This is a genomic window from Amycolatopsis sp. NPDC051371, assembly GCF_040682155.1.
Lineage (GTDB): Bacteria > Actinomycetota > Actinomycetes > Mycobacteriales > Pseudonocardiaceae > Amycolatopsis.
This window is the reverse complement of sequence record NZ_JBFBAG010000005.1, coordinates 102,307-213,468: the sequence shown is the minus strand read 5'-3', so window position 1 is coordinate 213,468 and position 111,162 is coordinate 102,307. Positions and strand designations below refer to the sequence as shown.

The following is a 111,162-nucleotide window of genomic DNA, read 5'->3' as shown; positions in this document are numbered from 1 at the left end:
CACGCGCGCGCTGAACGAGGTCGCGGACCTCGTCGCCGCGGACACCGAACCGGTGCTGCAGCAGCCGTCCCGGCCCGCACTGCCGACCGGGCCGCTGACCCCGCAGAACTGGGTCGACGTCATCGGCGCGCTGCTGCCGGAAAACGCGATCATCGCCGATGAGGCCAACACGTCCGGCCTGCTGCTCCCGACGGCGACGGCGGGTGCGCCGCGGCATGACGTGCTGACGCTCACCGGCGGCGCGATCGGTTACGGCATGCCGGTGGCCACCGGCGCAGCGGTGGCGGGACGGGGCCGTCCCGTCCTGAATCTGCAATCGGACGGCAGCGCGTTGTACACGATCTCCGCGCTGTGGACGCAGGCGCGGGAGAACCTGAACGTCACGACGGTGCTGCTCAACAACCGCGCGTACGCGATCCTGCGGCTGGAGCTGCAGCGCGTCGGCGCGGCGTCGGGCGGCCCGAAGGCGAACGACCTGCTCGACCTGTCGCGCCCGGACATGGACTTCGTGAAGATCGCGGAGGGCCTGGGCGTGCCGGCGACGCGGGCGACGACCGCCGAAGAGCTCGCCGAGCAGCTGCAGCGCGCCTTCGCGGAACCGGGTCCGCACCTCATCGACGCGGTGGTGCCGCCACTCCTCTGATCCGGCTATCCTCGCCGTCACACCTGAGCCCGGGAGCGGCGGATGAGCGAAGACGAACACGCGAAGCGGGGCATCGACCTCGAAAGACCGAACGCGGCACGCGTGTACGACTACATGATCGGCGGCCAGCTGAACTACGCCGTCGACCGGATGTTCGCCGACCGGGTCCTGGGCGTGCTGCCGAACGCGCGGCACATGGCGCTGGTCAACCGGGCGTGGCTGCGCCGCGCCGCGCGGTTCGCGGCGGAGCAGGGCGTCCGGCAGTTCCTCGACATCGGTTCGGGGATGCCGACGGTCGGGCACGTGCACGAGGTCGTCCAGGCGATCGACCCCGCGTCCCAGGTCGTGTACGTCGACAACGAGCCGATCGCGGTCGCGCACAGCGAGATCGTGCTGGAGGGCAACGACAACGCGGCGATGGTCCAGGCGAACGCCGAGTACCCGGACGAGGTGCTGGAGCACCCGACCACCGAGGCGATGCTCGACTTCAGCGAGCCGGTCATGGTGATCATGGCGGCGTTCATTCACTTCATCCCGGACGAGCGCGACCCGGCCGGCCTGATCGCCGCCTACCGCGACGTCCTCGCGCCGGGCAGTTACCTCGCGCTGTCGTCGGGCACGTGGGAGGGGCAGGGCGAGGAGTCGCAGCGCTCGGTCGCGCTGTACGAGAAGAGCGGCACGCCCCTGACGCTGCGCTCGCCCGACGAGCTGCAGGCGCTGGTGAAGGGCTTCGAGATCCTCCCGCCGGGAGTGGTGTTCACGCCCGAGTGGCGTCCGGACGGACCGCTCGAGGACCCGCCGGAGCAGTCCGGCGGACTGGCGCTCGTGGCGCGGCGATGACCGACGAGCACGCGAAGCGCGGGATCGACTTCGACAAGCCGAACGCGGCACGCGTGTACGACTACCTGATCGGCGGCAAGCTGAACTACGCCATCGACCGGATGTTCGCCGAAAAGATCCTGGCGGTGCGGCCGGAGTCGCGTGAGCTCGCCCTGATGAACCGGCGCTGGCTGCGCCGTGCGGTGCGCTTCGGCGCCGAGCAGGGGATCCGGCAATTCCTGGACATCGGCTCGGGCATGCCGACCGTCGGGCACGTCCACGAAGTCGTCCAGGCGATCGACCCGGCGTCGCGGGTGGTCTACGTCGACAACGAGCCGGTCGCCGTCGCGCACAGCGAGATCGTGCTCAAGGGCAACGACAACGCGGAGATGGTGCAGGCGGACGCCGAGGTCCCGGAAGACGTCCTGGAGCACCCGACAACCGAGCGCCTGCTGGACTTCGGCGAGCCGGTGATGGTGATCATGGCGGCGTTCATCCACTTCGTCCCGGACGCGCGAAACCCGGCCGGGCTGATCGCCGCCTACCTCGACGCGCTCGTCCCGGGCAGTTACCTGGCGCTGTCGTCGGGCACGTTCGAAGGCCAAGGCGAAGAGGTCCGGCGCGCGGCGGAGATGTATCAGAAGAGCGGCACGGACGTGGTGGCCCGCTCGAAGGACGAGCTGCGGGCGTTGATGGACGGCTTCGAGATCGTGCCGCCGGGGATCGTGTTCACGCCCGAGTGGCGGCCGGACGACCCCGCCGACGTGGGCGAGCACCCGGAGCTGGCGAGCCAGCTCGCCCTGGTGGCCCGCAAGAACTAGGGATGCGCCGGGTCTACGTCGTCACCCATCCCGAAGCGACCCACCACGTCGAGAACCGGGTCGGCGGCTGGTTCGACTCGGCGCTCACGTCCCGTGGCCGCCTGCACGCGGGAGCGGTCGCCGCCCGGCTGCGCGAGGTGATCCCCCGTGCGACGCGGATCGGGCTGTACAGCTCCGATCTCCGGCGCACGGTCGAGACGGCGGCGCCGATCGCCAGCCTCTTCGGGGTCGAGCCCACGCTCGTGCGCGACCTGCGGGAGAAGTCGTACGGCGTGGCGGGCGGGCGGCCGCAGTCCTGGCTCGACGAGCGCTTCGTACCACCCCCGGCGACGGGTGAGCGCCTCGACCACGACGAAGGCATCGAGGACGCCGAGACCAAGCTCGAGTGGGTGACCCGCGTGTACCGCGCGGTCGACCGCATCCGGTCCGCCGGCGAGGAGCACCAGGTGGTCGTCACCCACGGCGGCTCGCTGAGCTGGGTCGTCGCGGCCTGGCTCGGGCTGCCGGTCACCGCGTGCGCGTATGCCGCGTTCCGGGCGAGCGCCGGCGGCATCACCGTGCTCCACGAGGACGACCGTTTCCGCAACCGCACGCTGCACACGCTGAACGACACCAGCCACCTCATCGGGTGACCCGCTATTCTCGCCGTCACACCGGATCTTGGAGCGGGCATGAGTGAAGACGAGTACGCGCGGCGCGGCATCGACCTCGACAAGCCGAACCCCGCGCGCGTGTACGACTACATCCTCGGCGGCCGGCTCAACTACGCCGTCGACCGGATGTTCGCCGACCAGGTGCTGGCCGCCCAGCCGAACGCCCGCGAACGCGCCCAGCTGAACCGGCAGTGGCTGCGCCGGGCCATCCGGTTCGGGATGGACCACGGCATCCGGCAGTTCCTCGACATCGGCTCCGGCATGCCGACCGTCGGGCACGTTCACGAGGTCGCGCACGCGATCGACCCGACCGCGCGCGTCGTCTACGTCGACAACGAGCCCGTCGCCGTGGCGCACAGCGAGATCGTGCTGGAAGACAACGAGAACGCGGTGATGGTGCACGCCGACGCCGAGTTCCCGGACGACGTCCTCGAGCACGAGACCACCGAGATGATGCTCGACCTCGACCAGCCGGTGATGGTCGTGATGGCGCTGTTCGTGCACTTCATCCCGGACGAGCGCGACCCGGCCCGGCTCATCTCCGCCTACCGCGACGCGCTCGCGCCCGGCAGCTACCTGGCGATGTCGTCGGCGACCCCGGAGCAGCAGAGCGACGGCACCGCCCGCGCCGTCGCGATGTACCAGAAGAGCGCGAACCCGGTGACGCCCCGCACGGCCGACGAGCTGCGCGCGCTCGTGGACGGGTTCGAGATCCTCGACCCGGGCATCGTCTTCATCCCGGAGTGGCGGCCCGACGAGGCACTGCCGGCGAACCCGGCCGAGTGCGGCGGCCTGGCCCTGGTGGCGCGCAAGAACTAAGCGACGCCGACCAGCTGCGGCGCCACCCGCGTCTTCGGCACCAGCGCCGCCAGCACCACACCCGCCAGCGCGGCGCACGCCGCCACGGCGAACGTCGCCCGGAAGCCGAACAGCGACGGCACCGACAGGCCGCCCACGGTGATCGTCAGCTGGGCCAGCATCGCCGCCATCACCGCGCTCGAAATCGCCGTGCCGACCGAACGCATCAGGGAGTTCAGGCCGTTCGCGGACGCCGTTTCGGTGACCGGCACCGACCCCATGATCGACGCCGGCATCGCCGCGTACGCGATCCCGACACCAGCGCCGATGATCACCGACGCCGTGATCAGCTCGGCCGCGTTGTCCATCAGCACGATCGCGAACAGGTACCCGACGGCGATCACCAGCGCGCCGCTCATCAGCGTCGGGCGCGGGCCGAACCGGGAGATGAGCCGTGCCGAAACCGGCGAGAGCAGCATCATCACGAGACCGTTCGGCGCGAGGGACAGCCCGGACTCCACCATCGTCTGGCCCAGCCCGTAGCCGGTCGACGCCGACGCCTGCAGCAGCTGCGGGAACGACAGCGCCATGGCGTACATCGAGAACCCGACCATGATCGACGCCAGGTTCGTGAACAGCACCGGGCGGCGGGCGGACACGCGCAGGTCGACCAGCGGGTCGCGCCGCCGCAGCTGGTAGGTACCCCAGCCGACCAGGATGACGACGGCCGCCGCGGCGAACCCCAGCGTCGGCGCGCTGGTCCAGCCCCACGTGGCCCCCTTGACCACCGGCAGCAGCAGGCAGACCAGCCCGGCGGCCAGCCCGAACGCGCCGAAGTAGTCGAACGGCGCGGGGGTGCGCACCGGCGACTCCGGGACGAACTTGACGATCAGCAGCGCGAAGAACAGCCCGAGACCGGCGGCCATCCAGAAGAGCACGTGCCAATCGGCGTTCTCGGCGACGATGGCCGCGACCGGCAGCCCGATCGCGCCGCCCACCCCGAGCGTCGCGCTCATCAGGGAGATCGCGCCGCCGACACGTTCCGGCGGAAGCTCGTCGCGCATGATGCTGATGCCGAGCGGGATGACGCCCATCGCGCAGCCCTGCAGCCCGCGGCCGATGATGTGGAACGCGAGCTCGCTCGTCGTGGCCGAGACGACCGAACCGGCGATGAGCAGCGCGAGGCTGACGAGAATCATCCGCCGCTTGCCGTAGAGGTCGCCGAGCCGCCCGCTGACCGGGGTGATGACGGACGCCGCGAGCAGCGTCACGGTGACGACCCAGGACGCGTCGGCCGCCGAGGCGTTCAGCAGCCGCGGGAACACCGGGATGAGCGGCACGACCAGGGTCTGCATGAACGACGCGACCAGCCCGCACGAGGCGAGCACCACGACGATCGCGCGAGCGGACCGGCCGGGTCGGGACACCAGCAAACCCCCAGTGTGTAATTAGTACACGTCATGCAACTTCATGCACTGTACCTACGCTCTGGGGGTTTACCGCTCGATTGGTGCTCTCGTCACAACCAGCTGCGGACGCCGCCGTGGCCGGAGCACGTGCCGGAGCGGTGCTGGCTGTAGCTGTAGGAGCCGTCCTTGCAGATGGCGGTCGCTCCCGACGGGTTGTCGCTGGGTCGGTGGACGCAGTTGCCGGAAGAGTTCACGTAGTAGTCGGCGCCGCACCCGGCCGGCTTCGGCGCGGCCTGCGCGGTGGTCTTCGGTGCCGCCTTGGGCTTGGCGGCGGCCGTCTTCGGCGCGACGGCCTGCGCCTGGGTCGGCGCCGTCGTGGCCACCGGCGCTTCGGAAGTGGGTGTCGGCGTCTCGGTCGTGACCGGAACGGAATAGGCCGGCGCCGAATACGTCGACGACGGCGTGTCCAGCACGCCGACGTTGCCCGTGTCCTTGACCTGCGGAGCACCGACGCCACAGCCCGCGACCAGCAGGCCCGCGGCCAGGATCAACCCCAGTTTCTTACCCACGACGACTCCTTAGCAACACGAACCAATGCCGCCTAGTCGCTGGCCTCGGAGCGTTTGTTACGCCGCTTAGACTCGGGCGTATGCGGCGTTACCTACCCGAGCTCGCGGTCACCGTCGCGGTGCTCGTCGGTTCGTTGTTCGCCGTCCTGAACGACGGCGCCAAGCCCCCGAACCACGCCGCGATCGGGTGGGTGCTCACCGTTCTCTGCTGCGCCGCGGTCTTCTTCCGCCGGAAGTACCCGCTGAGTGTCGCCGGGTTAACGCTCGTTTGCTGCGCCCTCTACTACCCGCTCACCGATCCCGACGGCCTCGTCCTGCTGGCCTTCGCCTACACCCTCTACAACGCCGCCGCGGCCGGGCGGATCCGCGGGGCCGCGCTGCTCGTCGTCGCCGCGATGGCGGGCGTCGCCGCGGGGGAGGTCAGCTCGCGGACCGGCCGGCACGTCGACAACTTCGCGTTCTTCCTGATGACCGGCTGGTTCGTCGCGCTCGTGGCCGGGGGCGCCGTCGCGCACTACCGCGCCGAGGCCGAACGCACCAAGGAAGCCGAGGCCCGGGCGCGCGCCACCGATGAACGCCTGCGCATCGCGCGCGAGCTGCACGACGTCCTCGGCCACCACCTCGCGCTGATCAACGTCCAGGCCGGCGCAGCGCTGCACCGCCGTTACCCCGGCCAGGCCGAAGAAGCCCTCGGCACCATCAAAGACGCCAGCAAGACCGCACTCCAGGAGTTGCGCGCGACGCTCGGCATGCTCCGCCAGACCGAGCCGACCCTGTCGCGGGTGGCGGAATTGGCCGAATCCGTCGGCGCGTCCGGGCTGACCGTGCGCACCGAGATCGACGGCGTCGCGCGGGACCTGCCGCCGGACGTCGAGCACGCCGCGTTCCGCGTGGTGCAGGAGGCGCTGACGAACGTCGCGAAGCACGCCGGCGCGAAGACCGTCGTCGTCCGGCTCGGCTACGGCACCGACGCGCTGTCCGTGCAGGTCGACGACGACGGCCGCGGCGGCGACGGCCCGCCGGGCACCGGGATCCGCGGCATGGCCGAACGCGCGCGGGCGCTCGGCGGCGAACTGACCGCGGCGCCGCGCGAAGGCGGCGGCTTCCGGGTACGCGCCCGGCTGCCGGTGCGATGATGGGCCGATGATCCGGGTCCTGCTCGTCGACGACCAGCGGCTGGTCCGCGCCGGCTTCCGGTCCATTTTGGACGGCGAGGACGACATCGACGTCGTCGCGGAAGCCGCCGACGGCCGCGAAGCCCTGCAGGCCGCGCACGACCACCACCCGGACGTCGTGCTGATGGACATCCGGATGCCGGTGCTCGACGGTCTCGCCGCGACCCGGCACCTGCTCGAAGACCCTTCGTCGGCGGGAACGAAGGTCGTCATCCTCACGACGTTCGACCTCGACGAGGACGTCTACGGCGCCCTGCGCGCGGGCGCGAGCGGGTTCCTGGTCAAGGACACCGAGCCCGAAGAGCTGATCCACGCCGTGCGCGTGGTCGCCCGCGGCGACGCGCTGCTGGCGCCGTCGATCACCCGGCGGCTGATCTCGGAGTTCGCCGCGCGCGTCACGCGGCCGTCGCCGGCTCCGGCGCTGGACCGGCTCACCGACCGCGAGCGCGAAGTGCTTTCCCTGGTCGCGGCCGGGCTGTCGAACGACGAGATCGCGCGCGAGCTCACGCTCAGCCCGGCGACGGCGAAGACGCACGTCAGCCGCATCATGACGAAGACCGGCATGCGCGACCGCGCGCAGCTCGTCGTCCTCGCCTACGAGTCCGGCGCGGTGACACCGCGGTGGCTCACCCCCTAGCCGTACTCCCCCGGGTGTACGGGAAACGCCTTAAGGGACACCGCCGGGAGCACGGCAAGTGTCCTCCGCTGCGCGACGCGGAGTAGTGCCCTCGCGGCGAATCCTTGTCCCCCATGGACACCATCACTCGCCCCACCGGGGGAAGGCTGGCCCGCGTGGCCGGCTGGGCGCAGCGCCACCGGTGGCTCGCCGTCGCACTCTGGGCGCTGGTCCTCATCGGCGTCACGTTCACCTCCCGCCTCACCGGCAGCGCGTTCCACGACGACAACTCGCTGCCCGGCACCGAATCGCAGCAGGTCGTCGACCTCCTGAAGAACACCGCGCAGTCCGGCGCGAGCGCGCAGATCGTGTTCAAGGAGGACAACGGGCTCACCACGCAGCGCGCCGCGGTCGAAAACACTCTGGGAAATGTCCGATTGCAGCCGCACGTGCGGTCGGTGACCGGGCCGTTCGAGACGCTCTCGGCGGACGGCCGGATCGGCTACGCGACCGTCACTTTCGACGTCGCCTCGACCGATCTCCCGTACGACGACATCGTGAAGTTCGCCGACGCGGCGAAGCAGGCCGGCCCGGTCGAAGTGGCTTTGGCCGGCGACCCGATCGAGCGAATCTCGGAGGGCGGCGGCCCCGCGGAAGGCGTCGGGCTGCTCGCCGCACTGGTCATCCTCGTCTTCCTGTTCCGCTCGCTGCTCGCGGCCGGGCTGCCGGTGCTCACCGCGGTGTTCGCGGTCGGCAGCACGCTCGGCGTGATCACCGTCGTCTCGCACTACGTCGACATCGCGAGCTACACCGCACCGCTGATGATGCTGGTCGGGTTCGGCGTCGGCGTCGACTACGCGCTGCTGATCTTCTCCCGCTACCGCGCCGAGATCCTCGCCGGCCACGACCGCGACGCTGCCGCCCGGCGGGCGCTCGACACCGCCGGCCGCTCGGTGCTGTTCGCCGGGACGACGGTGATCATCGCCCTGCTCGGCCTGCTCGCGCTCGGGCTGGGCGGACTGCGCGGGGTGGCGCTGGCCGTCGCGCTCACCGTCCTGATGACCATGCTCGCGTCGGTGACACTGCTGCCGGCGCTGCTGTCGTTGTTCGGCAAGCGGCTCGAACGTGGCATCCGCAAGCACGCCGTCCGCCGCGAACACGGCCGCTGGTGGCGACGGCTCGCCGACGGCGTCCAGCGACGTCCGCTGGCGCCGCTCGCGATCGGCCTGGTTCTCCTCATCGGACTTTCCATCCCGGCCACGGGCATGCGGCTCCGGTTCGCCGACGCGGGCACCGACCCGGCCGGCTCGACGACGCGGCAGGCGTACGACCTGCTGGCCGAGGGCTTCGGACCGGGCTTCACCGGGCCACTCGCGATCGTCACCGAAGACGGCGACCCCGTCGCGTTGCAGCAGCGGCTCGCCGCGACGCCGGGCATCGCGCGAGTGTTGCCGCCGATGGGCCCGACCGTCCTGGTCTTCCCGACGACGTCCCCGCAGGACGCGGCGACGGCCGAACTCGTGACGCGCCTGCGGACCGATGTCCTGCCGGCGCTCCCCGGCCACTACCTGGTCGGCGGTTCGGTCGCGGCCGCGACGGACTTCGCCGGCGCCGTCGCCGACCGGTTGCCGCTGTTCGTGCTGGTCGTCGTCGGGCTGTCCGCGCTGCTGCTGATGGTCGTCTTCCGGTCGATCCTCATCCCGCTCAAGGCGGCGCTGCTGAACCTGCTGAGCATCGGCGCTTCGCTCGGCGTCATGACGCTGGTGTTCGGCGACGGCTGGTTCGGCGCGCAGCCCGGCCCGATCGAGGCGTTCGTGCCGGTGATGATCTTCGCGATCGTGTTCGGGCTGTCGATGGACTACGAGGTGTTCCTGGTCTCGCGGATGCACGAGGAGTGGCGGCGCACCGGCGACGCGCGGCTCGCGGTGCGCGAAGGCCTCGCGTCGACCGGCGGCGTGATCACCGCGGCCGGCGCGATCATGGTGCTGGTGTTCGGCGCGTTCCTGCTCGACCCGTCGCGGATGCTCGCGCAGTTCGGCCTCGGCCTGGCGGTCGCGGTGCTGCTGGACGCGCTGGTGATCCGCTGCCTGCTCGTCCCGGCGATCATGCGGCTGCTCTGGGAACGCGCGTGGTGGCTGCCGAAGTGGCTGGACCGCCGCCTGCCGCACCTCGCGCTGGAGCCGTGACTCAGAGCCGCTCCGCCACCGCGGCCGCCAGGCTGCGCGCGGGGGCGCACAGGTCCTCGGGCCGCGCGTCGCTCTTGTCGACGTCGACCACCGCCAGCTCGTCGGTCCGCTGCCCCCGGGTGTCGACGTAGCTCTGGTAGACGATGGTCACGGTGCAGCTGGTGTCGCCGCGCTCCTGCGGCTGCACCCGGGCGGCGTACTTTCCCAGCCGCAGCGGCGTCCCCGGTTGTCGGATCTCGGTGGCGGTCCGGTCGAAGAGGACCTTCACCAGCCCGGGACGGTCGGTGTAGCTCCAGTCGCAGGCCCAGTTCGCGAACTCGGGGATCCGCTCCACCGGCCCGGTCCCCAGTGCCTCGGTCGTCGCCGCGGTGTCCAGCAACGCGCAGGCGTCCTTGCCCGCCAAGGAACCCGCGGGAAGCTGGCGCCGCGGCACCTGGCCTTCGCCCATGGCCTTCCGGGCGCGAAAGGCTGCAGTTTCAGCCATCCCGCAGAAGTCGTGCGTTCCCGCGGGGTCGCCGTCGGCACCGACGACCAACTGGGTGCCTGCGTCGGGCAGGAGCAGGACCCTGGTGCAGTGGCCCGGTTCGGCGGGTGGCCGCTGGAGGCCGAACCCGCCATCCCACTGGACCGGCAGGGGATCCCGGGCACCGGCGGCGAACTCGACACTGACGTCGATGTAGTCCGCGCGGTCCCCGGACGGGTACACCAGGGCGTCACAGCGGTTGAAGTTGCCGTAGTCGTCCGACTGCTCGACCACGCCGTAGCCGCCGAGTGCGTCGGGGAAGGTCACCGCACAGGGGTCCGCGGTGCGGGGCGCGCCCACGATCGACTCGCCGGGCGCGGCCGGCGGACTCGTGGGCCAAAACACCACGTAGGCGACGACGAGGAGCACGACCGCCGCGCTCCCGGCCAGCAACGGAATTCGCGGATTCACGGCGGTCCGTGCCGGCTTCGGCGGGTACGGGTGGTCCGGCCGCGCGACCCAGGCGAGCTCCCGGGTTTCCTTCACCTTGACCTTGATCCGCCGGTAGGTGTCGGCGTCGGCGGCCGCACTGGCCCGCACCACTTCGGCGTGGAACCAGGCGGAGGTGCCGACGACCAGTACACCCTCGGACCTGGCAAGCGCTTTCTTCAACGCTCGCGCGTCGAGCAAGCGGGCCGCCGTGATGATCGCCGGCGACGTCACGCCGTGTTCGCTGGAGGCGACTTCACCAGCGCTCAGCGCCATCCGGACCCGCATCCACGCCTGTTCCCGGTTCGCCGCGTTGTGGTCGAGGATCGCCGCCGCGAGGACGCGCGGGAAACGCTCGACCAGGAACGACTTGCCGGCGTCGGCGGGAACGAGGACGAACCAGCCGTCACCGTTGTCCTGGCGACGCAAGCCGTCCCACCGCACGCCGGCATCGCGGAACGCGGTGTCCAGCGCCTGGCTCAAGCCCTTCTTCAGCGCGAGACGGTCGTCATTCGTCCGTTCCTTCGCACCGTATCCTTCGACGTCGATCAGGAAGATCGTCTGATGAACGGATGCTGTCACCTCTCCAGGACTCCCTTGTGCCGTGGCAGGAAAGTCGAGACAGTACCTGCCGCGGCGCGGAAGCTGGATGCATTCAGCCCGATCGGGTGACGGTCAGCTCCCCCAGCCGGTCGGCGTCTCGGACAGCCGGAAGTCCAGGCTTCCGCCGCGCAGGAAAGAGGCGTCGACCTTCCAGTCGCGCTGCGGCTTGGTCCCGCGGCGGACGTCCTGGACGTACTTCCCGCTGCCCGACGTCGTGATCCGGATCGGCGCGCCGCCCGCCGGCCGGACTACCGCGGCCGGGAACAGCGGGCTCGAAAGCAGTAGTTCACCCGAACCCGGCGTCCGCGGGTAGATGCCGAGTGCCGCGAAGACGTACCAGGCGGACATCGTGCCGAGGTCGTCGTTGCCCGGTAGCCCGGACGGCCCGGTCGTGTAGACGGAGTTCACCAGCTGCCGCACGGTTTCCTGCGTCTTCCACGGCTGCCCGAGCTCGTTGTACAGCCACGGGGCGTGGATGTCGGGCTCGTTCGTCGGGTCGTACTTGAGCGGGCCACCGCCCTTCAGCTGCCAGTTCCCGTTGCTGTCGTGGAAGAAGCCGTCGAGCCGGGTGACGGCGTTCGCCTTGCCGCCCATGGCGTCCGCAAGCCCGGAGACGTCTTGGGGGACCATCCAGGTGTAGGCGGCCGCGCTGCCCTGGGCGAAGCCGCGGTCGCTCGCCGGGTCGAACGGCGTCACCCAGCTGCCGTCGACGTTGCGGGCCTGCGTGTAGCCGGTCTCCGGGTTGAATACGTTTAGCCAGTAAGCCCCCCGTGCGCGCAGCTCCGCAGCTTCGCGAGTGCGGCCGAGCTGCTCTGCGAAGTGTCCGATTGCAGAGTCGGCGACGGCGTCTTCGAGCGTCTCGGCGGCGCCGCCCCAGCAGTGGCAGACGTCGTTCGGCGCGTAGTGCGACGTCAGGTACTGCGCGAGGTTGGGTCGCTGGCCGACGCACTGACCCGGGCAGCCGCCGTCTTGCAGACCTTCCGGACGCGGGACCGTCGCCTGCTTGTACAGCGAGTCGAACGCGCCGCGGTAGTCGAAGTTGCGGACGCCCATCGCGTAGAACGTCGCGATGGTGGCCGCGGACGGATCGCCGGTCATGACGTGCGTCGCGCCGTTGACGTGCACCCAGCGGTCCCAGACGCCGTCGTTCTGCTTCGCGTAGTTGTAGAGCGACTGCGCGAAGTTCCCGGCGACGCGTGGTTCGAGCAGGGCCAGCAGCTGGATCTGCGCACGGTACTGGTCCCAGCCGGAGAAGTTGGAGTACTGCGCGTCCTGTCCCCGTTCGACGCGATGCGGTTTCTGATCCATCCCCAGGTACTGGCCGTCGACGTCGCTGACGAGGTTGGGCTGCTGCAGGCTGTGGTAGAGCGCGGTGGTGAAGACGATCCGCTGGTTGGCGGTGCCGCCTTGGACGTCGACGCGGCTCAGCTCGGAGTTCCAGGCTTTCCTGGTCCGCTCCGCGACCTTGTCCACAGTGGACTGGTTGTTCTGCTCGGTCCGCAGGTTGCGTTCGGCGCCTTCGAGGGAGACGTAGGAGATCGCGATCCGCAGAGTGACCCTGCTGCCGGGCGCGAAGGTGACGTAACCGCCGGAGCCGCGTCCGGCGCGGTCCTTGCCGGTCGCGTAGCCCTCGCCGCCGGTCTGGTCGGTGCCGCCGGGCTGCAGGGTGGCGTCCTTCCACGTCCCGGTGCCGGTGACGGGCTGGTCGAACCGGGCGGTGAAGTACAGGCGGTAGTAGGACTTGCGGTTGTTGACGCCGCCGTTCGCGCGGCGGCCGCAGAAGGCGCCGGTGAGCACGGACCCGGTGATCGTGCGGTTCTTCGCGTCGATGTGGGTCTCGGCGTCTTCGCTGCCGTTGAGGGAGTTCGACGTCCGGAAGAGCAGGCTGGCGGGCTTGCCCTGCGGGTAGGTCAGCGCCCCGATCGCGGTTCGTTCGGTGGCGGCCACGTCGGTGGTGACGCCGTTCTGCAGGCCGAGACGGTAGCGTCCCGGCGACGCTGCTTCGTCGGCGTGGCTGAAGTTGCTCGCGTAGACGGCGTCCGTGGTATCGGCGGTCGGCGAGGAGGTGACGTCGCCGGCGAAGGGCAGGATCGGCACGTCCCCCGCGGCGCCGGGGTTGCAGCCAGCGCCGTTAACGTGCGTTAACGCGAAGCCGCGAACGCGAGTGGTGTCGTACTGGTAGCCGTTGGCGGCACCGGTGGAGGTCTGGTCGCCGCGGGTGCTGGTCGGGCTCCACGAGAGCATCCCGAAGGGCGCGGTGGCGCCGGGATAGGTGTTCCCGTCCCCGGCGGAGCCGATCAGCGGATCGACGAAGTCGGCGGGACTGAGGCCGGCGGCGGCCGACATCGTTGTCAACGTCGAGGCGAGCAGGACGGCGGCCAGAGCCACCGTGACGGGACGGCGCATGGGCGGAGATTAACCCGCGTTCGGTGGCCGTTGGGCGAACTGAAGCGGACAAGCTGCCGGACACTTCGGACCCAAGCGAACACTTCGGCGTTGTCCACTGCGGCTGGAGGCGCGGGCAGCGGTGGTGCAATCACCGCGCAGGCCAACCGCGTAACAAGTCCATCAAGGCGGCAACAACCAGGCCCGGCGGCGCGACATCAGGTGAAAATCGATCACGGAGGCCACCGGTGTCCGAAACCGAAATCGTCACGCCCGCCCGGCTCCTGACGCGGAAGCCGGTCCTCATCTTCGCCCTGGGCACAGTCCTGGCCATCGCCGTCGCGGTGCTCGTTGCGATCGCCACGGCCCGGCCGGCCACCTTCGAGATCAAGGGCAGCGTGAGCTACAACTGCTACCCGTGCGGGCTGTCGGGTCACGACGAAATCGACGACCCGCAACTAGCGATCCTGGACCTCTACAACCGGACTTCACCTTCACGTTCACCGGGATCGAGAAGGGCGAAGCCCGCTACGGCTTCCACGCCGGCGACAACACGCGCGCGACCGTCTGGAAGACCGAGGCCGAAGCCGCCAAGGAAGTCGACTTCGTCGTGAAATGACGAAGGCCGCCACCAGGAAATCCCGGTGACGACCTTCGTCGTTCAGCCCTTTATTCGTAGATCTCGCCCTTGGCGGCCTTCTCCACGAGCGAAGCCGGCGGCTCGAAGTGGTCGCCGTACCGAGCGGCCAGCTCACGCGACCGGTCCACGAAGCCCTGCAGGCCACCCGCGTACTGGTTGATGTACTGGATCACACCACCGGTCCACGCCGGGAAGCCGATGCCGAAGATCGAGCCGATGTTGGCGTCCGCGACCGACGTCAGCACGCCCTCGTCGAAGCACTTCACCGTCTCGAGCGCCTCGGCGAACAGCATCCGCTCCTTGAGGTCCTCGAACGGCACCTCCGCCGAGCCGGACTTGAACGCGTCACGCAGCCCTGGCCACAGCCCGGTCCGCTTCCCGTCCTCGCCGTACTCGTAAAAACCCGCGCCCGTCGAGCGGCCCTTGCGGTCGAACTCGTCGACCATCCGGTCGATCACGCCTTCCGACGCGTGCGCCTTCCACGTGCCGCCCGCGGCCTCGATCGCCTCGCGGGTCTCCTTGCGGATCTTGCGCGGCAGGGTCAGCGTCAGCTCGTCCATCAGCTGCAGCGGCGGCGCCGGGTAGCCGGCCTGCGAACCCGCCTGCTCGATCGACGCCGGCTCGACGCCCTCGCCCAGCGCGGCGACGGCCTCGTTGATGAACGTGCCGATCACGCGCGAGGTGAAGAAGCCGCGGCTGTCGTTGACGACGATCGGGGTCTTCTTGATCTGCAGCGTGTAGTCGAAGACCTTCGCCAGCGTCGCCGGCGACGTCTTCTCGCCGCAGATGATCTCGACCAGCGGCATCTTGTCGACCGGCGAGAAGAAGTGGATCCCGATGAAGTCTTCGGTCCGCTGCACACCCTCGGCGAGCGTGGTGATCGGCAGCGTCGAGGTGTTGGAGCCCAGCACAGCGTCGGCGTTCACGACGCCTTCGATCTCGCCGAACACCTTGTGCTTGAGCTCGACGCTCTCGAACACGGCCTCGATCACGAAGTCGACACCCGCGAAATCGGCCGGGTCCGCGGTCGGCTTGATCTTCGCCAGCAGCGCGTCCGACTTCTCCTGCGTGGTCTTGCCGCGCGAAAGAGCCTTCTGCTCGATCTTGGCCGCGTAGCCCTTGCCCTTCTCGGCCGCCTCCTGCGAGACGTCCTTGAGGACGACGTCGATGCCGGCCTTGGCCGACACGTACGCGATCGCGGCGCCCATCATCCCGGCGCCGAGCACGCCGACCTTCTTGGCCGTGTACTTCTCGAAGCCGTCCGGCCGCGAACCACCCGAGTTGATGGTCTGCAGGTCGAAGAAGAACGCCTTCGTCATGTTCTTCGAGACCTGGCCGGTGGCGAGGCTGATGAAGTAGCGCGTCTCGATCAGGATCGCGGTGTCGAAGTCGACCTGCGCACCCTCGATCGCGGCGGCCAGGATCGCCCGCGGCGCCGGCATGTTCGCGCCCTTGATCTGCTTGCGCAGGTTCGCCGGGAACGCCGGCAGGTTCGCCGCGAAGCTCGGGTTCGAGGGCGTGCCGCCGGGGATCTTGTAACCCTTGACGTCCCAGGGCTGGACGCCACCCTCGGGGTTCGCCTTGATCCACGCCTTCGCGGCGGGAACGAGCTCCTCGACGGTGTCGACGACCTCGTGCACCAGACCCAGCTCGAGCGCCTTGCGCGGGCGGTGGCGCTGGCCCTGCAGGAGGACGTTCAGCAGCGCGCTCTGGATGCCCAGCAATCGGACAGTGCGCACGACGCCACCGCCGCCGGGCAGCAGGCCCAGCGTCACTTCGGGCAGGCCGATCTGGCTGCCCTTGGCGTCCGCGGCGATGCGGTGGTGCGTCGCCAGCGCGATCTCGAGGCCACCGCCGAGCGCGGCGCCGTTGATCGCCGCGACGACCGGCTTGCCGAGCTGCTCGATGCGGCGCATCTGCCCCTTCATCAGGGTGCTGCCCTCGGTCAGCTCGACCGCGTTCTCCGGCTTGGCCTGGATGAGGTCGTTCAGGTCGCCGCCGGCGAAGAACGTCTTCTTGGCGGACGTGATGACGACGCCGGTGATGGAGTCCTTCTCGGCCTCCAGGCGGTCGACGGTGACGCCGAGCGACTCGCGGAAGTCGGCGTTCATCGTGTTCGCCGACTGCTTCGGGTCGTCGAGGGTCAGCGTGACGATCCCGTCGGCGTCCTGCTCCCAGCGGATGGTCTTGCTCTCGGCCATTGTGGTCCTCACACCCGCTCGATGATGGTCGCGACGCCCATGCCGCCGCCGATGCACAGGGTCACCAGGGCGCGACGCGCCTGGCGGCGTTCGAGCTCGTCGACCACGGTGCCGACCAGCATCGCGCCGGTGGCGCCGAGCGGGTGACCCATGGCGATCGCGCCACCGTTGACGTTGACCTTGTCCTCGTCGAGGTGCAGGTCCTTGATCCACTTGAGCACGACGGACGCGAACGCCTCGTTGAGCTCCCACAGGTCGATGTCCTCGGGCTTGAGGCCCGCGGTCTTCAGGACCTTCTCGGTGGCCGGGGTCGGGCCGGTGAGCATGATCGTCGGCTCGGAGCCGATCGACGCGGTCGCCACGATCCGGGCGCGCGGCGTCAGCCCGAAGGTCTTGCCGATCTGCTCGGAGCCGACGAGCACCAGCGCGGCGCCGTCAACGATGCCGGAGGAGTTGCCGCCGGTGTGGACGTGGTTGATCTTCTCGACCGAGTGGTACTTCTGCAGCGCGACGGCGTCGAAGCCGCCCAGCTCGCCGATGCCGGCGAAGGCGGGCTTGAGCTTGCCGAGGCTCTCGACCGTGGAGCCGGGACGACGGTGCTCGTCGTGGTCCAGGACCGTGACGCCGTTGATGTCCTTGACCGGGACGACGGACTTGGCGAAGTAGCCGCCGGACCAGGCCGCCTCGGCGCGGTCCTGCGAGCGGACGGCCCAGCGGTCGACGTCCTCGCGGGAGAAGCCCTCGATGGTCGCGATCAGGTCGGCGCCGGTGCCCTGCGGGACGATGTAGTTGTCGTACGCGGTGGCCGGGTCCATGAAGAGCGCGCCGCCGTCGGAGCCCATCGGCACGCGCGACATCGACTCGACGCCGCCGGCGATGATCAGGTTGTCCCAGCCGGAACGGACCTTCTGCGCGGCGGTGTTGGTGGCCTCCAGGCCAGAGGCGCAGAAGCGGTTGAGCTGCACACCCGCGACGGTCTCGGGCAGGCCCGCGTTCAGCGCGGCGGTGCGCGCGATGACCGCACCCTGCTCGCCGACCGGGGAGACGACGCCGAGGACGACGTCGTCGATCACCGCGGGGTCGAGGTTCGGGTGGCGGACCTTGAGCTCTTCGATCAGGCCGACCACCAGGTCGACCGGCTTGGTGCCATGCAGGGCACCGCCCTTGTTCTTGCCGCGAGGCGTGCGGATCGCCTCGTAGATGTAGGCCTCGCTACTCACAGAACAACTCCTCGCGAGCGGGTGGGACGTCTTCATACCGCGGCCGATGATACCGGCCGGTAGTGCTAATGGCCATTAACATATCGCCGGATAACCCCAAGGTGTCAATGGGTTGCGGGTGTGCCGTTAGCCGCTATCGTCGACTCACCATGACCGACGCAGTCCGTAGTGCGCGCCCCCGCGACCGCAAGGCCCAGCTGGCCGCGGTGGCGGCGGAGCTGTTCCGCGCCCGCGGCTTCCCCGGAGTCGGCATCAAGGACATAGCGGACGCGGCGGGCGTCACGGGGCCGGCGTTGTACCGGCACTTCGCGGACAAGCAGGCGATCCTGGCGTACGTGGTCCTGAGCGGCTTCGAGGACCTGGAGGCGGCGACAGCTTCGGCACTATCAGACTCGGTTTCCCCTCCTGACCAGCTGGAATCCCTGCTCGGCCGGCTCGCGACGCAGGCCGTCGAACGCCGCGAGATCGCCGCACTGTGGCGCTGGGAAGGACGCCACCTCCCGAAGGAGGACCAGCGGGAGATCGCCCGCCGGTCGACGTTGGCGCTGACGGCGTGGTCGAAGGCGCTCCAGCTCCGGCGCCCGGATCTGCCCGGCGAGGACGCCGAGTTGCTCTGCTGGGCAGCGCTGTCGGTGTTCGGCAGTGTGTCGGTGCACCACACGTCGGTGGCGCGCCGCCGGTTCGCCGCGTTGCTGGTCGAACTGGCCCTCCGTGTGCTCAATGCCACACTGCCCTCGCCGTCTTCACCGCCGCCACCTTCGGCGCTCAGCCTGGGCACGCCGTCTCGCCGCGAGCAGGTCCTGGCGGAGGCAACGACGCTGTTCGCCCAGCGCGGCTTCCACGACGTGAGCATGGAGGACATCGGAGCAGCGGCGGGCATCGCGGGCCCGAGCGTCTACCGCCACTTCCCGAGCAAGGCGGCCCTGATGGTAGCGATCGGCCACCGAGCAGCGGACCGACTGGCCTTGGCGGCGGAGAGGGCCCTACAGACGTCGGACGAACATTCCGCGCTGCGCCGCCTGGCGGCGTCGTACGTGCACACGATTCTGCACACGCCGGAACTGCTGGTCTCGTTCTCAGCGGACCGCGTGACGATGCCCGACCACGACAAGGCGGATCTGCTGCGGGTGCAACGGGATTACGTCGCGCAGTGGGTGGCGCTGCTTTCGACGGTGCGGCCGGAGCTGCCCCCACGCGAAGCGAAGATCACGATCCATGCGGCCCTGACGATCGCGAACGACCTGGCCCGCACCCGACGCCTGGCGACTCGGCCGAACTTCGAAGCTGAACTGACAACGTTGCTGCGCACGGTCCTGGGCGTCGACTGACTCGGGATCAGCGTTCCTCCGGCCACCGCCCGACCAACTCGGTCAGCCGCGTGACTTCCGGGGAGTGGGGATCCATTGTCAGGACGACGTCGAGCAGGCACCGGAGGCCACCTGCGAATCGGAGGCAGGTTTTCGCCAGCGCAATCACGTGTAACCGATCCTGCGGGTAGTACGAGACCTGGGACGCGATCTCACGGCGGGGGAACATTTCCAGCAGCAGCCGACGGCTGTCGCTGTTGCGGACCCACGGGACGTCCATGAGCGCTTCGACGAGAGCGGTGAAGTCAGGCACCTGTTCACTGGGCGTAGGAGGGCGGATCCTTGAGACGCCCATCAGCCGCAACCACGCGACCGTGCTGGTTTCCTTGACCGACACCGGGATCCGCGCGTAGTCGTCTGGAGCCGCGGCCGGGTCCTGGGCCACCACATCGTTGTAGAACGTGTCGGATGCCAACAGCGCGAGGTCCGCTTCGGTGGCCTTCTGCGCGGCTTTCGCCGCCGGGGCGTCGAGGACGCGGAACGTGAAGCTGACGGCCTTGCTGACCGAACCGTGGCTGGCCTGCTGGACTTCTCCGGCACTCAGTGCCACGCGCAACTGGATCCGCGCCGCCTCGGAGTGCACCGCGTTGTAGCGGCGAAGTTCGGCGTGCAGGCGCTCGGGCAGCTGCGCGACCAGATCCGCCTTCGCGATCTCCGGCGGCAGCAGGATCATCGCGCCGTCGCCGGTGTTCTCCACGAAGCAGACGTCCCACGGGATGCCAGTCTCGGCGAAGCTTCCTTTGAGCACCGACCAGAGACCTTCGTGCACCTCGCGCAGGTGCGCCATGGTTCGGCTCGGGTTGTTGTAGCCGGCGATGTCGACGGCCATGATCGTCTTGTGGTGCGCGGCCGCATAGGAATGCACGACCCACCTCCCCACGTCCTGCACTCAGTGTCCCAGACGTATGCACGCTCGGCCATGTTCGCGCAGGGCGTTACGGCGAAACGGGACCTCCTTGTCCTTGTTTCGTCCATAATTCGGCGTGCCCACGAGACGACTGCACCTGGTTGGCGCGGATGAGGACCACCGCGTCTCCACCATCGAGCTCTTCTTCGACCTGGTCTTCGTCTACGCCATCACCCAGACCACCCAGCTGATGGCCGACCACCTGAGCCCCACCGGGGTCGGGCAGGGGCTGGCCATGCTCGCCGTCCTGTGGTGGTGCTGGTGCTCCTATGCCTGGCTCGGGACCACCATCCACGTCGACCACGGGATTGCGCGGCTGGCGATGTTCGGGGCCATGGCCGTCATGTTCCTCGTTTCGCTCACCATCCCCGAGGCCTTCGTCGACCATCCAGGCGGTTTGTTCGCGCCCGTGCTGTTCGTCGTCTGCTACGCGCTCGTGCGGCTGCTGCACCTCGTTGCTTATCTCGGCGCCGCGAAACATGATCCCGGGCTCAAGCACGTCCTGCTGCGGATGTTCGTCGGCCTGTTGCCGTCCGTGGTGCTGCTGTCGATCAGCACCACGCTGAGCGGGCCGTGGCAGCTGGGCCTGTGGGTCGTCGCGCTGCTGGCCGACTACCTCAACGTCTACCTCGCCGGGCCCGATGGGTGGCGGCTGAACTCGCCCGCGCACTTCGCCGAGCGGTTCGGGCTGATCGTGATCATCGCGCTCGGGGAGTCGATCGTCGCGATCGGCATCGGGATCGGGGCGCTGCCGATGTCGTGGCTGGTCGCCGGGGCCGCCGTGTGCGGGCTGGCGCTGGCCGCCGGGATGTGGTGGACCTACTTCGACGTCGTCGCGCGCGTCTCCGAGCACCGGCTTACCCGGGCCACCGGCACGGAACGCACGAAGCTCGCCACCGACTCCTACACCTTCCTGCACCTGCCGCTGATCGCCGGGATCGTGCTCGTCGCCCTCGGCCTGAAGAAGTCCTTCCTCTACATCGCCGACACCGAGCACCACACGCCGTCCGAAGCGCTGCACGGCGTGCCGCTCTGGACGCTCACCGGCGGGCTCGCGCTCTACCTGATCGCGCTCAGCGCCCTGCGCAAGCGCAATCTCGGCAGCTGGAACGTCCAGCGGCTGGTCGCCGGGATCCTGCTGGTCGCGGCGACGCCGTTGCTGGAGCACGTGCCCGCTGCCGTGCTTCTCCTGGTCGTGGCCGGGCTCGTGCTCGGACTCATCGGCTTCGAACGCCTCCGGTTCGCCGAGTGGCGGCGGCAGGTGCACACCGAACACTCATAACAGCTCCGGGCCGACGACCGAGAGCAGCTGCAGCTTCTCCGCGTCCTCCGTGCCGGGCGTGGCGGTGAACACCAGCAGCAGCTGCGCGAGGTCGTCGGTGAAGAGCAACTGGCAGTCGAGAGCGATCTCGCCGAGGCCCGGGTGCACGATCGTCTTGCGCCGCTCGAACGGCACCGAGACCTCGTGCGCCTCCCACAGCTTCGCGAACTCCGCGCTCTTCGCCATCAAGAGCCGCGCCAGCTCCGCGGCCCGGGGGTCGCTGCCCGAAGACGCGCGCAGGCTCGCCACCAGGAACCGGGCGTGCCGCGCGCGGTCCGCCGGCGGGTAGATCGCCTGCTCCGCCGGGTCGGTGAACCACCGGTACGCGGCGCTGCGCGCCGGCCCGGCGTGGCCGGTCTCGTCGCCGAGCAGCGCCTGGGCCGGCCGGTTCTGCACGAGCGTCTCGCCGAGGTTCGACATCACCTGCGCGGGTGTGTCGTGCAGCCGGTCCAGCACCCGCATCAGCGCCGGGCTGACGTGGTCCGCGCGCGACACACGCGACGGCGCCGTGTGCCCGGCCAGCCGGAACAGGTGGTCGCGCTCGTCCAGCGTCAGCCTCAGGCCGCGGGCGATCGCGGCCAGCATCTGCTCCGACGGCCGCGGTCCGCGCTGCTGCTCCAGCCGCGTGTAGTAGTCGGTGGACATCCCCGACAGCGTCGCGACCTCCTCGCGCCGCAGCCCGGACGTGCGGCGGCGCTGCCCGGGCGGCAGCCCGACGTCGTCCGGGCGCAGGGCTTCACGGCGGCGGCGCAGGAAGTCGGCGAGTTCGGGACGGTCCACGCCGTCGATTATCGGTGCTGGAGACCCGCACACCCAGGGATCGCCGATCCCCCGATCGGCGCGCTCTGCCGCGTGTCCCCGAGCGCGGTGACGCTGAGGCCATGACCACTTACCTCATCACCGGGGCCAGCGGCGGCCTCGGCGCCATCACCGCTCGCGAACTCGCCGCCCGGGGCCACCGGGTGGTCCTCGCCGTGCGTGACCCCGCCCGCGTCACGCCGCCGCCGGGCGACACCGAGGTCCGGCGCCTCGACCTCGCCGACCTGGCCTCGGTGCGCGAGTTCGCCGCCGGCTGGACCGGCGACATCGACGTCCTGGTCAACAACGCCGGCGTCATGGCCGTGCCGTACGGGAAGACGTCCGACGGCTTCGAGACGCACATGGCTGTCAACCACTTCGGGCCGTTCCTGCTGACGAACCTGCTGCTGCCACAGCTGACAGGACGGGTCGTTACCGTCTCGTCCAACCTGGCTCGGCGGGGGAAGATCCAGCTCGGCGACCTGAACTGGGAGCGCCGCCGCTACTCGCCGCTAGGCGCCTACAACCAGTCGAAACTGGCGAACCTGCTGTTCACGCAGGAGTTGCAGCGGCAGCTGACCGAGTCCGGGAGCAGCGTCCGCGCGGTCGCCGCCCACCCCGGCGTCGCACGGACCGGGATCGACCGGAACTACGGCGGCGTGCAGGCCATGGTGTTGAAGGCGCTCTACCCGGTCATCGCGCAGAAGAAGGCGGAGTACGGCGCGCTACCCATCCTGTTCGCCGCTACGGAGGACGTCCCGGGCAATGCCTACGTCGGCCCGGGCGGCCGGTCGGGCGAGCGGCCGAAGCTTGAACGGCGACAGAACCACACCGACGCCCGCGAGCTGTGGGAGATTTCGGCCCGGCTCACTCGTAAGTGAGCCCACACTGGCGCCGCGCCGTCTCCCGCGTTAACCTACTCACGAGTAGGTAACGGATGGAGGGCCACAATGGCTGCGCCAAGGAAACGGGACGCGATGGGCTGGGGCCTGTCCGCGCTGACCCGGCTGGCCGGGAGCAAGGTCGTCGATCGGGCGGGGCTGCGCAAGCCCATCGAAGGCCTGGTCACGGCGGGAACGCGCACCGGCTTTCGCGCCGCCGGCGCGGCGACCCGGTCGTTCAAGTCGGTGCAGAAGCTGGGCAAGCCCGCCCGGCTCGCGCCGTCCGCCGACACCGGGTTGTTCGACCTCACGCCGAGCGAGGACCAGCAGCTCATCGTCGAGACCGTGACGGAGTTCGCCGCCGAGCAACTGCGCCCGGCCGCCGCGGATGCCGACGCCAAGCTCGAAGCGCCCGAAGGCCTGCTGACCCGGGCCGCCGAGTTGGGCATCAGCTTGGTCGGCATCCCCGAGGAGCTCGGCGGCGTCGGCACCGAACGCTCGGTCGTCACCAACGCGCTCGTCGCGCAAGCGCTTGCGCACGGCGACCTCGGACTGGCCGTCGCCGTGCTCGCGCCGTCCGCGGTGAGCACCGCGCTGGTCAGCTGGGGTGACGAGCAGCAGCAGGCGGACTACCTGCCCGCGTTCGTCGGCGAGAACGTGCCCGCCGCAGCGCTGGCGCTCCAGGAGCAGAAAGCGCTCTACGACCCGTTCAAGCCCGCGACGAAGGCGCGTCGCACGCCGAAGGGCTACCAGCTCGACGGCGTGAAGTCGCTGGTCCCGCGCGCGGCGCAGGCCGAGCTGTTCATCGTGTCGGCCGACCTCGAAGGCCGCGGGCCGGCGCTGTTCCTCGTCGAGTCGTCGACCGCCGGCGTGACCATCGAGTCCGAGCCGGCGATGGGCCTGCGTGGCGCCGCGACCGGCAAGCTGCATCTGGAGCGCGTAAACCTGCCCGCGGGCGCGTTGCTCGGCGGCGGCAAGCTCGACGTCTTCACCGACCTCGTCCGGCTGTCGCGGCTGGGCTGGGCGGCGCTGGCCGCCGGCACCGCGAAGGCCGTCCTCGACTACGTCGTGCCCTACGTCAACGAGCGGACGGCGTTCGGCGAGCCCATCAGCCACCGGCAGGCGGTGGCGTTCTCCGTCGCCGACATCGCGATCGAGCTGGAGGGCCTGCGGCTGGTGACGCTGCGTGCGGCGGCGCGGGCCGAGCAGGGCAAGTCCTACGCGCGAGAGGTCGCGCTGGCGCGGAAGCTCGCCGTGGACAAGGGCATGCAGATCGGCAGCGCGGGTGTGCAGCTGCTCGGCGGGCACGGCTTCGTCAAGGAGCACCCCGTCGAGCGCTGGTACCGGGACCTGCGGGCCATCGGCGTCATGGAAGGCGCTGTCCTTCTCTAGGCTTCGGAAAGGCGTTAACGATGATTAACTTGGAAGCTCCCAAGAAGGCCGGCGCGCTCATCAACCAGGCGTACCAGGCCGCGGCCGAGGTGTTCCGGCCGATTTCGCGCAAGTACGACCGCGCGGAGCACACGTACCCGAGCGAGCTGGACATGTTCGCGGCGCTGCTGGACGGTCTCAACTCCTCCGGCGAGGGCGGCGCGGGCGCGGCGGGCGTCCGCCGGTCCAAGGACGAGAAGGAAAAGGGCAACCGCAACGGCGCCAATCTGAACGTCGTCCTCGGCACGATCGAGATGTGCTGGGGTGACGTCGGCCTGCTGCTGTCGATGCCGCGCCAGGGCCTCGGCAACGCGGCGATCGGCTCGGTCGCGACGGACGAGCAGCTCGAGCGCTTCTCCGGCATGTGGGCGGCGATGGCGATCACCGAGCCGTCGTGCGGTTCGGACTCGGCGGCCATCACGGCGACCGCGCGCCTGGACGGCGACCACTACGTCCTCAACGGCGAGAAGATCTTCGTGACGTCGGGCGAGCGCGCGGACGCGGTGGTCGTGTGGGCGACGCTGGACAAGTCCAAGGGCCGCGCGGCGATCAAGTCGTTCGTGGTCGAGAAGGGCACGCCGGGCTTCGAGGTGGTGCGCGTCGAGCACAAGCTCGGCATCCGCGCTTCGGACACGGCCGTGCTGCGTTTCGAGAACTGCCGCGTTCCGCCGGAGAACCTGCTGGGCACGCCCGAAATCGACACGGCCAAGGGTTTCGCGGGCGTCATGCAGACGTTCGACAACACGCGGCCGTTGGTGGCGGCGATGGCGATCGGCGTCGCGCGGGCGGCACTGGAAGAGACGCGGCGGATCCTCGAAGAGGCGGGCGTCGAGATCGACTACGACCGTCCGGCGAATTCGCAGCACGCGGCGGCCGCGGAGTTCCTCAAGCTGGAGGCGGACTACGAGTCGGCGTACCTGCTGACTCTGGAATCGGCGTGGATGGCGGACAACCGCAAGCCGAACTCCCTGCAGGCCTCGATGGCGAAGGCCAAGGCGGGGCGCTCGGTGGTGGAGATCGCGCTGAAGTGCGTCGAGCTGACCGGGGCCTACGGCGAGGAGTCTTTGCTCGAAAAGTGGGCCCGGGACGCCAAAATCCTCGACATCTTCGAAGGGACGCAGCAGATTCAGCAGCTGATCGTCGCCCGCCGGATTCTCGGGAAGACGTCGGCTGAGCTGAAGTAGTTGTGACGTAACGGAAAGCCGCCCGGTCGCTTGCCCTTCTCGGGGCTCTGCGACCGGGCGGCTTTCGCTTCGGTGGGGAGAGGCTTTCATGATCAGGCCGCCTCCAGGCCGTCATCGAGGGCAGGCCGTCCGAACACCGCATCGACGGCCTCACGCGCCCGCTGGTGGCTCGACGGGACCAGGTGCGTGTACGTCCGGAGCGTGAAGCCCGGGTCCGCGTGCCCGAGGTAGTCGGCCAGCTCCGTAATCGACACCGCACGGGCCAGGAGCGTCGACGCGTAGAAGTGACGGAGCGCGTGCATCCCGTCCGCGCGACCTCGGTACTTGATCCCGGCCGCCCGGAACGCTCCATGCCAGACGACCTTCGTGAACAGGTCCCCGGAGTACAGTCGGCCACTTTCACCGGTCATCAGCAGCCGCGCTGTGACCGGCTCACCGTCAGCGCTCTGCCAGGGCAGCGTGACGGCCACGGACGGGAACCGATCCTCGTGGTCGTCGATCTCGGCCAGCATGGCGGCCGACAGCGGGATGGTTCGCTCCTTGCCCCGCTTGGGGAGCGCGAACATCATCACGCCCCTGACCGTCTTGATCTGTCGACGAATCCGCACGGTCATCGCCGTCCGGTCGACGTCGTCCGGCGAGAAGCCCAGAATTTCGCCCTGCCTCAGACCGAAGCCGGCACCGAGCGGAACCGCGATCTTGAACCGCTCCACCAGGCCCGACCGCACAGCCTGAACACGCTCCTCCGGCCATACGACGATCGGCGGGCTACTCGCGACCGGCCGCCGCACAGTCTTCGCGTGGCACGGATTCTCACGGATCCGGCGGTCGTCTACGGCCGAATCCATCACGCCAGAGACGGTGTTGAACAAGACCGCTTGATAGTTGTCCGAGAGCTTCCGCTCTTCCATCGAGCCGACCCAGTCACGAATGGTCGACGGCTTGATCTGCCCAACCTTCTTGGTCTCGAAGACCGGGTAGATCTGGCTTTCGAGCCGACTGAGGATGGTCGACCGCGTGCCCGGGTCCGGAGACTGGCTCTTCACCCAGCTCTCCGCCTGCTGGCGGAACGTCGTCATCGAGGCCCGCGGATCGATGTACTTGTCTTCGCGCTTGTCGGATTCGACGCCGATGAGGAAGTCCTCAGCGCGCTTCTTCTGCTTGTCCGCGAACGACTTCGAGCGTTCGTTGTTGTCCGGGTCGAGGTACCGGACCTTGTACCGCAGCCCGATGCCGTACAGCTCGGACCGTTCCATGACGGGCTTGCCCCGCGCGTTGAGGATGACCTTCCCGGTCACCGCATCCCGCGCGGGGCGATACCAGCGGTCTTGGATGTGTCCCATTAGGCCGCCTCCGCGTCGACCCAGGCGCGCAGTTTGGCCGGGTCATAGCGCAGGTGCCGGCCGATCTTCTTGACCGGCGGCCCCTCGCCGCGCCATTTCCACTGGTAGAGCGTCTTCACCGGGACGCCGAGGTACTCGGAGACGTCCTCGACGGTCCAGAGCCGATCGATGTTGCTGACGTTGTTCATTGCTCCCCCTTTGATCAAGCAGCGAGTCCAGTTGCCGAAGTTTCTGGAGGTCTCTCCGCCGTCAATAGCGCCCGGTCGTACTCGGCCTTCCACGTGATCCGTTCCGCGATCGCCCGCATGACCAGGTGCGGCCGGGGTGGGACCTGCGGGTCGCCGGGCTCGACCTTGCGCCAGACCTGCTGTGACCGGTCGGCCTCCAGCTTCTCGATCCCGACCGCCGCGAGCGCCTGGAGCACAAAGGCCCGCCGGTCGGCCTTGTGGTCGACGAGCGTCTTGCCCGACCACTTCCGCGACACGAGGACTCGGCGGCCGGGCAGCCCGAGCGTGGTCCGGCGATGCGCTCGGCCCTTGCAGTGCCCCGGGGTGGTCTTGCCCGTGACGCCCTTGGGCTGGACGCCGTAGAGCAGCCAGACCGCGCAGCGCGGCGAACACGGCGTGACCGACAACTCGGCGTGTAGCCGGTCGTGGTGATCGGCCTGGGCCGCGCTGACTGCCTCGACCACTTCGCCGGTGGACTTGGTGAGGTACTTGGTCAGGTAGCCGATGTGGCGGCCGGCCTCTTCGGTGCCGCCGAGGATGCCCTTCGAGTGCACCTGACGCCCGAACGTGACGACGTGCGCCGGACGCTCGACCGCCTCCACTGCGTCGTCCCACCGAGTCAGCGGCTGACGCGTCTCCGGGTCGACGAACCCCCGTTCGGGACCGTCCCAAACCGGGCGCCGGTCGGCATAGACGATTTCGTCATGGGACGGCCACCAGACCTGGTGGTAAGTGGCTTCGGTGACCTGGCGGATGAGGTCGTGCGGGATCGCCCCGCGGATCGCAGCGTGCAGGTGCGGAGCCGTCCGCTTCTGGGGCTCGACGGTGGCGAAGTACTGAGCGTCCCAGCCGACGACCCGGCGCAGGTTCTGCCACCACCGGTCCACCAGCGCGGAGAAGTGCACCGCGTCCCGGGCGGCCCGCCGGTAGTCGTATCGACTGGGGTCGACCGGGGAGCCGTCGCCACGGACCGGGCCGTAGGTGTCGCAGGTCAGGGTCACGAACATCGACGGGCGGAACTTCCCCGCAAACTCCCTGCCGACCGTCGTCTTCGCGACCCTCCGGCGAGGCAGGTTCGGAGCATCCTGCCGCCGCTTGGTCGACCGCTTCACAGCTCGCTTGGTCGGGATGTCGAGGGCGGGCAGCCGGCCCCGCATCCCGAGTTGCCGAAGTTCCGCATCGACCCCGGCGACCTCCTCCCGCAGCTCCTCAGCCTCCGCCTGGTCGTGCTCGGCCACCTCCCGGTAGGCGGCCACCAGGTCCGCCCGGTAGGTCAACAGCTCTTTCTGGTCCTCCGAGGGCGGCTCGGCGGCGAGGATGGGTTCCTCGGTCAGGTGCCAGCCTTCACGGCACTGGGCCTGCCGCAGCGCCTTCGCCTTCCGCGCACACGGCAGGCACACCGACTCGACGGTCGACCCGCACGGCACCGGGACGTAGCGGAGTTCGCCGGTGGTGGTGTCCCCTACTTCCATCGTGAAGGGCCGGACGCAGACCCCGTGCTTCTCCGCCGTCGCCCGGATGACGTCGGCCGCGAGCGGGGTTCGCATCCGTTCGGCGCGTGTCTCGCTCATCAAGCCGCCACCCCCTCGGGCGAAGACCAGCCACGCAGCACGTACACGGGCATGTCCTGTTTCGCTCCGGCCGGGAGGTCGGGGAAGGTGCTCGGCTCGAACCGGACCACGCCGTAGACCTGGACCGGGATGCCGCACGGAGTCCGGCCAGCGACCGAGATGTGCACCCACTTGCCGTCGCACAGTCGCCACCGCCGCGCCGAGACGTCCTCGAGCGTCTGCGTCCAGACAAGCAGTGCCCGCGCGACCTCCGGTAGGCCGTCGACGTCGAGCTGGACGGTGATCGGGCTGGACCAAGCGTTGACGTCGACCGAGGCGGCCGGCGGTAGCTGGTGGGAGTCGAGGTGGTCGCGGATGGCGTCGAGGAAGATCATCAGCCGGTTCACGCCGCCACCCCCTCACCGCCGTGTCGCAAATCCGCGACACCCCCATTGGTCACGTACGCCTCCAGCGCCTTCACGGTGCCGTCGGAGACCCACCCGGCCCGGATGCGCAACGGTTCGCGGACGCCCTCGCCCCACACGTAGCCCACACCGGCCTCCGAATCGCCAATGCGGTTCGCCCAGGCACCACGCTCGTACGCGCCGTCACCGAGGACCATCCCGACGTGCGTCTTGGACGTCACGCGCAGGCACACCCGCCGCGTGAACAGCTCCCGGACCGGGACGGTGTCCTTAGTGGGCTCCTGGACGTAGCCACGGACCGAGATCCCCAGCGCACGCCCCTGCGTCGTCAGCAGCGCGACGCGCTCCACAATGGCCTCACGGGTCTTGCGGTCGGTGTACTTCGTGAGCGCGCCGATCTCGTCGAACTCCAGTAGCTCCAGCGGATACTCCGTCGACACCGGGATGGTCCGCAGCCGACCGGCGAACGCGCGCTTGCGCGATTCCATCTCCTCCACCAGGCCGTCGAGCAGTTCCACCGAGTCCTTGCCGCCGACCGCGTAGCGGGAGAAGATCCCGCGCCCGTAGGCCAGTTCCATGCCCTTGGGGTCGATGCCGGACATGCGCACCACCCCGGCCCGGATCGCCGGAGCAGCGGCCACGAGCGGGCACCACATGACGCTGTTCTTGCCCGCACCCGAGGCACCGGCAGTCAGGCAGTGCGCGCCGGAGCCGAGCAATGGGACCCGCCAGTCACGGCCGTACTCGGTCCGCCCGGCCCAGACGCTGCGCAGGTCCACGCCGGTCGAGTCGACGCCGTCCGGGACCTGGGGGCCGGCCACTCCGCCGCTGAGCAGGTCACGGCGTTGGAAGTCGATCGAGACGACGTTGGGGGCCAGCTCGCGGACCTGGCAACGAGCGACCTTCCGCGCAACGGCCAAGGCACGAGCTGCGTCGTCGAAGTCCTCCGGCTTCTGCCCCGGCACCAGCTCCACTCGCACCTCATCCCACGACGCGCCGGAGCGGACGCTGAGCACCTTGGGCAACCGCGCGTTCGGCCGGTTCGACGTCGAGCGGGACAGCGCGCGTCGACGGCCGACGAGGTTCACGTTCACCACCACCGGCAGTGCCTCGTCCCGCACCGACAGGCCGCAGGCGTGCAGCCACTCCGGCAGCTTCCGCCCGTAGACCGCCCACCGGGCCCACCAGGAGCGCAGGAACCGTCCGCACCACTGGTCAAACGAGACGGCGTCGATCATCCACCACGTCGCCAGGACCACCGCGACGCTGCCCAGGGTGATCGCCTGGGAGAGCCATCCGAACAGCTCGTGCCAGCCGCAAATCGCGACGACGGCGAGGCTGGTCCGCCACCGGGTCACGACCTGCGCGAGCATCCACACCACGGCCTTGCACAGCCACCAGAGCGCGACGAACACGACGGCCGCAGCAGCCAAGCCTTCGACCACGGTCGCCAGGGCGCGGCCGATCTTGTGCAGCATCCACACGCCGAGCCCGAGCACGGCAAGGGCCACTACCGCGAAGCCGGGGGACATCACCGACCACCCCGCTTCACGTCGAGGTCCAGCGGCAGCATTCCCAGACAGGGCGCGCACTTGGTTTCGCCGGGCAGGAGTTTGGCGAATCGTTTGCAGGAGGCGCAGCGCGTTCGGGTGACCCCCGTTGACGCTCGCCGGTTGTCGTCGTTTAGCGTTGTCATTGTTCACTTCCGCTGGTTGTGGACAGCGCAGGAGCGGCAAGGTTGGTAGCCAGGCACCGCTTCTGCGCCTTACGGATCACACGCACCCGCAACAGGGCGTGTTTCATCGCCGCACGTCATAGCGTGCGTTTTTCGCTGATACTGTTGACTTTTCGGTCGTCTACATGCGACTAATCAGCGGGCGTCCCTTCCGCCTGAAGTTCCGCCGAGATCTCACCCGCCTTCCGCTCCTCGTATCCCGCCCAGTACAGCGCCTCGTGGTGATGCCCCCGGTCGACGTCCGCGACAGCCTTGTACAGCCGCGCATTGCCGAGGCGGAACGCCAGCCACACCGACGGGTTCGCATCGCTCGGTGGCCGGCGGTCCATCACGACCTCGTGGGCATCCCGTAGCGTCTTCGGCTCAGTCCTGCGCATCCTCACGCCTCTCCGCGCGGGCTTCCAGCAGTGCCGCCAGGTCCTCGGCGTGGTCGCGGAGCCGGCGAAGGAACACCGCACATCCCCTCCACGCGGTCTGGTCCTCCGGCGGCACCAGCGTCACCACGCACAGCCCACCAGCCAGCACCAGAACCGGCGGATGCGACGCGCCCGTCCCGGTCTCCTCCACCGTCACCTCGGTACCCGCGCCCACCGTCCAGCGCAGCCCCAGCCCGTCCCACATTGCCGTCATGTCGTTCCCATTCCCGGGCCAGGTCGGCGAACCCCTCGGCCGCCGACTCCAGCGCCGCCACGCACCACCACGGCAACCCGCGCGCCTGCGCCAGCTCGTGCCACGCCCGCGACACCCGCCGAGCAGCATTCGCCGTGTTCGTCGCACTCACCGGCGACAACACAGCACGGCCGTGCTCCCACGCCGCCATGTAGTCCCGATACGCCTGCTCCCACGCCTCGACCCGCTCGCGGAAGCCCATCCCTGTCACGCCGCCTTCGCCGTCTCACCGGACCCACCGGACCGAGACGGCTTGCTCGCGGCCTGCTTGAAGCCGGTCGCGCGGAACACGTAGGACTGGTACTTGAACTCACCCTGCCCAGCCACGCGCGGTTCCGCCGTGAGGCCGTCCAGCTCGATCGGCCGCATCCCGGGCAGCGCCTCCGAGGTGGTCGGCACCGGCTGGACATCGGCAAGAAGGGTGATCTCGAACGAGGCCCGCTTCGCCCGTGTCTCGGCCGGGTCGGTGACCATGACCTTCCACTGCCGCTTACCCGTGATCTCGTCAACCCGCTGCCGCACCGGGCGATTGGCGGCCCGGTCCTCACGCGACTGGTACTCGTTGTCCGGCGACACCTCGCCCACCATCACCAAGCCCTGCGGAAACGCGTCGTCGAAGTCGATGCCGAACCGGTGTCCCTTGTCGATAGCCATGCTGAATCCCTATGTCGTCTGTTGGTTGGTTTCTTCGGGCGGTTCTCCGCCTCGTGCCGCTGCGGCGTCCAGTGCCGCGCTCACCTCGTCCAGTTCCCTCCGCAGTACGGCGATGGCGTCGGAGTCCACGAGCAGGACCACTGGGAACGCCTTGCCGAACCGGACTTCCGCGCGGTTTGCGTACGTCAGCGCCCGGACACGAATCGGCAGATCAGCCGTGACGTGGATCTGAACCGTGTCGCGCATGCCACGCCGCGCTTACGCCGCACGTCGGCGAGGTACCGCCCGCATGTCCGGGCCAGCCAGCCGGACAGTCGTTTCAGTGGTCACGCGTTCCTCCTCGGTGTCCTGGCACCGGGCCTGCCCCGGCAACCTGACACCCAATCTCCGCCAAAACGCGGGACGTGATCACCACGTGGCAGGAGATCTCGGGACGTCCCTGGTACCGTCGAAGACGTCCCTACACGTCCCGAGGGGTGCCGATGCCGAACGAACGTCTGCGTGACGCGCTACTGCGCAACGGCCTGACGTTGGAGCAGGTCGCCAAGGCCGTCGGCGTCGATCAGAAGACTGTCGAGCGCTGGATCACCAAGAACCGGACGCCCTACCCGAAGCATCGGCACAAGATCGCCGCTATGGCGCGCGAGTCGGAGACCTACCTATGGCCGGACTCGGTCGCTCCGGAGCGCAAGGCCGAGACCGCCGCTGCCGAACTGGTGCAGGTCTTCCCGCACCGAAACGCCGTCCCCGTCGAACTGTGGGACCGGCTGATCAAGGAGGCGTCGGAAACCGTCGAGATCCTGGTACACGCGGCGTTGTTCCTGGTGGAACGCCCCCGTTTCATCAAGGACCTGACAGCCAAGGCAGCAGCAGGCGCGAAGATCCGGCTCGCGTTCGGAGACCCCGAGGGGGACAGCGTCGCCATGCGCGGCGAGGAAGAACAGCTGGGCGACGGGACGCTCGCGGCTCGCATCCGCAACGCCCTGGCGTCCTACCGGCCGCTGATCGGCGTCGACGGGGTCGAGATGCGCTTCCACAACACAACGCTCTACAACTCGATTTTCCGCTTCGACGACGAGATGATCATCAACACGCACGTGTACGGGTTCCAGGGAGCCCACGCCCCGTCCCTCCACCTGCGAAGACTGTCCGCCGGGGACCTTTTCGAGACGTACTCGGAGAGCTTCGAGTCAGTCTGGAACCTCGCCAAGCCGGCCACCTTCTAGGAGGCAGCATGACCCGAGTCGACTACTACAACGACCCGAACGCACCCAAGGCCAACAGCATCGCGGTAGCGGTCTCAGCGTTCATCCAGGACGACGAGGGTCGAATCCTGATGATCCGGCGCACGGACAACGAGCTGTACGCCATTCCGGGCGGCCAACTTGAGCTCGGCGAAACTCTGGCCGAGGCGGCGGTTCGGGAGGTCCACGAAGAGACCGGCATCGAGTGCGTCGTCACTGAGGTGATCGGCCTGTATTCAGACCCCCAACATGTCATAGCGTACGCAGATGGCGAAGTACGGCAAGAGTTTTCCATCTGCTTCCGCGCCGATCTGCGCGGTGGGCGCGTACGTCCCAGCAACGAAAGTAGCGAGGTTCTTTGGGTGTCTGCAGGCAACCTCGACAGTCTGCACATACATCCGTCGATTCGACTTCGACTTCAACACGCCTTGAAGCCACAGCCCAAACCATTCTTTACATAATCGTTACCCGTGCCCGGTAACATCCGATCGCCCTCTGCCGACATCTCGATCAAATAGCCAGAGTGGTCATCACCATAGCGCCGCACAGCAGGCGCCTAACGAGACTTGCGAGCGGGCGGAATGGATATCATTAAGCGGATTTCCATCGAAAATTTTCGCTCATTGCGAAGTCTAAATGTAGACCTCGTAAGGGACTATAACTCGATCGTCGGACTCAACAGCTCCGGTAAATCGAACGTTCTGCGAGCATTAAACCTTTTCTTCAATGACTCAATAGACCCCTCTTCTCTAAACCTTAGCATGGAGCGCGACTTCTCCGACTACGCGCCGAGGCGAAAGAAAAAGTTATTTCTGTCGGCATTGAGCTAAATCTCTCCGGCGACATAAAAGTACCTCGGCAGCGGGACTTCTTAAGCTCTAATACCATCAGTGATACGCTAGCGATAAATCGTTCATGGTCCCTGGATCCTCAAGGCCGCATCATCGACGAGTACCGATTCAGCTCATCGCTAGACAGTCTCGAATTGGCGACCGGCTCACAAGTCGGAAACCTTCTACTTTTCATTCGATCAATACAATTCAGGTACATCCCGAACCACACTCAGCCAGCGGACCTAATCCGTACGTTTGCGCAACCTCTTCGCTCGGAACTTATTCGCCGACTTCAGGCCACCCAAGAATACCGACACCTCAACTTCGGCACCATCATGGCGGCCTTAGCCAGAACTGGCACGCAAATGTTCTCCGAGGTTTCGGACAGCGTCAGCCAGGCCATACGAGACTTGACCATTGACTCCGCACTTCCCGAAGATTTCGGCGAACTTGCGTTCGAAGTCGCCATCAAGTCCGTCTCCAATGGCATTGGCCGCAGTCCCGACCTAGAAGGATCGGGCACACAGTCATTCATATTACTACACTTCCTTAATCTTATCGACCGCGTTTCACGACAACGAGCATTCGGCTGGGTTCAAGCCAGCATTTGGGCAATGGAGGAGCCTGAGTCGTTCTTACACTCAGGCCTCCGCGCAAAGTTCGCCGCAGACCTGGACGCTTATGCGAAGGAGAGTCGCAGACAGGTTTTTGTTACCACCCATCAAGACGAATTCGTACGAGTCTCTGACTCGGCATGGCTCGCATTCCAGGACAGAAACGGAACGCAGATCGAGAGAGCTCCTTCTCGTGAGATCTTAGAAAAATCTGCACGCCTCGCCATCACAACGTACAGACATCCATTACTGGAGTATCCCGACGTTCCAATTGTAATCGTCGAAGGAAAATACGATCACGTTTACCTTGCCGCCGCATCCAAAGAAGCTGACCTCAGGCCGCGATGGAAGATTATCTCGCCCAATGACTATTTAGGTGAAGGGTCAGCCGGAGACGCGTTGAAGCAATACCTAAAGTTCAATAAGTCTGCACTCTGCGCGAGGCCGTACTCGGCGCCGATCCTTGCACTAAGGGACTGGGAGGTGACCGACGTGGCGGGATACCAGAAATTTGTCAAAGTCCACCCGTATTCTGATGCGATGAAGACGCCAGTCGAGCTTACTAACCCTGCCCTAAATGAGTCATTCGTTGGAATAGAGAGATATCTCGAAACGGACAGAATCTTGAAGGTGGTGCCAAAAAATGACCTCATGCGTCCAGCATCAGGTGAGATCATATATGGCATCGCGAAATCCAAGCTGGACGACCACAAGAAACTCTTGAGTGAAAAAGTGATCGCTGGCGAGTCCGCAGGCAAGCACCTTATAGACCTGGTGCGATGGCTGGACGAGCAAGTAATGTTGCTGCTTCAATCAGTCCCGGTTGAAAGATACTCGTTTTGAGGGTCCGCTGTCGCCGAGGTCACTTCTGGGTCGGCGCGTCGTCTCGGCCTCAGGGTGACTGTGCCTGTCACGGCAAGATCGTGTGCCGTCGTCAATGTGCCTTGCCTCGGGTGATCTCGACTTTGAGACTTTCGTGTTTCTCGTCGAACAAGCTCATCCACGAGAATTTTCTGCCGCGATTGATCGGAACGCTGGCCCGCGACTTGCAACTGCGGCCATTGGTAAGATCGACCCTCGAGTCGAGCAAGGCAAGATCGCGCTGGAGTCCTGGGGGCACTTCGATGTCGAACTCTCGCGAACTAAGGCTGTGTGGTGGCACTGTGCGCTCTCCCAAAGGGAAGTATATCTCGCCGTAGCCCACCAAGTCGGTCCCGTACCCTATGCGCAGATTGGTAATCGTGAAATGTACGCCTTTCAATGAAGCTTCGATGGAGCCCTTGTTTGCGACTTGGAGGCCAACGGTTATTTCCAACGGTCTCTCACACAGCGTCTCTTTCGCGGAAAAACCTTTGAGGACCACTGTCTTTACCCTAACTCTGAGTCCGCTCCTTCGATAAGATAGGATGGCGATGATCAGGCTGCTCAAGGAGGTAAGGGCGGCTGCTGCGGAAACTATGCGAGATACGATATCGGGATCGGCCATGGGGTATTGTACAGCGTCGAATTGATTCGAAAAGCGCTCCGTGGGCCTGCGTGCTCGGCGTCGCAAGCCCGCCAAGCTGCACGCCGACAAGGCCTACGACCAGCCCGACCTGCGACGATGGGTCCGCGACCGCGGCATTGCGGTCCGCATCGCCCGCAAAGGCATCGAATCAAGCCAGAAACTCGGCAGACACCACTGGGTCATCGAACGCACCATGGCTTGGCTCACCGGCTACCGCCGTCTCACCCTGCGCTACGAACGCAAAGCCGGACACTTCCTCGCATTCCTTCTCCTCGGCGCGGCCCTCACCTGCTACAAAAGGCTCCACAAACTCACCACATTAGACACGCTCTTAACACTGCCGAATTTAGCTCTATGGGATCAAGGGCGCGCCGCCGCTGGCGGCGCGCCTGTCGCCTACGTAGCCCCTCGCCTTGGCGGCCGCGTCCGCTTCCGACACGGCGGGCTGCCGCTCCGCTTCGCCCGCCGGCCGGGCGGCGCGGCCGCCAGCGGGTCACCTGGCGCAGCGCCGCGCGGCGGCGGCACAAGGTTCCCCTGAGCCATCCCCCGCCTCCACGACGAGCTACGAGCGCGCTTGTGACAATCGGGGCGTTCGTGACTCGATCTCCGTTACACACCGTCGTGAGGGACTTCCATCCCGACGCCTGATCGTGACAACGGCCGGTAGCACCGCGTCAAGACGGTGAAGCGTGTCTTGACCCGGCACCACCGGCCGCGTGCGGGCTTCGTATCGGGATGCAGGGGCAGGTGTGGCCGAGCGCCAGGCCGTCTCCAGGCCGTCAGAGGCCAGGGAGCAGCGACAGACGACGAGAACTAGCGAGACGCATCAGCGCAGCTCAGAGGCCATTTACGGCGAAATGAGCGAGGTCCACGAAATCCAGCTGAGAAATTCTCGACATCTTCGAGGGGACGCAGCAGATTCAGCAGCTCATCGTGGCTCGGCGTGTTCTCGGGAAGTCCTCTGCCGAACTGAAGTAAAACGGTCACGATCGGCCTCCGGTATCCTCGCCCACGGAGGCCGATCGTGACCGAACCCATCGAGACCCACGCCGTCGTGCACGAGCCCGGCGGCCCGACCCCCATCAAGACTCCCGAAGAGTGGGCCGCGGAAGGCTGGGACAAAACCCGGCAGCAACCGAAGACCCTCGACGAAGCCCGGGAAGCCCTCGCCGCCCGGATCGCCGCTCACGACGCGCCCGACACCGAGGCCGACGCCGGCGCCTACGACGCGCTGGAGGGCTGACCCCGTGTACGTTCCCTGGCTCGTCGATGCCGCCCGCAGCACCGGCTACCCCGTTGTCGAGGTGCCCGGGTGGCAGACCCGCGGCCACGGCGGCATGCGCGTCGTCGAAGGGGTGGTCGGCCACCACACCGCCACCGCCGACTCCGCGCCCGGGGACTACCCCTCGCTCGACATCGTCACCCGCGGCCGCCCCGATCTCGCCGGGCCGTTGTGCAACCTCGGGCTCGGCCGCAGCGGCACCGTCTACGTCGTCGCCGCCGGGTGTGCCTACCACGCCGGAGCGTCGCGCTGGCTCGGATTCCTCGACGTCAATGACGAGTTCCTCGGCATCGAAGCGGAGTCCGCGGGCACCGGTGGCTGGACGCCCGCGCAGCTGGACGCCTACCCGAAGCTCGTCGCCGCGTTGCTGCGCTACATGAACCGTGGCGTCGAACGTTATGCCGGGCACAAGGACGTCTGCGTTCCCGCCGGCCGCAAGATCGATCCGGTCGGCATCGACACCGCCTGGCTGCGCGAGCGCGCCGCCAACCCCGCCGCCACCGCCCCGCAAACGGGAGTCGAAATCCTGGAGCGCGTCACCGTCACTCCGCCGGACGCCGGCGAGCACGTCGTCCGCGTCTTCCTCGCCGGCAGCTCCGGCGGCGCGATCGTGATCCGGCCCAGGCTGGGCGGCGACGGCTTCGCGCGGCCGATGTGGGTGTCGAACATCTACGCGTGGGGTTCGGACCACGCCGGTGTCGGCCACAACCCCGCGCAGATCTCGGGCCACGACCCGAAGCTGACGTCGCACCGGCGCTACGAACTGCCCGGCGCGGTGTGGGCGGACGTCCGCTACAGCGCGGCCGAGCCGTTCGAGATCGACCTAGTCGGCTGAGTCCGAAGCCTGGTCGTCGAGGAACTCGTCCAGGTAGCGCCACGTCGTGCCGCGCGCCTTGCGGCCGGTCAGGACGCCGAGGTGGCCGCCCGGCGCCGTCTTGAAACGGACCTCCGGGGCCTTGTCCAGCAACTCCACCACCCGCTCCACCGAGGGCCGCGGCGCGATCGTGTCGTTCTCGCCCGCCACCACCAGCGTCGGGACCCGCACCGACGACAGCGAAATGATGCGACCGTTGAGGTCCACCTTGCCCTCCGCCAGGTCGTTCGTGCGGAACAACCGGTGGTACAGCTGGCCGAACGTGCGGCCCGGGTAGGCGTACATGTTGCTCATGAAGTGGTCTACCGCCTCGATCTGCGCGAGGTAGTCGCGGTCGTCGAGGTGCGAAAGGATCGCGAGCGGCTTCGTGATCTCCTTGCTGATGCCCGTCGCGCGGAACACGCGGCTGACCAAATAGGACGGTGCGCCGCCGAACGCCCGGTAGATCGGCGTCAGGAGGTGACCGTTCGTCAGGTCCACCAGCGGGCGGAACGGCGCCACGATCGGGATCGCCGTGAAGTCCACCGGCGAGCCGATCGCCGTGATCGACGCGATCGGGAGGTCGGGCTGGTCCGCGTTCACCAACAGCGAGAAGATCCCGCCCAGCGACCACGAAACCAGGTGCACCGGCTGCCCGCCCGCGTCCGCACTGACCTTGCGGATCGCGCGTGGCAGGACCTCGTCGATCCAGTGCTCGATGCCCAGGCGGCGGTCGGAGAAGGCGACCATGCCGTAGTCGACGAGGTAGGCGTTGCGCCCGCCCTCGACCAGGTGCTCGAGGAGGCTGCAGCCGCGGCGCAGGTCGAAGCAGATCGCCGGCGCGGCCAGCGGCGGCACCAGCAGGATCGGCGGCCCGGACACCGGGCGGCTGCTGTGCGTCATCCGGTACACCGAGCGGTTGGGGCCCTGGTCGATCAGCACCCGCGGCATCGGGCGCAGGTCGGCGACACCGCCGTGCAGCACCTTGCCAACCACGTTCGACGCCGCGGCGGCCAGCCGTGCGGGCGGTGAAACCATCTTGAGCCTCCTGCGACGTCCCCCGGGCACTTCCGGTCAATCTTGCCCGGTCAGGCCGGTGGACTCAACACCGGTCACGTCCAAATCGGACAGTCGCTGGGCCGTCCGAGTTACTCCGTGCCCGCCCCGGGTGCGCTCTCGGCGGCGCGCGCCTCGTAGTCCGCGCGGGCCGGGGAATGGGCCGCTGAAGCCAAAAGCTGGTCCGCTTTCAACGCACGCGCGAGCGCTTCGCCGGCTCGGCGCGGCAGCAGCCGGGTGAGCTTCCCCATAGTTCCCACGGATCGGGGCACGAAGACCTCGAAACGAGGCTTGCGCAGCGTGGATACGATGGCGTCGGCCACATCTTCCGGGCGCGACGACTTGAACAGCTTCGCCTCGCCGAGCCCGCTCGCGAGCTCCGTCCGGACGATCGCCGGCATGACGCACGAAACGTGCACACCGGACCCGTGCAGCTCCAGGTGCACCGCCTCGGACAGCCCGACGACGGCGTGCTTGGTCGCGCAGTACGTCGCCGCGCCGGGGAAACCGGCCTTGCCCGCGAACGACGCGACGTTGACGATGTGCCCGGACCGCCGCGGCCGCATCCGTTTCATCGCTTCGCGGGTGCCGTGGATGACGGCGTGCAGGTTGATTTCGATCTGACGCCGGGTCGTCGCGTCGCTCTCTTCTTCGAGGTGAGCCAGCGGCATGATCCCGGCGTTGTTGATCAGGACGTCGATCCGGCCGTGGCGCCGCTCGACCTCGTCGAGGAACTCGGTGAAGCCGCGGATGTCGGTGACGTCCAGCGGCAGCGCCTCGGCGTCCAGCTCCCCGGCGGTTTTCTCGGCCCGGACCTGGTCGAGGTCGCCGATCACCACCCGCGCGCCCAGCCGGGACAGCGCCGACGCGGTCGCCGCGCCGATCCCCTGCCCGCCGCCGGTGATGACGACGACCTTGCCCGCGAGCTCCTCGGCCATGGCGACTCCTTCGTCTGTTGGCAACGCGTCAACAGTGTCGCCCCTGACCCTCGATCGCGCTACCCCACGCGTTGCTCGAGCACCTGCCCCACCCACTCGTCGACGTGGAACTGCACGGTGGGTTTGAAGCCCTGGCTCTCGTAATAACGCTGTAAGGCACCGTCGCCGCCGGCCCAGCAGTCGACGCGCACGAGGTCGATGCCGCGCCGCCGCGCCTCGTCGAGCGCGTACTCGACGAGACGCCCGCCGACGCGCCGCCCGGTGAACCGCCGCGACGTGATCAACAATCGGACGTACAGTTCACGCTCGTCAACCGACGGCACGTGCGGGTCGTGCTCCTCGGAGACGATCAGCGCGCCGGCCGGCTCCCCGTCGACCATCGCGATGCGCAGACCCGGGTCCGCAGCCATGCCTTTGACCCGTTCGACCCTCTTCGGGACGCGGCTCCACGGCTCGGTTCCCCACTGCTTCGAACTGCCTCGCGACACGAGCCATTCGACGGCCTCGTCGAAGAAGCGCAGCAGCGTGTCAGCGTCCCCAGAATCACCCGATCGGATGACGGTGTTGTCCATTCCCCCTGTCTACCGCACGGTGAGCACGCGCGGGCCGTCTTCGGTGATGGCGATGGTGTGTTCGACGTGCGCGGCACGGCTGCCGTCGACGGTGAGCAGCGACCAGCCGTCCTCGGCGTGCCGGTAGGCGTCGCCGCCCCGGGTGAGCATCGGCTCGATCGCCAGCGCGAGGCCCGGCTTGAGCCGCATCCCGCGGCCCGCGCGGCCTTCGTTCGCCAGGTGCGGGTCCTCGTGCATCGCGCGACCGATCCCGTGGCCGCCGTGGTCTTCGAGCATGCCGTAGCCGGACGCGCGGCCGGACGTGCCGATCGCGTAGGAGATGTCGCCGAGCTTCGCGCCCGGCTGGGCGGCGGCGATCCCGGCGGCGAGAGCGCGCTCGGTCGCCTCGATCAGCGCGAGGTCGGCCGGGTCGGCGGTGCCGACGACGAAGCTGATCGCGGCGTCGCCGTTCCAGCCGTCGAGGATGGCACCGGTGTCGATGCTGACGAGGTCGCCGTCCTGGATGCGGTACGCCGTCGGGATGCCGTGCACGACGACGTCGTTGACGCTGGCGCAGATGACGCCCGGGTAGGGCGTCGGCGCGGACCGCGGCTGGTAGTGCAGGAACGACGGCTTGGCGCCCGCTGCACTGATCACCTGCGCGGCGACCTCGTCCAGCTCGCGCAGCGAGACGCCGATCGTGGCGGCCTCCTTCACGGCGTCCAGCGTCTGTGCGACCACTCGCCCGGCTTCGCGCATGAGCGCCAGTTCGGCTTCGGTTTTGATCTCGACCATAACGATAACTATACCGGTATAGATATTGGTGTCCAGCAGGTGCAGGCCCCTTCCGGAACCCGGGGTCGGCATCGCGTTCAGCCGCCGGCTCCGTTCGAGCCACCCGAAGTTCAAACGGCGCTGATTGACTTGACCCCGTTCACCACCTCTCTCGCGACGAGGACAAATTGACCCAGTCAGTGCCCCCCGGCGGCGATCCACTGGCCGCGTTCACCGTCGAACTCGAGGAAATCCGGGCGAAAGCCGAAGCAGCACAGGAGCAGCTCCGGTCGGCCGTCGCCACGGTGCAGGCGCCGGACGGGGCGGTCTCGGTGACCGTCGGCCCGAGCGGGGTCCTGCAGGAGCTCCGGTTCGGCCCCCGCGCGTACGAACGGCCGCCGCAAGCCCTGTCCAGCCTGGTGATGCAGCTGATCGGCCGCGCGCAGCAGAAGGTTTCGGCCCAGGTGGCCGAGGCGTTCAGCGGCATGGTGGGCGAGAGCTCGGCCGCCCGCGAACTGCTGGACGAGTTCCTGCCGGAGCCCGAGCAGCCCGAGGGAACGCAGCCGGGCAAGAGCGACGTCTTCATGCCGGAGCAGGAGGCCGACGACCGGCCGCCGCCCCCGCACCGCCCGCCACCGAACCCGCAGACGCCTCAGCCGCCTCAGCCGCGTCGTCGTCCCCGGCCCGCGCCGGACGAGGACGACGGCGAAAGCAACCCCTGGTAGTACGGAGGAGAACCGGTGGTTTCCGGAGAAGGTTTCTCGGTCGACCCGGCCGAACTGCAGAAGTTCAGCCAGTTCCTGTCCGGCACCACGCAGCCGGCGGTGCAGGACGCCGCGAACCGGATGCAGGCCGCGAACGGGTTCGACAACGCGGCGTTCGGCATCCTGCTCGCGCAGGTGCTCGCCGTGCCCTCACGGGTCACGATGGCCGTGATCACCGGGGAGATCAACAAACTGGTGGGTGACATCGGCAAGTCCGCCGACGACGTGAAGAAGGCCGCCGAGACGTACGCGACCCACGACTCGAACACGGCGCAGGGTTTGAGCACCTTCGAAACGGAGCTGGGCAAGTGACCGTTCCCATCACGGCATCGAACTCCACCACCGGCGCCGGCGTCTTCGACAGCTGGAAGCAGGTCGGCGACTCGATCGGCAAGGTCCAGACCGAGCACGGCGGCGACCTCGCGGCCGTCAGCGTCGAGCTGGGCATCAACGTCATCAGCGCCGCGCTCGACACCGTCGCGTTCGTCATGGACCCGCTGGCGAAGCTGATCGCCGCGGGGCTGGGCTGGCTGATCGAGCACGTCTCGTTCCTGAAGTGGCCGCTCGACCAGGTCGCGGGCAACCCCGCGGAGGTCACGAAGATAGCCAACGAGCTGCACAAGATCGGCGAGTCGCTGCGCAACACCGGCACCTCGCTGGACGACACCCTCAAGTCGACGATCACCCAGTGGCAGGGCAAGGGCCACGACAGCTTCGAGAAGTCGATCAACGACCGCAAGGGCTGGATCGACTCCAACGCCAAGGCGTCCGACGTCGCCGGCTACATGGTCGAGACCACTGGCGCCCTGATCGCCGCGGTCCGCTCGCTGCTGCGCGACATCATCACGACGATCCTCGGCGACATCATCTCCACGATGCTGATCGCGCTCGCGCTCGCCATTCCCACCTTCGGCGCGTCGATCGCCGTCGGGGTGGGCAAGGTCGTCGCGACGGTCTCGGTGCAGGTGGCGGCGATGGCGGCCAAGCTCGCCAAGGTCGTCGCCTACGCCGGTCGCACGCTGGCCCGGCTCACGCAGCTGTCGAAGCTGGTCAAGCCGAAGGGCGGCGCGAACCCGGGCCACGAGCTGACCGACCTGCCGCGCCCGGGCGGGAACACCGTGCCGAACTTCTCCCGGCCGCTGCCACCGCCGCCGGGCACCGCGGTCACCCACGACCTGCCGGGCGCCGGGGGTGCCACGCCGAGCACCCGGCCCCCGGGCGACGGGACCACGCCGAACTTCTCGCGGCCGCTGCCGAAACCCGCGGACCCGCCGCCCGCGCCCAAGCCGCCGTCGCCGCAGTCACACCTGAGCGACCACGACTTCCCGATGATCAAGAAGCACGAGGACTGGCTGAAGACCAAGTTCGGCGACAGCTACAAGAAGATGAAGTTCGTCGACGACTGGCTGAAGGCCAAGCACCCGGACTACTACCCGATGCTGAAGGCGCTGTCCGACGCCAAGAGCTCGAAGAACTTCGCGGGCTGGGCGGGCAAGAGCATCGTGCAGGTCGACCGCGGCCTCACCGACATCCAGATGCAGGCGGAGGCCGCCTGGGCCGAAGAGGACAAGAAGCAGCAGCAGCCGCAGTAGCCGCAGTGAGGGGCACCTTCATGAAGGTGCCCCTCATGGAACGTCAGGCGACCCCGAGGTGACGCGAGATCAGCATCTTCTGGACTTCGCTGGTCCCCTCGCCGATCTCCAGGATCTTCGCGTCGCGGTAGAACCGGCTCACCGGGTACTCGTTCATGAACCCGTAGCCGCCGAAGATCTGGGTCGCGTCGCGCGCGTTGTCCATGGCCGCGTTGGACGCCACCAGCTTCGCGATCGACGCTTCTTTCTTGAACGGCTCGCCGCGCAGCATCTTCGACGCGGCCTGGTAGTACGCCAGGCGGGCCGTGTGCGTGCGGACTTCCATGTCCGCGATCTTGAACTGGATAGCCTGGTACTCGCCGATCCGCTTGCCGAACGCAACGCGGTCCTTGACGTACTGCAGGCACTCGTCGACGCAACCCTGCGCCAGCCCCACCGACAGGGCCGCGATCGCGACGCGACCTTCGTCCAGGATGGACAGGAACTGGGCGTACCCGCGGCCGCGCGTGCCGACCAGGTTCTCCGCCGGGACGTGGACGTCCGAAAAGGACAGCTCGTGCGTGTCCGAGCAGTTCCAGCCGACCTTCGAATACTTCGGCGCCACCTCGAAGCCCGGCGTGCCCGACGGGATCAGGATGGCCGAAATCTCCTTGCGGCCATTTTCCATCACGTCCGTCACGGCGGTGACCGTGACCAGGCGCGTGATGTCCGTGCCCGAGTTCGTGATGAACGCCTTGCTGCCGTTGACGACCCAGGTGTCACCGTCCAAAGTGGCCCGGGTGCGGGTCGCGCCCGCGTCCGAGCCGCCGCCCGGTTCGGTCAGGCCGAAGCCGCCCAACGCGGTGCCCTCGCAGAGCGACGGCAGCCACTTCTCCTTCTGCTCCTGGGTACCGAAGCGGAAAATCGGCATCGCGCCGAGCGAAACCCCGGCCTCCAGGGTGATCGCGACCGACGAGTCGACTCGGGCCAGTTCTTCCAGGGCCAGGCACAGCGCGAAGTAGTCGCCGCCCATGCCGCCGAACTCCTCGGGGAACGGCAGGCCGAACAGGCCCATCTCGCCCATCTTCGCGACGATCGCGTACGGGAACTCTTCCTTCTCGTACAGCTCGCCGATGACCGGCGCGACCTCGGCGTGCGCGAAGTCCTCGACGGTCTTGCGGAGTGCCTCGTACTCCTCGTCCAGGCGGAAGTCGATCACTGCTGCTCCTCTTGGGGCGTGGCTGTGCTGATCGTTACCAATCCGGCCACAGTCACGGCTGAATGCTTCTGGCCGGATTGGTAACTATGGCAAGGGTTTCGTCCAGCGCGACCTGTTGGCCGGCCCGGACGGGGAGTTCGCTGACCACGCCGTCGATCGGCGCGGTGACCGTGTGCTCCATCTTCATCGCTTCGACCACCAGCAACGGCGTTCCGGCCTTCACGACGTCTCCCGCGGCGACCTTCACGACGAGCACCGTGCCCGGCATCGGGCTGGTGACCGGCCCGGCCCCGGCGGCCTCACCGCGCGACGACAGCACGAACTCCTGCTCCCCGAAGGGGAAGCTCAGTCCGTCCCGGGCCAGCCAGACCGTCCGATCCGGACCGCAGGCATGGCGGTAGCGATCGAACCCGCCGGGGTGCCGGATCTCCAGGACGTCACCGTCGCGCCGGGCCGAAACCCGCACCGGGTCGCTGTCCTCGACCTGGACGACCGCGGCGGCCGGCGTGCCCTGCACCCGGACCACGGCCTTGGCCTGGCCGGACTTCAGGCGGAAGGTGACCCCGCCGGACCCGCCCATCCGCCAGCCGTCCGGCACGTCCCACGGGTCCACGACGGACCCCGACGGCTGCAGCTCCAGGAACCGGTCCAGGGCGGCCGCGACGAAGAACTCCGGGGGCACGTCCGACGAGACCAAAGTGGACAGACGGCGATCGACGAGCTCGGTGTCGAGACGCCCGGCGCGGACGTCCTCATCGGCCAGCAGCCCCCGCAGGAACGCCGTGTTGGTGCCGACGCCCAGCAGCGCCGTGTCGGCCAGCGCCCGGTCGAGCCGGTGCAGCGCCGCCGCGCGGTCCGGGCCCCAGGCGATGACCTTGGCCAGCATCGGGTCGTAGTTCGAGCCGATCACCGCGCCGCGCGTCATCCACGAGTCGACGCGGACGCCGTCGCCGGACGGCTCGTGCACCGCCAGCACCGTCCCGCCGGTCGGGATGAACCCGCGCGCCGGGTCTTCGGCGTACACCCGGGCCTCGACGGCGTGTCCATTCAGGACGACGTCTTCCTGCGCGATGGAAAGGTGCTCACCAGCGGCCACCCGGACCTGCCACTCGACCAGGTCCAGGCCGCTGACCAGCTCGGTGACCGGGTGCTCGACCTGCAGCCGGGTGTTCATCTCCATGAAGAAGAACTCGTCCGGGTCGTGCGCCGACATGATGAACTCGACCGTGCCCGCGCCGACGTACCCGACCGAGCGCGCGGCTTCGGCGGCAGCCGTGCCCATTTTCGAGCGCGTTGCCTCGTCCAGCAGCACCGACGGCGCTTCCTCGATGATCTTCTGGTGCCGCCGCTGCAGGCTGCACTCGCGCTCGCCGAGGTGGATGACGTTGCCGTGCTTGTCGGCCATGACCTGGATTTCGATGTGCCGCGGCGTCGTGACGAACCGCTCCATCAGCAGGGTGTCGTCGCCGAAGGACCCCTTGGCCTCACGCCGGGCCGACTCGATGGCGGCGTCCAGTTCGGACTCTTCGCGGACCAGCCGCATACCCTTGCCGCCACCTCCGGCGGACGGCTTGATCAGCAGCGGGTAGCCGACCTTCGCGGCCGCCTCGGCGAACCCGCCGGCGGGAATGTCCACATCGGACGCACCGGGCACCACCGGGACCCGGGCCTTCGACACCGTCGCCTTGGCGCGGATCTTGTCGCCCATGGCGTCGATAGCCGCGACCGGCGGCCCGATGAACACGAGCCCGGCCGCTTCGCAGGCACGCGCGAACTCCGCGTTCTCGGCCAGGAAGCCGTACCCCGGGTGCACGGCCTGCGCGCCCGAAGACACCGCCGCGTCCACGATGGCCGGGATCGACAGGTAGCTCTTCGAGGCTTCCGCCGGGCCGATGCGTACGGCCGTGTCCGCTTCGCGCACGTGGCGCGCTTCGGCGTCCGCGTCGCTGTACACCGCGACCGCGCGGATGCCGAGCGCCCGCAGCGTACGGATGACCCGGACCGCGATCTCGCCGCGGTTCGCGACCAACACTGAGTCGAACATCATCCCTCACATCCGGAAGACGCCGTAGTTAACGGCAGCCAGGGGCGCGTTCGCGGCGGTCGAAAGCGCGAGGCCGAGCACCGTGCGGGTGTCCGCCGGGTCGATCACGCCGTCGTCCCACAGCCGCGCCGTCGAGTAGTACGGGCTGCCCTGCGCCTCGTACTGCTCGCGAATCGGGTCCTTGAAGGCTTCTTCGTCCTCGGTGGACCATTCGCCGCCGCGTCCCTCGATCGAGTCGCGGCGGACCGTCGAGAGCACCGACGCCGCCTGCTCGCCGCCCATCACGGAGATCCGTGCGTTCGGCCACATCCAGAGGAACCGCGGCGAGTACGCCCGGCCGCACATCGAGTAGTTGCCCGCGCCGAACGAGCCGCCGATAACGACGGTTAACTTCGGCACCCGCGCGCAGGCCACCGCGGTGACCATCTTCGCGCCGTGCTTGGCGATGCCGCCGGCCTCGTACGCGCGCCCGACCATGAACCCGGTGATGTTCTGCAGGAACAGCAGCGGGATCGAGCGCTTGTCGCACAGCTCGATGAAGTGCGCGCCCTTCATCGCGGACTCGGCGAACAGCACGCCGTTGTTCGCGACGATGCCGACCGGGTGGCCGTGGATCCGGGCGAAGCCGGTGACGAGGGTGGACCCGTACTCCTTCTTGAACTCGCCGAACCGGCTGCCGTCGACGATCCGCGCGATCACCTCGCGCACGTCGTAGGGCGTGCGCGGGTCGGTCGGGACGACGCCGTACAGCTCGGCGGGGTCGACGGACGGGGCTTCGGTCGGCAGCACGTCCCACGGGCGCGGCGTGCGCGGCCCGAGCGTCGAGACGATCGAACGGACGATCCGCAACGCGTGCGCGTCGTCGTCGGCCAGGTGGTCGGTGACGCCGGACTGGCGCGAGTGGACGTCGCCGCCGCCCAGCTCCTCCGCCGTGACGACCTCGCCGGTCGCGGCCTTCACCAGCGGCGGGCCGCCGAGGAAGATCGTGCCCTGGTTCCGGACGATCACGGCCTCGTCGCTCATCGCGGGGACGTAGGCGCCGCCCGCGGTGCACGAGCCGAGCACGGCGGCGATCTGCGGGATGCCGCGCGCGGACATCGTCGCCTGGTTGTAGAAGATCCGGCCGAAGTGTTCACGATCTGGGAAGACTTCGTCCTGCCTCGGCAGGAACGCGCCGCCGGAGTCCACCAGGTAGACGCACGGCAGGTTGTTGTGCAGCGCGACCTCCTGGGCGCGCAGGTGCTTCTTGACCGTCATGGGGTAGTACGTGCCGCCCTTGACGGTGGCGTCGTTGGCCACGACCACGCACTCGCGGCCGGAGACGCGCCCGATCCCGGTGATGATCCCGGCGGACGGCGCCTCGTCGTCGTACAGTCCGTTCGCGGCCAGCGGAGAGAGTTCCAGGAACGGCGAACCCGGGTCCAGCAGCGTGTCGACGCGGTCGCGCGGCAGCAGCTTGCCGCGTTCGACGTGCCGGGTGCGCGACTTCTCCGGCCCGCCGAGACGGGCGCTCGACAGGCGTTTGCGGAGGTCCTCGACCAATTCCGCGTGGGATGTGGCGTTGCGGGCGTAGGCCTCGCTGTCCGGGGCAGCCGAAGTCCCCAGTGCCGGCGTGTCCATGGGCTCCCTCGACGTTAGCGGTCGTTAACCTCCGTGTCGATGTTAGCGACCGCTAACGTGGGTGTCCAGTCGCCGGAACGCCGTGAAGGCCACCTTGAGGAACTCTGAGTTCCTCAAGGTGGCCTTCACGGGCTTTCGCGGGAGGAACGTCAGCCGATGGCGCTCCGCAGCGGGGCGTAGTAGCCGCCCGACTGCCCGGCCACGGTCGGGTGATAGGACTCGATCACCGGCCAGGTCAGGCTGTGCAGGTAGTCGTCGGACGACGAGCAGATGTTGTGCCCGACGAAGGACGACCGGACGTCGACGAACGTCGCGCCCGCCGACGCCGCCCGGGACTGGATCACCGACGCCAGGGTGTCCGCGCCGGAGTTGATCGCGGTCCGTTTGGTGTCGCTGAGCCCGACCCAGCAGGAGCCGGGAACGGTGTAGAAGCGCGGGTAGGACAGGACGACGAGCTTGGCACCCGGCGCCTTGGCCTTGATCGCGTTGTAGGTGTTGGTCAGCAACGCGGGCAGGGTGTTGTTGACGTAGGTCTTCGCGGTGTTGACGCGGGCGGTGCAGGTCGCGTCGCTGCCGAGGGTGCAGGTCTGGATCACGTCGCTGAAGCCGGCGTCGTTGCCGCCCACGGTGACCGTGACCAGGGTCGCGTTGGAGGGAATGGAGTTGGCTTGGCTGATGACGTCGCCGGTCTTCGCGCCCGAGCAGGCGAGGAAGGTGAACGACGTGCCGCTGTGAGCGTTGGTCCACAGCTGCGGGTAGGACTTGGAGCTGCGGTAACAGCTCCCGGAACTGCCGTAGCTGCCGGCCCCGACTCCCGAGGAGTAGGAGTCGCCGAGCGCGGCGTAGACGGTCCCGGCGGCGTGGGCGAGGCCCGTGACACCGAGAGTGGACAGGACGACGGCCCCGAGAGCCGTGCTCAACCTCAGAAGAAACCGTCGCGACAGACGGATCGGAACCCCCATGGGCCACTCCTTTGTGACAGAACCGACCCCAAAAGCACAGCATGTGGAAGCCCCACGAGGAACCCCTAGTTACCTGTAAGTAACCCACTCGGCTCACACCGGAAGACGGGAACAGTGTTAGCGCTCGCTAACCCGCCCGTTCGTTCCCACGCCGGACACTTTCGGGCGAGGTCGGCGCCACTCGGTGTTCGACGCGCCCGGCCGCGCCGAGCAGCGCGGACCCGTCCCCGCGCGCACCGATGGCCGGGCCGAAGTGAGGTCGGTGCCACTGGGTGTTAGCGCTCGCTAACCTGCGGCCCTAATATGGCCGGATGCCGGCCAACCCCACTCCGTTAGTGAACGGCGAGAAGGCGAACAGACGCGAGCAGATCCTGTCCGCGGCCGCCGAGCTGTTCGCCCACCACGGGTTCCACGGTGTCGGGATCGACGACATCGGCGCCGCCGTCGGGATCTCCGGACCCGCGCTCTACCGGCACTTCCGCAGCAAGGACGCGATCCTCGGCGAGATGCTGAACTCGATCAGCCGCTACCTGCTCGACGGCGGCACGACGTGGGCGAGCCGGCCGGGCGATGCGGACGACACGCTGGCGGGGCTCGTGGCGTTCCACGTCGGCTTCGCCCTCGCCCATCCGGCGTTGATCACCGTTCAAGAGCGCAACCTCGCGAACCTCACCGACGCCGACCGCAAGCAGGTGCGCGCGCTGCAGCGCCAGTACGTGGAGGTGTGGGTCCGCGCGATCCGCGAAGCCATCCCGGAGCTGGGAGAACTGCAGGCGCGGTCGGCGGCACACGCCGTGTTCGGATTGATCAACTCGACGCCGTACAACCGCCATCTCGGTGACTCGGAGCTCGCCGAACTGCTCTCCCGGCTCGCACTGGGTGCCCTCCGCGCGGCCGGATGACCGACCCGGATCAAGGTATCCCCACGACTGCCGTCGCTGGTGTTTGATGGGGCACGTGGATGCGGACTGGAACGAGCAGGAGCTCGTCGAGAAGGCTCAGCGCGCACTGACGGCGTTGAGCCTCGGTGACGACGCCGAAGCCCTCGTCGAGGTCGCGCCGACGGCCGCCGAACCGCAGGCCCGCGCGGACGAGACGAAAGCGTTGATGCTGCTGCTGTTCGGCGAGTGCAGCGCGATGGTCTCCACCCTCGGCGACGGCGGCAGCGCGCCGGTCAAGGTCCAGGTCTTCGACGAAGACGGCGAAGAAGTCTCGATCGACCAGGCCGACCCGCCGGTGCGGACCGCGGTCCGGACGCTGCTGGCGGAGGTCCACGGCAACACGGAGGCGGCGCAGGAGCAGGTCGAGATCGCCCTGGCCAACGCGGCGCCCGACGAGGTGGACAGCCTGGTGCTGCAGGCGTTGCGGTGGACGATCCGGCTGTCGGTCGAGTGCCTGGACCGGGACCTGCCGGTGGCGCCCTGGATCTCGGAAGCCGTCTCGGACTAGGCCGGGCGCAGCGAGCGGACGATCGGCGCCAGGTACAGCTCGGCCAACCGGCGCCGCTGGACGTCGTCGTCCACCGGGAGCACCGTCTCCTGGGTCAGCACCAGCGACACCACGATCCGGATGAGCAGCTCCGCCATCCCGTCGACGTCCGCGGCGGGCAGGCTGAGCCGGCCCGCCGCGATCTCCGCGTGGAAGTGCGCCGCGATCCGGGTGCGGGCCGCCGCGAACAGGCCGCCCGCCTGCACCGTCAGCTGCGGGAGGATCAGCTCCGGCTCCGTGCGCAGCAGCCGGTTGAGCAGCCGGTGCCCGCGCAGGTACCCGAGGGAGAAGCTCAACCCCTCGATGAGCTTCTCCTCCGGCGTCGCCTGCGCCTCTACGACGGCGTCGACCTTCGTCAGGAACCGCTTCATCTCCCGCAGGACCAGCGCGTTGAGCAGCTGGTCCTTCTTCGGGAAGTAGCGGTAGATCGTCACCCGCGAAAGGCCGACGCGGCGCGCGACGTCGTCGACGGTGAACCGGCGCAGCCCGAAGTCCTCCGCCTGGGTCAGCGCCGCGCCCATGATCCGCTCCGCAGTCTCGTCGCCGGGCAGCTCGGCTTCGAGCGCGTGCTTCAGGAGATCGCGCATGGCCCCAACCCTAGGCCGCTTTACAACTTGACGGAAAATGTTTCATGCGTTCTAGTGTTACACGACACAGGGAGGCACGCATGGGTGATCGCGAAGCCACGGCCGAACGGCTGCTCCGCTCGAGCGCCCGGCTCTCCTACGACCCCGACGTCGACGTCCATTGGGCCGCGCCGCTGAACGACGACCAGTTCTTCATCCCCGAAAAGCTGGTGTCCCTCTACGGCACGCCGGTGTGGGACACGCTGAGCCGCGAACAGCGGATCGAGCTTTCGCGGCAGGAGCTGGTGAACACCGTCAGCGTCGGGATCTGGTTCGAGCTGATCCTCATGCAGATGCTGCTGCGCGCGTCCTACCGGCAGGACCCGACGACGCGCCACGTGCACTACGCGCTGACCGAGGTCGCCGACGAATGCCGGCACTCCACGATGTTCGCGAGGTTGATCGAGCGCGTCGACGGCCGGCCGTACCGCAACAACCGCTGGCTGCAGCTGTCCGCGCAGGCCCTCCCGGCGATCCTGCACGGGCCGGCGATGTGGGTCGCGACGCTGATCGGCGAGGAGATCTTCGACGCGCTGCAGCGCGAGCACCTCGACGACGAGTCGGTGCAGCCGGTGGTCCGCGCGGTGATGCGGATCCACGTCACGGAAGAGGCGCGACACGTCCGGTACGCGCGCGACGACCTCGTCCGCGAACTGGCAGATGCGCCGTGGTGGCGCAAGGAGTTCGCGCGGATCGTCGTCGCCGTCGGCGCGCTGCTGATGTCGCGGCTGCTGTCCCGGCCGCGCCAGTACCTGCGCGCGGGGATCGATCCCGGCCTCGCGGTCGAGGCGGCGCGGACGAGCGCGCACCGGCGGCAGACGCTGGCCTTCGGAGCCCGGAAACTCGTCCGGTTCCTGCGGGAGAACGACCTGATCGGCGGCCCGAGCGCGGTGCTGTGGCGACGCGCCGGAATGCTCTAGGCGGAAGGGAAGTCATGGCACTCAAGGATCTGCTCGCCGCCGGCACCGGCCGGCTCGCCGACCGGATCGCCACGGTCGGCGACGAAGCGGGCGACCGCGCGGACGACGTCGCCTGGCGGGTCGCGAAGCTGTCCGATCGCGCCGCCGAACGGCTCGGGGACTACGCTGCCGACGCGTCACGCCGGGTCGCGAACACCTTGGTACGCCTCGGAGAGCGCGTGACTAGCCCAGAAGCGCCTTCGTCAGCGCCGCGATCTGACCGGTCTCGATGAGGAACGAGTCGTGGCCGTACGGCGAGGAAACCACCGACGGCTCCGACGTTCCCGGGATCCCCGAAGCGATTTCCGCCGACTGGTACATCGGGTAGAGCCGGTCGCTGTCCACCCCGCCGATCACCGCGCGGGCGGTCACCCGGCCCAACGCCGCCGCGACACCACCGCGGTCACGGCCGACGTCGTGGGTGTTCATCGACTCCGTCAGCACCAGGTAGCTGTTCGCGTCGAACCGCCCCACCAGCTTGTCCGCGTGGTGGTCCAAATAGGACTCGACGGCGAACCGACCGCGCCGCAACGGGTCTTCGTCACCTTGGTAGGAGCGGCCGAACCGCTGGGCCAGCTCCGGCTCGCTGCGGTAGGTGACGTGCGCGATCCGCCGCGCGATGCCGAGTCCGGTCCGCGGTCCTTCCGGGGAAGAGTAGTAGTCACCGCCGTGGAAGAACGGGTCGCTGCGGATCGCGTGCAATTGCGGCGCCGCCCAGGCGATCTGCTCGGCCGACGCCCGCGCGGTCGACGCCAGCACCAGCACCGACACCACCCGCGCGGGCAGCGTCACCGCCCATTCCACCGCACGCATCCCGCCCATGGACCCGCCGACGACGGCCGCCCAGCGGTCGATGCCCAGGTGATCGGCCAGAACCGCTTCCGAAGCCACCTGGTCCCGCACGGTCACGACCGGGAACCGGCTGCCCCACGGCGTCCCGTCGGGATCCGGGGACGACGGACCGGTGGAACCCTGACAACCGCCGAGCACGTTCGGGACCACGACGAAGAACTCATCGGTGTCCAGGGCTTTCCCGGGCCCGATCAGGCCGTCCCACCAGCCCGCGCTGGGGTGCCCCGGCTCGGGCGGCCCGGACGCGTGGCTGTCGCCGGTCAGCGCGTGCTCGACGAGGACCGCGTTGGACGCGTCGGAGTTCAGCGTCCCCCACGTCTCGTACGCCAGGGTGAAGCCGGGCAGCACGCCACCGGCCTCCAGCGCGAGCGCGCCGGGGCCGGTGACGAACTTCCGGCGGCCCGGCGGATCACCGATCCGCCAGGCGCCGGTGACGGACCCAGCCGTCACAGTTCCGCCTTGGCCGCCCGGAATCCGGCCTCCAGGTCGGCCTTGAGGTCCTCGATCCCTTCCAGCCCGACGGCGATCCGCACCAGGCCCGGCGTGACGCCGCTGGCGAGCTGCTCCTGCGGCGCGAGCTGGCTGTGCGTGGTCGACGCCGGGTGCACGATCAGGCTGCGGACGTCACCGAGGTTCACCAGCTGGCTGTGCAGCTCGGTGCCGTCGACGAACTTCCGGCCCGCCTCGACGCCGCCGCGCAGGTCGAACGACAGGACCGCGCCCGCGCCGCGCGGCAGGTACTTCTGCCCGGCCTCGTAGTACGGGCTCGACGGCAGGCCGGCGTAGTACACCTTCTCGACCTCGTCGCGCTGCTCGAGCCACTCGGCGAGCGCCTGGGCGTTCTGGACGTGCCGTTCGATGCGCAGCGACAGCGTCTCGATGCCCTGGAGGATGAGGAAGCTGTTCAGCGGCGCGATCGCCGCACCGGTGTCGCGCAGGATCTGGACGCGCGCCTTCGCCGCGAACGCGCCCGGGCCGAGCGCCTCCCAGTACTTCAGGCCGTGGTAGCTCGGGTCTGGCTCGTTAAAGCCGGGGAAGCGCCCGGGATCCTTGCCGAAGTCGAACGTGCCGCCGTCGACCAGAACGCCGGCGATCGTCGTGCCGTGGCCGCCGAGGTACTTGGTGGCCGAGTGGATCACGACGTCGGCGCCGTGCTCGATCGGGCGCACCAGGTACGGCGTCGGGATGGTGTTGTCGACGAGCAGCGGGACGCCGGCTTCGTGCGCGGCGTCGGCGACGCCGCGGATGTCGAGGACGTTGCTGCCCGGGTTGGCGAGCGTCTCGGCGAAGAAGAACTTCGTGTTCGGCCGGACGGCGGCGCGCCACTGCTCGAGGTCGTCCTGGTCGTCGATGAACGTGACCTCGATGCCGAGCTTCGGCAGCGTGTAGTGGAAGAGGTTGTAGGTGCCGCCGTAGAGCGACTGGCTCGAGACGAAGTGGTCGCCCGCCCCCGCGAGGTTCAGGATCGCCGCCGTGGTCGCGGCCGAGCCGGACGCGAACGCCAGCGCCGCGACGCCCCCTTCGAGCGACGCGACGCGCTGCTCCAGCACGTCCTGCGTCGGGTTCATGATCCGCGTGTAGATGTTGCCGGGCTCGGCGAGGCTGAACAGGTCGGCGCCGTGCTGGCTGTCGCGGAAGACGTACGACGTCGTCTGGTAGATCGGCGTCGCCCGCGCGCCCGTGGCCGGATCCGGCGCGGCGCCCGCGTGGATCTGCCTGGTCTCGAAGGACCACGCCGAGGTGTCGTCCGCGCTCATCGGTTTTCTCCTTGCGGCTCAAGGGGTTTGTCCGGTCCGAAGCTACTTGGGCCGAACGGAGTACCCAACCGTTCCCACGTCCTGGGAGCGTACGCCCCTTGCCTCAGAGATATCTCTCTGTCTAAGATACTTTTACAGGGAGATTCATGGACTGGGAGGAAATCATGACGGAGCGGGTACAGGTGCTGGTCGTGGGGGCCGGACTGGGTGGGCTGTCGGCGTCGCTGTTCCTGGCGCGGGAAGGAGTGGACGTCCTGACGGTCGAGCGGCACGCCGGAACGTCGGTCCACTCGCGGGCCGCCGGGCAGAACTGGCGCACGATGGAGCTGTTCCACTGGGCAGGAATCGACCGCGAGGTGCTGGCGGTGAGCCCGCGGGCGTCGCAGGGACTGCGGATCACCGTCGCGACCAGCCTGGCCGGCCGGATCCTGCACCGGCTGATGGAGGACGGCAGCGAGTTCGACGTCTCGGCCTCGACGACGATGACCGCCGGCATGGCCGGGCAGGACGTCGTCGAGCCGATCCTGCTGGCGCACGCGGAGAAGGCCGGCGCGCGGGTCCGGTTCCGGACCGAACTGGTCGAACTCGCGCAGGACGACGACGGCGTCACCGCGACGCTGCGGCACCGGGACTCCGGCGAGGAGACGGTGGTGCGCGCGGACTACGTCGTCGCCGCGGACGGCGGGCGCAGCGGCATCCGGCAGCGGCTCGGCATCGGGACCACCGGGATGGACGCGCTGAGCCACTGCCTCGGCGTCGTGTTCGACGCCGACCTCGGCGACCGCGTCCAGCCCGGCGTGACCGACCTGTTCTACCTGCAACACCCGGACTTCACCGCCGGACTGGTCAACACCGACGTGCCGAACAGGTACGTCTTCGCGCCGGACTACTTCCCGGACCGCGGGGAAAGCCCTTCGGACTTCCCGCACGACCGGCTCGTGTCGATGATCCGCGCGGCCACCGACCTGCCGGACCTGCAGCCGGAGATCGTCTGGACCGGCTCGTGGGAGATCGCCGCGCGGCTGGCCGACCGCTTCCGGTCCGGCCGGGTGTTCCTGGCCGGCGACGCGGCGAAGGTGACGCCGCCGACCGGTGGGCAGGGCGGCAACACGGCGGTCGGCGACGGCGCGGACATCGCGTGGAAGCTCGCCGCGGTGCTGCGCGGCGAAGCGGGCCCGGCGCTGCTCGACACGTACGAGGCCGAGCGGCGGCCGATCGCCCGGATGATCATCGACACCTCGCTGCACAACATGAAGCAGCGGATGCACCCCGGTCTCGACGTCTCGGGGATCACCGAGCCGGAGGACATGCTGAACGCCATCCTCGGGTTCCGCTACCGGTCTTCCGCCGTGCTGTCCGAGGAGCCGGACGACGGCTCGCGGGTCGAGGACATCCACGCGCCGACCGGGCGGCCCGGCTTCCGGGCACCGGGGATGGAGTCCACTGTGGACCTGCTGGGGCGGTCGTGGGTGCTGCTCTGCGCGGGCGACGGGTCGCGGTGGACCCCGGCGGCCGCGGAAGCCGGCATCGACTGCCACGTGATCGACGACGACGCGTTCGCCTCGCGCTACGGCCTTTCGACGGGCGGCGCGTCGCTCGTGCGTCCGGACGGCATCGTGGCGTGGCGCGCGAAGGAGCCGGTCGACGACCCGGCGAGTGAGCTGCAGCAGGTCCTGGACGCGGTGTTGTCCCGCTAGCCGGGCAGGCGGCGGCCGAGAACCCAGTGGAAGGTCGCCGCCCCTTCCGGCTCGTGCATCGTCACCGGCTCATCGACGACCAGGGTGAACCCGGCCTCGGCCAGCAGGCGCCGGTTGACCTCGGGCGCGTGGCTGCTGAAGAACATGGGCGTGCCGAGCCAGTCGTCCTCGACGCCGTTCGCCTCGCTGCACCCCAGCGCGGCCAGGAACCAGCCGCCCGGCCGCAGCCAGCGCGCGATCCGCGCGAAGAGCGCCCCCTGCTCCTCACGCGGGACGTGCAGCACGGAGTAGAACGCCGTCACGGCGTCGAAGCTGCCGTCCGGAAAGGACACCGCGGCCATGTCCGCCTTCTCGAACCGCGCCCCGGGGACGTTGCGCCGGGCGAGGTCGAGCTGGGCCGAGGAAAGGTCGACGCCGAGGACGTCGTGGTGCTCGGCGAGCACCTTCGTGCAGGGCACGCCCGCGCCGCACCCGAGGTCGAGCACGTCGGCGCCGTCGGCGAGCCGGTCGGTCAGCTCGGCGAGGAAGCGCAGCCGGGGATCGTCCGCGATCCGCGCGCTCCACTCGAGGTACCGCTCCGCCGAGCTGTCGTAGCCGGATTCGACGATGCGCCGCGCGTCGCTCACCCGTCCGACCCTACCGAGCCGTCCACCGGTTTCTCGGCCAGAATGACGTCGTGGTCTCGGTGCGCAGCGTGGTCGACCGGGTGGGGCCGACGCTGCTCCACGCGCTCCAGGTGCCCGACGACTCGCCCGCTGTCGCCGACGTCGTCATCGCCGAACCCGGCGGAGCCGTCGCCGCCGGGGATCTCGTGCTCGGCGTCGCCACCACCGGGCCCGAAGACGCCGCCGAGCTGGTGAAGCGGAGTGCCGAACAGGGCGCCGCCGCCGTGCTGCTCAAGCCGCCGCTCGCCGCGAAGCCGGCCGTCAAGCGCGCCGCGAAAGCCAGCGGGATCGCACTCGTCCAGGTGCACGCCGCGACGTCGTGGGCCCAGCTCGTGTGGCTGCTGCGGACCGTCCTCGACGCCCTCGCCGACGAGTCCGAGGACCTCGACCCCGGCTCCGGCGACCTCTTCCGGCTGGCCGACGCCGTCGCGTCCGTCGTCGACGCCCCGGTGACCATCGAGGACACCAACTCCCGCGTGCTCGCCTACTCCGCGCGCCAGGACCTCACCGACCCCGCGCGCGTCGCCACGATCATGGGCCGCCGCATCCCCGACGACGTCCTCGCGCGGTTCCGCTCGCGCGGGGTGTTCCGCGAGCTGTCCCGCGGCAGGCAGACGATCTTCGTCCCGGCCCAGCGCGACGGCACGCTGCCGCGGCTGATCGTGCCGATCCGGATGGGCGGCGAGCTGCTCGGCTCGATGTGGGCGGTCGTCGCCGGGCCGGTGTCCGACGAGCGCGCGGCCGCCTTCGCCGACGCCGCCCCGGTCGTCGCGCTGCACCTGCTGCGTCGCCGCGCACACACCGACGCGCAGCGCCGCGCGTCGGCCGAACTGTTGCGCGGGGTGCTCGAAGGCCGGGCGAACCCGCGCAAGGCGATGGCCGAGCTGGACCTGTCCGACGAGCCGCACCGCGTGGTCGTCATCGAGGTCACCGGCGGCGACGGGCGCGACGCCGAGGGGCTGCGGCTCGCCCTGCTCGAACGGATCTCCCAGGGCATCGGCCGCCGTCCGGTCGCGACCGAGCTGGGCGGGCTGCTCTACGCCGTGGTTCCCGACCGGCCAGGACCCGGCGGCTGGGAGGAACTGCGCGAGGCTCTCGTCGCGACAGGACCGTCTCGTCGCAGTGGTGCCCCGCGCGCCGCGGCAGGTGCTCCCGGCGAAATCGGCGACCTCTCCGCGTCGCGCCTCCAGGCCGACGAAGCCCTCGGCCTGCTGCGCGCCGAAATCCTCGACGAGCGCGTGATCACCTTCGACGAAGCCTGGACGGCGTTGACACTGCACCGCGGCGCGACGGCCGCGGCCGGGGCGAAGGTCGCGGAGCTCGGCCCGCTGGGCGCCCTGCGTGCGCACGACGAGACGGGCAAGGCCGGCTACGTCGAGACGCTCTACGAGTGGCTGCGCCACCCCGGCGACCCGCGCGCGGCGGCGCGCGAGCTGCGGATCCACCCGAACACCCTGCGGTACCGGATGCGCAAGCTCCTCGAACTGGTGCCGCTGGACCTCGACGACCCCGACGTCCGGCTGGCGCTCATCACCCAGCTGGTCGCGCTGCGCTGGAGCTGACTGCGCCATTCGGCTCAACCCGCGTCCCATGCACTACTCCGCATGGATCGCGCCGATCGTTCCGATTGTCTTTTCCAGCCGAAAGATGGTGGATTCCGGTGATCGCCTGACGCACCTTCTTCGCAGCACCCGGGGTAGCCGGGTCGTCGCAGAGGAGTGTCCATGAGCAGTTCCGAGCGGGTTCGCAGGGCCGTCAAGCTGGGTGCGGTGTCCGCACTCTCCCTGGTCGCCCTGGTCGTCCCGGGCACCACAGCCGGGAGCGCCGTCGCGGCGCCGGCCGGCGACTGCTTCACCCCCACCCACGCGGCCGACCGCGGCAAGGACGGCCACGCCGACAGCCTGTCGCCCGCCGAAGCGGCCCGCATGGACGCGGACCTGCAGAGCAAGCTCGCCGGCAAGCGCACCGCGCTGAAGGCGCCGGCGGCGGTCTCGATCCCGGTCTACTTCCACGTGATCACCAGCGGCTCGACCGGCAACCTGCCGGCGTCGGCCATCACCAAGCAGATCTCCGTGCTCAACAGCGCGTACGCCTCCAGCGGCTTCAGCTTCACGCTGACGAGCACCGACTACACCAACAACTCCACCTGGTACAACGGCATCACCGATGGCACGTCCGCCGAGCGGAACATGAAGAACGCGCTGCGCAAGGGCGGCAAGAACGCACTGAACATCTACACGGCCAACCTCGGCGACGACCTGCTCGGCTGGGCGACGTTCCCCTCGAACTACAGCTCGCAGCCGAAGCTGGACGGCGTGGTGATCCTCGACGAGTCCCTCCCGGGCCGCTCGGCGACGAACTACAACGAGGGCGACACGGCCACCCACGAGGTCGGTCACTGGATGGGGCTGTACCACACGTTCCAGGGCGGCTGCTCCGGTTCGGGCGACTACGTCTCGGACACCCCGGCCGAAGCGACGGCGACCTCCGGCTGCCCGGCGAGCAAGGACACCTGCACGTCGACGGGCAAGGACCCGGTCCACAACTTCATGGACTACAGCTACGACAGCTGCATGTACGAGTTCACCACGGGCCAGGCCACGCGGATGAACAGCTCGTGGTCGGCCTACCGCGCCTGACTCTCCCAAGTCCGTGAATGGCACATTGAGGGAACTTGAAGTCCCTCAATGTGCCATTCACGGCTTTCAGGCGACCAGCAGCGTCTTGCCGATCGTGGTGCGGGATTCCATCGCCGCGTGGGCGTCGGCGGCCTTCTCCAGCGGGAAGCGCTGGCCGATCACCGGCACCAAGCGGCCGGCCGCGGCTTCGGACAACGCCGATTCCGTGAACCCCCGCATGTCCGACGGGCTCCCGATCGAGTGCACCAGCGAGACGCCCCGCAAAGCGGCGTCCTCTTCGGACACTTCCGCCCACGAGCCGCCCGCGAGGCCGTACATCGCCATCCGGCCGCCCGGACGCAGGAGGCCGAACGCCGCCGTGCCGATCGCCCCGCCCACGCCGTCGAAGACGACGTCGACCTCGCCGGCCGCAGACGTCCAGTCCGCGGACAAGTAGTCGACCACGGCGTCCGCGCCCTGGACGTGGGCCACCTTCGCCGGCCCGCCCGCCGCGCCGACCACCCACGCGCCCGCAGCCTTCGCCAGCTGCACCAGCAGGCCGCCGACGCCGCCCGCCGCCGCCTCGACCAGGACCCGGTCGCCGGGCCGCACCCCGGTGGCGTGGACCAGGCCCGTCGCGGTCCGGCCGTCCGCGAGCAGCGCCACCGCCGCGTCGAGCCCCAGCGCGTCCGGCACCCCGAACACCGCCGCCGCGTCCACCGCGACGCGCTGGGCGTACCCGCCGGAACCGCCGATCGACGTCACCACCCGCTGCCCCGCGAGCCCCGGGTCCGCGCCCGGGCCGACCGCGCTGATCACGCCACCGACGCCGTTGCCGGGGACGATCGGCAACACCGGACGGAACGGTCCCGTCCCGGACCTCACCTGCGTCTCGACGAAGGTGATGTTCGCGAACGCCACTTCGACCAGCACCTGGCCGGGTCCGGGGACCGGGTCCGGCGCGTCCCCCGGCTCGAGCACTTCCGGCCCGCCGAACTCGCGCAACCACACAGCTCTCATGCCTCCACGCTGCAACCTCCAGCGAGGTCGAAGTCAACGGTCTTGTCCGCACAGCACCACGAATGCGTCGAAGAAATGTCCGCGCAGCACGATGACACCGCCGTCCGGGTGGTTCACCGTGAGTGGCACCACCGCGCCGAATCCGGACGCAGACCGACCCAGGAGGCCGACCGTGCGCATCGCTGTTCCCCGTGAAATCAAGAGGCACGAGTACCGGGTCGCGCTGACCCCGGCCGGGGTCCACGAGCTGGTCGGCCGCGGGCACGACGTCTTCGTCGAGACCGGCGCGGGCATCGGCTCGTCCATCTCCGACGACGAGTACGTCGGCGCCGGCGCGAAGATCCTCGCCACCGCCGAAGAGACCTGGGCCGAAGGCGAGCTCGTGCTCAAGGTCAAGGAACCCATCGCCGAGGAGTACCCCCGGCTGCGCGCCGACCAGGTGCTGTTCACCTACCTGCACATCGCCGCCGACCGGCCGCTGACCGACGCGCTGCTGGCCGCCGGCACCACCGCGATCGCCTACGAGACCGTGCAGACCGCGAACGGCGCGCTCCCGCTGCTCGCCCCGATGTCCGAGGTCGCGGGCCGCCTGGCCCCGCAGGTCGGCGCGTTCTCCCTGATGAAGCCGAGCGGCGGCCGCGGCGTGCTGCCCGGCGGCATCCCGGGTGTGCACCCGGCCCGCGTCGTCGTGATCGGCGGCGGTGTCGCCGGCCTGAACGCCGCCCGCGTCGCGCTGGGCCTCGGCTCGGACGTCGAGATCCTGGACACCAACGTCGACCGCCTCCGCCAGATCGACAACGACTTCGGCGGCCGCATCCGCACGGTGACGTCGACCCGCCTGTCGGTCGAGGAGTCCGTGCTGCAGGCCGACATGGTCATCGGCGCGGTGCTGGTCCCGGGCGCGAAGGCGCCGAAGCTGGTCTCGAACGAGCTGGTGGCCCGCATGAAGGCCGGCAGCGTGCTGGTCGACATCGCGATCGACCAGGGCGGCTGCTTCGCCGACTCTCGGCCGACTACGCACGACGACCCGACCTACACCGTCCACGAGTCGGTCTTCTACTGCGTCGCGAACATGCCGGGCGCGGTGCCCCGGACGTCGACCTACGGCCTCACCAACGTCACGCTGCCGTACGCGGTCCAGCTGGCCGAGCACGGCTGGAAGGCCGCGCTGCAGGCGGACGCGGCGCTGGCGAAGGGCCTCAACACGCACGCCGGCGCCCTGACGAACGGCCCGGTCGCGGTCGCGCACGACCTGCCGCACACGGCGCTGGAGACGGTTCTCGCCTGACCCTATTTCACCCGAGCGGGTTCCTGTCGTTCCTCGGCAGGGGCCCGTTCCCCTTTTGCCACCAGCCGCCTGCCGATCGCGATGGCGGGCAGCTCGACCCACCGTCGCAGGCCGCACGCGAAGAGCAGCGCGACGGCGGCGGTCGCGACGGCCTTGAGCAGGCCCGTCGGCAGCAGGAGCCCGGTCACGCCCGCGGCCCCGGTCTGAGCGAGGTAGAGCGCGTAGGACCGGTCACCGATGTAGGTGAGCGGACGGCTGGCGAGCAACCGCCGGACCGGACCCTGCGCGATCACCGCCACGAGCAGCAGCGCCGCGCCCACTGCGTAGATCGGGACGACGAACTGCCAGTAGCCGCCCAGCGCCTGCCCCAGCGGCTTGACCGACAGCTGCAGCACGCAGAACCCCAGCGCGACCGGCACCGCCGCGGCCGGGCTGGTCAGCGGCCGCAGCACGGCGAACCCGCGCGGGTGGTGCAGGGCCAGCGCGAGCAGGCAGCCGACGACCAGCGAGCCGTAGTGCACGGTCAGGCTCGCCCACTGGTGTGACGGCGCCAACGGCAGCACGCCGAGCACGAGACCCACCGCACCCGCGCCGATCAGCAGGCGCAGCGCGGCCTTCCCGGACTTCGCGAACGACGTCAGCACGAGCAGCGCGGGCCAGACGAGGTAGAACTTCTCCTCCACGCCCAGCGACCACGACGTCGGGTACGGCGTGTTGAAGTCGACGACTTCGTTGAAGAAGCTCAGGTAGTACGGCATCGCGTCGCCGAGCCGGCTGCTCCGGTAGGCGCCGGCGAGCGTCACGGCCAGCGCCGTCAGGCCCAGCAGCAGGAAGTACACCGGCATGATCCGGAAGACGCGGCGGACGTAGAAGTCGCGCAGCGAGATCCGGCCGGTGCGGTCTTCTTCGCGCAGCGCCAGCGTGGTGATGAGGAAGCCGGACAACACGAAGAACAGCTGGACGGCGATCCAGCCCTGCAGCCGGTCGACGACGGGCCCGCCGTAGTGGAAGAACACGACGGCCAGCGCGGCGAGCGCGCGCAGGCCGGTGAGACCGGGGAACCACGACGACGCCCGGTATTCGGCGTGGTCGAGGGGCCGCCAAGAGATGATCATGGCCGCAGCGTCGATCCCGGACGCTGAACGCAGCCTGAAGCGGGCTTAAGACATCTTCAGCTCCGGGAGCCGCACGACGAACCGGCTCCCGCCTTCGACCGCGGCCGTGCCGCCGTGGGCGCGGGCGATGTCGGCGACGATCGCCAGGCCCAGGCCGGATCCGCCGTCGTCGCGGGCGCGGGCGTCGTCGAGCCGGACGAAGCGGTCGAAGACGCGCTCGCGGTCCGCTTCGGGGACGCCGGGCCCGTCGTCGGTGACCGACAGCACAGCCCAGCCGTCCACAACGGACACCTCGACGACGACCCGGGACGCCGCGTGCCGCTGGGCGTTGTCGACGAGGTTGCGCAGGAGCCGTTCGAGCCGCGACCGGTGGCCACGCACGACCGGCGCCCCGCGGACCTCGATCTCCGCCCGGCCGGCCGCGACCGCCTGGACCACTTCGGACAGTGCCACGGGTTCGAGGCGGTCCGGCCCGGCGTGGTCGAGCTTGCCGAGCAGCACCAGGTCGGCGACGAGGTCCTGCAGGCGGGTGACGTCGAGCAGCGCGTTCTCGCAGGAGTGGCGCCAGTCGAGCCGGTCGGGGTGGGCCAGCAGCACTTCCAGCTGCGTCCGCAGCGACGCGAGCGGGGTGCGCAGCTCGTGCGACGCGTCGGAGGTGAACCGGCTCTGGCGCGTGACGGCCTCGTCGAGCCGCGCGAGCATGGAGTTCATCGTCCCGGCGAGGCGCGCGATCTCGTCGCCGGTGCGCGGAGCCGGGACGCGGCGGCTCAGGTCGTGCGCGCCGATCTCGGCGACCTCGCCGCGGATGGCCTCGACCGGGCGCAGCGACCGGCGAACGGCCAGCCACGCGATGACGCCGATGAGCAGTGCGACGGCGGGGACACCGGCCGTGAGCACGGTCCGGACGGAGTCGACGGCGGCCTGGCCCTCGGGGTCGATCTGCACGCCGGCGAACACGTCGTATTTGCTGTCGCCGCTGGTTTCGCGGACGACGTGCACGGTGAGGTAGTCGTCGAGCCCGCCCAGCTCGGGGGCGCAGCCGACGGACGCCCGGTCGGCCCGGTCGATCTCGTACGGCTTGAGCGTGATCTCCGTGTCGTACGCCGCCAAGGTGGCTTCGCGCAGCGCCGGGCAGGAGGCGACCGAGGTGCCCGAGCGGTCTTTCACCTCGTAGATCGAGTCACGCACGAGCAGCGTCAGGTCGGCGGGCCGGGCGCCGGTGTTGAGGAGCTGGACGATCGCGTCCGCGTGGGCATCGGCGAGCTGCGTGGCGGCGTTCCGGAGCCGGCTCTCCGCCTGGAGCACGAACCACACCGAGACGGCCCCGAGCGCGAGGGCCGAGGCGGCGAAGGCCGTCACCGCGACGCGGAAGCGGGTGGAGCGCGGGAAACTAGGCACCCGAGCCGACCACGTGGTAGCCGGCACCGCGGACCGTCCGGATGGTCTCGGCGCCGAAGGGGACGTCGATCTTGCGCCGCAACGCGCTGACGTGGACCTCGACCAGGTTGGCGGTCGCGGAGGCGGCGAAGTCCCAGAGGTTGTCGAGCAGCTCGGCCTTGGTGACGACCTGCCCGGGCCGTTGCATGAGGTAGGCGAGGAGGGCGAACTCCTTGCCGGTGAGGGTGATGTCGGCGGTGCCGCGCCGGCACGTCCGGCCGGCCTGGTCGAGCTCGAGATCACCCAGTTTGAGGACCCCCGGCCGGGTGGCGCCGCCCCGCCGGATGAGGGCGCGCAGCCGCGAGAGCAGGACACCGTAGGAGAAAGGCTTGGGCAGGAAGTCGTCGGCGCCGGTGTCGAGGGCCTCGATCTCGTCGTCCTCGCCGTCCTTGGCGGTGAGCATGAGGATGGGGGTGCTGTCGCCCTGGTCCCGCAGCCGCCGGCAGACGCGATAACCGTTCAGGCCGGGCAGCATGATGTCGAGGATGATGGCGGAGTAGGGATGCTCGGTGGCGAGCCACAGCGCATCCCGCCCGTTGTGGGCGACATCGACGGCATAGCCCTCGGCACTCAGCCCGGCCCGCAGGGCCTCGGCCAGCCGCCGTTCATCTTCAACGAGCAAGATCCGCACCGCGCAACGATGCCACAAGGTGTGCGGGGAAGCCCGGGAACGTAAGCGGCGACCCGCTCAACCAACCTGGGGGTCATTGGGAGCGGGCCGCCGAGTACCAGCTTAGAGGGCTTCCGCGGACTTCGCTGCACCGGGTCGGCAAGTCGAACGAATTCTTTACCAAGTTGATCTGCACCCCGGATGTCCCCGGTTGCGAAACCTCAGGTCAGCGGCTCACGTGGACCACGCAGGGCGACCGGAACCGGTTGCGGAACGTGACGAAGGTCGCTCTCGACGGGTTCGGCCGTTCCGTGCGCGCGGGCGGCGCGGGTAGGGCAGGATGACGCCGCATCAGCGGGAACGTAAGGGGACGGTATGCACGACGGCAGTGGCCGGATTGTGGTGCAGAACCTGAGCAAGCAGTTCGGCGCGGTGAACGCGGTGCAGAACCTCAGTTTCACGGTCGAGCCGGGTTCGGTGACGGGTTTTCTGGGCCCGAACGGCGCCGGGAAGACGACGACGTTGCGGATGCTGCTCGGGCTGGTGACGCCCACGGCGGGGCAGGCGACGATCAACGGGCGCCCGCACTCGCAGCTGGGGAACCCGGCGCGGATCGTGGGCTCGGTGCTGGAGAACGAGGGTTTCCACCCGAGCCGGACGGCGCGCAACCACCTCCGCGTGTACGCGGCGGCCATCGGGGTGCCGGACCGGCGCGCGGACGAGGTGCTCGGCCTCGTGGGCCTGGGCAGCGCCGCGGACCGGAAGGCCGGCGGCTTCTCCCTCGGCATGCGGCAGCGGCTGGCGCTGGCGACGGCGTTGCTGGGTGACCCGCAGGTGCTGGTGCTGGACGAGCCGACGAACGGCCTCGACCCCGAAGGCATCCTGTGGCTGCGCAACTTCCTGCGCTCGTACGCGCGGGAGCAGCGGCGCACGGTCCTGGTGTCGAGCCACCTGCTCAACGAGGTCGAGCAGCTGATCGACCAGGTCGTGATCATCAGCCAGGGCGTCACGCGGTACTACGGCTCACTGGACCAGCTGCGCAAGAGCCAGCAGTCGCGCGTGCTGGTGCAGCCGGCGGATCCGCCGGCGCTCGTGAAAGCGTTGCAGGAGAACGGCATCCAGCAGGTTTCGCCGACGCCGGACGGCCGGGTCGCGGTCGCCGGGTCGAGCGTCCAGCAGATCGGTGACATCGCCGCGAAGGCCGGGATCGCCGTCTACGGGATGCAGGAGGACCACGCCGACCTCGAGCGGATGTTCTTCCAGCTGACGCAGGGTCAGTACACCGGCGGCCCCCAGGGTCATCCCCCGCAGCCGCAGTACCAGGGCCCGCCGCCGCCCGGGTACCCGCCGCAGCAGTACCAGCAGGGCCCGCCGTCGGGCCCGCAGCAGCAACAGCAGCAGTACTGGGGAGGACCGCAGCAGTGATGGGGAACCTGATCAAGGCGGAGTTCCGCAAGACGCTGTCCCTGAAGACGTGGTGGGTGCTGCTGATCCCCCTGGCGCTGGTGGCGTTCTGGCTCACGTTCGCGTGGGGCAAGATCACCAACGACTTCGCGGACTTCCTGAGCTCGGACAGCGACGCCCGGCAGGTCACCCGGCTGATCGGTCTGGACCCGAGCCAGGTGCCGGTGGGGCTGCTGGCGCTGGCGCACGGCGTGAACCTCGCGCAGCTCGTCCCTGGGCTGTTCGGCATCTTCGCCCTCGCCGGTGAGTACCGCAGCAAGACGATCACGACGACGTTCTTGACCGCGCCGAACCGGATCTCGGCGTTGACGGCGAAAATGCTCACCTACATCGCGTGGGGCGCGATCTACGGGCTGGTCAGCTTCGGCGTCTCGGCGATCGCCGTCATGTCGTCGGTCGACTCGGGCCGCTGGCCGTCGGCGGGCCAGTGGCTGGCCGCGCTGGGCGGGACGATCCTGGCAGCGGTGCTGGTGACGTTGTTCGGCATCGGGTTCGGCGCGGTGCTGCGCAGCGTGCCGCTCGCGGTGGTGCTGTTCCTGGTGTGGTTCCTGATCGTGGAGAACGTCCTGGTGATCCTGCTCTGGGGCCAGACGACCGTCCTGGGCGGGATCCTGCCGAACGGCACCGCCAACGGGATCGTCGGCGGGATCGCCGCGGACGCGTTCGGGTTCAACTCGCTCAACCTGCCGGACGACGTCAACTCGGGCGCCCAGTTGCTGCTGCAGTACACGGCGGCTGCTCCCGGCGTCCTGTCCTGGTGGGCCTCGGCGTTGATCTTCTTCGCGTGGACGATGGTGTTCTTCGGCCTCGGCTGGGCGGGCAACCAGAAGCGCGACATCACGTAGTTTCACCCGTCCGGAAAGGCCGTCTCGAAGTCTTCGAGGCGGCCTTCTCCGCGTTCGGGGAAATATTTTGTCGGTGGCGGCGCTTACTGTGACAACGTGACCATCGCTCCGCCCCGCACCCGTCAAGAGCTCCCACCCGCTGAGACCGTCGGCTGGGTCCGCCGGCTGTCCGCCGCGGCCTGGGAGCACCGCGCCATCGTCGTGCTGTCGCTGCTCGCCGCCGTGTTCAGCGTCGGTGTGCAGGCCGCGAGCCCGCTGCTGGTGCGCACGGCGGTGGACGACGCGGTGGCGGGGCAGACCGGTGCGCTGCCCGGGATCGCCGTCTTCCTGGTGGCGTTGCAGCTGGTCGCGTTCGCCACCGCCTTCCTGCGCCGGTACTTCGGCGGGAAGCTCGCCCTCGACGTCCAGCACGACCTGCGCCAGCGCGTCTTCAACGCGGTCTCGCGCCTCGACGGCGGCAAGCAGGACGCGCTGCGCACCGGCCAGGTCGTCTCGCGGGCCATCTCCGACCTGCAGCTGGTCACCGGGATCCTGATGCAGGTCCCGCTCTCGTTCGGTTCGGTGATCTTCGCGCTGCTGTCGTTCGCGGCGATGCTGTGGATGTCGCCGGTGCTGACGCTGATCGCGCTGGTCGTCACGCCCGCGGTCGGCATCGTCATCGCCCGCAGCCGCAAGCGCCTCTTCCCGGCGACGTGGTCGGCGCAGCAGCGCGCGGCGGACGTCGCGCAGCAGGTCGAAGAGACCGTCACCGGCGTACGCGTCGTGAAGGGCTTCGGCCAGGAGACGCGGGAGGTCTCGAAGCTCGAAGGGACCGCGCGCAAGCTGTTCGCGGAGCGGCTTCGCGCGGCGAAGCTGTCGGCAGTGCCGACGGCGACCACCGCGGCCCTGCCCGCCGCCGGCCAGGTCGCCGTGCTCGGCATCGGCGGTGTCCTCGCGCTGAACGGCTCGATCACCCTCGGCACCTTCCTCGCCTTCGCGACCTACCTCGCGACGCTGATCGGCCCGGCCCGGATGCTGTCCGGCCTGGTCGTGCAGGCCCAGCTGACCCGCGCCGGCGCCGAGCGCGTGTACGAGCTGATCGACGCGCAACCCGAGGTCGTCGACTCGCCCGACGCGCGGCCGCTGCCGCCGGGGCCGCTCGGCGTCGAGCTGGCCGACGTCCGGTTCGGCTACACGCGGACCGACCCGGTGCTGGCCGGGCTGTCGGTCACCGCGAACCCGGGCGAGACCCTCGCGCTGGTCGGCACCGCGGGCTCCGGGAAGTCGACGATCTCCCTGCTGCTGCCCCGGTTCTACGACGTGCACGCGGGCTCGGTGCGGGTCGGCGGCCTCGACGTCCGGGACATCCCGCTGCGGCAGCTGCGGCAGGCGATCGGTGTCGTGTTCGAGGAGGCGTTCCTGTTCTCTTCGTCGATCCGGGACAACATCGCGTACGGCCGCCCGGACGCGAGCGAGGACGAGATCGTCGCGGCCGCGCGTGCGGCGGAGGCGGACGAGTTCATCCGCGCCCTGCCCGACGGCTACGACACGCTGGTCGGCGAGCGCGGGCTGACGCTGTCGGGCGGCCAGCGGCAGCGGCTCGGGCTGGCCCGGGCGCTGATCACCGACCCGCGGATCCTGATCCTGGACGACGCGACCTCGGCCATCGACACCGTCACCGAGGCGGCGATCCACGAGACCCTGCGCTCGGTCACCGCGAGCCGCACGACCCTGCTGATCGCGCACCGGCGCTCGACGCTGGCCCTGGCCGACCGGATCGCGGTGCTGGACGAGGGCCGCGTCGTCGACGTCGGCACCGAAGACGAGCTGATGGCGCGCTGCCCGCTGTTCCGCGAGCTGGTCGCGGGCCCGGGCGACGACGTCGAGGAGAAGCACCGCTGCGAGGGCCTCGACTGCGGCCCGGCCGGGATCACGCAGGCGCTGTGGCCGCGGGACGAGAGCCGCGACGAGGTCGACGACCTGGCCGACGCGGCCCGCCAGCGCAGCGGCGACCCGAACAGCAGCGGGTTCGTCGGCGGGGGCGGCGGCAGTGGCGGCCTGGACGTGCCGCCGACACCGGAGCTCATCGAAGGCGTGCGCAAGCTCCCGCCCGCGGCCGACGAGCCGCGGATGTCCGATGTGGACGTCACCGCGCCCGACCCCGGCTTCCGGCTGGCCCGGCTGCTGCGGCCGGTCCGCCGGCCCCTGGCGCTGGTGATCGGGCTGGTGGCGGCGGACGCGCTGGCGTCGATCGCGCTGCCGGGGCTGTACCAGTTCGGCGTCGACCACGGCGTCCGCGCGGGCGTGGAGTGGATGATCTGGCTGGCCGCCGGGATCGGCGCCGTGGTGATCGCGGCCGACTGGCTGGTGGTGTTCGCGCAGACGCGCCTGACCTCGCGGGTCGGCGAGACGGTGCTGTACGCGCTGCGCGTCCGCAGCTACGCGCACCTGCAGCGGCTCGGGCTCGACTACTACGAGCGGGAGCTGTCCGGGAAGATCATGACCCGGATGACGACGGACGTCGACGCGCTCTCGACGTTCCTGCAGACCGGGCTGGCGACCGCGGTGGTCAGCGCGCTGACCCTGGCCGGGATCACGGCGGCGCTGCTGATCACCGACGCCGGGCTGGCGCTGTTCGCGCTGGCGATGGTGCCGGTGCTGGCGGTGGCCACGGTGATCTTCCGGCGGGCGGCGTCGAAGGCGTACAACGAGGCCCGCGAGCGGGTCAGCGTCGTCAACGCGGACATGCAGGAGAACATGAGCGGCCTGCGCGTCGCCCAGGCGTACACGCGAGAAGACCGTTCCGCGGAAGCGTTCGCTTCGCGCAGCGACGACTACCGGCGCTCGCGGCTGCGGGCGCAGCGGTACGTGGCGACGTACTTCCCGCTAGTCGCGCTGATGTCCGACCTGGCGATGACGACGGTGCTGGTCGCGGGCGCGAACCGCGTCTCGGCCGGGACGCTGTCGGCCGGCGTGCTGCTCGCGTTCCTGCTGTACCTGCAGCAGTTCTTCTCGCCGATCCAGCAGCTGTCGTCGGTGTTCGACGGCTACCAGCAGGCCCGCGTCGGCCTGAACCGGATCGGTGACCTGCTGCGGACGCCGACGTCGGTGCCGGCGGCGGAGAACGCCGTCGCGACGCCGGCCCGGCTGCGCGGCGAGGTGTCGTTCAAGGAGGTCGACTTCTCCTACACCGGCACCGAGGCGAAGGCGCTGGAGCAGTTCTCGCTGGACGTCGCGGCCGGGGAGACGATCGCGCTGGTCGGCGCGACCGGCGCGGGCAAGTCGACGGCGGTGAAGCTGGTGGCGCGCTACTACGACGTCACCGGCGGCGAGGTCCGGATCGACGGCACGGACGTCCGCGAGTACGAGCTCGCCGGGCTGCGGCGCCGGATGGGCGTGGTGCCGCAGGAGGCGCACCTGTTCTCGGGCACGGTGGCGGACAACGTCCGCTACGGCCGCCCGGCGGCGTCCGACGCCGAGGTGGAGGCGGCGGTCCGCGCGGTGGGCGCGTTCGACGGCGTCGCGGCCCTGCCGGCGGGCTTCCTGCAGCCGGTGGGCGAACGCGGCCGGTCGCTGTCGGCGGGGCAGCGGCAGCTGGTGGCGCTGGCCCGCGCGGAGCTGGTGGACCCGGACGTCCTCCTGCTCGACGAGGCGACGGCGGCCCTGGACCCCTCGACGGAAGCGGCGGTCCTCCGCGCGACGGAGACGGTGTCCCGGCGCCGCACGACGTTCGTGGTGGCCCACCGCCTGGCCACGGCGGCCCGCGCGGACCGCATCGTGGTCCTGGACCACGGCCGAATCGCCGAAACCGGAACTCACGAAGAGCTGCTGGCGGCGAAGGGCCTCTACGCCCGCCTCTGGTCCCTCGGCTGATCCGGATCTCGCGTGATCGAGCCCGTAACTCGCGTGATTGAAGCCGGATCTCGCGAGTTACGGCTCCAGTCACGCGAGTTACGGCTCTGATCACACGACTTTCGTCCCCAATCACGCGGGATACGGGTTCGCGCACGGAGGAAGCCGTGGCCGCGGTCGCCGCGCGCTGGGAGCATGGCGGGCATGTTCGAAGAGAAGCGGGTCCCCGACCGGCAGGTCCGCGCGGCGCAGACCGGGACGACGGTCCGGGTCTACCAGGCCTGTTCGCCCGCGGTCGCCGACGCCGCGCTCGAGAAGCAGACGTTCGCGGAGCGGGGCGGGACCACGTGGCTCGTGCCGTCGTTCCGCTGGGCGGCCTACGGCAGCGGCAACGGGAGCAAGCCCGGCCAGGAGCGCATCCTGGCCGTCGACCTCACCCGCGACGGCTTCGAGCAGGCTCTCTCCCGGTCGGCCGGCGGCTCGGTGCTCATCCAGTGGGACGCGGAGCGAGACCTCGACCACACGCCGCTGAACTTCGAGGCGATCCGGATCGGCCTGACCGGCGAAGCCACCGACCACTACGCCGAGGAATGGATCCAGTCGATCACCGACGTCACGCCCGTCATGCGCGACATCTCCGGCCTCCTCGCCACGGACCAGCTGCACAAGGCGGTGAAGCTCGTCCCCCACGAGCCGCCGTACGAGCTGCCGGCCGAGCTGGCCAAGGCCGTCGACGCCACCGGCTAAGGCAGCGCCCGCCACTTCAGCGAGCCCATCCCCGCCGCCTCGACGTCCGGCCGCGAAGCCCACCGGACCGTCCCCGGACGGACGTGGACCCCGGCCCCGACCAGCCAGTCCGGCTCGTCGGGCTCGACCCACTCCATCTCCTCGAAGTCGGCCAGCGTCGGCCAGACCGCCTGGCACGAGTCGCAGCGCAACACGACCGTGCCGGACTCCGTCACCAGCGGCCGCACCAGGCCCTGGTCCCAGAACGAAGGACATTCGACCAGCCACATCCGCCCAGTGGAACGCGCCGCGGTGAACGGCCGACGGCAGGTCAGAGAACCCCGGAAAAAGAGCCCGCGAACCCTGTACCGGGTACAGCGCTTAAGGTTCCCTTAGCACATCTTGATCGTGTCAGTGACCGATCCCCTAGTGCGCCACGCCTCACACAGGCCGGTTCCATCACATCGCGGTCACCGAGGGGGTTAGCCTGGTAGGCGCATCAGCGGATTCATGATCGAGATCGAGACGGATAGAGGCGAGCCCCAGCCGTGTCCAGCAGCAGCCCTGCGTCACAGTTCGGCCCCAACGAGTGGCTGGTCGAAGAGATGTACGACCAGTTCCTCGCAGACCCATCTTCAGTCGATGCCGCGTGGCACGACTTCTTCGCGGACTTCAAGCCGACGCAGAACGCGCAGGCCAAGGCGGACAACGCCCGGCAGCAGGCCGAGACCAAGCCGGCCACCAACGGCCAGGCGGCGCAGCCTTCGGCCAAGGCCGTGCAGAACGCGGAGTCGGCGGCCAAGCAGGCGTCGACCAAGCCGGCCCCCGCGAAGGCGGCCCCGAAGCCGGAGCCGAAGGCCGCGCCGAAGCCGGCCGCCGCCAAGGCGGAGCCGAAGGCCGACGCGAAGAAGGAAGAGCCGGAGTCGAAGCAGCTGCGCGGCGCCGCGGCCGCCATCGCGAAGAACATGGACGCCTCGCTGAGCGTCCCGACCGCGACCAGCGTGCGCGCGGTCCCGGCGAAGCTGATGGCCGACAACCGCATCGTCATCAACAACCACCTCAAGCGCACCCGCGGTGGCAAGATCTCCTTCACGCACCTCATCGGCTACGCCATGGTGCGGGCGCTGAAGAACTACCCGAACATGAACCGGCACTACCAGGTGATCGACGGGAAGCCGTTCGCGATCACGCCGGAGCACGTCAACTTCGGGCTCGCGATCGACATGAAGGGCAAGGACAACTCCCGCACGCTCGTCGTGGCTTCGGTCAAGGGCTGCGAAGACATGTCCTTCCTGCAGTTCTGGCAGGCCTACGAGGACATCGTCAAGAAGGCCCGCAACAACAAGCTCACCGCGGACGACTTCGCCGGCACCACCATCTCGCTGACCAACCCGGGCGGCATCGGCACCAACCACTCGGTGCCGCGCCTGCAGGCCGGCCAGGGCGCCATCATCGGCGTCGGCGCCATGCAGTACCCGGCGGCGTTCGAGGGCACCAGCGAGAAGACGCTGGTCGACCTCGGCATCAGCAAGATCATGACGCTGACCTCGACCTACGACCACCGCATCATCCAGGGCGCGGAGTCCGGCGAGTTCCTCAAGCGCATCCACCAGCTGCTGCTCGGCGAAGACGGCTTCTACGACGACGTCTTCACCAGCCTGCGCCTGCCGTACGAGCCGATCCGCTGGGTCGCCGACATCCCCGAGGGCCCGGTCGACAAGACCGCCCGCGTCATCGAGCTCATCGACGCGTTCCGGATGCGCGGCCACCTGATGGCCGACACCGACCCGCTGAACTACCGCCAGCGCAGCCACGCCGACCTGGACGTCCTGTCCCACGGCCTCACGCTCTGGGACCTCGACCGCGAGTTCCCGGTCGGCGGCTTCGCCGGCCAGGAGCGGATGAAGCTGCGCGACATCCTGGGCGTGCTGCGCAACTCGTACTGCCGCACGGTCGGCATCGAGTACACCCACATCCTCGACCCCGAGGAGCGCCGCTGGATCCAGGAGCGCGTCGAGATCCCGCACGAGAAGCCGGACCCCGCGGTCCAGAAGTACGTGCTCTCGAAGCTGAACGCCGCCGAGGCGTTCGAGACGTTCCTGCAGACCAAGTACGTCGGCCAGAAGCGCTTCTCGCTCGAGGGCGGCGAGACGGCGATCCCGCTGCTCGACACGCTGCTGGACAAGGCCGCCGAGCACGAGCTCGACGAGGTCGTCATCGGCATGCCGCACCGCGGCCGGCTGAACGTCCTGGCCAACATCGTCGGCAAGCCGATCAGCCAGATCTTCCAGGAGTTCGAGGGCAACCTCGACCCGGGCCAGGCGCACGGTTCCGGTGACGTGAAGTACCACCTCGGCGCCGAGGGCAAGTACTTCCGGATGTTCGGCGACGGCGAGACGAAGGTCTCCCTCACGGCGAACCCGTCGCACCTGGAGACCGTCGACCCGGTCCTCGAAGGCATCGTCCGCGCGAAGCAGGACCTCCTGGACAAGGGCGGCGAGGGTTACACCGTGCTGCCGGTCCTGATGCACGGCGACGCGGCCTTCGCGGGCCAGGGCGTCGTCGCCGAGACGCTGAACCTGTCGCTGCTGCGCGGGTACCGCACCGGCGGCACCGTGCACGTGGTCGTCAACAACCAGGTCGGGTTCACGACCGCGCCGGAGCACTCGCGCTCCAGCCAGTACGCCACCGACGTCGCGAAGATGATCGGCTCGCCGATCTTCCACGTGAACGGTGACGACCCGGAGGCCGCGCACTGGGTGGCCAAGCTGGCCGTCGAGTACCGCCAGGCGTTCCACAAGGACGTCGTCATCGACCTGATCTGCTACCGCCGCCGCGGCCACAACGAGGGCGACGACCCCTCGATGACGCAGCCGGCGATGTACGACATCATCGACACGAAGCGTTCGGTGCGGAAGACCTACACCGAGTCGCTGATCGGCCGTGGGGACATCTCCGTCGAAGAGGCCGAAGCCGCGCTGCGCGACTTCTCGAGCCAGCTGGAGCACGTCTTCAACGAGGTCCGCGAACTGGAGAAGCACCCGGCGAAGGCGAGCCCCTCGGTCGAGGAGGAGCAGCAGGTCCCGGCGAAGGTGTCGACGTCGATCACCAGCGAGACGCTGGAGCACATCGGCGACGCGTTCGTGAACGTGCCGGAGGGCTTCACGCCGCACCCGCGCGTCAAGCCGGTCATGGAGCGCCGTCACAAGATGTCGCGCGAGGGCGACATCGACTGGGCGTTCGGCGAACTGCTCGCGTTCGGGTCGCTGGCGCTGGAAGGCCGGCTCATCCGGCTGTCCGGCCAGGACTCGCGGCGCGGCACGTTCACCCAGCGGCACTCGGTGTTCATCGACCGCAAGACCGGCCAGGAGTACTCGCCGCTGCAGAACCTGGCCGACGGCCAGGGCCGCGTGATGATCTACGACTCGGCGCTGTCGGAGTACGCGGCCGTCGGCTTCGAGTACGGCTACTCGGTGGCGAACCCCGAGTCGCTGGTGATGTGGGAAGCGCAGTTCGGTGACTTCGTCAACGGCGCGCAGACCGTCATCGACGAGTACATCTCCTCGGGCGAGGCCAAGTGGGGCCAGCGCTCGGACGTCGTGCTGCTGCTGCCGCACGGCCAGGAGGGCCAGGGCCCGGACCACACGTCGGGCCGCATCGAGCGGTTCCTCTCGCTGTGCGCGGAGGGCTCGATGACGGTGGCGGTGCCGTCCACCCCGGCGAACTACTTCCACCTGCTGCGCCGGCACGCCCTCGACGGCATCCAGCGCCCGCTGGTCGTCTTCACGCCGAAGTCGATGCTGCGCAACAAGGCCGCGACGTCGGCGACCAGCGACTTCACCGGCCAGTCCCGGTTCATGTCGGTCATCGACGACGTGACGCCGGACCCGGCGAAGATCCGCAAGGTGCTGCTGACCTCCGGGAAGCTGTACTGGGAGCTGGTGGCGGAGCGGACGAAGCGCGAGGCGGACGACGTCGCGATCGTGCGGATCGAGCAGTACTACCCGCTGCCGAAGAAGAAGCTGCTGGCGGCCCTGGAGCGCTACACCAACGCGACGCAGGTCACGTGGGTCCAGGAGGAGCCGGAAAACCAGGGCGCGTGGCCGTTCTTCGGCCTGAACCTGCCCCGGAAGTTCCCGGAGGTGCTCTCGGGCCTGCAGGTCGTGTCGCGCCGCCCGATGGCGGCGCCGTCGGCCGGCTCGTCGAAGGTCCACGAGGTGGAGCAGAAGGCGCTCATCTCGAAGGCGTTCGACTGATCGCTTGATGGTCCGTGAAGGCCACCTTGAGGAACTCTGAGTTCCTCAAGGTGGCCTTCACGGCTTTCGGGGGACGCCGGTGAAATCGGCTTTCGCCCGCGGCCGGTTCAGGGCAGGGTGGCGACCATGCTGATCCGCCGCGAGACGCCCGCCGACCGGACCACGGTGTACGCGATCCACAGCGAGGCTTTCCGGCGCGAACCCGACGTCACCCCGGTGGAGGCCCCGCTGGTGGACGAGCTGCGCGCGGACGGCGACCTGCTCGACGCGCTGTCCCTGGTGGCCGTCCGCGACGGCGAGCTCGCCGGGCACGTGTGCTGCAGCCGGGCCCGCGTCGGCGAGGACACGACGTCGGCCGTCGGGCTGGGGCCGCTCGGCGTGCTGCCCGGTCACCAGGCCGTCGGCGTCGGATCGGCGCTGGTGCACGCGGTGCTCGCCGCGGCGGACGCGCTCGGGTACGGCGTGGTCGTCCTGCTCGGCAGCCCGGCGTACTACGCGCGGTTCGGCTTCGTCACGGCGTCGACGCTCTCGATCACGGCGCCGGATCCGGCCTGGGGCAAGCACTTCCAGGCCCGCACGCTCACCGGCTACAAACCCACGCAGGCGGGCGCGTTCGAGTACGCGCCGGCGTTCTCCCGGATCTGAGGAGCCTTCGCATGTACGCACCGAGCTCGTCCGTCGGCGTCCGGATCAACCGCGAACAGCCACCGTCGCGGCTGGTGGAGCTGGCACGCCAGGCGGAAGCTGCGGGTCTCGACGAAGTCTGGCTGGTCGAGGACTGTTTCTGGGCGGCGGGGATCGCGACGGTGGCCACGGCGCTGGCGGTGACGTCGACGATCAAGGTGGGCATCGGGGTCCTGCCGGCGGTGGCCCGCAACCCGGCGATCGCGGCGATGGAGCTGGCGGCGCTGGCGGAGCTGCACCCGGGCCGGCTCATCGGCGGGCTGGGCCACGGGGTGGCGTCGTGGATGCGCCAGATCGGCGCTTACCCGGCTTCGCCGCTGGCGGCGTTGGACGAGACGCTGGTGGCGGTCCGCCGGCTGCTGGCGGGCGATCGGGTGACCGCGCAGGGCCGGCACGTCGCGCTGGACGAGGTGGAGCTGGTGTTCCCGCCGGCTGTCGTGCCGCCGGTGCTGGCCGGGGTGCGTCGTCCCAAGTCCTTGGCGGTGGCGGGTTCGTCGGCGGACGGCACGATCTTGGCGGAGCCGTCGCCGCCGGAGTTCGTGCGGACGGCCTTGGCGGGGATCGCGGCCGGGCGTTCTTCGGCCGGTGCGCCTCCTCACCATGCCGTGGTGACGTACAACTGGCTCGCGCTGGGTGACCCTGAGCGGGCGCGGCTGACGGTGGCGGAGTCGTTGACGCCGGGGGCGCGGGTGCAGGTCGAGGGGCTGCCGTTCGCTTCGGAGCTGCTGGAACTGGTCGATTCGGCGTCCACTGTGGACGAGTTGGCGGCCGGGCTGCGTCCCGAGTGGCTCGCGCGGCTGGCCGTCTGCGGGGATCTGGACCAGTGCGTGGCCTCGGTGCGTGCGCTGCACGAGGCCGGGAGCGGATCCGTGGTGCTGCTGCCGCTGCCGGAGGAACCGCCGGAGCGAGGCATCGAGGACGCGGGCCGGGTGGCGGCGGCCCTGCGCGGCTGACGGCCGAAAAGGAGTTCGCGCGGGCCCGGCCGCGTGTCAGGATCGAACCATGCCGGTCGACCCGCACCTCCTCCTGGCCTTCATTCTGACCACCATCATCGCGATGGTGACCCCCGGCCCGGACATGCTTTTCATCCTCGGCTGCGGCATGCGCGGCGGCCCGAAAGCCGGGCTGCTCGCCACCGCCGGGGTCGCCACCAGCGAAGCCATCCACGTCGCCATCGCCGCTGCCGGGCTCGCCGCGCTCTTCGCCGCCGTTCCCGTCGCCTTCACCGTCGTCCGCGTCACCGGCGCCGCCTACCTCATCTACCTCGGCGTGCAAGCCATCCGGAACCGGAAGCCGCTCGTCGAGCGGAACAGCGACCGCGCCTACCTCAGCGGCCTGCTGACCAACCTGCTCAACCCGAAGATGGTCACCTTCACCATCGCCTTCCTCCCGCAGTTCATCGACCCCGCGCGAGGGCACGTCTGGCTGCAGTTCGCGATCCTCGGCGCCATCATGATCGTGTTCGAGTTCCTCGTCGACGGCGCCGTCGGGGTGCTCGCCGGCCGGATCGGCGGGTGGGTGCGCCGGAAGAAGAACCAGCGCCGCATCGAGGTCGCCACCGGGGGCATCTTCATCGGCCTCGGCGTGAAGTTGGCCCTCGACTAGGACTTCAGGTTGTTGCGCGCCAGGAAGTCCTCGGCGATGTCCAGCGGGTTCCGCTTCTGCTCGGTGAACTCGACGTTCAGCTGAGTCAGCTGCTCGGTCGTCAACGCCGCCGAGACGCGGTTCAGCGCGGCCACCTCGGACGGCGACAGCGTCCCGCGCGCCACCAACGGCACGATGTTCTGCGCCGGGAACATGTTCTTGTCGTCGACCAGCGGCACGAACCCGTTCGCCGCGATCGTCGACGACGTGCTGAACAGGTCCGCCACCTGGACGTCACCCGACTTCAACGCCGCCACCGTCACCGGGCCGCCCGTGTCGGTCGTGCGGATCTCCTTGAACTCGCAGCCGTAGAGCTTCTTGATCTGGTCCTTCCAGCGGCTGCTCCACTGGCCCGGGCCGCCGAACACCAGCCCGCCGCAGCGCCGCCCCAGGTCGGAGAAGGTCTTGACGCCCGAAGAAGCCAGCTGCGCCCCGACGACCAGGAGGTCCTTGTCCTCGGCCGGCGCCTGGTCCAGAACCTCGAACCCGGCCGGAACCTTCTGACGCAGCTGCGCGTAAACGTCCTGTGACGCCGTCGCGGACGTCTCCTTGTCGAAGTACCGCAACAGGTTCCCGCTGTAGTCCGGCACGACCGACAGCGACTTGTCCTGCAGCGCCTTGACGACGACCTCGCGGCTGCCGACCGGCGGCCGCACGGTCACGTTGGTGGCGCCCGCGTTCTTCAGCGCACCGGCGTAGATCTGCGCCAGCAGCAGGCTTTCCCCGACGTCGGACGCGCCGATGATGATGTCGCCGTTCGACCCGCCCTCGCCGCCGCCCGCCAGCGGGTTGCCGCAGCCGGCCACCAGGACCAGGACAGCGGCGAGCAGACCCAGCCGTTTCATGCCGTCACCTTCTTGCCGGTCGCCGCCGCGGTCGCGAGCCGGACGCCCCGGGGAACCAGGGCCCGGTTCAGCAGCGCGAAAAGCAGGTCCAAGACGATAGCCAGCAGCGTCGTCAGCAACGCGCCCGCGATGACTTCGGAATAGTCCAAAATGGCCAGTCCGTCGAGCAGGAACCGGCCCAGGCCACCGAGTCCGACGTACGCGGCCACCGCGGCGGTCGCCACGAGCTGCAGCACGGCGTTGCGGATGCCGCCGAGCACGAGCGGCAGCGAGATCGGCACCTCGACCTTCCAGAGCCGCTGCCAGCCGGTCATCCCGACACCCTCGGCGGCGTCGACGACGCCGTGGTCGGTCGCCTGCAGCCCGGCGTACGTGCCGGCCAGGATCGGCGGCACGGCCAGCACCACGAGCCCGATGATCGTCGACGTGACGCTCTCGGTGAACAGCAGGAACAGGAACGTCACGAGCCCCAGCGTCGGCAGCGCGCGGATCGCGTTGCCCGCGCTCACCAGAGCGACGCCGCCGCGTCCGGTGTGCCCGACGAACAGTCCTAACGGGACAGCGATGACCAACGCGATCACCAGCGACAAAGCGGTGTAGCCGAGGTGCTCCAGCAGCCGCTGCGGGATGCCGTCCGGACCCGACCAGTGCGCCGGGTCGCCGAACCAGTGGAAGAGGTCGGTGATCATGCGGCAGTCACCCGTTCCCACGGCGTCAGGAGGTTCCGGATCCCCACCAGGACCAGGTCGACGACCAGCGCGAGCAGCAGCGTCAGCACGATGCCGACGACGATCGGCGAGAAGTACTCGCGCTGGAACCCGTCGGTGAACAGCACGCCGAGGCCGCCGGTGCCGATCAGCGCGCCGACGCTGACCAGGCTGATGTTGCTCACCGACGCCACCCGCACGCCGGCCGCGAGGACCGGCACGGACAGCGGCAGTTCGACGGCGAAGAACTTCCGCACCGGTTTGTAGCCGACCGCCGTCGCGGCGGCGATCACCGACGGCGCCACCGCGTCGAGCGCGTCGAGCACCGGGCGGACCAGCAGCGCCGTGGTGTAGATCGTCAGCGCGACGACGACGTTGACGCTGTCCAGGATCTTCGACCCGATCAGGCCGGGGATGACCACGAACAGCGCGAGCGACGGGATCGTGTAGAGCAGGTTGGCCAGCACCGTCAGCACCTGCCGGGCCGGACGCCAGCGGTGGCCGAGCCAGCCCGCGGCGATCGCCAGTACGATGCCCAGGACCAGCGGGAGCAGCGCCAGGTAGACGTGGTCGCCCAGGTCCCCGAGGATTTCGACGCGGGTGTTCCCGCTGCTCAGGTACTGCCCGAGCTCGTCGAAGAAGCTCATGACGCCTGCGGGGTCGCCTCGATCACGTCCAGCACTTGCCTCGCGACCACGCCGCCGAGCACACGGTGGTCTTCGTCGACGACCACGCCGAGGCTGGCGGGCGAGGACAGCGCGGCGTCGAGCGCGCCGCGGATCGGCGTCCCGTGGATCCACAGCGAACCGCCGGCGACGAGGTCGTCTTCGGACAGTGTGCCGTCCACTGTGGAGTTCGGCCGCAGCCAGCCGCGGGGTTGCTTGTCGGCGTTGACACCGAGCCGCCAGCCGTCGCTCGCGGACACCGAGGAGCCGATCTCGACCAGCTCGATCTCCTTCACCTCGACGCCCTCGGCGGAGAGGAAGGACAGACCGCGGTAGCCGCGGTCGCGGCCGACGAACGACGCGACGAAGTCGTCAACGGGGTGGCGCAGCACGTCGGCGGGCGTGCCGTACTGGGCGAGCTTGCCGCCGACGCGCATCACCGCGACCTTGTCGCCGAGCCGCACGGCCTCGTCGATGTCGTGGGTGACGAACACGATCGTCTTGCCCAGCTGCGACTGCAGCCGCAGCAGTTCGTTCTGCAGGTCCTCGCGCACGATCGGGTCGACCGCGGAGAACGGCTCGTCCATCAGCAGCACCGGCGAGTCCGCGGCGAGCGCGCGGGCGACGCCGACGCGCTGCTGCTGGCCGCCCGAAAGCTGGGCCGGGTACCGCTTGCCGAGCTCGAGCGGCAGGCCGATGGTCTCGAGCAGCTCGGCGGCCCGCTTGCGCGCCTTCGCCTTGTCCCAGCCCGACAGCAGCGGCACGGTGGCGATGTTGTCCAGCACCGTCCTATGTGGAAAGAGGCCGGCGTGCTGGATGACGTAGCCGATGCCGCGGCGCAGCAGCGCCGGGTCGCCCTCGGCGACGTCCTTGCCGTCCAGCAGCACCTGGCCGCCAGTGGGCTCGACCATCCGGTTGATCATCCGCAGCGACGTCGTCTTGCCGCAGCCGGACGGGCCGACGAGCACGGTGATCGTGCCGTCTTCGACCGTCAGGTTCAGCTTGTCGACGGCGACCGTCCCATCCGGATACTGCTTGGTCACGTCGCGGAATTCGATGGTCACTTGCCCACTCCCCATGTCCGGTCGTTCGACCGTAGCCGAGTCGGCGACCGTTGGCACGCTGTTCCGAGGGGTGGTGACTACTCTCAGAGTCCGTGAACGCACTCGACGACGTCCTCGCCAAGCACGGCGTCGGCGTCCGCCCGCTGTACCGCGTCATCGACCTCCTGCGCACCGGCGACCACGACCTCGGCGAGCTGGTGCGGCTGAGCACAGCGCCGCGTCGCAGCGTCGAAGACGTCCTCGCGGCGCTGGGCGACGACCTCGACCGCAGCGGCGACCGGCTGCGGATCTCCCCCGGCGTGGCCGCGTCGTACCTGCAGTACAGCGCGCCGCGGTACGCCGACCCGCTCGACGAAGCCGTCGCGGCGCACGAACTGCTGCCGAAGGTCGCCGAGTGGGTCGCGGAGGTGCCGCCGCCGCTGGCCGCGCTCGACCACGTGCAGGCGACGCCGGAGACGGTGCTGCGCCGCGCGTTGTGGCTGGACGCGCGCTACGACCTCGCGTCGGCGCGGGTGCTGTTCCTCGGCGACCACGACCTGACGTCGCTGGCGGTGCACGCCGTCTGCCCGGCGGCGTCGCTGACGGTCGTCGACCTCGACGAGCGCGTGCTGGCCTACCTCGACGAGCGCTCCGGGCGCGAGATCGTGGCCGCCCACGCGGACCTGCGCATCGGCCTGCCGCCGGCCTTCAACGGCGCGTTCGACCTGGTGTTCAGCGATCCGCCGTACACGCCCGAGGGCATGGGCCTGTTCGCGGCCCGCGGGGTGCAGGCGCTGCGGGAGCCGTCCGAGGGACGGCTGCTGTTCGCGTACGGCTACAGCCCGCGGCACCCGGCGCTGGGCGCGCAGGTGCAGCGGTCGCTGGCGACGCTCGGGCTGACGTTCGAGGCGATCCTGCCCGATTTCAACCGCTACTTCGGGGCGCAGGCGATCGGCAGCGCGGCGGACCTGTACGTCTGCCAGCCGACGGCGAAGGCCAAGAAGATGCGTGGCGGCAAGGGAAAGTCCGCGATCTACACGCACGGCCCGCAGTCGGTGGAGGCGTCCGGGACGAAGCCGGCGCTGCTGGAGAAGCTGAAGGAGATCGCGGTCTCGGGCGGGCTTTCGCCGGAGACGCGGCCGGTGGACTGGTCGATCTCCGGGCCCGAGGGCGACGCGGTCGCGATGGACCTCTCGGCCGACCCGGGCCCGTGGCTGCTGCGCACCCTGCTGGGCACGAACGCCCGGCGCCTCGCGCTGCTGGTGCCGAACGCGCACCCGGACCTGGCGGACGAACGGTCCCAGACGGCTCTTTCGGAGCTGATCCGGGGGAAGTACGCGCTGCGGTACCTGCGCAGCACGCCGGACAACCGGCACGCGGTGGTGGTCGCGGACGCCGTCGAGAACCAGGACGAAGTCCTGACGCGCGCCCACGCCCGGCTCGCGAACGTCTCCCTGGGCGTCCCGGAAGACCTGACGGACCTGCGCCTGGTCGACGTCCCGAGGCATCGCCTCCCCGATCTGCTGGGCTGACAGCGCCCCAATGTGGCCTTCGGTGCGTCTGACGCACCCAAGGCCGCCTTGGGGCGCTCGGGTCAGTCCGTGACGCCGTCGGCCTGCGCCGCCTTCGCCACCGCGGCCGCGACCTCGGGGGCGACCCGCGGGTCGAGCGGCGAGGGAACGATGCGGTCCGGGCCCAGGTCGTCCATCGCCACCGACACGATCGCCTCGGCGGCCGCCAGCTTCATGCCCTCGGTGATCGCCCGCGCGCCGGAGTCCAGCGCGCCGCGGAACACGCCCGGGAACGCCAGGACGTTGTTGATCTGGTTCGGGAAGTCGCTGCGCCCGGTGGCCACGATCGACGCGTAGCGCGACGCCACCGCCGGGTGCACCTCCGGGTCCGGGTTGGACAGTGCGAACACGATGCCGCCGCCCGCCATCCGGCCGAGCAGCGTCTCGTCGATCGTCGCGCCGGACAGGCCGAGGAACACGTCCGCGCCCTCGAGCGCCTCCGCCAGCCCGCCCTGGAGACCGGCCTTGTTCGTCGTCGACGCCAGGCGCTCCTTGATCGGGTTCAGGTTGTCGCGGTCCGGATGGATGATGCCGCGCGAGTCGAGGACGGTGACGTCGCCGATGCCGGCCTCCTGCAGGATCCGCGCGCACGCGACGCCCGCCGCGCCGGCGCCGGAGACGACCACGCGCTGGTCGGCGATCGCCCGGTCGAGGACCAGGTTGGCGCCGCGCAGCGCGGCGAGCGTGACGATCGCCGTGCCGTGCTGGTCGTCGTGCATGACCGGGCAGTCGAGCGCCTGCTTGAGCTTGTCCTCCAGCTCGAAGCACCGCGGCGCGGAGATGTCCTCCAGGTTGACGGCCCCGAAGGACGGCCGAAGCCGCACCAGCGTCTCGACGATCTCGTCGACGTCGGTGGTGTCGAGCACCAGCGGGATCGAATCGAGCCCGCCGAAGGTCTTGAACAGGACCGACTTGCCCTCCATGACCGGCAGCGACGCGCTGGCGCCGATGTCGCCGAGGCCCAGCACCGCCGTCCCGTCGCTCACCACGACGACGAGCCGGTCCGCCCACGTGTAGCGCTTGGCCTTGGCCGCGTCCTCGGCGATCGCGCGGCTCACCTTCGCCACACCCGGGGTGTACGCGATCGAAAGGTCACGCGGGCTGGAAATCGGGCGGGTGGCCGCCACCGAGAGCTTGCCGCCCTCGTGCCCGGTGAAGATCTCTTCGTCGGTGACCGGCGCTCCGGCGCCGGTGGGGTCGCTCATGGGGATTCCTGTCGTCGTTTCCGTCATTCCCCCAGTGGGAATGACGGAACTCGCGGATCGGACTTGGGTCACTGGAATTTCTCCTGGGCATGCGAGCTGGGACCACGGTCTGCAGGGGACACCGTGGTGATTCCCGGCACGGCAGCCCAGCGCGGTAGCGCCGGCCTGTCGGCGAGGCGTCACGTCGGCCATCGGTGCCGTGGGTCTGGCGATGGCCGCGGACGCAGCGGTCCAGTCAGTGTGACAGGTCTTGTCCCGAAGGTGACCCCTCGGTGCGGTTGACGTCACACCGGACCCCTATTCCGGGCAATTGCCAAGACGTCCGTTCGGTTTTTTAACCGCCCGATATGGTGACGCCATGGAATTCCGCCGGCTGAGCGTCCCGGACGCCTTCGAGTTCTCCCCCCGGGCGTTCCCCGACGAACGAGGCCTGTTCGTCGCCCCCTTCCAGGAGGAGGTCCTGCGCGACGCGACCGGGCACCCCCTGCGGCTGGCCCAGGCGAACCACAGCGTTTCCCGGCGCGGCGCGATCCGCGGCATCCACTTCGCCGACACTCCCCCCGGCCAGGCGAAGTACATCTACTGCGCGCGCGGTTCGCTGCTGGACGTCGTGGTGGACATCCGCGTCGGCTCGCCGAGCTTCGGCACCTGGGACGCCGTCCGGCTCGACGCGGACCGGTTCAACGCCGCCTACCTCGCCGAAGGCCTCGGGCACGGCTTCATCGCCCTCGAGGACGACACGGTGATGGCCTACCTGTGCTCCGAGCCGTACAACCCCACGGGCGAGCACGGCATCACCCCGCTCGACCCGGCGCTGGGGCTGCCCTGGCCCGCAGACATCGAGCCGATCGTGTCCGAGAAGGACCGCACGGCGCCGACGCTGGCCGAGGCCCAGGAGCAGGGCCTGCTGCCGTCCTACCAGGACTGCGTCGCGTACTACGACAAGCTGCGCTCGGCGCACTGAGCACAGCGAGACCTCCACCGCTCCCGCGGCCGCGATCTGGCCGCTCTGGGCCGACACCGACCGCTGGCCGGAATGGGACGCGGGCGTCCGGTCGGTGGTCCTCGACGGGTCGTTCGCCGTCGGGACCACCGCCGATCCCGTTCACGCTGACCGAGGGCCGGAGCTTCACCGACGAGACCCGGCTGCCCGACGCCCACCTGCGGTTCGAGCACGTGCTGACCGACGTCGACGGCGGCACGCGGATCACCTACCGCGTCACCATCGATGGGCCCGAAGGCTTCGGTGAGCAGGTCACATCGGACACCCCGGACGCGATGCGCGCGCTGGCTCGCCTGGCCGAGACGACCCATGCGGCATCCTCACGGGCATGACCGCCCCGGAGTCCCGCCTGCCCGGCCCCGAGCGCAGTCCCGGCTTCCTGCTGTGGCGCGTGACGCTGGCCTGGCAGCGGGCGATGCGGGCCGCGCTGGCCCCGCACGACCTCACGCACGTCCAGTTCGTGCTGTTGACCACGACGTGGTGGCTCACCCGCTCGGGCGAGCCCCCGACCCAGCGGCAGCTGGCCGAGCAGGCCGGCACGGACACGATGATGACCAGCCAGGTCGTCCGCAAGCTGGCCGACCGCGGCCTGCTGGCCCGCGCCGACGACCCGGCCGACGCCCGCGCGAAGCGCCTGGAGGTCACCCAGGCCGGCCTGGACCTGGTCGCGAAGGCCCTGAAGGACGTCGAAGCCGCCGACGCGTCGTTCTTCGAAGGTGTCGACGACGGCTTCACCGACTCACTGGCGAAGCTCAGCCCTTGAGGTCTTCGGCGAGGACGCGCTCGATGTTGCGCTCGGCCAGCGCCGTGATCGTCACGAACGGGTTGACGCCGGTGCTGCCCGGGATGAGCGAGCCGTCGGTGACGTACAGGTTTCGGCAGCCCTTCACGCGGCCGTAGTCGTCGGTCGCCTCGCCGAGCACGAGCCCGCCCAGCGGGTGGTAGGTGAAGCGGTTTTCGAAGGTGCGGGTGTCGCCGAACAGGTCGTAGCGGTAGATCGTCTTGTTCGCCCGGTTGACCTGGTCGAACAGCGCCTTCGCGGCGTCGATCGACGGCTGCCCCTGCGACGCCGTCCAGTCCAGCTTCGCCGAGTCGCTCGCCGCGTCGTAGGTGAAGTGCCCGCGTTCGGGGTTCTTCGTGATCGCCAGGTAGAGGCTGACCCACGTCTCGAGGCCGGCGGGCACCGGCGCGATCTCGGCGAACGCCGGGTGGACCGGGTCGGACCAGTTGTCGATGCCGAGCGCCGGCATGCCGGACTGCAGGCTGCCGGTGGTGTCCCAGACGTGGTTGGCGCGGCCGCACATGACGTTGCCGTTGGTGCCCCAGCCCTGCCCGACGGCTTCGCCCAGCTCGGGGAGCCGTCCGGTGTCGCGGGCGCGCACGAGCAACTCGGTCGAGCCGACGCTGCCCGCGCCGAGGAACAGGTACTTCGTGGTCACGTGCCGGGCGCCCAGGACAGTGCCGTGCTCGTCGATCTCGCGGACGACCAGCGTGTACGTCCCGTCGGGCTGCCGGAGGATCTCGCGGACCTCGCGCAGCGTCTCGATGGTCACCCGGCCGGTGCCGAGCGCGGCGGCCAGGTAGGACTTGTCGAGCGAGCGCTTCCCGTGGTTGTTGCCGTAGATGACCTCGGACGCGTCCGCCGAGCGCGGGACCTCCCCGGCTTCCTCGCGCCGCAGGTAGTCCAGGTCGTACACGCTGGGCACGAACACCGTGCCGAACCCGGCCCGGCGCGCGGCCTTCCAGGAGACGCGGGCGTACTGGTACGACCGGCACGTCTCGAACCAGTCCGGGTCGACGACGTTGACGCCCAGGGCCGCGTTCGCCCGCGGGAAGTACTTGCCGTACATCTCGCCGGCGTCGACGCGCGGCAGGATCTCCTCGAAGTAGGACCGCTTCGGTGTCACGGCCATCGCGCCGTTGACCAGGGACCCGCCGCCGACACCGCGGCCGAGGTACACCGCCATGTCGCCGAAGTTCACCCGGTCGAGCACGCCGGCATGGCGGCCGATGTCGCGGTTGGCCAGGTCGAGCCACAGGAACGACGCGAGCGGCGCTTCGGTGCGGTCCTTGAACCACATCGCCCGCTCGTCGGGCTTGAGCATCGAGCAGAAGACTTCGCCGTCGGCACCGGGCGTGGTCCACAGCTTGCCCATCTCGAGCATCAGCGTGGGGATCCCGGCCTCGCCGAGCCTCAAGGCCGTGACGGCGGCGCCGTAGCCGGTGCCGATCACCACCGCCGGCGAATACTCCGGCAGCGGTGATGCGGCGGCGGGCCGCGTCGAGACCGTGGTCAGCCCGAGGGCGGCGGCGGAATTCAGGGCGGCGAGGCCGAGGAATCGGCGGCGGGAAAACACAGACATGGGCCCGAGCATGCCCGAGTTCAGTAAACAGTGTTAACTAAATGGAACGTGTTTCACCCGACGGAGGGAATCTCCGGACTTCCCCTGGGGGCGATCCCGGATGTCCGGGCCGCGCGGGACGAGCAGGCTCACGGCCATGAAACTTCTCGCACTGGGGGCGGCCGCGGTCGCCGTGGCCGCACTGGGGGTCGTGCCCGGGACGGCGTCCGCCGACGAGCTGCCGACGTTCGACTTCACGGACTGCCCGGCACCGCCCGCGAACGCCGACCCGGGCACGTGGCGCTGCGAAGCATTTGTCTCGCAAGGGAAACTGACGATCGACGGCAAGGAGATCCCGCTCGGGGAAATGCGGCTGACGTTCAGCGAAGGCCGGCTGAACGGCCAGTACGCGCAGGTGTTCGGCTCGATGCGGCACGCGCCGGCGCGCGTTCCCGGCCTGGCCGGCGCGACGATCCAGCTGCGGTACGGCGGTCACTCCGACTTCCAGAGCAACGACGAGCGCCGCGGCGAGCTCGACGTCTACGCCGTGGTGCAGCACCCGTTGCTGCGCAAGGACTGCAGCATCGGCTCGGCGTCGGCACCGCTGCACACCGTCGTCCACGACGACCCGGCCGTGCCGCCGCGGCTGATCTCGGACAACCCGAAGACCGCGTACTTCGGCGTCGTCGACCCGGACCTCGCCCTCCCGGCGACCCAGGGCTGCGGCGCGCTCGGCAAGCTCGTCGACCGGCGGCTGGGCCTGCCCTCGCCGTCCGGCGAGAACGCGTTCTACCAAACGACGTACGTGCAGTACAAGCCGCTCTAGCGCTTCTTCGGCGTAACCCAGATCGTGATCGTCCCGGTGACCACCGGCTTGCCGTTCCTGTCCGAAATGGTCACCGGGACCCCGAGCTCGAAACCCTCGTCGCCGAACTCCGGCAGCTCCGGCAGCGACGCGACCGCGCGCAGACCGGTCTCGGCCTTCGCGACGTACTGGACGTTCATGCCCTTCGGCAGCCAGCGGTGCGTCGCGGGCACCGTCGCCTCGGCGAGCATGCCCATCGCGATCTCGGCGAGGTTGCAGGCGGCGATCGCGTGGAACGTGTGGATGTGGTTGTAAACACCCCACCACTTCGGGGCGGTGACCTCGCAGTGGCCCGGCCGCAGCTCGCGCACCGAGGGCAGCACCGTGCGGAAGTACGGCACGCGCAGGCACATCGCGGCGCTGAACAGCTGTTTCCCGCCCGGCTTGGCGGCCAGCTTGTGCCAGAGCGCGAACGTTTGCGTGTCGGACATGAAGGTCTCCTCGAGCTAAGCTACTGATCAGTAGCCAACCAGACGACCTGCCGCCGCGCAAACCGCCGGATATATTCGCCGACGTGGCGAACCGTCTCTTCCTCCTCCGGCACGGACAGACCGAATGGTCGCTGAACGGGCGGCACACCGGCCGCACCGACATCCCGTTGACGCCGGCCGGGGAAGGCCAGGCGCTGGCCGCGGGTGGCACGCTCCGGAGCCTCGTCGGCGGACCTTCGCTGGTGCTGTCGAGCCCACGGGCGCGCGCGCTGCGGACCGCCGCGCTGGCCGGCCTGCGCGTCGACGACGTCACCGACGACCTCTCGGAGTGGGACTACGGCGACTACGAAGGCGTCACCACGCCGAAGATCCGCGAAACCGTGCCGGGCTGGACGGTCTGGACCCACCCGATCCCCGGCGGCGAAAGCGCTTCGGAGGTTTCCGACCGCGCCGACCGCGTGCTGGCGCGCGCCCGCGGTGACATCGAAGCCGGCGACGTGATCCTGGTCGGGCACGGGCACTTCAGCCGCGTGCTGGTGGCCCGCTGGCTCGGCCTGCCCGCGACGTCCGGCGTCCACTTCGGACTGGACGCGGCCGGCATCGCGGTGCTCGGCGACGAGCGCGGCGAACCCCAGATCGAACACCTCAACCTGCCGCCCGCCCTGGAGGACTGACGTGCCCGACGACCGCATCCGCCGGATCCGGCCCGACGACGTCGAGGCCGCCGTCGGCCTGGCGTACGCGCTGGCCGACTACGAGCGCGCCCCGGACGAGTGCCACCTGACGGCTCCCCAGCTGCACGAGGCGCTGTTCGGCGAGGCGCCCAAGCTGTTCGGGCACGAGGCCGAAGTGGACAGCGAGATCGCCGGCTTCGCGGTCTGGTTCCTCAACTACTCGACCTGGCGCGGCGTGCACGGGATCTACCTGGAGGACCTGTTCGTCCTGCCGGCCCACCGCGGATCCGGCCTGGGCAAGGCCCTGCTGGCGGCGCTGGCGGCGGAGTGCGTCGCGAACGGCTACGGCCGGCTCGAGTGGTCGGTCCTGGACTGGAACCCGGCGACGGAGTTCTACAAGGCCCTCGGCGCGGTCGCGATGGACGAGTGGACGGTCAACCGCCTCACCGACGCACCCCTGCAGGCCCTGGCCGCCCAGGCGTAACCCGCGTGACCCGAGCCGGATCTCGCGTGATCCGAGCCGTCATTCGCGTGATTGGGGCCGGAACTCGCGAGTTCCGGCCTCAATCACGCGAGTTCCGCTCTCAATCACGCGAGTTACGGGCCTGATCACGCGAGTTACGGGTTCAGTCTTCTTCGTGGCCCTCGCGCTCGGCGCGGCGGCCGGCCAGCCCGCCGCGTTCGGCGGCTTCCGTCTCCGTCTCGCCTTCGCGCAGGCCCAGCGCCCACGCCCGCGACGGCCGCCGGAACAGCAGCACCAGCGTCGCGATGCCGAACAGCGCGATCGGCACACCCCACGCCGGCTCGCCCGACGGGCCGAGCAGGTACCAGCCCAGGCCGACCACGATCAGCGCGATCACCACGCCCGGCGAGCGCGCCCAGGTCTGGCCGAGGACCAGCCCGGCCGACGCGGCCAGGAACGCCAGCGCCACCACGATGAACGTGCCCGACTCGACGTAGATGTTGTTGCCCGGCTGCGCGGGCGAGCCCAGGCCGTTCACCAGCACGACCACCCCGAACACCAGCAGGGCGAGCGACGGCACCGCGGTGACCACGCCGGCCAGCCGGACCTCACGGGGAGCGGGCGAGAGCTTCACTGCGACGGCCTTCCGGAAGTCTTTTTCGCGGGAGCACAGTGGACTCGACCAGGGCGAGTCACCGTGCGTGAGCTGATTCGATCGTATGCCACCCGGTCGGCCGTTTTCGCGGGACCGCCCGGGCGCTGAGAATTCAGGTGTCGTCGATGAGCGGGCGGTCGCCCGGGTGCACTTGTCACGACGAGCGAACACTCGTCACGCGAAGGAGGGCCGCCCGGCACAGGGTCACAGGTGCTGTTCGGCGCAGTTCGGGACCACCGTGCCCCGGTGCTTCCGGTCACCTTGCGCCGTCGAGAGGTTCTCGGGGCGGTGAGCGTCACTTACCCTGCGGTGGTGCGCGCAATTCTCGTCGTGAACCCCCAGGCCACCTCGACCACCGCCGGTGGCCGGGACGTCCTGGCGCACGCGCTCGCCAGCCAGGTGAAGCTCGACGTGGTCGAAACGGACTACCGCGGGCACGCCATGGCCATCGCGCGCTCGGCCGCGCGGGACGGGATCGACCTGGTCGTGGCCCACGGCGGAGACGGCACGGTCAACGAGGTCGTCAACGGCCTGCTGGCCGACGCCGACGGCGACCCGGCCGAAATCGGGTCGGTCCCCGCGCTGGGCGTCGTGCCCGGCGGCTCGGCCAACGTGTTCGCACGCGCCCTCGGCATCTCCGCGGACCCCGTCGAGGCCACCCACCAGCTGCTCAACGCGCTGGAGAACGACCGCTCGCGCCGAGTCGGGCTCGGCCTGGCCGACGGGCACTGGTTCACCTTCAACTCCGGGCTCGGCTGGGACGCCGACGTCGTCGGCCGGGTCGCGAAGCGCCGCGGCAAGCAGACGACCGCGGGCCTCTACATGCGGGCCGCCGTCCGCTCCTATTTCCGGCCGCCACTGGGCCGGCCGGCCCTCACCATCCGCGTCCCGGGTGAAGAACCCACCGAAGCGCTGACCGCTTTCGTGTCGAACACCGATCCGTGGAGCTACCTGGGCGAGCGTCCCGTCCACCTCAACCCGGGTTGCTCGTTCGAGACGGGATTGGGTTTGTTCGCGTTGAACGGTCTGGGGTTGCCCACGGTGTTCAAGCATGTACGGCGTGCTTTGGCTACGAAGAGCAACCAAAAAGGGAAACGTCTCGTGCGTCACGACGACGTGCCGATGATCCGCATCGACGCAGCTGAACCGGTAAACTTCCAGGTGGACGGCGACCTCGTCGGCCAGCGGACCAGGGTGGAATTCTTCAGCGTCCCGAACGCACTCAGGGTAATCGTGTGACGACGGGACCGCTGATCGCCTGCGGCAAAGTGCAATCTGCCGTTCGTCGACGCAGAAGCTCCACTCACCGCATCAGCCTTCCCTTCGGGCGGCTGTTTCGGAGAGAAACCGCAGGTCAGAGGGGTCGCTCGGCCGGGTGACCTGACTCACCGATCTTCGGCAAACCCTTGTCGAAAGCGGTGCTTCGTGAAAGCATTCACAAGCACCCAAGAACACGACCGCCATTGACGACTGTGGCGCGGCCCTCCCGCGCCATATGAAGGAGCTCACGAACATGGACTGGCGCCACGACGCGGCCTGCCGAGACGAGGACCCCGAGCTGTTCTTCCCGGTGGGAACCAGCGGTCCTGCTCTGTCGCAGGTAGCTCAGGCGAAGGCCGTGTGCCACCGCTGCACCGTCGCTTCCGACTGCTTGGCCTGGGCTCTGGCCAGCGGACAGGACGCGGGCGTGTGGGGCGGTATGAGCGAAGACGAGCGACGCGCAGTCAAGCGCCGCCGTACGCACATCGGCACGCGTACCAACGCCTGAAGTTCTTCTCGAAGCACCAGCTTTACCCCGAACCGCGCAGGAAATTCACCCGGCGGGCATTACTGTGCCCATGCCGTCTGGGGTGATATCTACCCGGTTCGAGTTTAACAACCGAGGCGAAACCACCCGGCAACGGGTGCGCTGAAACCTCACCAGGACTTCAAGTCCTCCCGTGAACGTTGAACGGCCCGGCACACGAGCACCACGTGCCGGGCCTTCAACGTGCCCGGGTTTTCTCCGCGATCCGCACCCGATCACGTTCACCGAGATCGGAATGCCCGGCGGTGATCGTGTCCAAACGCGACGGTCTAGAGCCGCCTCGAAAGAGGGATGCGCAGTGCGGCTTCGGTTCCCGTCACCCGGGTGGACGACGCTTCGACGCGCACCTTGCGCAGCGACAGCGAGCCCCGCAGCTCGGACTCCACCAGTGTCCGCACGATCTGCAGGCCCAGGCCGTCCGAGCGCTCCAGCGAGAACCCCGCCGGCAGGCCGCGCCCGTTGTCGCGGATGACGACGTCCAGCCAGCGGGCCGAACGCTCGACGATCAGCTCGACCTTGCCCGACCGGCCCGCCGGGAAGGCGTGCTCGATGGCGTTCTGCACCAGCTCGGCCAGCACCATCACCAACGGCGTCGCGATCTCCGCGACGACCACCCCGAACGAGCCCTTCCGCTTCAGCCCGACCTGCGACTCCGCCGTGGCGACCTCGCCGACCATCGGCAGCACGTTGTCGAGGAGCTTGTCGAGGTCGACGCGTTCGTCCACCGAGATCGACAGCGCCTCGTGCACCAGCGCGATCGACGTCACCCGGCGCACCGACTCCGCCAGCGCGAGCCGCGCCTCTTCCGACGACGTCCGGCGGGACTGCAGGCGCAGCAGCGCCGCCACCGTCTGCAGGTTGTTCTTCACCCGGTGGTGGATCTCGCGGATGGTCGCGTCCTTCGAGAGCAGTGCTCGGTCGCGGCGCTTGACCTCGGTGACGTCGCGCACCAGCACCAGCGCGCCCGCCGCCTGGCCGGCCGGCCGCAGCGGCAGCGCGCGGAACAGCACCACCGCGCCGCGCCGCGAATCGGCCTCCGTGCGGCTCGACGGCTTCCCGTCGAGGGCCTCGATGATCCGGTGCGACACCTCGGTCGCGTCGAACGGGTCGCGGATCAGCGACCGCGTCAGCGGCGCCAGCCGGGTGCCGACCAGGTCGGATTCGTGCCCCATCCGGTGGTAGGCGGACAAGCCATTCGGGCTGGCGAACACGACGGTGCCGCTCGAATCGAGGCGGATCAGCCCGTCCCCCACCCGCGGCGAGGTGTGCGTGTCGGTCGCGTTGGTGCCGCTCGGCGGGAACGTGCCGTCGACGATCATCTGGCACAGGTCGCCGGCACTGCCCAGGTAGGCGATCTCCAGCGGACTCGGCACGCGCGGCGCAGCCAGGTTGGTCTCACGGCTCATCACGGCGACGACGTCGTCGTGGAACCGCACCGGGATCGCCTCGCGCCGCATCGGCAGGTCGCGGTACCAGTGCGGGTCTTCCTCGCGGCAGATCCGCGCCTCGCGCATGGCCTTCGCCAGCTGCGGGTGCTCCTCCACCGTGAACCGCGTGCCGACGACGTCCTCGGGGTGCGCGGTGGGCGCCGTCGTCGGCCGCGCGTGCGCGACGCAGACGAAGTCGCCGCCGTCCGGCTGCAGCTCCTCGGTCACCGGGACCCAAAGCAGGAAGTCCGCGAAGGACAGGTCGGCCAGCAGCTGCCACTCCGCGACGACGGTCTGCAGGTGGTCCGCGGCCTCCCCGGGGAGGCCGGTGTTGTCGGCGAGCAGTTCGGCGAGCGTGGACACGGTTATTCGACCGTCCCGAGGACGTCACCCTGCTGGACCCGGTCGCCCTTCACCACGGTGAGGCTGGTCAGCGTGCCCGCCTTCTCGCTCACGGCGGGCAGTTCCATCTTCATCGACTCCAGGATCAGCACGGTGTCACCGGCGTTCAACGCGGCGCCCGGCTCCGCGACGACCTGCAGCACGGTGCCGACCATCTCGGCCCTGATCTCGGCCATCCGGCACCCCTCCTCGCGCTCGCCCGGCCACCCCATCCAACCAGAACGGGACGTCATGACACACTTGAGAGGTTGACCAGCTTTGACGACGAGGAGTGAACATGTCGAAGCGCGCCCGCAAGCGTCGCAGCCGGAAGAAGAACAGCGCGAACCACGGCGGTAAGCCCAACTCCTGAACCCGGCGTCGGCACGCAAAAAGGCCCCCACACCGAGGTGCGGGGGCCTTTCGTCGTGCTCGGACGCTATTCGGAACGCTGCTCGAGGGTGATCTCGGTGCGTTCGACCGTGACGCCGCCGCGGGTCGCGACAGTCTGACGGATCGACGCGCGCAGCCGGCTCTTCAGCTCGGCCGGAGCGTGGTCACCGCCACACTTGCGGGCCAGCAGCTGCTTCAGGTGCTCGTCGATGCCGTACTCCTCGAGGCACGGCGGGCAGTCGTCGATGTGGGCGCGCAGGGCGGCGTCCCGCTCGGGGCTGCACTCGCGGTCGAGGAGCAGGTAGATGTCGGCGAGCGCCTCTTCGCAGCGGACCTTGTCGGACGCGCCCTCGCACATGTCGTTCATCGCCCCGCCACCTCTTCCTTCGCGCCGCGGATGAAGCCGCGCTCGCGCGCGACGTCGGCGAGCAGGTCGCGCAGCTGGGCGCGGCCGCGGTGCAGGCGGGACATCACGGTGCCGATGGGGGTGTCCATGATCTCGGCGATCTCCTTGTACGCGAAGCCCTCGACGTCGGCCAGGTAGACGGCCAGCCGGAACTCCTCGGGCAGCTTCTGCAGCGCGGCCTTCACGTCGGTGTCGGGCAGGTTGTCCATCGCCTCGACCTCCGCCGACCGCAGCCCGCTCGAGGTGTGTGCCTCGGCCTTGGCGATCTGCCAGTCGGTGATCTCCTCGGTGGGCTGCTGGACGGGCTGCCGCTGCCGCTTGCGGTAACCGTTGATGTAGGTGTTGGTGAGGATGCGGTACATCCACGCCTTGAGGTTCGTGCCCGCCTTGAACGACGCGAAGGCGGCGTACGCCTTGAGGTAGGTCTCCTGGACCAGGTCCTCGGCATCGGCCGGGTTGCGCGTCATCCGCATCGCGGCCGAGTACAGCTGGTCGAGCAGCGGCATCGCGTCCCGCTCGAAACGCTCGGCGCGCTCGGCCTCGGTCGTTTCTTCCGGCGCTGGGTTCTGCGTGCTCGGCAAACCGTTCCCTTCCCGCTCGGCGTCGATGCGCGTGCGCGCATACGGCGACGTCGAGTTTACGCGGGGGCCGGGCACACCGCGGTTCGCCGGTGCCTCAGGGCGGCGGCGGCTGCGAGAGCGTGTGGTGGCGAGGGTTGGTGTCACGTCCCGTACAACCGATCGGGGGGTGCGGGCATTCCCTAGACTCCGGCCCATGGCTGGCAAGGGCACCCCGGCGACGGCGTTGCTGTCGAAGCAGAAAGTGGCGCACACGCTGCACGCGTACGACCACGACCCGCGCGCGGAGTCGTACGGTCTGGAGGCGGTCGAGGCGCTGGGCCTGGAGCGCGCCCGGGTGTTCAAGACGCTGGTGGCCGAGGTGGACGGCCGTCTCGTCGTGGGCGTGGTCCCGGTCACGGGACAGCTGGATCTGAAGGCTCTGGCGGCCGCGGCGGGCGGCAAGAAGGCCAAGATGGCCGATCCGGCGGCGGCTCAGCGGGCTACCGGGTACGTGCTGGGCGGGATCTCGCCGCTGGGCCACCGGAGCCGGCTGCCGGTGGTGATCGACGCCTCGGCTCCGACGTTCGAGACGGTCTTCTGTTCGGCCGGCCGGCGGGGGCTGGAGGTGGAACTGGCACCGGGTGAGCTGATCCGGTTGACGTCGGCGGTGGTGGCACCGATCGGGGCTTGAGCCGCGGACTACGCGCTTGTTGGCCGGCCGCCAGCGCCCCAATGTGGCGTTCGGTGCGTCAGACGCACCCAATGCGGCGTTCGGTGCGTCAGACGCAACCAACGCCACGCCACATTGGGGCGCTCGGGACCGGCTCAGGCCAGCGGCCGCAGCACCCGGGACAGCCACTCCGTCGCCGCCCGCGAGACCGTCTCCAGGTCCTTGCCCAGGTTGTGGTCGCCGTCCACCAGGACCAGCTCCTGGTGCGCCCCCACCTTCGGCCGGCCGAACGGGTCGCGCTCCCCCTGGATCACCAGCGTCGGGACCTCGACCGCGTCGAACTCCGGCTGTCGCGTCTTCTCCGGCCGGCCCGGCGGGTGCTCCGGGAACGCCAGGCAGAGCACCGCCACCGCCTGCCCGGCCGACGCCGTCCGGCAGGCCACCCGCGCCCCCGACGAACGCCCGCCGAACACGAACGGCAGGTCGTCGAAGCGCTCCGAAAGCTCGTCCGCGATCGTCAGCCACGCCGTGTCCAGCTGGTTCGCCGGGGCCGGCGCGCGGCGGCCCGCCACCTTGTACGGCTGCTCCACCAAGGCCACGTGCACCCCGGCCGTCTGCGCCGCGCGCGTCACCGCGACCAGGTCCTTCGCGCCGAGGCCGCCGCCCGCGCCGTGGCCGAGCATGAGTACCGCCACGCCCTCCTCGGCGCAGTGCAGGTAGACCCGGGCCGGGCCGTACGCGGTGTCGATCGTGAGGGCCGTCATGACTTCGGCGCGTCGAACAGCGCACCCTCGTCATCGAGCTGCTGCCGCGGGTCGACACGCTCCAGCAGCTCGGGCCCGTTGTTGCGGACGTTGTTCACCTTGCTCGAGATCGGCCGCAGCTCCAGCGACGCCACGATGTCGTCCGGGGTCGGCACCAGCAGGTCCGTGACATCGTCGCGGTCCGGGTCGAGCCAGCCGTCCCAATGCACCTTCGGGACGATCAGCGGCATCCGGTGGTGGACGTCGGTCAGCTGGCCGGCGGCGTCGGTCGTGATGATCGAGAACGTGATCAGCGGCGCCGCGTCCTTGTCGTCCTTCGGGTGCCAGCTCTCCCAGATCCCGCCGAACGCGATCGAGGAGCCGTCCGGCTCCGTCATGTAGAACGGCTCCTTCTCCTTGCCGGTGCGGCGCCACTCGAACCAGCCGTCGGCGGGCACCAGGCAGCGGCGGGACACCAGCGCGCGCCGGAAGGCAGGCTTCTCGGCGGCCGTCTCGGCGCGCGTGTTGATCATCCGCGAGCCGACCGACGGGTCCTTGGCCCAGAACGGCACCAGGCCCCACTTCATCATCCGCAGCGAGCGCTCGGCGGGCTCGTCCTCGAGGACTTGGCCGTCTTCGTCACGCGGGTGCCGCTGCACGACCGTGACCACGTTCTTCGTCGGCGCGACGTTGTGGTCCGCGCGCGCATGACCTTCGGTGAGGTCGATGGCCTCGAACTCTTCGATCAGCTTCGCCGGGTCCTTGGTGGCGGCATAGCGGCCGCACATCGCCAACCTCCTCGCCGCGTGAGAAACGTCCGGGACGCCATCGTTACACGCAGGCCAGGGCCGTGGCGAGCGGCGTGGGATCATTCGGGTGGCACCGGCGCACGAGAGGACGAGGGTTTGGCGCGCAACGACTGGAGCAAGCTGGACGAGTCCGACGTCCGCGTGCGTCCGGGCAAGGGCACGAGGCCTCGCAGCAAGCGCCGTCCCGAGCACGCCGACGCCGTCAACGCCATGGTCATCGGCAAGGACCGCGGCCGCTGGACCTGCGCGGTCGACGCCGATCCCGCACGGGTGATCACCGCGATGCGGGCCCGCGAGATGGGCCGGACCCCGGTGGTCGTCGGCGACCGAGTCGGGATCGTCGGCGACGTCTCCGGCAAGCCGGACACCCTCGCGCGCATCATCCGCGTCGACGAGCGCACCAGCTCGCTGCTGCGCACGGCCGACGACACCGACCCGTTCGAGCGACTGGTCGTCGCCAACGCCGAGCGCCTGCTGATCGTCACCGCACTCGCCGACCCGCCGCCGCGCACCGGCTTCATCGACCGCTGCCTGGTCGCCTGCTACGCGGGCGGGGTCGAGCCGGTGCTGTGCCTGACGAAGGCCGACCTGGCCAGCCCGGACGAGCTCCTCGCGGGCTACGCGGGCCTCGACATCCCGGCGATCGTGACCCGCTACGACGAAGAGCCCGAAGGCCTCGCCGAGATGCTGAAGGACCGCGTGACGGCGCTGGTCGGCCACTCCGGTGTCGGCAAGTCGACATTGGTGAACCGCCTGGTCCCGGACGCCGCGCTGGCCGTCGGCGTGGTGAGCGCGGTCGGCAAGGGGCGCCACACGTCCGTCGCGGCGGTCGCGCTGCCGCTGCCGGACGGCGGCTGGGTGATCGACACGCCGGGCGTACGGTCGTTCGGCCTGGCCCACGTCACCGCGGACGACATCGTGGACGCCTTCGAGGAGTTCGCCGCGGCCGCCGAGGAGTGCCCGTCGGGCTGCGGGCACCTGGGCCCGCCCGAGGACCCGGACTGCGCGCTCGACGACGTCGTCGCGGACGGCACGGCGCTCCCCGAGCGGCTCGCGTCGCTGCGGCGCTTGCTGGCCTCTCGCGGTGGTCACGAGGTGACCCGCGCCACGGAATCCTGAGGCAACCGGGAACCCGTAGCGGATCGTCACCGTCCCAGTGGTAACTATTCGTCCGATCGGGCGATATGCCGAGCGGACCATCCGACTCTGAGGGGAATTCGATGCGCAAGACCACCCTGGTCGCCGCGGGCGCGGCGCTGGTGCTCACGCTGACGGCGTGCGGCGGCAACTCCGGCACCGCCGAGCCGGCCGCTGCGGGCAACCAGACCCAGGCCAACGGCGGTGGCGGCCTCCTCGCCTCGCCGTTCACCGACGCGATCCAGCTGGCGTCGGCGTCCAAGCAGGGCACCGAGAAGTCCAAGTCGGCGAAGTTCACCATGGAGGGCTCCGCCGCCGGCCAGACCATCAGCGCGACCGGCGCGATGGCCTTCGACGGCGCGAACACCACGTTCTCGATGACCAGCACCGCGGCCGGCGAGACCACCGAGATGCGCATGGTCGACAAGGTCATGTACATCAAGCTGCCCGCGGACCAGCAGAAGCAGATGGGCACCGACAAGTCGTGGGCCAAGATCTCGGCCGACGGCACCGACCCCGTCTCGCAGGCACTGGGCGCGTCGCTGTCGCAGTCGGCCGAGCAGAGCGACCCGAGCAAGATGCTCGACCAGATTTCGAAGGCCGGCCGGATCATCTCCTCCGACCAGACCGAGCTGAACGGCGAACAGGTCAACCACTACAAGGTCGAGCTGGACATCGCGAAGGCGGTCGACCAGTTCACCGGGCAGCTCCCGGCCGCGACCCGCGACAAGGTCGCCGACATGCTCAAGGGCAAGGACATCAAGATCCCGGCCGAGCTGTGGCTGAACAAGGACAACCTGCCGGTGCAGGTCACCATGGACCAGGGCCCGATGATGCAGGCGCTGGGCGCGCCCGCGGGCGACTCGAAGTTCACGATGAAGTACACCGACTGGGGCACCCAGGTCGACGTGACGGCCCCGCCGGCCGACCAGGTCGTCGACCTCGGCGAGCTGATGAAGAAGGCCGGTCGCTGACCGGAGACTCTGAGTAGCAGCGGCTCCCCCGAACGGGTTCGGGGGAGCCGCTGTGTTTTTGTTGGCGCCATGCGCAAAGCCGCCGTCGTGCTGCTGCTCGTCCTGCTCGCCGGCTGCTCCGGCTCGCCGCCCCCACCCGCGTTCACCGAGGCGCGGGCGCTGGCCGACGCCGCCACGGCGGCCACGACGAGCGGCGGCTCGGCGAAGTTCACCACGGACGTCGCGGTGGGTCAGGTCCGGTCGAAGGGCCAAGGGCAGGCGCGGTTCGGCGCGGGCGGGACGTCCCAGGTGATGACGACCGACTTCATCGGCGAGCCGATGGAGCTGCGGCTGGTGGCCGGGAAGCTGTACGCGAAGGTCCCGGAGGGTTCCCGCGACGAGGTCGGCGCGGGAAAGCCGTGGGTGGCGGTCGCGGCGGACGGAACCGACCCGTTTTCACAGGTCCTCGGCGGCAGCCTCGCACAGCTGGCAGCCCAGAACGACCCGGCGCACACGCTCGGCGAGATCCGGACGGCGGGCTCGATCGTCTCTTCCGAGCGCACGGACTTGAGTGGCGTGGCCGCGGAGCACTACCGGGTGGAGCTGGACCTGTCCCGGCTGGGTGCCGATCTGCCCGCGGGCCTGCCGGCGGACTCGGCCGGGCGGCTCGGCAAGTTCCCGGTGGAGATTTGGCTCGACGACTCGCACCGGCCGTTGCAGGTCGTACTGGATTTGTCGCCGATTTTGCAGGGCGGGGAAGCTCGGATCACGACGCGGTACAGCGAGTGGGGAGTGCCGGTCGACGTGCAGCCCCCGCCTGCGGGCGAGGTGGGGTAGGTCGCTTTTGTTCGGCCGTTATGGGTCGCCGCCGATGGCCGGGTGGTGCGAGCGTCTCGAATGACTCACTCGCGACACCTGCGACGGCGGGCAACCCAGCATGGCTGTCTTGAATGAGTCATTCAGGTCTTGGGAGGTCCTGAATGACTCATTCAAGACCTCAACACGGCCGCCGAGCGTGTCGCCGCGGCTTCGCGGCCAGCCCTGCAGGTCAACCACCGCCGGCCAGACAGCCCCCGCCCGTCCCTGGGGGGCGTCCCCGAGTCCAGTCTACCGGCCACCCCCGACCGGATCCCCAGATCAACCCCACTTGTCCACAGGAAGTCCCACCTGTGGACAACTCAGAGCAGCTCCAGCAAGAACGGCAGTTCCTGCGGCGCGTACCAAGCCAACTCGTGGTCCTCGGCGTCCCCGAGCGTGAACTCCGCGTCCGGGTCCCCGAGGTCCGCCGCGTCGATCACCGCCGCCGCCGCGGCCACCGCGTCTCCGGCCTCCGAAGCGTCCACGTGGATCGCCGCCACCGCCGACAGCGGGATCGGTCCGCCGATGCGGACCACCGGTGCGTCGAGGTCCGGCCGCAACGTCACTCCCGCGACGTCCGCCGAAATCACCACGCGGCGGGGCTCGCCCTTCTCCTCCGCCGCGATCAGCCGCAGCGAGGCCCGGGCCGCGTCCAGTAGCGCCGCGTACTCCAGCTCTTCGTCCGAACCGCTCGAATACGCCTCGCGCAAGGCCGGCGTCAACGCGAACGCCGTTCCGCTGCGGGCGCGGAACTCCCCCGAGGATTCGAGGTCGCGAAGCATCGCGATGGTCGCAGGCAGATAGACCCTCACCAGTGCGCACCCTTCAGCTCTTCCAAGGACTCTTCGATCATCCCGGCGACGAGGTCGACGTCGAACGCGGCCTTGCGGTCGCCGTTCAGTCCGAAGTAGACGCCGCCGTGATACGACGTCACCCCGATCGCCAGCGCCTGGGTGCGCATCAGCGGCATCACCGGGAACATCTCGACCAGTCTGGCCTCTCCCGCGTACATCGGCACCTGCGGGCCCGGCGAGTTGGTCACCATGACGTTGAAGATGCGCCCGGACAGCGACCCCGCCGCTCGCGCCCCCAGGGAATGGAGCGTAGCCGGGGCGAAGCCGCCGACCTTGAGCAGCCCGCGCGCCGCCACCGGACGCCCCGAGTCGAGGTGCTCGGCCATCGCGTGCCCGATGTGCTGCAGCCGCAGCACCGGGTTGGGCTCGCCGACCGGCAGGTCCACCAGGTACGCGGCCACCTGGTTGCCGACCAGCGCCGGCGTCGAATACTCCGCCGTCTCGGCGTCGCGGACCGCCAGCGGGACCAGCGCGCGGATCGTCGCGTGCGGGGTCAGCGTCTCCTCGCGCGAAAGCAGCCATTCGCGCAGCGCGCCCGTGATGGCCGCGAGGACGACGTCGTTGACCGTGCCGCCGTGCGCCGCGCGGATCTTGCGGAAGTCCTCGAGCCGCGTCCGGACCACCGAGAACACGCGGCCGCCGGACACCCGGACGTTCAGCGGCCCGGTCGGCGCCGGGGTCACCAGCGTGCGCAGCGTCGAGGCCACGCCACCGACGGTCTCGGCGAACTTGCCCGCCGCCGCGAACGCGTCGTTCGCCGCCGAGCGGACGTTCTCCACGACCTCGCCCGGCCGCTGGACGCCCTCGCTGACCGCGTCCAGCACCAGCTGCGTGCGGCTCGGCTCGCGCCGCGGTGTCCAGATGTCCTCGAACGGCTCCGGCTCGGCCGGCGTCGGGTCGAGGATGAGCTGGCCGAGCTCGATCGTGCCGACACCGTCCACAACGGACTGGTGGGTCTTGGTCACCAGCGCCACCCGGTCGCCGGCCAGGCCCTCGATGAAGTACGCCTCCCAGAGCGGCCGCTCCGGCGCCAGCCGCCGCGACATCAGCCTCGCGACCAGGTCGAACAGCTGGTCGTCGCTGCCCGGCTGGGGCAGCGCCGAGCGCCGGACGTGGTAGTTCAGGTCGAAGTCGACGTCGTCCACCCACACCGGCCGCGCGAGGTGGCCGGGTACCTCGGCCACGCGCTGGCGGTAGCGCGGCAGGTACGCCAGCCGCGCCCCGACGAGGTCGAGCAGCTGCGCGTAGCTGAACCCGGAGCGCGGCCGCTCGAAGATCGCCACCCCGCCGACGTGCATCGGCGTCGCGTGGTCCTCGACGTAGAGGAACGAGGCGTCCAGCGCGGACAGGCGGTCGGGCATGAGCCGATCCTTACACAGTGCGAGACTGCCGGGTGTGGGTGATGAGTCGACTGTCTCGCCAAAAGATCGCTTCTTGACCGTGTACGGCCGGAAGCCGGTGCTCGAAGCACTGGCCGACGACGGCCTGCGCGTGGACAAGGTGATCCTCGCCGACACCGCCCGCGGTCCCGGCGCGGCGGAGATCCAGCGCGCGGCCAAGGAGGCCGGCGTGGCGGTGCAGCGCGCCAGCGCCCACCGGGTCAAGGTGCTCGCCGGCAACGGCAAGCAGGACCAGGGTGTGCTCGCCGACGTCGTCGCGCCGCGGATGCGCGCGCTCGAAACCGCGCTGTCGGACCGTCGGCCGCCGTCGCGCGTGCTCCTGCTCGACGGCATCACCACGCCCGCGAACGTCGGGATGATCCTGCGCACGGCGACCGCCGCGGGGCTCGACGGCGTGATCGTGCCGCGCCGCGGCGTCGCGGCGCTCGACCCGCTGGTGGTGAAGGCGTCGGCCGGCGTCGCGTTCCGCGCGCCGGTGCTGCGGTGCGGTTCCGCGCGCGACGCCGCCGAAATGCTCACCGAAGCCGGCTTCGGCCTTTACGCGCTCGGTGCGTCGGCGCGCACCACGATTTTCGACGTCGACCTGCCGCAGCGCGCCGCGTTCGTGCTCGGTGGCGAGACGGCCGGAGTCGGCGCCGAAGTCGGCGAGCTCGTCACGGAATGGGTGTCCATTCCCATGCCGGGTGACGTCGAGTCGCTGAATGTCTCAGCGGCCGCGGCGGTCCTGTCTTTCGAACTGGTCCGCCGGGCGCGATGACGCTCACCCGTCCGGGAACAGCGCGCCGAGCTCGGTGAGCGTTTCCCCGACCGTCCGGTGGTGCACGCCGACCATGCCCGCTTGGACGGCGCCACGGACGTTCGCGGCGGAGTCGTCGACGAACGCGCACCGCACGGCGGGCAGGCCGAGCCGGTCGGCCGCGATCAGGTAGACCGCGGGATCCGGTTTGGCGACACCGACCTCGCCGGAAAACACGAGTGCGTCGAAATAGTCGAACATGGTCTTCTTGACCTCGGCCGACGCCCCAGGGGCGTTCGACAGCAACGCGGTGCGAACCCCTCGTTCGCGCGCGGCCGCCAGGTAATCGTAGAAGCGGCCGGCGTCGGGATCCGTGAGAACTCCGGCGAAATCGACCAATAACCCCTTCAGCACCCGGCACACCATAGCCGTGGCGGCGACGCGTTGTCTCGCCCAGCGCAACAACGGATCGCGCTTACCGCACCGGCGTCGGCGAATCCATAGCTTCACCAGTTCTTTCCCGAATCGGGCGATTCCCATCGCCTTTCGGGCCGGTTCCCCCCTCTAAGGCGTGGCGGCGGCGAAATGCCACGCCCGGGAGGGGAGGAAATGTCCGAGGAACACCGCGTGAGAACGCTGGTCCACAACGAAGTGCAGCGCCGGGCGGAACGGCCGCCGGCGGTGACCGGGCCCGAACACCGGCGCGGCGACGCCCGGTGGCCGGCGCCCCGGCAGTTGGAGGCGGGTGAGGTCAGTCGCGTGCTGACCATGCTGCTGGAGGCGTACGACGGCCGGCGGCCGGTGCCGCAGATCCGCGGGCTGGTGGCGCCGGAGGTCTTCACGGGCCTCAGCGGGCCGCAGTCGGCGCGGCCGCGGCACCGGCTGCACCGGGTCCACGTGTGCACTCCGGTGCCGGGGGTGATCGAGGCGTGCGCCCGCGTGGAGGCGGAGGGCCGGTCGTTCGCCCTGGCGGCCCGCTTCACCCGGACCCCGGCGGGCTGGCAGTGCGTACGTTTCGCACTGCTGAAGCCGGGGCGGCCGGACCAGCAGGCGCGCCGGCAGGCGGCGGCGTGAGCCGCGCTCGCTCCGCCCGCTCGCCGCCGGGGCTCGGCGGGGACTGTGGCTGGGTGGCTGGAGGTTTCGGTCGAAACCTCCAGCGCCCGGGCCGTAACTCGCCCTGAAGCGCGACTCCCACCCCATCGGCGCGGTCGGGCGAGTCAGGGACGGCAACGCCCGGACCACGCGTCCCGATTCGCCGACCGGCTGGTCCGGAAGCCGGTCCGCCGGATCCGGGTACTCCGGTTCGGGGTGCCCGAAAGCTGGCTAAGCGCTCGCGCCACCGCCGACATTGCGCACACAGCGCAAAGAACTCGTCGCACAAAATAGGGCCGGGGCGCGCGTGCGCACCCCGGCTCCGGAAACCCCGTCAGCGACGCGGGCCCTTCTTGCCCTTCTTCTGGGCGTCGCGCTGCGCGGCACGGCGGTCCCGGCGGGTGCCCCCGCCGCCACCGCCCGCGGCCTGCGCTTCGCCGTCGGCGTGGGACTCGACCTCGCCGTCCTCGCCCGGGCCGGACAGCGTCACGCCCGACTGCTGGCCACCGCCGCCGAGGCCCTTGCCGCGCAGGGCGGCCGGGACGGACTCGGTGTCGGTCGTCGGCGGCTGCGGCGGTGCCGGACGCGCGTGCCGGCCTTCCGACGCCTGGCCGTTGCCCGAAGCGACGCCCGTGGGCAGCGCGGCCGCGGCCTCGGCGGGCGGCGCCTCGGCCCGCTCGACCTGAAGGTTGAACAGGAAGCCGACGGCCTCCTCCTTCAGCGAGTCGAGCATCGCGCGGAACATGTCGAAGCCCTCGCGCTGGTACTCGATCAGCGGGTCGCGCTGCGCGAGCGCCCGCATGCCGATGCCCTGCTTGAGGTAGTCCATCTCGTACAGGTGCTCGCGCCACTTGCGGTCGAGGACCGTCAGCATCACCTGGTGCTCCAGGGTCCGCATGCCGTCCGGGCCGACGAGCGCGTTGATCTCCGATTCGCGCTTGTCGTAGGCGTTGCGGGCGTCCTGCAGCAGCGCCTCACGCAGGCCCTGCGCGTCGAGGTCGCCGTCCTCCATCAGGTCGTCCCAGTCGATGCTGACCGGGTAGAGCTGCTTCAGCGCCGTCCACAGCTTCTCGTGGTCCCAGTCCTCGGCGTAGCCGTTGGCGGTCGCACCGTCCACATAGGCGTTGACGACGTCCCGGAGCATGCCCTCGATCTGGTCGCGCATGTTCTCGCCGGCCAGCACGCGGTGGCGCTCGGCGTAGATCACCTTGCGCTGCTCGTTCATGACCTCGTCGTACTTGAGGACGTCCTTGCGCTGCTCCATGTTGATCTGCTCGACCTGGGTCTGCGCGCTCTTGATGGCCTTGGAGACCATCTTGTGCTCGATCGGCACGTCGTCGGGCAGCCGCATGGTCGTCATGACGCGCTCGACCATCGTCGCGTTGAAGCGGCGCATGAGCTCGTCACCGAGCGAGAGGTAGAAGCGGGACTCGCCGGGGTCGCCCTGACGGCCCGACCGGCCGCGGAGCTGGTTGTCGATGCGGCGCGACTCGTGCCGCTCGGTGCCCAGCACGTACAGGCCACCGGCCTCGCGGACCTCTTCGGCCTCGGCCTTCGACTCTTCCTTGACCTGCTCCAGGACCGCGGGCCAGGCGGCCTCGTACTCCTCGGAGTGCTCGACCGGGTCCAGGCCCCGCTCGCGCAGCACGTGGTCGGCGATGAGGTCGGGGTTGCCGCCGAGCACGATGTCCGTACCGCGGCCCGCCATGTTCGTGGCGACCGTGACGGCGCCCTTCTGGCCGGCGCGGGCGACGATCAGCGCCTCCCGGTCGTGGTGCTTCGCGTTCAGCACCTCGTGCGGCACGCTCAGCTTCACCAGCAGCTTCGACAGCCGCTCGGACTTCTCGACGCTCGTCGTGCCGACCAGGACCGGCTGGCCCTTCTCGTGCCGCTCGGCGATGTCCTCGGCGACCGCCTCGTACTTCGCGTCTTCGGTCTTGTAGATCAGGTCCGGCTGGTCGGCGCGGACCATCGGCCGGTTCGTCGGGATCGGCACCACACCCAGCTTGTAGGTCTGGTGGAACTCGGCGGCCTCGGTCTCGGCCGTACCGGTCATGCCGGACAGCTTGGTGTAGAGGCGGAAGAAGTTCTGCAGCGTGATCGTCGCCAGCGTCTGGTTCTCGGCCTTGATCTCGACCTTTTCCTTGGCCTCGATCGCCTGGTGCATGCCCTCGTTGTAGCGGCGGCCGGCCAGGATGCGCCCGGTGAACTCGTCGACGATCATGACTTCGCCGTTGCGGACGATGTAGTCCTTGTCCCGGTGGAAGAGCTCCTGGACCTTCAGCGCGTTGTTCAGGTACCCGACCAGCGGGGTGTTCGCGGCCTCGTACAGGTTGTCGATGCCGAGCTGGTCCTCGACGAACCGGACGCCCTTCTCGGTGACGGCGACGGTGCGCTTCCGCTGGTCGACCTCGTAGTGGTACTTCGAGTTGATCAGGTTCGTCTTCTCGGTGCGCTCACGCGAGCCCATCGTGGTGGTGTCGATGCCCTGCATCAGCGGCGCGAGCCGGGCGAACTCGACGTACCACCGCGACGACTGGTCCGCCGGGCCCGAGATGATCAGCGGCGTCCTGGCCTCGTCGATGAGGATCGAGTCCACCTCGTCGACGACGGCGAAGTGGTGCCCGCGCTGCACGCAGTCGTCGAGGCTCCACGCCATGTTGTCGCGCAGGTAGTCGAAGCCGAACTCGTTGTTCGTGCCGTAGGTGATGTCGGCGTTGTACTGGGCGCGCCGGACGTCCGGCTGCTGCTCCGACAGGATGACGCCGACCTCGAGGCCGAGGAACCGGTGGATGCGGCCCATCCACTCCGAGTCGCGCTTGGCCAGGTAGTCGTTCGTCGTGACGACGTGCACACCCTGGCCGGGGATGGCGTTGAGGTAGGCCGGGAGGACGCAGGTGAGCGTCTTGCCCTCACCGGTCTTCATCTCGGCGACCTGTCCGAGGTGCAGCGCCGCGCCGCCCATGAGCTGGACGTCGAAGTGGCGTTGGCCGAGCACCCGCTTGGCCGCCTCCCGGACGACCGCGAAGGCCTCCGGCAGCAGGTCGTCCAGGGACTCGCCGTCGCCGTGCCGCTTGCGGAACTCGTCGGTCTTGGCCCGCAGCTCGGCGTCGGTCAGGTCCTTGACGTCGTCTTCGAGGGTGTTGATGTGATCGGCGATGTTGCGCAGCCGCTTCACCATCTTGCCCTCACCCGCGCGGAGCAGGCGGTTCAGCACCATCCGGTCGACCTCACTAGCTGATCAATGAGTGCGCCCAGGCCGGTCCCGGGCAGGTTTTCCCGCGGCGGCCGCCGTGGTCGGCGCCACCGTCCCACCCCATCGTAGGGAACGGTGGGCGTCGTGTGCACACGCCGTAGGTGTGGACGTGCGGATGGCCCGCACGCGAGCCGCGTGCGGGCCATCCGGAAGGCCTCCTTCAGGACCGGCTCAGCCGAGCCGGATCACGCCGTAGTCGAAGCCTTTCCGCCGGTAGACCACGCTGGGCCGGCCTGCCTCCGAGTCGTTGAAGAGGTAGAAGTCGTGGCCGACCAGCTCCATCTCGTAGAGAGCCTGGTCCACCGTCATGGGATCCGCGGTGTGCTGCTTTTCGCGAACGACGCGACCGGGCTGGTGACCCAGGTCGTCATCGGCCCAGCTCTGCTGCTGGGGCAGATGGATCTCTCCGGCGACCTCGAAGCCGTTCGTCTGCGGCTCGGCTTCGGGTGCTTCCAACACCGCGGTACGCGCGGCGGGACTGGCTGCGGCCGGGGATCCACCACCCGGCAGGGCCGAGGTCGCTTCGGCGACCGATTCCGGGCGGCTGCGCCCGTAGTGCACGCGCCTCCGGTCGTGTGTCCTCCGCAGCCGGTTCTCCAGCTTGGTGACTGCGGAATCGAGCGCTGCGTAGAAGTCGGCGGCACACGCTTCAGCGCGTACGGCCGGGCCTCGCCCCTTTCCGGTGATTTCGACGCGCTGGCAGCTCTTGGCCTGGCGCCGATTGGGTTCGTGGAACAGCTCCACGTCGTACCGGATGACTTTCCTGTCGTAGCGCTCGAGGCGGGCCAGCTTTTCGCTGACGAGTGCCCGATAGTGCTCGGGCACCTCTACGTTGCGGCCCTTAACGACGATGTCCATACACGACCTCCCTCGCTGAGATGACTGCGAGCTGTTGAGTTCACACACGGCGCCGGTGTAGCGGGGACGGAAGCCCGGATCGCGGGCTGAGAAGGAACTCGGGAACGGTTCACGACGTCTCGTGCCGGGAGCCCGAGCGCGGACTCAGCGCACCTCCGGCGCCAGGGACATGGGCTCGTCACCTCCCTGCCTGCGGGGATTGCTGATAGCGGAGCACGTTAGCTTCCTCACGCCCGTTGCAACAGCCCCCGAGCCGGGGGATGTCGAGGAATGAGACTCCGTCACCCCGCGCAGTGAGCGGAGGGTGAACACCAGAAAACTCCCGCTGGTCGGACGCTGCGCGTTCGCCGTGGGTTCACACGGACGGCGCATCGCCGCCGGCTGGTGGACGCCGAGGGTGACGGCCTGGTCCGCCGCAGCCGCCACTCCGGTGGAGTGGTGCGGCGGCCGAGTGCTGATGATCGACACCCTCATGCCGGGACAACGGCCGCGGGGGCTGGTGCGTTCCCGGCGGATGTCACTCATGTAGGTGACGTGGGGGTCACCCGGGTGCGGGGTGAGGCGAGATGTGCGGGGTTTGCGGTGGTCGGCGCGGGTGGGGTGACTTGCGCGGCCTGCTGGACCGGCAGGTGGAGCCGAGCGGCGGTCGCGGCCGGCGGCCACCGCGGGTCGGCGCCCAGCCACCACGCGGCGATCGCAGCCGGCGGCCACCGCGGGTCGGCGCCCAGCCACCACGCGGCGATCGCAGCCGGCGGCC

108 protein-coding genes and 2 pseudogenes (1 of these 110 only partly in view) are annotated in these 111,162 nt (G+C 69.7%); 54 read left to right on the top strand and 56 right to left on the bottom strand.

Translation table 11 applies throughout. From position 1 onward, the window contains the following. The 5 genes in view from AB0M59_RS09355 to AB0M59_RS09335 are tightly spaced (at most 42 nt apart) and all read left to right on the top strand, a layout consistent with a single transcriptional unit that may run on beyond the window. On the top strand, positions 1–643 hold the 3' portion of the coding sequence (locus tag AB0M59_RS09355; protein ID WP_364611477.1) for an acetolactate synthase large subunit. The gene continues 911 nt to the left of window position 1, outside the view; only the last 643 of its 1,554 coding nucleotides appear in the window; the start codon falls outside the window, past its left edge; the stop codon is at positions 641–643. 42 nt (positions 644–685) lie between these two features. Beyond that, complete coding sequence (locus AB0M59_RS09350; protein ID WP_364611251.1) at positions 686–1,483, top strand: SAM-dependent methyltransferase; 798 nt, start codon at positions 686–688, stop codon at positions 1,481–1,483. Further along, complete coding sequence (locus tag AB0M59_RS09345) at positions 1,480–2,283, top strand: SAM-dependent methyltransferase (protein WP_364611248.1); 804 nt, start codon at positions 1,480–1,482, stop codon at positions 2,281–2,283. Before AB0M59_RS09350 ends, AB0M59_RS09345 begins: the two co-directional genes overlap by 4 nt. Before the next feature lie 2 nt (positions 2,284–2,285). After that, a complete protein-coding gene (locus AB0M59_RS09340) occupies positions 2,286–2,915 on the top strand; it encodes a histidine phosphatase family protein (protein WP_364611245.1) in 630 nt (209 codons plus the stop codon). A 39-nt stretch (positions 2,916–2,954) separates the two neighbouring features. Beyond that, positions 2,955–3,755, top strand: coding sequence for an SAM-dependent methyltransferase (locus AB0M59_RS09335; protein ID WP_364611242.1), 801 nt, complete (start codon positions 2,955–2,957; stop codon positions 3,753–3,755). Here AB0M59_RS09335 and AB0M59_RS09330 read toward each other — a convergent pair. Both AB0M59_RS09330 and AB0M59_RS09325 read right to left on the bottom strand, forming a co-directional pair. Further along, positions 3,752–5,167 carry an MFS transporter gene (locus AB0M59_RS09330; RefSeq protein WP_364611239.1) on the bottom strand — a complete coding sequence of 472 codons (1,416 nt, stop codon included), beginning with the start codon at positions 5,165–5,167 and terminating at the stop codon, positions 3,752–3,754. The two genes, AB0M59_RS09335 and AB0M59_RS09330, sit on opposite strands and share 4 nt — an antisense overlap. Before the next feature lie 86 nt (positions 5,168–5,253). Beyond that, the gene (locus tag AB0M59_RS09325) at positions 5,254–5,712 is read right to left on the bottom strand and encodes a DUF3761 domain-containing protein (RefSeq protein WP_364611236.1); all 459 of its coding nucleotides are present in this window, start codon (positions 5,710–5,712) and stop codon (positions 5,254–5,256) included. Between the two features lie 80 nt (positions 5,713–5,792). Here AB0M59_RS09325 and AB0M59_RS09320 point away from each other — a divergent pair, with 80 nt between their 5' ends. From AB0M59_RS09320 to AB0M59_RS09310, 3 genes are all read left to right on the top strand, one after another. After that, entirely contained in the window at positions 5,793–6,848 is a 1,056-nt protein-coding gene (locus AB0M59_RS09320; protein ID WP_364611234.1) for a histidine kinase, read from the top strand. 7 nt (positions 6,849–6,855) lie between these two features. Beyond that, positions 6,856–7,524, top strand: a complete 669-nt coding sequence (locus tag AB0M59_RS09315) for a response regulator transcription factor (protein WP_364611231.1) — start codon at positions 6,856–6,858, stop codon at positions 7,522–7,524. A 113-nt stretch (positions 7,525–7,637) separates the two neighbouring features. Then, the gene (locus AB0M59_RS09310) at positions 7,638–9,689 is read left to right on the top strand and encodes an MMPL family transporter (protein WP_364611228.1); all 2,052 of its coding nucleotides are present in this window, start codon (positions 7,638–7,640) and stop codon (positions 9,687–9,689) included. 1 nt (position 9,690) lies between these two features. On the opposite strand, the gene AB0M59_RS09305 is transcribed toward AB0M59_RS09310, so the two are convergent. Beyond that, a complete protein-coding gene (locus tag AB0M59_RS09305; RefSeq protein ID WP_364611225.1) occupies positions 9,691–11,223 on the bottom strand; it encodes a hypothetical protein in 1,533 nt (510 codons plus the stop codon). 93 nt (positions 11,224–11,316) lie between these two features. Continuing rightward, a complete protein-coding gene (locus AB0M59_RS09300; protein WP_364611222.1) occupies positions 11,317–13,650 on the bottom strand; it encodes a GH92 family glycosyl hydrolase in 2,334 nt (777 codons plus the stop codon). A gap of 397 nt (positions 13,651–14,047) precedes the next feature. On the opposite strand from AB0M59_RS09300, the gene AB0M59_RS09295 reads away from it, so the two are divergent. Beyond that, positions 14,048–14,248 (top strand): hypothetical protein, encoded by a 201-nt coding sequence (locus AB0M59_RS09295; protein WP_364611219.1) that lies wholly within the window; start codon positions 14,048–14,050, stop codon positions 14,246–14,248. 50 nt (positions 14,249–14,298) lie between these two features. On the opposite strand, the gene AB0M59_RS09290 is transcribed toward AB0M59_RS09295, so the two are convergent. After that, positions 14,299–16,470, bottom strand: coding sequence for a 3-hydroxyacyl-CoA dehydrogenase NAD-binding domain-containing protein (locus tag AB0M59_RS09290; RefSeq protein ID WP_364611216.1), 2,172 nt, complete (start codon positions 16,468–16,470; stop codon positions 14,299–14,301). A gap of 8 nt (positions 16,471–16,478) precedes the next feature. Continuing rightward, positions 16,479–17,690, bottom strand: coding sequence for an acetyl-CoA C-acetyltransferase (locus AB0M59_RS09285; protein ID WP_364611213.1), 1,212 nt, complete (start codon positions 17,688–17,690; stop codon positions 16,479–16,481). Between the two features lie 149 nt (positions 17,691–17,839). On the opposite strand from AB0M59_RS09285, the gene AB0M59_RS09280 reads away from it, so the two are divergent. Next, positions 17,840–19,018 (top strand): TetR/AcrR family transcriptional regulator, encoded by a 1,179-nt coding sequence (locus AB0M59_RS09280; RefSeq protein WP_364611210.1) that lies wholly within the window; start codon positions 17,840–17,842, stop codon positions 19,016–19,018. Positions 19,019–19,025: 7 nt separating this feature from the next. Here AB0M59_RS09280 and AB0M59_RS09275 read toward each other — a convergent pair whose 3' ends face one another. After that, positions 19,026–19,922 (bottom strand): hypothetical protein, encoded by an 897-nt coding sequence (locus AB0M59_RS09275; protein ID WP_364611207.1) that lies wholly within the window; start codon positions 19,920–19,922, stop codon positions 19,026–19,028. A 118-nt stretch (positions 19,923–20,040) separates the two neighbouring features. Here AB0M59_RS09275 and AB0M59_RS09270 point away from each other — a divergent pair, with 118 nt between their 5' ends. Next, complete coding sequence (locus tag AB0M59_RS09270) at positions 20,041–21,246, top strand: low temperature requirement protein A (RefSeq protein WP_364611204.1); 1,206 nt, start codon at positions 20,041–20,043, stop codon at positions 21,244–21,246. On the opposite strand, the gene AB0M59_RS09265 is transcribed toward AB0M59_RS09270, so the two are convergent. Beyond that, complete coding sequence (locus AB0M59_RS09265; protein ID WP_364611201.1) at positions 21,241–22,065, bottom strand: helix-turn-helix transcriptional regulator; 825 nt, start codon at positions 22,063–22,065, stop codon at positions 21,241–21,243. The genes AB0M59_RS09270 and AB0M59_RS09265 overlap by 6 nt on opposite strands. A 101-nt stretch (positions 22,066–22,166) precedes the next feature. Here AB0M59_RS09265 and AB0M59_RS09260 point away from each other — a divergent pair, with 101 nt between their 5' ends. The 3 genes from AB0M59_RS09260 (at position 22,167) to AB0M59_RS09250 (ending at position 25,579) form a co-directional block, all read left to right on the top strand. Next, the gene (locus tag AB0M59_RS09260) at positions 22,167–22,964 is read left to right on the top strand and encodes an SDR family NAD(P)-dependent oxidoreductase (protein ID WP_364611198.1); all 798 of its coding nucleotides are present in this window, start codon (positions 22,167–22,169) and stop codon (positions 22,962–22,964) included. A 96-nt stretch (positions 22,965–23,060) separates the two neighbouring features. Further along, a complete protein-coding gene (locus AB0M59_RS09255; protein WP_364611474.1) occupies positions 23,061–24,356 on the top strand; it encodes an acyl-CoA dehydrogenase family protein in 1,296 nt (431 codons plus the stop codon). A 20-nt stretch (positions 24,357–24,376) separates the two neighbouring features. Next, the gene (locus AB0M59_RS09250) at positions 24,377–25,579 is read left to right on the top strand and encodes an acyl-CoA dehydrogenase family protein (protein WP_364611196.1); all 1,203 of its coding nucleotides are present in this window, start codon (positions 24,377–24,379) and stop codon (positions 25,577–25,579) included. Between the two features lie 92 nt (positions 25,580–25,671). On the opposite strand, the gene AB0M59_RS09245 is transcribed toward AB0M59_RS09250, so the two are convergent. From AB0M59_RS09245 to AB0M59_RS09205, 9 genes are all read right to left on the bottom strand, one after another. Further along, positions 25,672–26,922 (bottom strand): site-specific integrase, encoded by a 1,251-nt coding sequence (locus AB0M59_RS09245; RefSeq protein ID WP_364611193.1) that lies wholly within the window; start codon positions 26,920–26,922, stop codon positions 25,672–25,674. Then, on the bottom strand, positions 26,922–27,110 hold the full coding sequence (locus tag AB0M59_RS09240) for a helix-turn-helix domain-containing protein (RefSeq protein ID WP_354813170.1): 189 nt from the start codon (positions 27,108–27,110) through the stop codon (positions 26,922–26,924). Before AB0M59_RS09240 ends, AB0M59_RS09245 begins: the two co-directional genes overlap by 1 nt. A gap of 14 nt (positions 27,111–27,124) precedes the next feature. Next, positions 27,125–28,720 carry a replication initiator gene (locus AB0M59_RS09235; protein WP_364611189.1) on the bottom strand — a complete coding sequence of 532 codons (1,596 nt, stop codon included), beginning with the start codon at positions 28,718–28,720 and terminating at the stop codon, positions 27,125–27,127. Continuing rightward, positions 28,720–29,106, bottom strand: a complete 387-nt coding sequence (locus AB0M59_RS09230; RefSeq protein WP_364611186.1) for a hypothetical protein — start codon at positions 29,104–29,106, stop codon at positions 28,720–28,722. The genes AB0M59_RS09235 and AB0M59_RS09230 overlap by 1 nt, the downstream gene beginning before the upstream one ends. Further along, complete coding sequence (locus AB0M59_RS09225) at positions 29,103–30,656, bottom strand: FtsK/SpoIIIE domain-containing protein (protein ID WP_364611183.1); 1,554 nt, start codon at positions 30,654–30,656, stop codon at positions 29,103–29,105. Before AB0M59_RS09225 ends, AB0M59_RS09230 begins: the two co-directional genes overlap by 4 nt. 334 nt (positions 30,657–30,990) lie before the next feature. Continuing rightward, a complete protein-coding gene (locus AB0M59_RS09220) occupies positions 30,991–31,236 on the bottom strand; it encodes an AMED_5909 family protein (protein ID WP_364611180.1) in 246 nt (81 codons plus the stop codon). Next, positions 31,223–31,489, bottom strand: a complete 267-nt coding sequence (locus tag AB0M59_RS09215; protein ID WP_364611177.1) for a hypothetical protein — start codon at positions 31,487–31,489, stop codon at positions 31,223–31,225. Before AB0M59_RS09215 ends, AB0M59_RS09220 begins: the two co-directional genes overlap by 14 nt. A 246-nt stretch (positions 31,490–31,735) precedes the next feature. Next, positions 31,736–32,182, bottom strand: coding sequence for a hypothetical protein (locus tag AB0M59_RS09210; protein WP_364611174.1), 447 nt, complete (start codon positions 32,180–32,182; stop codon positions 31,736–31,738). 9 nt (positions 32,183–32,191) lie between these two features. Further along, positions 32,192–32,428, bottom strand: a complete 237-nt coding sequence (locus AB0M59_RS09205; protein WP_364611171.1) for a hypothetical protein — start codon at positions 32,426–32,428, stop codon at positions 32,192–32,194. A 236-nt stretch (positions 32,429–32,664) separates the two neighbouring features. Here AB0M59_RS09205 and AB0M59_RS09200 point away from each other — a divergent pair, with 236 nt between their 5' ends. From AB0M59_RS09200 to AB0M59_RS09185, 4 genes are all read left to right on the top strand, one after another. Beyond that, complete coding sequence (locus AB0M59_RS09200) at positions 32,665–33,408, top strand: DUF5919 domain-containing protein (RefSeq protein WP_364611168.1); 744 nt, start codon at positions 32,665–32,667, stop codon at positions 33,406–33,408. 8 nt (positions 33,409–33,416) lie between these two features. Next, on the top strand, positions 33,417–33,887 hold the full coding sequence (locus tag AB0M59_RS09195) for an NUDIX domain-containing protein (RefSeq protein WP_364611165.1): 471 nt from the start codon (positions 33,417–33,419) through the stop codon (positions 33,885–33,887). A gap of 120 nt (positions 33,888–34,007) precedes the next feature. Further along, positions 34,008–34,256 carry an AAA family ATPase gene (locus tag AB0M59_RS09190; RefSeq protein ID WP_364611471.1) on the top strand — a complete coding sequence of 83 codons (249 nt, stop codon included), beginning with the start codon at positions 34,008–34,010 and terminating at the stop codon, positions 34,254–34,256. Between the two features lie 338 nt (positions 34,257–34,594). Further along, on the top strand, positions 34,595–35,716 hold the full coding sequence (locus tag AB0M59_RS09185) for an AAA family ATPase (RefSeq protein ID WP_364611163.1): 1,122 nt from the start codon (positions 34,595–34,597) through the stop codon (positions 35,714–35,716). A 91-nt stretch (positions 35,717–35,807) separates the two neighbouring features. Here AB0M59_RS09185 and AB0M59_RS09180 read toward each other — a convergent pair whose 3' ends face one another. After that, positions 35,808–36,359: a hypothetical protein gene (locus AB0M59_RS09180; RefSeq protein ID WP_364611160.1), complete on the bottom strand. Its 552-nt coding sequence runs from the start codon at positions 36,357–36,359 to the stop codon at positions 35,808–35,810. A gap of 55 nt (positions 36,360–36,414) precedes the next feature. On the opposite strand from AB0M59_RS09180, the pseudogene AB0M59_RS09175 reads away from it, so the two are divergent. The 3 genes and pseudogenes from AB0M59_RS09175 to AB0M59_RS09165 all read left to right on the top strand — a co-directional run. Beyond that, positions 36,415–36,666, top strand: a pseudogene (locus tag AB0M59_RS09175) (transposase); the annotation flags it as partial. Between the two features lie 738 nt (positions 36,667–37,404). Beyond that, complete coding sequence (locus AB0M59_RS09170) at positions 37,405–37,623, top strand: hypothetical protein (RefSeq protein ID WP_364611157.1); 219 nt, start codon at positions 37,405–37,407, stop codon at positions 37,621–37,623. Positions 37,624–37,627: 4 nt separating this feature from the next. Continuing rightward, a complete protein-coding gene (locus AB0M59_RS09165; RefSeq protein ID WP_364611155.1) occupies positions 37,628–38,497 on the top strand; it encodes an N-acetylmuramoyl-L-alanine amidase in 870 nt (289 codons plus the stop codon). On the opposite strand, the gene AB0M59_RS09160 is transcribed toward AB0M59_RS09165, so the two are convergent. The 4 genes from AB0M59_RS09160 to map form a co-directional block, all read right to left on the bottom strand. Further along, positions 38,486–39,553, bottom strand: coding sequence for an alpha/beta fold hydrolase (locus AB0M59_RS09160; protein WP_364611152.1), 1,068 nt, complete (start codon positions 39,551–39,553; stop codon positions 38,486–38,488). The two genes, AB0M59_RS09165 and AB0M59_RS09160, sit on opposite strands and share 12 nt — an antisense overlap. 110 nt (positions 39,554–39,663) lie before the next feature. Beyond that, positions 39,664–40,509: an SDR family oxidoreductase gene (locus AB0M59_RS09155; RefSeq protein WP_364611149.1), complete on the bottom strand. Its 846-nt coding sequence runs from the start codon at positions 40,507–40,509 to the stop codon at positions 39,664–39,666. 59 nt (positions 40,510–40,568) lie between these two features. Continuing rightward, complete coding sequence (locus tag AB0M59_RS09150) at positions 40,569–41,081, bottom strand: GNAT family N-acetyltransferase (protein ID WP_364611146.1); 513 nt, start codon at positions 41,079–41,081, stop codon at positions 40,569–40,571. 9 nt (positions 41,082–41,090) lie between these two features. After that, positions 41,091–41,855, bottom strand: a complete 765-nt coding sequence (gene map, locus AB0M59_RS09145) for a type I methionyl aminopeptidase (RefSeq protein ID WP_364611143.1) — start codon at positions 41,853–41,855, stop codon at positions 41,091–41,093. Positions 41,856–42,022: 167 nt separating this feature from the next. Between map and AB0M59_RS09140 the strand changes: the two genes are divergently transcribed. From AB0M59_RS09140 to AB0M59_RS09130, 3 genes are read left to right on the top strand one after another with little or no spacing between them, the layout of a single operon-like run. After that, the gene (locus AB0M59_RS09140; RefSeq protein WP_364611140.1) at positions 42,023–42,559 is read left to right on the top strand and encodes a YbaB/EbfC family nucleoid-associated protein; all 537 of its coding nucleotides are present in this window, start codon (positions 42,023–42,025) and stop codon (positions 42,557–42,559) included. A gap of 15 nt (positions 42,560–42,574) precedes the next feature. Continuing rightward, positions 42,575–42,910: a hypothetical protein gene (locus AB0M59_RS09135; protein WP_364611138.1), complete on the top strand. Its 336-nt coding sequence runs from the start codon at positions 42,575–42,577 to the stop codon at positions 42,908–42,910. Next, the gene (locus AB0M59_RS09130) at positions 42,907–44,190 is read left to right on the top strand and encodes a hypothetical protein (protein WP_364611135.1); all 1,284 of its coding nucleotides are present in this window, start codon (positions 42,907–42,909) and stop codon (positions 44,188–44,190) included. Before AB0M59_RS09135 ends, AB0M59_RS09130 begins: the two co-directional genes overlap by 4 nt. Before the next feature lie 43 nt (positions 44,191–44,233). Here the strand turns inward: AB0M59_RS09130 and AB0M59_RS09125 are convergent, their stop codons facing one another. The 4 genes from AB0M59_RS09125 to AB0M59_RS09110 all read right to left on the bottom strand — a co-directional run bounded on the left by AB0M59_RS09125 (position 44,234) and on the right by AB0M59_RS09110 (position 49,972). After that, on the bottom strand, positions 44,234–45,388 hold the full coding sequence (locus AB0M59_RS09125) for an acyl-CoA dehydrogenase family protein (protein ID WP_364611132.1): 1,155 nt from the start codon (positions 45,386–45,388) through the stop codon (positions 44,234–44,236). 52 nt (positions 45,389–45,440) lie between these two features. Next, on the bottom strand, positions 45,441–47,432 hold the full coding sequence (locus AB0M59_RS09120) for an acetyl-CoA carboxylase biotin carboxylase subunit (protein WP_364611130.1): 1,992 nt from the start codon (positions 47,430–47,432) through the stop codon (positions 45,441–45,443). Between the two features lie 6 nt (positions 47,433–47,438). Continuing rightward, a complete protein-coding gene (locus AB0M59_RS09115; protein WP_364611127.1) occupies positions 47,439–49,052 on the bottom strand; it encodes a carboxyl transferase domain-containing protein in 1,614 nt (537 codons plus the stop codon). A 149-nt stretch (positions 49,053–49,201) separates the two neighbouring features. After that, on the bottom strand, positions 49,202–49,972 hold the full coding sequence (locus AB0M59_RS09110) for an SGNH/GDSL hydrolase family protein (protein ID WP_364611124.1): 771 nt from the start codon (positions 49,970–49,972) through the stop codon (positions 49,202–49,204). 353 nt (positions 49,973–50,325) lie between these two features. Between AB0M59_RS09110 and AB0M59_RS09105 the strand changes: the two genes are divergently transcribed. Together AB0M59_RS09105 and AB0M59_RS09100 are read left to right on the top strand one after the other, a co-directional pair. Then, positions 50,326–50,916: a TetR/AcrR family transcriptional regulator gene (locus AB0M59_RS09105; RefSeq protein WP_364611121.1), complete on the top strand. Its 591-nt coding sequence runs from the start codon at positions 50,326–50,328 to the stop codon at positions 50,914–50,916. Positions 50,917–50,962: 46 nt separating this feature from the next. Next, positions 50,963–51,463 (top strand): hypothetical protein, encoded by a 501-nt coding sequence (locus AB0M59_RS09100; protein ID WP_155541161.1) that lies wholly within the window; start codon positions 50,963–50,965, stop codon positions 51,461–51,463. Here the strand turns inward: AB0M59_RS09100 and AB0M59_RS09095 are convergent. Next, positions 51,460–52,089: a TetR/AcrR family transcriptional regulator gene (locus AB0M59_RS09095; protein ID WP_364611118.1), complete on the bottom strand. Its 630-nt coding sequence runs from the start codon at positions 52,087–52,089 to the stop codon at positions 51,460–51,462. The two genes, AB0M59_RS09100 and AB0M59_RS09095, sit on opposite strands and share 4 nt — an antisense overlap. Positions 52,090–52,169: 80 nt before the next feature. Between AB0M59_RS09095 and AB0M59_RS09090 the strand changes: the two genes are divergently transcribed. Then, the gene (locus tag AB0M59_RS09090; protein WP_364611115.1) at positions 52,170–53,048 is read left to right on the top strand and encodes a diiron oxygenase; all 879 of its coding nucleotides are present in this window, start codon (positions 52,170–52,172) and stop codon (positions 53,046–53,048) included. A 222-nt stretch (positions 53,049–53,270) separates the two neighbouring features. On the opposite strand, the gene AB0M59_RS09085 is transcribed toward AB0M59_RS09090, so the two are convergent. Then, positions 53,271–54,389, bottom strand: a complete 1,119-nt coding sequence (locus tag AB0M59_RS09085) for a homoserine O-acetyltransferase (RefSeq protein WP_364611112.1) — start codon at positions 54,387–54,389, stop codon at positions 53,271–53,273. After that, positions 54,386–55,696 carry a bifunctional o-acetylhomoserine/o-acetylserine sulfhydrylase gene (locus tag AB0M59_RS09080; RefSeq protein WP_364611109.1) on the bottom strand — a complete coding sequence of 437 codons (1,311 nt, stop codon included), beginning with the start codon at positions 55,694–55,696 and terminating at the stop codon, positions 54,386–54,388. The genes AB0M59_RS09085 and AB0M59_RS09080 overlap by 4 nt, the downstream gene beginning before the upstream one ends. A gap of 164 nt (positions 55,697–55,860) precedes the next feature. Between AB0M59_RS09080 and rdmE the strand changes: the two genes are divergently transcribed. Next, positions 55,861–57,393 (top strand): aklavinone 12-hydroxylase RdmE, encoded by a 1,533-nt coding sequence (gene rdmE / locus AB0M59_RS09075; protein WP_364611106.1) that lies wholly within the window; start codon positions 55,861–55,863, stop codon positions 57,391–57,393. Here the strand turns inward: rdmE and AB0M59_RS09070 are convergent. Then, positions 57,390–58,019 carry a class I SAM-dependent methyltransferase gene (locus AB0M59_RS09070; protein ID WP_364611103.1) on the bottom strand — a complete coding sequence of 210 codons (630 nt, stop codon included), beginning with the start codon at positions 58,017–58,019 and terminating at the stop codon, positions 57,390–57,392. The genes rdmE and AB0M59_RS09070 overlap by 4 nt on opposite strands. Before the next feature lie 50 nt (positions 58,020–58,069). Between AB0M59_RS09070 and AB0M59_RS09065 the strand changes: the two genes are divergently transcribed. Further along, entirely contained in the window at positions 58,070–59,620 is a 1,551-nt protein-coding gene (locus tag AB0M59_RS09065) for a helix-turn-helix domain-containing protein (protein WP_364611100.1), read from the top strand. Between the two features lie 162 nt (positions 59,621–59,782). Continuing rightward, positions 59,783–60,697, top strand: coding sequence for a zinc metalloprotease (locus AB0M59_RS09060; protein WP_364611097.1), 915 nt, complete (start codon positions 59,783–59,785; stop codon positions 60,695–60,697). A gap of 66 nt (positions 60,698–60,763) precedes the next feature. Here the strand turns inward: AB0M59_RS09060 and AB0M59_RS09055 are convergent, their stop codons facing one another. Beyond that, positions 60,764–61,696: a zinc-binding dehydrogenase gene (locus tag AB0M59_RS09055; protein ID WP_364611094.1), complete on the bottom strand. Its 933-nt coding sequence runs from the start codon at positions 61,694–61,696 to the stop codon at positions 60,764–60,766. Between the two features lie 33 nt (positions 61,697–61,729). Beyond that, the gene (locus AB0M59_RS09050; protein WP_364611091.1) at positions 61,730–61,876 is read right to left on the bottom strand and encodes a hypothetical protein; all 147 of its coding nucleotides are present in this window, start codon (positions 61,874–61,876) and stop codon (positions 61,730–61,732) included. Between AB0M59_RS09050 and ald the strand changes: the two genes are divergently transcribed. After that, complete coding sequence (ald, locus tag AB0M59_RS09045; RefSeq protein WP_364611088.1) at positions 61,869–62,984, top strand: alanine dehydrogenase; 1,116 nt, start codon at positions 61,869–61,871, stop codon at positions 62,982–62,984. The two genes, AB0M59_RS09050 and ald, sit on opposite strands and share 8 nt — an antisense overlap. Before the next feature lie 2 nt (positions 62,985–62,986). Here ald and AB0M59_RS09040 read toward each other — a convergent pair whose 3' ends face one another. Genes AB0M59_RS09040 through AB0M59_RS09030 form a run of 3 tightly spaced genes read right to left on the bottom strand, consistent with a single transcriptional unit; the run spans position 62,987 to position 66,167 of the window. Next, entirely contained in the window at positions 62,987–64,099 is a 1,113-nt protein-coding gene (locus AB0M59_RS09040; protein WP_364611085.1) for an acyltransferase, read from the bottom strand. 45 nt (positions 64,100–64,144) lie between these two features. Then, positions 64,145–65,497 carry an ATP-binding protein gene (locus AB0M59_RS09035; RefSeq protein ID WP_364611082.1) on the bottom strand — a complete coding sequence of 451 codons (1,353 nt, stop codon included), beginning with the start codon at positions 65,495–65,497 and terminating at the stop codon, positions 64,145–64,147. Further along, complete coding sequence (locus AB0M59_RS09030) at positions 65,490–66,167, bottom strand: response regulator transcription factor (protein ID WP_364611079.1); 678 nt, start codon at positions 66,165–66,167, stop codon at positions 65,490–65,492. Before AB0M59_RS09030 ends, AB0M59_RS09035 begins: the two co-directional genes overlap by 8 nt. Positions 66,168–66,521: 354 nt before the next feature. Here AB0M59_RS09030 and AB0M59_RS09025 point away from each other — a divergent pair, with 354 nt between their 5' ends. From AB0M59_RS09025 to AB0M59_RS09010, 4 genes are all read left to right on the top strand, one after another. After that, positions 66,522–67,571, top strand: a complete 1,050-nt coding sequence (locus AB0M59_RS09025) for an ABC transporter ATP-binding protein (protein WP_364611076.1) — start codon at positions 66,522–66,524, stop codon at positions 67,569–67,571. After that, positions 67,571–68,455 (top strand): ABC transporter permease subunit, encoded by an 885-nt coding sequence (locus AB0M59_RS09020; protein WP_364611073.1) that lies wholly within the window; start codon positions 67,571–67,573, stop codon positions 68,453–68,455. The genes AB0M59_RS09025 and AB0M59_RS09020 overlap by 1 nt, the downstream gene beginning before the upstream one ends. Before the next feature lie 96 nt (positions 68,456–68,551). After that, on the top strand, positions 68,552–72,307 hold the full coding sequence (locus tag AB0M59_RS09015) for an ABC transporter ATP-binding protein (protein ID WP_364611070.1): 3,756 nt from the start codon (positions 68,552–68,554) through the stop codon (positions 72,305–72,307). 183 nt (positions 72,308–72,490) lie between these two features. Next, positions 72,491–73,033: a DUF4291 family protein gene (locus AB0M59_RS09010; RefSeq protein ID WP_364611067.1), complete on the top strand. Its 543-nt coding sequence runs from the start codon at positions 72,491–72,493 to the stop codon at positions 73,031–73,033. Here AB0M59_RS09010 and AB0M59_RS09005 read toward each other — a convergent pair. Next, positions 73,030–73,302: a hypothetical protein gene (locus tag AB0M59_RS09005; RefSeq protein ID WP_364611064.1), complete on the bottom strand. Its 273-nt coding sequence runs from the start codon at positions 73,300–73,302 to the stop codon at positions 73,030–73,032. The two genes, AB0M59_RS09010 and AB0M59_RS09005, sit on opposite strands and share 4 nt — an antisense overlap. Positions 73,303–73,560: 258 nt before the next feature. Here AB0M59_RS09005 and AB0M59_RS09000 point away from each other — a divergent pair, with 258 nt between their 5' ends. From AB0M59_RS09000 to AB0M59_RS08985, 4 genes are all read left to right on the top strand, one after another. After that, positions 73,561–77,268: a multifunctional oxoglutarate decarboxylase/oxoglutarate dehydrogenase thiamine pyrophosphate-binding subunit/dihydrolipoyllysine-residue succinyltransferase subunit gene (locus tag AB0M59_RS09000; RefSeq protein ID WP_364611061.1), complete on the top strand. Its 3,708-nt coding sequence runs from the start codon at positions 73,561–73,563 to the stop codon at positions 77,266–77,268. Positions 77,269–77,394: 126 nt separating this feature from the next. Continuing rightward, the gene (locus tag AB0M59_RS08995) at positions 77,395–77,913 is read left to right on the top strand and encodes an N-acetyltransferase (RefSeq protein WP_364611058.1); all 519 of its coding nucleotides are present in this window, start codon (positions 77,395–77,397) and stop codon (positions 77,911–77,913) included. An 11-nt stretch (positions 77,914–77,924) separates the two neighbouring features. Continuing rightward, positions 77,925–78,905 (top strand): LLM class flavin-dependent oxidoreductase, encoded by a 981-nt coding sequence (locus AB0M59_RS08990; protein ID WP_364611055.1) that lies wholly within the window; start codon positions 77,925–77,927, stop codon positions 78,903–78,905. A 49-nt stretch (positions 78,906–78,954) separates the two neighbouring features. Further along, positions 78,955–79,557, top strand: coding sequence for a LysE family translocator (locus tag AB0M59_RS08985; protein ID WP_364611052.1), 603 nt, complete (start codon positions 78,955–78,957; stop codon positions 79,555–79,557). Here AB0M59_RS08985 and AB0M59_RS08980 read toward each other — a convergent pair. Genes AB0M59_RS08980 through AB0M59_RS08965 form a run of 4 tightly spaced genes read right to left on the bottom strand, consistent with a single transcriptional unit; the run spans position 79,554 to position 82,877 of the window. After that, the gene (locus AB0M59_RS08980; RefSeq protein ID WP_364611049.1) at positions 79,554–80,441 is read right to left on the bottom strand and encodes an ABC transporter substrate-binding protein; all 888 of its coding nucleotides are present in this window, start codon (positions 80,439–80,441) and stop codon (positions 79,554–79,556) included. The two genes, AB0M59_RS08985 and AB0M59_RS08980, sit on opposite strands and share 4 nt — an antisense overlap. Further along, positions 80,438–81,130, bottom strand: coding sequence for an ABC transporter permease subunit (locus AB0M59_RS08975; protein ID WP_364611046.1), 693 nt, complete (start codon positions 81,128–81,130; stop codon positions 80,438–80,440). Before AB0M59_RS08975 ends, AB0M59_RS08980 begins: the two co-directional genes overlap by 4 nt. Further along, complete coding sequence (locus tag AB0M59_RS08970) at positions 81,127–81,795, bottom strand: ABC transporter permease subunit (protein WP_364611043.1); 669 nt, start codon at positions 81,793–81,795, stop codon at positions 81,127–81,129. Before AB0M59_RS08970 ends, AB0M59_RS08975 begins: the two co-directional genes overlap by 4 nt. Beyond that, complete coding sequence (locus tag AB0M59_RS08965; protein ID WP_364611040.1) at positions 81,792–82,877, bottom strand: ATP-binding cassette domain-containing protein; 1,086 nt, start codon at positions 82,875–82,877, stop codon at positions 81,792–81,794. Before AB0M59_RS08965 ends, AB0M59_RS08970 begins: the two co-directional genes overlap by 4 nt. A gap of 92 nt (positions 82,878–82,969) precedes the next feature. Here AB0M59_RS08965 and AB0M59_RS08960 point away from each other — a divergent pair, with 92 nt between their 5' ends. Then, positions 82,970–84,388: a bis-aminopropyl spermidine synthase family protein gene (locus AB0M59_RS08960; RefSeq protein ID WP_364611037.1), complete on the top strand. Its 1,419-nt coding sequence runs from the start codon at positions 82,970–82,972 to the stop codon at positions 84,386–84,388. Positions 84,389–84,450: 62 nt separating this feature from the next. Here the strand turns inward: AB0M59_RS08960 and AB0M59_RS08955 are convergent, their stop codons facing one another. Beyond that, positions 84,451–85,632 carry an NADP-dependent malic enzyme gene (locus AB0M59_RS08955; protein WP_364611034.1) on the bottom strand — a complete coding sequence of 394 codons (1,182 nt, stop codon included), beginning with the start codon at positions 85,630–85,632 and terminating at the stop codon, positions 84,451–84,453. Positions 85,633–85,990: 358 nt separating this feature from the next. On the opposite strand from AB0M59_RS08955, the gene rfbC reads away from it, so the two are divergent. The 3 genes from rfbC to AB0M59_RS08940 all read left to right on the top strand — a co-directional run bounded on the left by rfbC (position 85,991) and on the right by AB0M59_RS08940 (position 87,398). After that, positions 85,991–86,596 carry a dTDP-4-dehydrorhamnose 3,5-epimerase gene (gene rfbC, locus AB0M59_RS08950; protein WP_364611031.1) on the top strand — a complete coding sequence of 202 codons (606 nt, stop codon included), beginning with the start codon at positions 85,991–85,993 and terminating at the stop codon, positions 86,594–86,596. A 212-nt stretch (positions 86,597–86,808) separates the two neighbouring features. Next, on the top strand, positions 86,809–86,967 hold the full coding sequence (locus AB0M59_RS08945) for a hypothetical protein (RefSeq protein ID WP_364611028.1): 159 nt from the start codon (positions 86,809–86,811) through the stop codon (positions 86,965–86,967). After that, positions 86,964–87,398 (top strand): MarR family winged helix-turn-helix transcriptional regulator, encoded by a 435-nt coding sequence (locus AB0M59_RS08940; protein ID WP_364611025.1) that lies wholly within the window; start codon positions 86,964–86,966, stop codon positions 87,396–87,398. The genes AB0M59_RS08945 and AB0M59_RS08940 overlap by 4 nt, the downstream gene beginning before the upstream one ends. Here the strand turns inward: AB0M59_RS08940 and AB0M59_RS08935 are convergent. Then, positions 87,388–88,998 (bottom strand): GMC oxidoreductase, encoded by a 1,611-nt coding sequence (locus AB0M59_RS08935; RefSeq protein WP_364611022.1) that lies wholly within the window; start codon positions 88,996–88,998, stop codon positions 87,388–87,390. The genes AB0M59_RS08940 and AB0M59_RS08935 overlap by 11 nt on opposite strands. Before the next feature lie 136 nt (positions 88,999–89,134). On the opposite strand from AB0M59_RS08935, the gene AB0M59_RS08930 reads away from it, so the two are divergent. Continuing rightward, positions 89,135–89,803, top strand: a complete 669-nt coding sequence (locus tag AB0M59_RS08930) for a hypothetical protein (protein ID WP_364611019.1) — start codon at positions 89,135–89,137, stop codon at positions 89,801–89,803. Here AB0M59_RS08930 and AB0M59_RS08925 read toward each other — a convergent pair. Beyond that, positions 89,800–90,273 (bottom strand): hotdog fold domain-containing protein, encoded by a 474-nt coding sequence (locus AB0M59_RS08925; protein WP_364611016.1) that lies wholly within the window; start codon positions 90,271–90,273, stop codon positions 89,800–89,802. The genes AB0M59_RS08930 and AB0M59_RS08925 overlap by 4 nt on opposite strands. Before the next feature lie 83 nt (positions 90,274–90,356). Between AB0M59_RS08925 and AB0M59_RS08920 the strand changes: the two genes are divergently transcribed. Continuing rightward, positions 90,357–90,947, top strand: coding sequence for an acid phosphatase (locus AB0M59_RS08920; protein WP_364611013.1), 591 nt, complete (start codon positions 90,357–90,359; stop codon positions 90,945–90,947). Position 90,948: 1 nt separating this feature from the next. Next, entirely contained in the window at positions 90,949–91,431 is a 483-nt protein-coding gene (locus AB0M59_RS08915; RefSeq protein ID WP_364611010.1) for a GNAT family N-acetyltransferase, read from the top strand. 142 nt (positions 91,432–91,573) lie between these two features. Here the strand turns inward: AB0M59_RS08915 and AB0M59_RS08910 are convergent, their stop codons facing one another. After that, a complete protein-coding gene (locus tag AB0M59_RS08910; protein WP_364611008.1) occupies positions 91,574–92,044 on the bottom strand; it encodes a hypothetical protein in 471 nt (156 codons plus the stop codon). Positions 92,045–92,377: 333 nt separating this feature from the next. Here AB0M59_RS08910 and AB0M59_RS08905 point away from each other — a divergent pair, with 333 nt between their 5' ends. Further along, positions 92,378–93,304: a diacylglycerol kinase family protein gene (locus AB0M59_RS08905; RefSeq protein ID WP_364611006.1), complete on the top strand. Its 927-nt coding sequence runs from the start codon at positions 92,378–92,380 to the stop codon at positions 93,302–93,304. 274 nt (positions 93,305–93,578) lie between these two features. Continuing rightward, positions 93,579–93,833: a WhiB family transcriptional regulator gene (locus tag AB0M59_RS08900; RefSeq protein WP_284744379.1), complete on the top strand. Its 255-nt coding sequence runs from the start codon at positions 93,579–93,581 to the stop codon at positions 93,831–93,833. Positions 93,834–94,141: 308 nt separating this feature from the next. On the opposite strand, the gene AB0M59_RS08895 is transcribed toward AB0M59_RS08900, so the two are convergent. The 4 genes from AB0M59_RS08895 to AB0M59_RS08880 form a co-directional block, all read right to left on the bottom strand. Next, positions 94,142–95,662 (bottom strand): histidine kinase N-terminal domain-containing protein, encoded by a 1,521-nt coding sequence (locus AB0M59_RS08895; RefSeq protein ID WP_364611003.1) that lies wholly within the window; start codon positions 95,660–95,662, stop codon positions 94,142–94,144. A gap of 2 nt (positions 95,663–95,664) precedes the next feature. Then, positions 95,665–95,877 (bottom strand): biotin/lipoyl-binding carrier protein, encoded by a 213-nt coding sequence (locus AB0M59_RS08890; RefSeq protein ID WP_364611000.1) that lies wholly within the window; start codon positions 95,875–95,877, stop codon positions 95,665–95,667. Positions 95,878–96,119: 242 nt separating this feature from the next. Next, the gene (gene rsrA / locus AB0M59_RS08885) at positions 96,120–96,440 is read right to left on the bottom strand and encodes a mycothiol system anti-sigma-R factor (RefSeq protein WP_364610998.1); all 321 of its coding nucleotides are present in this window, start codon (positions 96,438–96,440) and stop codon (positions 96,120–96,122) included. Then, the gene (locus AB0M59_RS08880; RefSeq protein ID WP_364610995.1) at positions 96,437–97,060 is read right to left on the bottom strand and encodes a sigma-70 family RNA polymerase sigma factor; all 624 of its coding nucleotides are present in this window, start codon (positions 97,058–97,060) and stop codon (positions 96,437–96,439) included. Before AB0M59_RS08880 ends, rsrA begins: the two co-directional genes overlap by 4 nt. A gap of 193 nt (positions 97,061–97,253) precedes the next feature. Between AB0M59_RS08880 and ybaK the strand changes: the two genes are divergently transcribed. Beyond that, positions 97,254–97,730 (top strand): Cys-tRNA(Pro) deacylase, encoded by a 477-nt coding sequence (ybaK, locus tag AB0M59_RS08875; protein WP_364610992.1) that lies wholly within the window; start codon positions 97,254–97,256, stop codon positions 97,728–97,730. Between the two features lie 134 nt (positions 97,731–97,864). Here ybaK and AB0M59_RS08870 read toward each other — a convergent pair whose 3' ends face one another. After that, the gene (locus AB0M59_RS08870) at positions 97,865–98,473 is read right to left on the bottom strand and encodes an alpha/beta family hydrolase (protein ID WP_364610989.1); all 609 of its coding nucleotides are present in this window, start codon (positions 98,471–98,473) and stop codon (positions 97,865–97,867) included. Beyond that, complete coding sequence (locus tag AB0M59_RS08865; protein ID WP_364610986.1) at positions 98,470–99,240, bottom strand: SOS response-associated peptidase; 771 nt, start codon at positions 99,238–99,240, stop codon at positions 98,470–98,472. Before AB0M59_RS08865 ends, AB0M59_RS08870 begins: the two co-directional genes overlap by 4 nt. 117 nt (positions 99,241–99,357) lie before the next feature. On the opposite strand from AB0M59_RS08865, the gene rsgA reads away from it, so the two are divergent. From rsgA to AB0M59_RS08850, 3 genes are all read left to right on the top strand, one after another. Continuing rightward, entirely contained in the window at positions 99,358–100,380 is a 1,023-nt protein-coding gene (gene rsgA, locus AB0M59_RS08860; protein WP_364610983.1) for a ribosome small subunit-dependent GTPase A, read from the top strand. 101 nt (positions 100,381–100,481) lie between these two features. Continuing rightward, a complete protein-coding gene (locus AB0M59_RS08855) occupies positions 100,482–101,372 on the top strand; it encodes a hypothetical protein (protein ID WP_364610980.1) in 891 nt (296 codons plus the stop codon). A gap of 69 nt (positions 101,373–101,441) precedes the next feature. After that, positions 101,442–102,188 (top strand): hypothetical protein, encoded by a 747-nt coding sequence (locus AB0M59_RS08850; RefSeq protein WP_364610977.1) that lies wholly within the window; start codon positions 101,442–101,444, stop codon positions 102,186–102,188. A gap of 341 nt (positions 102,189–102,529) precedes the next feature. Here the strand turns inward: AB0M59_RS08850 and AB0M59_RS08845 are convergent, their stop codons facing one another. Then, entirely contained in the window at positions 102,530–103,021 is a 492-nt protein-coding gene (locus tag AB0M59_RS08845; RefSeq protein ID WP_364610974.1) for a hypothetical protein, read from the bottom strand. Further along, positions 103,018–104,424 carry a wax ester/triacylglycerol synthase family O-acyltransferase gene (locus AB0M59_RS08840; protein WP_364610971.1) on the bottom strand — a complete coding sequence of 469 codons (1,407 nt, stop codon included), beginning with the start codon at positions 104,422–104,424 and terminating at the stop codon, positions 103,018–103,020. Before AB0M59_RS08840 ends, AB0M59_RS08845 begins: the two co-directional genes overlap by 4 nt. A 34-nt stretch (positions 104,425–104,458) precedes the next feature. On the opposite strand from AB0M59_RS08840, the gene AB0M59_RS08835 reads away from it, so the two are divergent. Then, positions 104,459–105,220, top strand: coding sequence for an RNA methyltransferase (locus tag AB0M59_RS08835; RefSeq protein ID WP_364610969.1), 762 nt, complete (start codon positions 104,459–104,461; stop codon positions 105,218–105,220). Between the two features lie 3 nt (positions 105,221–105,223). On the opposite strand, the gene AB0M59_RS08830 is transcribed toward AB0M59_RS08835, so the two are convergent. After that, positions 105,224–105,598: an HAD-IA family hydrolase gene (locus AB0M59_RS08830; RefSeq protein WP_364611468.1), complete on the bottom strand. Its 375-nt coding sequence runs from the start codon at positions 105,596–105,598 to the stop codon at positions 105,224–105,226. Between the two features lie 228 nt (positions 105,599–105,826). On the opposite strand from AB0M59_RS08830, the gene AB0M59_RS08825 reads away from it, so the two are divergent. After that, complete coding sequence (locus AB0M59_RS08825) at positions 105,827–106,273, top strand: Rv3235 family protein (protein ID WP_364610967.1); 447 nt, start codon at positions 105,827–105,829, stop codon at positions 106,271–106,273. A 352-nt stretch (positions 106,274–106,625) separates the two neighbouring features. Here the strand turns inward: AB0M59_RS08825 and secA are convergent, their stop codons facing one another. The 3 genes and pseudogenes from secA to AB0M59_RS08810 all read right to left on the bottom strand — a co-directional run. Next, positions 106,626–109,511, bottom strand: a complete 2,886-nt coding sequence (secA, locus tag AB0M59_RS08820; protein ID WP_364610964.1) for a preprotein translocase subunit SecA — start codon at positions 109,509–109,511, stop codon at positions 106,626–106,628. A gap of 207 nt (positions 109,512–109,718) precedes the next feature. After that, positions 109,719–110,405, bottom strand: a complete 687-nt coding sequence (gene raiA, locus AB0M59_RS08815) for a ribosome-associated translation inhibitor RaiA (RefSeq protein WP_364610961.1) — start codon at positions 110,403–110,405, stop codon at positions 109,719–109,721. 521 nt (positions 110,406–110,926) lie between these two features. After that, a pseudogene (locus AB0M59_RS08810) lies at positions 110,927–111,162 on the bottom strand (hypothetical protein); the annotation flags it as partial.

Excerpts from the sequence above, each read along its gene's own strand:
- AB0M59_RS09350 (WP_364611251.1), top strand. The coding sequence starts at position 686 with ATGAGCGAAGACGAACACGCGAAGCGGGGCATCGACCTCGAAAGACCG.
- AB0M59_RS09345 (WP_364611248.1), top strand. The coding sequence starts at position 1,480 with ATGACCGACGAGCACGCGAAGCGCGGGATCGACTTCGACAAGCCGAAC.
- AB0M59_RS09340 (WP_364611245.1), top strand. The coding sequence starts at position 2,286 with ATGCGCCGGGTCTACGTCGTCACCCATCCCGAAGCGACCCACCACGTC.
- AB0M59_RS09335 (WP_364611242.1), top strand. The coding sequence starts at position 2,955 with ATGAGTGAAGACGAGTACGCGCGGCGCGGCATCGACCTCGACAAGCCG.
- AB0M59_RS09320 (WP_364611234.1), top strand. The coding sequence starts at position 5,793 with ATGCGGCGTTACCTACCCGAGCTCGCGGTCACCGTCGCGGTGCTCGTC.
- AB0M59_RS09315 (WP_364611231.1), top strand. The coding sequence starts at position 6,856 with ATGATCCGGGTCCTGCTCGTCGACGACCAGCGGCTGGTCCGCGCCGGC.
- AB0M59_RS09310 (WP_364611228.1), top strand. The coding sequence starts at position 7,638 with ATGGACACCATCACTCGCCCCACCGGGGGAAGGCTGGCCCGCGTGGCC.
- AB0M59_RS09300 (WP_364611222.1), bottom strand. The coding sequence starts at position 13,650 with ATGCGCCGTCCCGTCACGGTGGCTCTGGCCGCCGTCCTGCTCGCCTCG.
- AB0M59_RS09290 (WP_364611216.1), bottom strand. The coding sequence starts at position 16,470 with ATGGCCGAGAGCAAGACCATCCGCTGGGAGCAGGACGCCGACGGGATC.
- AB0M59_RS09280 (WP_364611210.1), top strand. The coding sequence starts at position 17,840 with ATGACCGACGCAGTCCGTAGTGCGCGCCCCCGCGACCGCAAGGCCCAG.
- AB0M59_RS09260 (WP_364611198.1), top strand. The coding sequence starts at position 22,167 with ATGACCACTTACCTCATCACCGGGGCCAGCGGCGGCCTCGGCGCCATC.
- AB0M59_RS09255 (WP_364611474.1), top strand. The coding sequence starts at position 23,061 with ATGGGCTGGGGCCTGTCCGCGCTGACCCGGCTGGCCGGGAGCAAGGTC.
- AB0M59_RS09250 (WP_364611196.1), top strand. The coding sequence starts at position 24,377 with ATGATTAACTTGGAAGCTCCCAAGAAGGCCGGCGCGCTCATCAACCAG.
- AB0M59_RS09245 (WP_364611193.1), bottom strand. The coding sequence starts at position 26,922 with ATGGGACACATCCAAGACCGCTGGTATCGCCCCGCGCGGGATGCGGTG.
- AB0M59_RS09240 (WP_354813170.1), bottom strand. The coding sequence starts at position 27,110 with ATGAACAACGTCAGCAACATCGATCGGCTCTGGACCGTCGAGGACGTC.
- AB0M59_RS09235 (WP_364611189.1), bottom strand. The coding sequence starts at position 28,720 with ATGAGCGAGACACGCGCCGAACGGATGCGAACCCCGCTCGCGGCCGAC.
- AB0M59_RS09225 (WP_364611183.1), bottom strand. The coding sequence starts at position 30,656 with ATGTCCCCCGGCTTCGCGGTAGTGGCCCTTGCCGTGCTCGGGCTCGGC.
- AB0M59_RS09220 (WP_364611180.1), bottom strand. The coding sequence starts at position 31,236 with ATGCGCAGGACTGAGCCGAAGACGCTACGGGATGCCCACGAGGTCGTG.
- AB0M59_RS09215 (WP_364611177.1), bottom strand. The coding sequence starts at position 31,489 with ATGACGGCAATGTGGGACGGGCTGGGGCTGCGCTGGACGGTGGGCGCG.
- AB0M59_RS09210 (WP_364611174.1), bottom strand. The coding sequence starts at position 32,182 with ATGGCTATCGACAAGGGACACCGGTTCGGCATCGACTTCGACGACGCG.
- AB0M59_RS09205 (WP_364611171.1), bottom strand. The coding sequence starts at position 32,428 with ATGCGCGACACGGTTCAGATCCACGTCACGGCTGATCTGCCGATTCGT.
- AB0M59_RS09200 (WP_364611168.1), top strand. The coding sequence starts at position 32,665 with ATGCCGAACGAACGTCTGCGTGACGCGCTACTGCGCAACGGCCTGACG.
- AB0M59_RS09195 (WP_364611165.1), top strand. The coding sequence starts at position 33,417 with ATGACCCGAGTCGACTACTACAACGACCCGAACGCACCCAAGGCCAAC.
- AB0M59_RS09190 (WP_364611471.1), top strand. The coding sequence starts at position 34,008 with ATGGATATCATTAAGCGGATTTCCATCGAAAATTTTCGCTCATTGCGA.
- AB0M59_RS09185 (WP_364611163.1), top strand. The coding sequence starts at position 34,595 with ATGGCGGCCTTAGCCAGAACTGGCACGCAAATGTTCTCCGAGGTTTCG.
- AB0M59_RS09180 (WP_364611160.1), bottom strand. The coding sequence starts at position 36,359 with ATGGCCGATCCCGATATCGTATCTCGCATAGTTTCCGCAGCAGCCGCC.
- AB0M59_RS09160 (WP_364611152.1), bottom strand. The coding sequence starts at position 39,553 with ATGGTTTCACCGCCCGCACGGCTGGCCGCCGCGGCGTCGAACGTGGTT.
- AB0M59_RS09155 (WP_364611149.1), bottom strand. The coding sequence starts at position 40,509 with ATGGCCGAGGAGCTCGCGGGCAAGGTCGTCGTCATCACCGGCGGCGGG.
- AB0M59_RS09150 (WP_364611146.1), bottom strand. The coding sequence starts at position 41,081 with ATGGACAACACCGTCATCCGATCGGGTGATTCTGGGGACGCTGACACG.
- map (WP_364611143.1), bottom strand. The coding sequence starts at position 41,855 with ATGGTCGAGATCAAAACCGAAGCCGAACTGGCGCTCATGCGCGAAGCC.
- AB0M59_RS09120 (WP_364611130.1), bottom strand. The coding sequence starts at position 47,432 with ATGTTCGACTCAGTGTTGGTCGCGAACCGCGGCGAGATCGCGGTCCGG.
- AB0M59_RS09115 (WP_364611127.1), bottom strand. The coding sequence starts at position 49,052 with ATGGACACGCCGGCACTGGGGACTTCGGCTGCCCCGGACAGCGAGGCC.
- AB0M59_RS09105 (WP_364611121.1), top strand. The coding sequence starts at position 50,326 with ATGCCGGCCAACCCCACTCCGTTAGTGAACGGCGAGAAGGCGAACAGA.
- AB0M59_RS09100 (WP_155541161.1), top strand. The coding sequence starts at position 50,963 with ATGGGGCACGTGGATGCGGACTGGAACGAGCAGGAGCTCGTCGAGAAG.
- AB0M59_RS09095 (WP_364611118.1), bottom strand. The coding sequence starts at position 52,089 with ATGCGCGATCTCCTGAAGCACGCGCTCGAAGCCGAGCTGCCCGGCGAC.
- AB0M59_RS09090 (WP_364611115.1), top strand. The coding sequence starts at position 52,170 with ATGGGTGATCGCGAAGCCACGGCCGAACGGCTGCTCCGCTCGAGCGCC.
- AB0M59_RS09080 (WP_364611109.1), bottom strand. The coding sequence starts at position 55,696 with ATGAGCGCGGACGACACCTCGGCGTGGTCCTTCGAGACCAGGCAGATC.
- rdmE (WP_364611106.1), top strand. The coding sequence starts at position 55,861 with ATGACGGAGCGGGTACAGGTGCTGGTCGTGGGGGCCGGACTGGGTGGG.
- AB0M59_RS09060 (WP_364611097.1), top strand. The coding sequence starts at position 59,783 with ATGAGCAGTTCCGAGCGGGTTCGCAGGGCCGTCAAGCTGGGTGCGGTG.
- AB0M59_RS09055 (WP_364611094.1), bottom strand. The coding sequence starts at position 61,696 with ATGAGAGCTGTGTGGTTGCGCGAGTTCGGCGGGCCGGAAGTGCTCGAG.
- AB0M59_RS09050 (WP_364611091.1), bottom strand. The coding sequence starts at position 61,876 with ATGCGCACGGTCGGCCTCCTGGGTCGGTCTGCGTCCGGATTCGGCGCG.
- AB0M59_RS09040 (WP_364611085.1), bottom strand. The coding sequence starts at position 64,099 with ATGATCATCTCTTGGCGGCCCCTCGACCACGCCGAATACCGGGCGTCG.
- AB0M59_RS09025 (WP_364611076.1), top strand. The coding sequence starts at position 66,522 with ATGCACGACGGCAGTGGCCGGATTGTGGTGCAGAACCTGAGCAAGCAG.
- AB0M59_RS09020 (WP_364611073.1), top strand. The coding sequence starts at position 67,571 with ATGGGGAACCTGATCAAGGCGGAGTTCCGCAAGACGCTGTCCCTGAAG.
- AB0M59_RS09010 (WP_364611067.1), top strand. The coding sequence starts at position 72,491 with ATGTTCGAAGAGAAGCGGGTCCCCGACCGGCAGGTCCGCGCGGCGCAG.
- AB0M59_RS09005 (WP_364611064.1), bottom strand. The coding sequence starts at position 73,302 with ATGTGGCTGGTCGAATGTCCTTCGTTCTGGGACCAGGGCCTGGTGCGG.
- AB0M59_RS08995 (WP_364611058.1), top strand. The coding sequence starts at position 77,395 with ATGCTGATCCGCCGCGAGACGCCCGCCGACCGGACCACGGTGTACGCG.
- AB0M59_RS08990 (WP_364611055.1), top strand. The coding sequence starts at position 77,925 with ATGTACGCACCGAGCTCGTCCGTCGGCGTCCGGATCAACCGCGAACAG.
- AB0M59_RS08985 (WP_364611052.1), top strand. The coding sequence starts at position 78,955 with ATGCCGGTCGACCCGCACCTCCTCCTGGCCTTCATTCTGACCACCATC.
- AB0M59_RS08980 (WP_364611049.1), bottom strand. The coding sequence starts at position 80,441 with ATGAAACGGCTGGGTCTGCTCGCCGCTGTCCTGGTCCTGGTGGCCGGC.
- AB0M59_RS08975 (WP_364611046.1), bottom strand. The coding sequence starts at position 81,130 with ATGATCACCGACCTCTTCCACTGGTTCGGCGACCCGGCGCACTGGTCG.
- AB0M59_RS08970 (WP_364611043.1), bottom strand. The coding sequence starts at position 81,795 with ATGAGCTTCTTCGACGAGCTCGGGCAGTACCTGAGCAGCGGGAACACC.
- AB0M59_RS08955 (WP_364611034.1), bottom strand. The coding sequence starts at position 85,632 with ATGAGCGACCCCACCGGCGCCGGAGCGCCGGTCACCGACGAAGAGATC.
- rfbC (WP_364611031.1), top strand. The coding sequence starts at position 85,991 with ATGGAATTCCGCCGGCTGAGCGTCCCGGACGCCTTCGAGTTCTCCCCC.
- AB0M59_RS08940 (WP_364611025.1), top strand. The coding sequence starts at position 86,964 with ATGACCGCCCCGGAGTCCCGCCTGCCCGGCCCCGAGCGCAGTCCCGGC.
- AB0M59_RS08935 (WP_364611022.1), bottom strand. The coding sequence starts at position 88,998 with ATGTCTGTGTTTTCCCGCCGCCGATTCCTCGGCCTCGCCGCCCTGAAT.
- AB0M59_RS08930 (WP_364611019.1), top strand. The coding sequence starts at position 89,135 with ATGAAACTTCTCGCACTGGGGGCGGCCGCGGTCGCCGTGGCCGCACTG.
- AB0M59_RS08925 (WP_364611016.1), bottom strand. The coding sequence starts at position 90,273 with ATGTCCGACACGCAAACGTTCGCGCTCTGGCACAAGCTGGCCGCCAAG.
- AB0M59_RS08900 (WP_284744379.1), top strand. The coding sequence starts at position 93,579 with ATGGACTGGCGCCACGACGCGGCCTGCCGAGACGAGGACCCCGAGCTG.
- AB0M59_RS08890 (WP_364611000.1), bottom strand. The coding sequence starts at position 95,877 with ATGGCCGAGATCAGGGCCGAGATGGTCGGCACCGTGCTGCAGGTCGTC.
- rsrA (WP_364610998.1), bottom strand. The coding sequence starts at position 96,440 with ATGAACGACATGTGCGAGGGCGCGTCCGACAAGGTCCGCTGCGAAGAG.
- ybaK (WP_364610992.1), top strand. The coding sequence starts at position 97,254 with ATGGCTGGCAAGGGCACCCCGGCGACGGCGTTGCTGTCGAAGCAGAAA.
- AB0M59_RS08870 (WP_364610989.1), bottom strand. The coding sequence starts at position 98,473 with ATGACGGCCCTCACGATCGACACCGCGTACGGCCCGGCCCGGGTCTAC.
- AB0M59_RS08865 (WP_364610986.1), bottom strand. The coding sequence starts at position 99,240 with ATGTGCGGCCGCTATGCCGCCACCAAGGACCCGGCGAAGCTGATCGAA.
- AB0M59_RS08855 (WP_364610980.1), top strand. The coding sequence starts at position 100,482 with ATGCGCAAGACCACCCTGGTCGCCGCGGGCGCGGCGCTGGTGCTCACG.
- AB0M59_RS08850 (WP_364610977.1), top strand. The coding sequence starts at position 101,442 with ATGCGCAAAGCCGCCGTCGTGCTGCTGCTCGTCCTGCTCGCCGGCTGC.
- AB0M59_RS08840 (WP_364610971.1), bottom strand. The coding sequence starts at position 104,424 with ATGCCCGACCGCCTGTCCGCGCTGGACGCCTCGTTCCTCTACGTCGAG.
- secA (WP_364610964.1), bottom strand. The coding sequence starts at position 109,511 with ATGGTGCTGAACCGCCTGCTCCGCGCGGGTGAGGGCAAGATGGTGAAG.
- raiA (WP_364610961.1), bottom strand. The coding sequence starts at position 110,405 with ATGGACATCGTCGTTAAGGGCCGCAACGTAGAGGTGCCCGAGCACTAT.